The sequence below is a fragment of the Chryseobacterium sp. CBSDS_008 genome (assembly GCF_049959325.1).
GTDB lineage: Bacteria > Bacteroidota > Bacteroidia > Flavobacteriales > Weeksellaceae > Chryseobacterium.
The window spans coordinates 4,380,266-4,495,608 of the sequence record NZ_CP188202.1 but is presented as its reverse complement, the minus strand read 5'-3'; the positions used below and the strand labels follow the sequence as shown (position 1 = coordinate 4,495,608).

The window sequence follows — 115,343 nt, the reverse complement described above, 5'->3', positions numbered from 1 at the left end:
CGTCCATACTCTGAGATAATTGGTACAATTTTTTCCACGCAATATCTAATTTCTCAATTTTATTTTTTCTTAAAGTAATATTATGGCTTATTGCATTATAAAAGCGCCAATTTAGATATTTTCGTTTATCAGAGATATTTTCCGGAGATATCTCATCTAATTCACTAAAACTATTTCCAAAAAAATATGAAAAATCATTCCTTATTGCTGCCTGATCAACTGTCTCGTCTATGGTAGGTCGGCTTTCACTGACTAGCTTGAGAAGAGTATCCTTTGCCGATACAATATCTTCTAAAGTTCTATGATTAATTATATCTAAAATCTGTTCTTTAACTTTATTTTCAAACAAGTTTACAAAAGCTTCAAATTCCTCACGTTTTCCAACATAATCTAATAGTTCAGCAAAAAAACCATTATCAATAAGATTATTTACTTCCACTTCTAACGACTGAAGTTCCGTCATTAAATAAGTTGATACCTTATCTAATATGGATTCGGTAAAATCCTTTTTTGTAAGCTCAAATGCAGCATTATTTTCTAAATATCCAGCAAAAATTTTTGTTTCAGTATCTTCAATGTGTTTTATCAATTCCAAAGAGGAATGCCAATCGTATCCGCAGGTAGGACACTCGCTATCTTTAATAGGGATGACTTCGCTATACTGTGTGTTTATTTGCAGAAGCTGTGCTCTCTTTTCTTTCAGATCGGAAAGAATTCTATTGTCAGCACTAAGATTCCGCTCCATTGATAAAATTGTTCTTAGTGAGCTACGAAAACTCGGAATATATTCAACTAAACCTATCTTTTTAGAAAGAAAGTCGATTTCCGCCTCTTCACTGAGGTTTTTAAAATCTAACTTCTCTATGAATTCCAGTATTCCTGTATTTCTTTTGATTATATTTCTTATCTCCCTCTTTCTTTCATCTTCTATTTTTAATAAACCAAAATTATTCACTGACCAGAAATAGCGTAAAAGATGATCACTGGCATTCGTATTAATAAAGTAGGAAATACTATGATTTGCAAGTACTTTTTTAACTTCTTCTCGGTTGGCACTTAGATAGTCTAGTTTGTTAAGCTCCAAAAGGTACTGCTGCTGTATGTCCGGATCAGTATTTTTCACCTCTTCCCTATCCCACTCAAAATCTTTGTTTTTAACTAGCTTAATATATTTAATATCCGATAAAGTATTGGTAACTGCGGATAAGTTGTTTTTTTCCAATAAGCTGATTTCGTCGGAATAGACCTTCGTCTTCTTTTTTATTTGATCTTTTGCATCATTGACCTTTGCTAAAAGTAAACGTTCCTCTTCCCCTCCCAACAAAGACTCAAGTGTACTATATCTGTTCTTGGGATCTCTCTTCAAAAAATATGTATTCTCGTCTTGCTCCACGTAGTTTAGTAAGTTGAATAATGATTCAACATTTTCGAATTGGAGCATCGCTTCAACATCTTCTATCGCTGCAGGTTCTTGATTATCGTTAACATATAATTTTGACAGCGTAAAAATCTTACCAAAATTATTATCAGCTGAAGAACTGCTGCTTGCCGTAGGAAATACACGTTTTATTTTTATAGTGTTTCCATCATTATCTGTTAAGACAGCTGATATAATAATTTCTTGTTCATTGTATTTATGGATTGGGCTATCCCTAAATTTATACCTTTTATCTACAAACGAAGTTTTTGACTTTCTTGGGTTTCCCGCAAACAGAATTTCAATGGCTTCAAAACATGTCGTTTTTCCATAACCATTGGGACCATCATAGACTACAAGATGCTTACCATCAAAGTTAAAGTCGGCTTCCGTAATACACTTAAAATTCTTAATGTAAAGATTTGATATTTTAAATTTATTCATTATTGTCTATTTGAAATTGCGCTACAAAAGATTCTATATCCATATTTACTTCATAATTACCAGCAATGATCTCAAGTAGACTCTTCTCCTGATCCGATAATCCTCCTTCAAACAAGTTTGAAATCGTTGTCAGACCAAAACTACCGCTCTGATAGTTCAGGAAAGGGATTTTAATAAAAAGATTCATGAGGAGCTGATACCAGCTTTCCTCCTTAATATTAATAAGCGCACTATTGTGCAAGGCTGCACTGTTTAATTTCTGAGGCAAATTTTCATATGAGGTTTTGGCAATTTCAGAAGTTAGCTTTTCAAGATCAGAATTGAGATATGGTAAAATATATTTTTTTGCAATCTTGTAATTCTCCTCTATTTTATGGACATTTCTCAGTATATTTTCATCTTCTAGTGTATCCAATTCTACCACAATAATGCTTGATAAATTAAAGTCAACTATACTTCCAAATGCTTTCATTTGTTCATAACCTTTAATAGTGTCTAAATATGCATTTATCCCATAATCTAAATTGCTAATTTCCTCCTCTACATCAAGGTGATGTAATAATATGTTATATGGCGCGCAGATTAAAATATAGAAATCATCTCTGTCTTCAAAATAAAATAAAGTTGGATTTAACTTGTTGTCAGTTATTTGCATTGTTCGTAACTCACTTGCAATTGCGATTTGTTCTATAAGATCTTTCATGAATTTAGGTCATTTATCGTTTCAGACAATTTTTTGAGTCCATAATTCTTGATGGGATTTGTAATATCAATGGAGGAATCTAAAAACGTATCGGGAACATCAGTTATATTCCTTCTAAGATCTGTCACTTTACTTCTATCATATGTTATTTGTTCTGTAATAATATAATCAACATTACTGAGGTTATTTTCCTGTATGTTTTTAAAATAGCCCTGAAGTTTAATTTTATCAAAACTGGTCGGCGGATCACTAATATTAGAGCTTATTAGAGATAATTGATACTTCTTATCGCTGTGCTCAAAAGCAAGATCCTTATAGTTTGGAGGAATATCAATTCCTTCAATAGCTTTTGTAATTATACTATGAATAATACCAGCATCCATATATAATGCTAAATCTTCACGGAAATTGCGGTCGGTCGTGGCCTTATGTGCATTAATCCTCTCCCTTATCAATTTTTTTACACCGTCAAATCCTATGAGATCCAAGTTCTCACAGCATTCTTGCAACTTTGCAAGGTACCGAGCTTCATTTGGGTTGGAAAGATCATAAATTGCCATAGGTTCTGAAAGTACCTTTAAAAATGACTTTACAACCGTAAGCCAAAAAATATCGCTATTCAGTACGACATCTGGCTTTTCAATCCAATTCTTGATTTCTCGAAGCGGAACCGACTTAACTTGTTTTGTCCGGTGGCGTTCTTTGATGAGGTTGACAATATTATTGAGACAGAAATTCCTTTTTAATGCAACATCTTCCTGGTGGACAGCACTTGTTGCAAGGAGTTTGTTTATTTCTGTGTCAATCTTATCTGAGATATTCTCTAACTTGTAAACACCATGGATAACAGCAAATTTATCAAATTCAATAGCTTGATAACGTTTATTAAAAGACGAATGATCTTGCTCATAATCCACTATTTCCTTATCTGTAATTAGGGAGCAATAAATAGGTCTTTTTCTTTTGTTCAGGCTGTAGAATTCAATCCTTTTCCGTCCATCCGTAGGATCTTTTTTTACGGTTTTAGAGTAATGGTACTTGTCTATTAGCTCCGAAATAACATCTCTATATTTATTAAGTTTATCGGCATCTTTACCTAGATATGCCTTAACCTGAAAAACTTCCAATACATTGGTTTTAATAGAGAAATCTTCATCCTGTTCTAATCTTAAACAGTAGTGGGCTGGAATGTCGTCCCCACAAGAATTAATAATTTCAACTGCTCTGCATAACGCAACTTCTCCTTGAAAAATATATCCCGACCAACTTGGTGTAGCATCCGTACTCATAAAAGAATCTATTTATTTTCTAACACTTTTTATTGAGGTGCCAAGAATATTTGAAGACGTGAAGAATAGACAATACTAATAAATAATTGTTCAATTTAATAACACGATTTCTTATTCCCAAGTTCACTTTTATCTCATGGCATTTGCAATCTACGTTTTTTTAGAAAAGCCCGCAATTAATTTTTGTTATTCAAACTTAGGGCAACAGAACGACAATAAATGTCGCTTTATAAAATTTAACTTTTTGCAGATCATCACCAAAAACAAATATAAAACATCGTTCAATTTTACATAAAACGTTTGATTCTCTATTACGGGTTTCCGTATTCTACAGTCTACACTGATTCATCATCTGATCTAATTTTTCAGACATTATTCGGTGGCATACTCGATACGACCTGAACTAGGAACCCAGTACTACAGATCGGTTGTGCTTTCAGCTATATCTGTCGCCAAGACAAATGAATGCCCCTCCAATCAATCATGCAATGTAATCCCTTTTAAAAAATCCTTCTTTTAAATAGTTGTATTCCCTCTTTTCCAAAACAGGCAAAGCACATTTACCCTCTCACCGTTGCCAACAAACTAAAAGAGCTTTATGCTTCCCAGAATAGAAGATTGGAAAAATGGTAATCCATTGCTTTTGCCCTACTCCATTTGCCAATCCCCTATTGAACTTACTTCGCACATTTCTCTATGATTTTTCTAGTATCTCTGTGATTTCTCATATCTGTGTGTTTTTCTGCTTTAAAGATTGTGCATCAATTTCCCAAAAAGAAAAGGATAAAAAGGGAAGTAAAAATACTTGGGACCGCTCAACCACCAGCGCAAAAGATTACGGCATAAACACAGGCAGCCGCCCAAGTCCATCCTTTATTCCGTTTCCTTTTGCGGCCATGTCCTACGTCACTCATTACTTTCTTTTTTTCCTTTTTTTTCTTTTGAAACTGTGTTATGTGAATTGCCAGATACCTTGAACACACACAAAGCACGAGGAACGTTTGATAGTACAATTACGCTAAAAAATGGAGTCCCTATTCATATCGTTAAAGAAATGATGGGTCATTATTCCGTTAAGCAGACCGAGGAATATGCCATCACAGAGCAAGAGTCGATTAGTTTAGAAATGATTCAATTAAAAAAAAGCTTGACTAAATCAACAGCAAGGCGATGCATGAGAATCCGATCAGCGTCTCTTACAATTACAGGATGAGATCAGCGAATTAAGCCAGAAAAAAATTGTAGCTGAAAGTGCCCTGCAAAGACGAATTGAACGCAATTATATTTAGGCTGGATGCTATTAAACTATGCTGCTAGGTACATAGTTTATATTAAACATTCTGTTATTCTGGTTGTTTGTTATGTTGGGATCGTGTTAATACCTGCGGATTTTTCTAACTTTATGATCTTATTGGTTAATTAAACCATGAGTAAAATTCGCCAAAAAAGAGTTGTCTGGGATATAGAAGATCTTTTTCATTATAATAGTAAAATTCAAAATAGTGTAAAGATCAGAAGAAATGAATGACTAAACCTTAATTTGATAAATATAAAAATTTAGTAATCCTTGCTAAACAATGAAAAAGAATATTAAAGTAGGTGATGTTTTCGCGATTAAAATCGAAAACTCAACAGAATATTATTTTGGAAGACTTTTATTTGACGTAAAAGACCAATATGATGGAAGCGGACAAATATATAATTATTTAGATTGGCACCAGGAATGCGTACTGGTTGAAACTTACAAATATATTTCTAGTGAATTAGCTACAAATAATTATGAGCCGGCAATATGTTCAACTTTTATATTAAAACGCGATCTGCTAAAACAAGATATACAGATTATTGATCACTTAATGGTTGTTCCTGAAACAGTCTCTTTCCCGGAAACTTTAAAAAACGTTGAGAATACCTGCTTTTTTACGGTTGGAGAATTAGCCATAAAAACCAATCTATCTACTGAATATGCTTACGATAACATTAAAATTTTCCCAACTTTGGGTAACACATATTATTTAGAAATAGCCACCTTAGACATTTCTAATAGAAAAGACTTAATAGTAGATAAAGATGATATAATGGATAATTATTTCAGGTTCTCAGATATGAGAAGTTTACCATTAGTGCAGGAAGAAATCTATCGGGCAATTAACGAAATCCCGAACGTATCTTATTATGAATTAGCATTAAAGCATGGCTTTGATTTAAAACGTTTTTATTAGCAATGATGGAATAGCAAAATAAAGTTTTCCAATGCTTAATTGTCGTCCCACTAAATAGTTTCAAATATTCTTATTAAGCTAATACATATTTATTTTACGATATAATTTGAAATTTCATTAGACCGTTCATGATTTAAAAAAAATTGGAAGGTAGAGCCTTCACCTAGTTTGCTATGAACTTCTATTTTGGAATTGTGGCCTTTCAGAATTTCAGAAACAATAAATAGGCCGATTCCAAAGCCAGAAATATTTGCCAGCTCCGCGCTTTCAACTCTAAAAAAGCGTTTGAAAAGTTTCTGTTGGTCTTCCTCAGTAATCCCGACGCCATGATCTTGTACGTAAAACCGTAATTTTCTTGCATTCTGCGCTTCACACCCCAGAATAATAGAACTTTTAGTCGACGAATATTTTATCGCGTTACTTATCAGATTGATCAGAACCTGCCAGATTTTATCACGGTCGGCAAAAGTTTGATAGGAAGGATCGCACACTATTGTTATTTGGTGAGATTCACTAATATATTGTGCTTCGTCTTTAATTTCTTCAAAAAGCTTAGCAACTCCAAATTGTTGTTGATGCATCTCGATCTTACCTTCCTCAAGTCTGGCCAGACTTAAAAAATCCTTTATCATATTATTCATCCGGTTGGCTTGACCTTCGATTTTTGAAGCCATCGGACCGCATAAACTTCCGGTGTCATTTATATGACGCCTTTGGATTACCTGTGCCCACAAAAGAATTGAAGTAAGCGGAGTTCTGAGCTCGTGGCTCACCATAGATACAAATGCATTTTTTTTACTCTCCTCTTCTTTTTTTGCAGATATGTCCCGTGCTATTGTAGATAGTCCAATAATTTCACCATGTTGATCCTTTATCGGCGAGATTGTTAAAGAAACATCTAAATGTTTTCCATCTTTCGTTAACCGTTTGGTTTCGAAGTTCTTTAAGGCCTCTCCGGACCGAAGTTTTTCTAAAATAAGGTTTTCTTCCAAGTGATGGTCTGGTGGTATTATATCTAAAATTGGCTTGCCGACCATCTCTTCTGCCTGGAAACCAAATGTCTGTTCAGCGGCATTATTCCAGCTTGTTATTATTCCGGATATGGTCTTGCCGATAATCGGATCATTGGAAGAATTGACTATGGCCACTAATTTTGCATTTTTTTCATTGGATTCCTTAGCTTCAGTGATATCAAGGACACACCCAATAATCCGACGTAGATTTCCTTTGTCATTACAAAACGTCGATCCCTGTACATTTATCCAAGCTATCGTACCGTCCGATTTTAAGAACCGACAGGCAAATTCAAAATAATCATCCTTCTTACCATTTTTTAGCTTTTTGATGCTCTGATTGACCGACTCACGATCAGCTGGAAAGATATGACTTAAAATAACCTTGGTATGCTGCTTTTTCGTTTTTAAATCTAAAATTTTTTGGGCTTCTGTGGAGAAAACGATTTGCGCAGTCTCGAAATCCCAATCCCAGATACCTAAATCTGTCGCGCCAATCGCTAACCTTAGACGCTCTTCACTTTCTTGGTAAAGTGTAAGCAATTTATTTTTACGTTTTTCCTCCAGAACAGTAGCAGTCACATCTTTGCTAATACATCTTGTATGTATAAATTTCCCATTTTCCGATAGTACGTTTGAACTGATGTTCACATATTTGACGGAACCGTCCTTACATCTAAGTTTGGCTGGAAAGTCGCGTATTGTTTCAAAATTAGATAATCGTCGAAGTATTTCATCAATAGTATTCGCATCAGCATGAAAATCCTTGATCGGAGCTCCTAGATACTCATCTTTAGTATAACCAAGTAGATCAAGCTCCTCTTGATTAGCCCAAATAATTATACCATCGCTATCTACCCAGTGCAACGGAACAGAAGCATTCTCAATGAAATCGGAAAGTTCAGCTACTCTTTGTTTGAGTAATATGATTTCCTCTTCAGCAGTCAAATTTTCGCGCCCTTCCATACATCCATTATTAAAGTAAATAATAAAGATACCATTTATCAGTAAATTGGTAAAAAAAAGTTTATAAGGAAAATCTTATACCTAAAATTGGTTTAGTTTGTATTGAGCTGAAATATGAATTAGTTAAGTGGCTGAAGTGCTGAAAACAAAAAAGATAGCCTTTAGTAAGGCTATCTTTTTGTTCTATAGCAGGACTAGTTAAGATATTTCGATCCTTCTAGGCGGTTTTTGTTTAGCATCCTCTTTCTTCGGGATGGTAAGCATCAACAGCCCATTATCATATGTTGCATTAATGTTGTCCTGATCCACAACATCTTTTGGAAGCTCGAAGCTTCGCTGAAAAGATTGGTAGCTGAACTCTCTTCGCGTATAGTTTTCCTCATTTGTCTCATTACTGTCCTGTTTCATAGAAGAAATAGTGAGCAGATTTCCGTCCAGCTTAATCTCAAAATCATTTTTTTCCATTCCCGGTGCAGCTACCTGAACCTCATAGGCATCTCCGTTTTCTTTGATATTCACGGATGGTACAGTTGTACTGGTGGATGAGTAATTGTTATTGCCCCAGTTAAAAAGTTCACGACCGAAAAAATCATCAAAGATATTTGGAAAGCTCAGATCGCTATTTCCATTTCTTTTCATTAGACTATTCATAGTAATCTCCTTTTAAATAAGTTTAACAATCATTTAAAAACACTACAGCTGGCCAGCTGTAATTAAAAACATACAAGAAAAATACCAAACGTGATTATGTGATATTTTTTCAGAATTGCTGTCAAATTTTCAGTTTCATTGTCATAAGTTATCTAATACATAATCTGTCGTCCTTCAAGTTTAAGGAGATTATCACTCTCCATTTTTTTTACCGCACGGATTACTGTCTCGACCCGAAGACCCGTCAGGTTAGCAATCTGTTGCCTAGTTAATGGCACTTGATAAGCATACCGGTCATGTAAATGCGAGCATTTCTTATAATAGTCTATTAAAGACCTAATTTTTGTACAGGGCTCCATTGCAGAATTATTGAATAGCATGACATATTTGTAATATAGTCGATCTGAAAGGTTTTTGAAAATATCGAACATGACGCTCTGGTTTTCACTTACCAGCGCGAGAAAATCAGATTTCTTTAATTTTAGGATCTTACAGTCAGTTCTTGTAACTGCATTCATTGGGTATTTGTTGTCACTGAAAAGTAATGACTCTCCCACGCTCTGGCCCTCCCTGAGTATGTTCAATGTGAACTCCTTGCCATCCTCATGGTAATTGTTCAGTTCCACTGTTCCCCGCATGATCTGGAAATAAAAATGTGGGGCATCTCCAGCCTGAAAAATAATCTCCTTTGCAGGATAATCTTCTATCATAGCTCCTTTTTGGAGCAATAAATTCTCATCGATGATCATATTTTTGTTATTTGATATGGTTATACAATGAATAGGTCCTTAGTGAAAATATGTCATTTTAAATGCAATAGTTAGACCATCGCGGGTGATGTGACTTAAGTGTCAGAAACTCCGAATAAGTTAATTATATCAAAACTTATCTTTCTTTTTGTGCATGTTTACGCGAGTTCATAATTGCTGGTCCTAAAATAATTATTCGGTATTTTATTCTATAGTTTTTTTCGATTATGAAAGTTTTACCACTGTATAGCTATATTTTGCGTTGACAGATTGGTTCCAATTTATTCAGGCTGTATAATCACAAAATGAACAAGTTTGAATTCATTCTTTATATCTGTGCGGATCCGACGTATTGCCTCAGTGATTTCTTCGGTATCAAGATTTTCTTCAAAATCAATAATGAGCATCAATACGACTTCCTCCGGCGACTGATAAGTTGACAGGATGTTTTTTGTTTTCACAACTGCAACGTCCTTTTCTGCCAGTTGAGCAATTTTTTCTCTTGTTTCTGGCGCTATGCCCTCCCCCATCAGTAAGCTCCGGCTTTCTCTTGCCAGGATAAACGAAACAAAAACGAGCAGCAATCCAACAATTACTGACGCAAGTCCATCTAATTCTGGAATTTGCAGCGTGTGGCTCAACCACATCAATATCATTACAATGATCAACCCTGCTACGGCCGCACCGTCTTCAAAAACAACAAGGAAACTCGAGGGATCTTTGCTTTTTATAATGGCGTCCCACCAGCCAAGACCATTGCGGACTTTATCAAATTCTTTTACAGCGATAAACAAAGAAGTTCCCTCAAAAATGAGAGAAAGGAACAATACAATATAGTTCCAAAATGGATCCTTCATCAATTCTGGCTCGATAATGTGAGAAATTCCTTGATAGATGGACAAAGCGCCCCCTAACCCAAATATTAAGATAGATACTATAAAAGACCAAAAGTAGAGCTCTTTGCCATATCCGAAAGGATGGGACTGGTCAGCTACTCTTTTACTCCTTTTCAACCCATATAAAAGCAACAACTGGTTCGTGGTATCCACTGTTGAATGTATCCCCTCGGAGATCATCGAAGAACTGTTTGTAAAGCCTCCTGCGATAAATTTTGTTAATGCAATGAGCAGATTAGCTGCAAGAGCGCTGTAAATTGATTTTTTATTGTTGGCCATTTATTAATAAAAAAATTAAGAAATAAATTCTATTAGCAATTACCACACTTCCTAAACACGTGACTTGTTGATGGAGTAAAATTTTGAAAAAGGCTATCATTTTAATGTGAGCTGTTTTCAGCTAACATCGTGGTAATCTTTACAAAAATCATTATTTTATTTAACGCCGTACTTTTCAATTACCTTTTTAAGATCAATCCCTTTTCCTAAAACAGGTTTAAAAATATCGCCCTCACTGTTCATGCGTTCTATCGCATTAAAAATATGGAAATCAGTCATTTTCAATCCTTTTTTAACCTCATCCCAATGCAGTGGCATGGATACTGTAGCTCCTGGTTTTGGACGCACAGAATATACCGAAGCAATAGTCGCATGCGGTCTGTTCTGCAAAAAATCCAGATACATTTTTCCTTTTCTATCCTTAATAGCACGTTCAAGGCTCGTGTAGTCTGGAATCTCGCGATGCACCAGCGTTACAATAACCCGTGCAAATTCCTTGCACTGTTCATAGGTATATTTGTTTCCCAACGGTATGTAGATATGCAGCCCTGTTGAACCACTGGTTTTGCAATAGCTTGGTACACCCATGTCATCCAGTATCTGCTTAGTTAGCTGAGCTGCCTCAATGACCTGGTCAAAAGAATTTTTGTCAGGATCGAGATCGATGATGCAATAGGTCGGATGGTCAGGCTTTTTGACCGTGCTGTTCCAGGGATTCATCTCGATGCAGCCAAGATTTGCCATATATAATAATGTTGCTTCATCTTTTCCGACTAGATAATGTCGATCTTTTTCGTCGGACTCACTATGGTAAAGATAAGTTTCTGCCCAGTCCGGTGCTGTATCGGTGACATTTTTAAAATAAAAACCTTCATCTTCTATGCCATTCGGGAAACGGTTCATGCTCTGTGGCCGGCCTTTTAAATAAGGTAAGATAAATGGCGCTGCCTGATAGTAATAGTTGATCAAGTCCCTTTTAGTGATCTTTTCCTTGGGCCAGAAAATCTTGTCCAGGTTGGTAAACTTAAGTTCGTGCTTATTGATTTTTCTGACCTGCGTCTTGTCCTTGGGGTTCAGCAAGGTCTTACGGCCACTGTCTGCTCGCGAATGTACAAGGCTCGAATTATCCTCCTCTACAATCTCCTCGGTTGGCTCTTCATTTTCAAGGACTACTTTTTTAGCGCTTTTGTCTTCCCGCATGCCGTCAAATGAGGGATGCCGCATTACGCCATCGCTGGTCATTTCGGCAAAGCTCACTTCACAGACAAGTTCAGGTTTAAGCCATGTTACGATCGCATGTGGTGGATTGGGTCTGAAACGCGATGGTTTATTGACATCTGGTTCTTCGGCAAAGGGTACCTTTTTTGTTATCAATGGCTTAAATTGCGCCATCATTTCTTTTTGGACCTTTTCGTTGAATCCTGTGCCAACTTTACCGGTATAGACCAGTTTTTTTCCTTCATAAACGCCCACGAGGATACTACTAAAAAGCTTAGAAGAGTCATCATTAAGCGTGTAGCCTCCTATAACGACTTCCTGACGTTTATTGGCTTTTATTTTCAGCCAGTCATGTGACCGGCTATGGGTGTGGTAGATACTGTCCTTGCGTTTTGCCATAATTCCTTCCAGACCAAGCTTTTTCGCCTCTTCTAAAAAGGCAATGCCGGAAGTCTCGAAGTGTTCACTTATCAGTATACTGTTGCTTTGTGGCAGGATTTCTTTCAAGATCGCCTTACGCTCACAAAGCGGTAATTCAGTAAGATCCTTCCCTTTGTACCATAAAATGTCAAATACGTAATAAACCAGGTCGCCGTCGGCTTCGCTCCGCCAATTCTGTAGTGAACCGAAGTTCGCAGTCCCGTTTTTCCCGAGTACCACCACTTCACCATCGATGATGGCATCAACATTCATATCTTTCAAGGTATCGTAAATCGGATAAAACTTTTCATTAAAGCTCTTGTCATTGCGCGACTTGACTTCTACCTTACCACCCTTCATAAAGGCGACCGCTCGATAGCCATCCCATTTTACCTCATAAATCCATTCGTCATCATCAAATGGCTTATCAACAAGGGTAGCAAGCATTGGCTCAATACTCGTGTAAAAAGCCTGTTTTGGAGCCTTCTTTAGAAGGTCAGTAACTTTTTTTGATGCTTTGGGTCCGTCTGTTGGAACCGCCTCTAACTGATCTGATATAATTTCCGCAGCCTCTTTCGCGGTGGACTTTTTATCCTTTACTGTGGTATCTTTCTTAATGATGTTCTTGCCATACACCCTGTCCGGCGATTTTTCCATCTGGGCAATGGTCTTTTTAGAGATAACCGATTTATCTTTGGTCGTTACGTCGTCCTTAGTGGCATATTTGTCATCAAGCTTAAAAAGCAACCAACCATTCTCGCCACGACCATGTGCCTTGACGAGAACAAACTCTCCCTTAAGCTTACTGCCTTTCAGTGTAAACTTGATCTTACCAGAATATAGCTGATGGAGCAGGTTCTTTTCCATCTTGGCAATGTCTCCACCTTCAAAATCAGCGGCTTCATAGGTTCCCTCATCCCAAACGATGACGGTGCCTCCACCGTACTGTCCTTTAGGGATGATGCCTTCAAAAGTACGGTAATCATACGGATGGTCCTCGACCATCATGGCAAGACGTTTGATCTCAGGGTCCAAAGATGGCCCTTTTGGAACCGCCCAGCTTTTCAAAACGCCATCCATTTCCAATCGGAAATCATAATGTAAATGCGACGCGTCATGCTTTTGCACAACGAAACGTAACTCCTTTCCGTTCGGCTTGCCGCCGAAGGGTTCAGGGGTCTTTTCTGCTGACCGCTTTTCGCGATATTTAGATAAGCCCATAGTCTAAATTTTAAATTTAAATTGTGAGTTAGGAAAGCTTTACTTTCCGTGACGCTCTTTTAGATATTTTTCAAGCACCTTACGGTCATTGGAGCCTGTCGCACGAATCGCACCGGTAACGGCTTGTGAGGAGACTCCCATTTTCTCTTTAAAATATTGGATTTCGTAGTTCTCTGATCCGCTTACCTTGTTACGGTCGGATTTTCCTTGTTTCTTTTTGTTGTCTGCCATGATTTGATGTATTAAGGATTAATATTTTGGTGATTAAAAAAATTGCAAAAATTAAGCCGTTTGGCGAATACTATTCTATAGCTATAACACAATGGTCGATCTGAAAAGGTTTTACCACACGCGTAAATTATTAAAGATGTCATACTATTTTTTCATGCTGAGCTCCCGGCTGTTGCCATGTAATGAAAATACACTGTACAACCCCTGGAAGCAGGTCAATCTAAATAGATATGATATTGTTTGGAGGAACATAGATTAAAACTTTAGGCATAACACCGGGGGATGCCATACAATAAAAATATAACGAGATAAATATTTTATGCTGATTAAAACAATTTTCTTGTTCATTCGTATATATTGTAAGTCATTAAAAAAACCAAATGATTTTTATGAAAAGGAAATTAAAAATTTGAATTGCAGAAGCGTTCAGTATGTACTGGTACCACTGCTTTTACTCTGTATTGTGCCTGTCGGCAATACGAGAACATTCTCAACGAAAACAATGATGTCACCGAAGCTGAATCAGCTAAGATTGAGGTAATCTTAAAAATTCACTAAAGATGCGTGGTCAGAGTGCCCTTGTCAGGAAGTCCTTAAAAGGCGTCCTTTTTTAACCAAGGCGATCCTGCTTGTCAGTCACGAGGCAGCTGCAGCTGGGACCGCAGATACTCCGTCCTGACTGGGCAAGGTTAAAAGAAGTCGTTGAGGGACGGCAGCCTATGCAGATTCTCAATACCAATGTTACTAGCGTACTTTAAATCCAAGATCGAATGAAAATATATTATTATATTGTTTATGTGCTCAGTGTACTCCTCTCACTTCCATTTATATATGCGGGCGCGAATGTATTTACCAGAAGAATTTTTAAAACGGGTTTTTATGAATCCTCTTTTGACAAGAACAGCCTTGCTGTAATCTGGAATGTGCAACCAGATACTGCGCTAATAATTAGTCAGAGTATTGCCGTGATTTTTTTCTTATCACTACTGTTTATTTTGTTATCTATATTCTTTCTTAGATGGGTAAATAAAGAAAAAATTACAGTGGTGGTCTTACTTCTTTTTTTAATCTTAATTATCATTTTAAGTCAAATACCGGTCATTCTATTCAAATGAAAAGCGGAGCTGGTATGCTAACTGGCTCCCTTTACTTTCAATTCATTGGATTTAAAACTATATTTCGTCAATTCTGCTCAATACGCGGGATACCATAGCATCACAGTAGATCAGATTAAATTCAAAAATATCCTCCTTAACATAAAATTTCTCGATTTCTTTTCGCAAATATACCTTAGCCCTGTTAACACGGACTTTCACATTATTTTCACTGATTTCTAAAACCTCTGCTGTTTCCTGTACACTTAGGCCACTGACCTCGCGTAAGGTAAAAACCGTTCTATAATCTTCGGGGATATTGAGTAGGCTTTTTTCAATGACTGAATTTAATTCTCTGTTCATCACATGGTTGGATGTTTCGGTGTTATGAAGATTTTCCATAGCCGGATTATTATTTTCTATGGATTCCATATGGTTTGAATACCATTTTTGGGTTTTACGATAACATTGATGCAGCATTATTTTGGAAATCCAGGTACGGAAAGAAGATCTGCCTTCAAATTGATGGAGATGTGTAAATGCTTCAATATAAGTTTCCTGCATAAGATCCTGTGTATCTTCATGACTGAAGTTGTACATTCTTCCAATCCTGTAGAGATATGGATTATTGCGTCGGATAATCAATTCAAAAATAGCCGTTTCTTTATTTAGCACCTTTTCAATTATTTCCGCATCCGTATTTGTCTCTTTTGTTTTCATTTACTTATTGTCAACAGTTGAAGCTAATCTTGCCATGGAAAAAACCGAAATAGCCATTACTAAATCCCTTACTGCAACATCTGCAAAATTCCAGCCAGCCAATAAGGTCAATGCGATCAGCGTTAGCCATGCTGACACGATTAAACCACCAACCTTTGGTTTTACAAACACTAAAATTCCGGCAATAATTTCAATGACTCCAACAATCATCATGAATATTGTGCCGGAAAAAGGCAAAATTCCAAGGATCGAAGGATTTATATATTGCGCCCAATCACAAAGAATGTTGGCGAACTTGTCCAGTCCAGCTACCACCGGAACTATGGTAAAGGTGAATTTTAAAACATTAAAAACAGGTTGGACATTTTGTTTGAATTGTGTAGTTTCCATTGTATTCTTTTTAAAGGTTAAACTCTTGCTTGTAAAAGAATAGAGTACGGCTACAACAAAAAGGTTACAATTTAAGTTCAACCTTAGCTCATATAATGCATTGGACACTTTCCAATACTAAGTAGCTTACTTCAAAATCCTATGGCAGTTGATAAATAAAACACCCGAAGATTGGGGGTCGTCGGGTGTTCTAGCCATATTATTAACCTATTTTATGAAAAGTATGCTCGGTCGAGCAAATATTGTTTACAAATCTAATTTAAAAACATTTTTCTACAATGTCAACATAACTAAAAAAAAATACGCTGCTCCTCATTAAGGAAATACGGTAGGAAACTTTAATACTATGGTACATAATAATCAACTTCAATCTTCCCTGAGGTAGCTTTATAATGTTCGATTTTTATTGCCAACTCAGGCGTATAGTGATCCAGTTGAAGGGAATCAATTTTTCCTGCATTTACTTTCCACTTTACGTCGTTTATGATGATCGTATCGTTTGTTGAACCTTTAATATATAGCCACAATGTTGTTGGAGAGTGGCTGTTTGTTTTTGCTAGAATGGTTGTATCTCTACTAAAATCGTCTATAACAAAAGAGCCTCGGTTATTATAGCTACAGGCAAAAAATAGTATACTAAAAAATAAAATTAAAAAAGATGTTCTCATATCGCTTATTGATTACTGGGAATTAATTTTGTGACTGGAATAAGATCATTGTTAATACCCAATGGTCCCAAATATACGAGTTTGCCTGTCTTCATCATATCCAACACATATACCTCCGCAGTATTCGCAGTCATGTATACATCGTACGCTCTTCCAACTTCATTATTGTGGAGATCCATTTGTTTGTTCAATGGATGTTGCGGGGTATTTTCGTGAGCATCACCCAATAGCTTAGCTTGGTCAATTCCGAATCTCGTTCTATTCAAGGCCGAGAAGAAGGCATGCCTAAATGCATCTCCTTTTCCATTTCTTAAATCATTGGGAAAATGCTGTTCCGCCTTAACTTCAGCATCCTTAGCATTCAATAAATAAGATAATCTATCGTGCATCGGCATTTTATCATAAATAGCAATTTCCTCTGGGCTCATTCGGGTTTTGTATGCACCTTCCAATTTTGCTAGCATTTCAGCCTCTGCAGCTGTAAGTGCATTAATGTCCTTAGGAATTCCGCCACCTCCAGTTCCACCACCCGTGGGAAGAGGATCATCGGTACATACCGCAGGTGTTGTTGTTGGTCTTTGCCAGACAACATTCACCTCACCCTCAACATAACCGGTTACGGTGCCACCATCTTCCTCTGGCTGACATAAAGGATCATCTCCCGGTAGTCCGCCTGCTTTCAACTTTGCGTTAAGTTTGTGATTAAACCACGTATTACCTGAATTGAAGGTCGCAAAATACCCTTGCCCGCCGAGGTATTTGGTGACCACGTAATTATCATCAAAATAGCCTTCAGAAATTATTCGGCCTGTGAAACCAGTTGGCAAATTCTTCCCATATTCCGGAAGATACATGACTTTCACAAATATCCATTCTCCTTTAGAGTTTTTTATCGCTTTGACAATTAAATTTTCATCAAGCCGTACCGGAATTGAATCGTTCGTATAAATTTTTACGTCATCAAGTAGTTTTACTTTTACAATTGCGGTATCTGCCGTTCTGTAGGTTACATTATTCCAAAGGATCTCCGTTCTGAAGTTCTTATTGAAACTTCTTTCCTTTGATTTAAAACCACTTTTAGCATACTGCTGGTCAAATGCTGCTTTAAGGGAAAGATTTGGACTTTCTTCCTCGCCAAAAGTGTTGACATGATCTTTTTTACAGCTCTGGAACCCAAACACAAGCATAAACAAAGCTAGAAGGTAATAATTTTTTCATCGTCTTTTAAATAGTTTTTTTATATCTACATATATGACGGTTGAAAAATGAAATTGTCCCGAGCACATTGAAATATTTTCACAAGGCAAGGAATATTATGATTTGTGTATCTTTTTTAACGAATAAAAAAGAAGTTAAGGATAATCCCCTGATATGGCGTGCCCAAACGGTTCGCCAACATTGGACCCGGACTGAACGGATCGGTCGTGCTATCCACTATATCTACTGGCAAGCAAAAGGATTCCGTTTCCATCCCTCACGCAGGATAAATCTCTCGTTGGACCGAGTTTTCGGTTATATTTTCTTTCCATCCAAGGGCCAAAGCACATTTACTCCATTTCTAAGCCCGCGCGTAAAAGAGCTTTCGGCAGCCCTCATATAGCAAATTGAAAGCTGCTTACCTTGCCGTTGCACCACCAATCATCTTTCAATTCCCTATAAAATAACATTGCTTTTGAACGCACAAATCTTTAGAGAAATATAAGATTAGGAAAATCAGTTTTATCAAAAGAACAGTCGAAAAAGACATTCAAAAGTACACAGGGCATCCAGCCCGCAGTCCGCAAAAGACTACGGCATAAACACATGCCGTCGCACGCTCCCTTCCTTTATTCCGTTTCCTTTTGCCTTGCCGCAATTCCCCTATGTACGGATTGACTTTCTTTTTTTTCCTGTTTTTTCTTTTGAAAAAATGATTTGGGGCCGAGCCTCAGCAGGACTGGAAAGGGAACAAACGTAACAGGATTGTACAACAACTAAAACAGAAAGTTATGAACATCACAGGAAGGCTGACAGCAGACGCAAAAGTCAGCAAAACAACAACAGGGAAAGAGGTCGTAAACTTCTCCATTGCTGTTAATGACAGCTACAAAAAGGACGGACAGCGTGTAGAACATACCGCATATGTTGATTGTGCCTACTGGCGAACAGCAAAAGCCGTGACATGGCTCCAAAAAGGGCTACTGGTCGAACTGTCAGGACAGATCAGTGTCAGGGCGTGGAAATCACAAGACGGTACAGCAAAGGCAGGGCTAAATTTTCACACCGCCACCATTAAACCGCTCGCTAGAAGCGCAAAGAATGATGATCCCTTGCAGGACAGTACAGAATCAGAAAATGGCAGGACTGCTACAGGGGACGGCAATGACGACCTCCCTTTTTAATCAACTCACTTAACAAAATTCAATTCATTTTAACCCGCTAAAAAATAGAAATCATGGGACATAATTTAAATTTCAACAACAGGACAGGTAAATATTCATTTTTCAGTGTAAAAGAAAAAGCATGGCACGGCCTTGGGCAAATTGTTCAGGACTACCCTACCAGCGCACAAGCAATCAGACATGCAGGGTTGGACTATGAAGTCGAAAAAAGCCCCCTATTTACAAAAGGCTCCGGAATCGTACAAATCTCGGAGGGTATTGTTATACAGGACACCGAAATTGAAGTACCAAATTACTTTGCCAATGTACGCACGGATAACAATACCGTACTTGGCGTTGTGGGTAAGGATTATCATATCGTGCAGAATAAGGACGCCTTTACATTTTTCGATTCAATTGTAGGAGGTGGCAGTGGTATCCAGTACGAAACAGCTGGCGCACTCGGTCTGGGCGAACGTATTTTTATTACCGCAAAACTTCCGAACTATATCCGTATCGGTAATTCCGACGATGTAATTGAAAAGTATATCTTCCTGACAACCTCCCACGACGGAAGCGGAAGCATTACAGCAGCTTTTACCCCTATCCGCATCGTATGCCAAAATACGCTCAATGCATCACTCCGTAATATGAGCAACGTCGTACGCATCAAACATACGGCAGGCGCAAAACAACGGCTGAACGATGCCCATAAAGTGATGGGACTAGCAAACACCATGACCATGCAACTGGACGGCATTTTCAATAACTGGACTAAGGTCAAAGTGAAAGACAGCGAAATCCGCAAACTTATTCAGCTCGCCCTTTGCCCCAATAAGGAAACTTTTGACCTACTGAAAAAGGGTGCGGACGATGAACTCTCCACGATGTTCAAAAATACCGTTGAAGATGCATTCGCATACGCCATGATCAACGATACCCAACAGCTTGAAACTACAAAGGGAACATTATTCGGAGCCTATAACGCTGTTACCGGATATTTTCAGAACGTACGGAACTACAGGGATTCGGAAGCCAAATTACAAAGTATTGTGCTGGGTGGTACTGCACAGCTTAAAAGCCAAAAAGCATTTGACCTCTGTACTTCTTTTGAAAAGGTGGGAGCAGATATTTTCCAGTTCAATTAATCAAAAATCCACAAGTGGCAGTGGTTAGCACTGCCACTTTTTAAAACTTTATCCCAATGAAAGCACTAGATAAGATGTCAAACATAGATAGAGCCTACCTGCTCGCACAGTTATTTCCCGAAGATCTGAAGCAATTAACGGACTTCATCAAACAGGAAGCAGACCTATACACCGTAAAAAAAGCATATGTCTATTCACAATGGACTGACGGGCTGATAACCGCAGAATTTTGGTACAGGTTAGTGGAGAACTGTACACGTATTTGTTCAAGCAATGGTACAAGACTGTATAGAAATCCAAGGACATTCAGGGACCAGTTATTTGATGGCTACGATGCCCTGTTCAGCATAAATGCCCTGATTCATTTTACGGAACAGCCTGAATGCAGTAAAAAGCTAAAATATGCAATTTATTGCCTGTTTGGAGACAGTAAACTTGTCATGATCGATTTAAAATCTATGGTATGAAACCAACAGCAAAAATAACTGAATTTCTATTTCTTAAGGTCTATAGTGAGATAGGGCGGTACAATTTTGAAATAGCTATCGTAAACCTCACTCCTGACTGGATGACCAAGACTAAAGAAACAATGGAACTTGTAGAAATGCTCGGTATCAACCCGATTCTGGGCTATATCGCACGAAAAGACCATACAGTTCGGTTCCTGATTCATAATCCCACACACATTCCTTTTTATGAAAAGTGGTTTGGTGAAAATGAACTGACGTTTGTGGAAGCTGATGCGCAGGAAATTGAAAAGCTGTGCAATCAAAAGGGGGTTGTAAAGAGTGATGTACTGCTCGTTCATTCCAATGGAATGGCTCGTTATCAGGCATTCGAGGATGTCTATTTCAGAACATCTGAGTTCGACCTGAAATTGATACAGGAAATCTTAACCTATCAAAATTAATATTATGACACGTTCAAACCTTCATATCACACTGAGCAACGGTGAAGAAATTATATGCGTTGCCGACAGCTCAAGTGCTCCCGAGCAGGGTTATTTCGTAGAGGAAATTCTTATGCCCTTACCGGTCGGCAGTTAAATATGCCGGCGGCCAAAAGTCGGTTCCTTCTAGGGTCGGAACCGACTTTTGGCGGGAAGCGGTGCAAGCATTTCAAAAAATACGGCCACCGTACGATCGCTTCAATTTTTAGAACTGCTTGCGGCTTTCAGTATTATAAATTGTTGGCTTTAGCTAATTGTAATAGCCTTTTGATCTAGTAAATTATCCTAAATCAATAATCTTACCGACAGACTGACCAACTATTTCAATGTAGGACTTTGTGTCCACAACCTGTAGATTTTTGTTTGAAGCCTTACCACCTAACGATAATGCTGGGACATATCCATAACACTGGCCATATTCAAGTTTTGGCAACGTTTCTCTTGCCTCTAAATAATCCTTAGAATCAAAATAGTCCTTATGAGAAATAAAATATTCATCCAAAAAGGCATCAACTGTTCCTTTAAAAGAATTTAATGCACGACTCTTACATTTCCTGATGTTTATTATCTTAACCCTGTTCCCTTCATCCGCAGAAATTGTCCAACCCTTATTTCCTTCCCATAATAACAAATCGCCCATTGCAGTATAGCCAAAAATGATGGATGGTTCTAAAAGCTTATCAATATACTCAAATGCAAATTCGTACTCATCGGGATTTATTAATTGAATAAATCCATTTTCAAAAATACCAAATCCCATAGTTTTCCAAATAGCTATAAGTTCATCCGGTAGTACTCCCGTGTATTTTTCTACAATTCCAGATGGTACATTCTCTTGTTTAATATAACTGTCTCTGTTTCTTTCTTCAAAAGTTAATCTTTCCATTTTATTTATATTAGTGTTCAAATTTAAAACAAATCTACGTTCATAATCTCATCATCGGGAATATCACTGATTTTTTTGGGGGGAATCCCAAAATCTTTTTTTAATTGATCTTCAATTGACTGAGCTCGCCCCTTATCCCATTGACTACCAATCGAGGAATTTACTCTTCCATCTCCCATTCCTGTAATTTGATCAGCTTTTCCACCAGCTATCCCATCCGGATTGTGTAATGCAGCCTGCCCCTTCATTGATTTTTGTGCAGCTTCCTCAGCCACTTGGGGAGTCATACCTTTATTAATAATATTATCCTCTGTTCTCCGAGCAATTTCTTGTTGCCTATAATTATCTCTTGCCTCTTTAGTTTTCTTAGCGTAATCTGTTTTATTCCTACTTGCAAAATCCTCACGGTTTTGTAACCATTCCTTAGTTTTCATTTTATTGATGGCATCTTGCTGATCTTTTAACTGTCTTTTAAACTCAGCCTCTAAGTCCGGATTTCCTACATGTTTATTACTAATTTTAAAAGGTGGTTTTGCCTTTTTGGGCGCAGCTTTTGTGACTACGGCAGCAATATCATCACTTTCTTTTTTAGCTAACTGCTCTAAGGTCTCAGCAATTCCCCTCTTGGCGCCAGCTTCCAATCCTTCCTTCCCTAGTTTTTCTGCACCAGCCTCTGCAACTTCCTTAACAGTCTTCTCAACAACGACTTCTGCACCTTCTTTAAGTGCCGTTTTACCAGCAGTAGCAGCTAGTGAACCTCCAGCTGTGTATACAGCAGCCACGGCATCCGGAATAAATTCACCTACCGTATTTCCGATTTTTCTCGGATTTTTAGCGATCCATTCGCCAGTATCCTGAGCTCCCTTGACAATATCATTTCCGAGTTTATCCCAATTTTCTTCTTTCGAAGCCCAATCCCATGTAGAATTTGCTGCATTTTCGAGATTCCCGGGTGTCGTACTCCATTTGTATGCCTCGTTTAGTCCTTTTGTAGTTGCCTCATACCCCTCTTTTACTATTCCGCCCAAAGCTTCGGCAGTACCGACAGGATCTTGTCCCACCTGATAGATAACTTCTCCCAGTCCGACGACCCCGTTCACTGCCCCCTCCACTAAACCTGTGCCTAGATCATCAAACCAATCCTTAGCACCAGTAATAGGCTTCATCCAATCTGGAATCATTTTATCCCGTTCTGCCCTATTTTCTTTTGTTTTTTGTTCGAGCCAGTCAAATCCCTCTTTTATATATTCGCTGGGCATTTTACCCTCGCCGATCCCATAAGCAACAGCAGATGCACGATCAAAGAATATACTGATCTTACCGCCAAAAATGCAATTACAGGTCGAATCTTCAAGAAGCATCCTGTTCCCATTTATCTTTACACCGTCTTTCGGGTTATCCCATTGCAATGTTGTTGGAATGCAGGTTACACCTGTAGCCCATTTCGCTGGACAGGTACAAAGCCCCATTGGCTTGAGGTGAAAGAACGGTAGCTTATCCGCTTCGGTCGCCATTGGTACGGCGTATATCGTCGTGTTCTTATTAAAGCTAACCCGTAATGTCGATGGGCTTGTTCCCTTATCGCAGGCGAGAAAAGCTCCCTCTGGCACATACTTCTTTGCCATGATCCACTTATTTATAATTAACGTTCTTAACGCAGGTGCAGATTTCCATCAATTTAGTCTTTCTAAAAATCTGCTCCAATTCACTTAGGTTTTCTTTCGACTCCAAAACTGTAAAATCAGGAACCTTTACTATTTCCGATACCCGACAACCTGATAAACGATTAATCTTGATGTTGTCTGCATAGACGTCCAGACAGTTGAGTCCTGCTAGCTTCTCGGCATCCTTATTGGCCAGTAGTATAAAATATCGGTCATTTTGAAAGACAAGATCCTCTATCTTAAAAATCATATTGCTTTTAAAATATTTCTTTCTTCACGGTATAATGTGCCAGGAATTTCAGCAATACTCATACACATACTCTGCTCAGACCACGGCCATTCATCCAGACGGTACCTTTCGATGTAGCCTAACTGAAGTTGTGTAGGAACCCGGGGTCGATTTTTCAGAATCCTGATCATTGCTGTAACTTTCTCCTGTTCAAAGTGGTTTTCGTCAATAGTTCCTCTAACTTCAATCTGGAATTTACCGTCTTCTAGTTCGGTTAATGTCTCCACGGTATTTATTGGAACCATTTTCGTTGCTAAAAAATTGGGAAGTTCACGGTATCCAACTGTTTCTTCGTCTTTTTTTAGCTCCTTTGCGTGGATGCCAGGAAATAGAAGCAAATATGGTTGTGCAAAACGCAATGCATCCGCCAAAAGGTCACCGTTTTCCAAAAGCTCACTTATACCTGAAATAAAAATTTCTTTATGTCCATCTTTTTTATGTCCTTTTTGAAGCTCTGGTCTAATCTTTTCCCACTTCCTTCGAATGTCATCCATATTTAAGATTGTCCCTAATTGACCTTTTTCATTTAGCGTAAAAATCAGTTCATTCCTAATTTCATGAATATCACCTACCCACCCATACAAGCCTGTAGCATTACTCTGTTTATAGCGGATTACATTGATTTTGAAAGTAGGGACTCCTATGCTCACGGATAATAGTTTTACATCGAGACCTATTTCCACATAATTTTCATTGCGTAAACCCTGAAATTGATATCGCTCTTCTCTGAGGAAAGCATATTTTCTTGTTTTCCCGATGTCTTGAATATCGAACTTCATATTTAACCTTTATTAATTTCAACATCCGCCCCTGTGATATTTGTAGGGCCACTTGAATTGATCTTGGAAGTCTTGCTATCAATAGCTAGATCAGCATCGGTCTTCATATCCATATTGCCATTACTGTGGATGGTAAATGTTCCTGCAGTAGCGTCGAAACTGATGTTCCCGCTAGCCACCGTCCCCGTAATCCCTTCTTTATCTATGACAATTTTATTGCCGCCAACCTGAAAAGTAATACTTGTTTTACCGTCAAGCGTGATATTGCCCGCTGCATCCATATTTAACAGAGATTGTGGGGGCGAGTCTTTTTTACCGCCAACATTAATTGAAGAGTTGCTCCCTGCATTTACGCTATGGGCCGTTTTGACATTTGTCCTTGCATTTCCAGCACCGTCAAAATGCATGTTCGCACCGCCCTGATCCTGTAGGTTCATGGAACCCTCACCATTATGGAATTTTAATTCAGCACCGCTTCTACCACTAAAACTCATAACATGATTTCCTTCCCCACCGCCAGCACCAATTTTTCCATGAAACATACCACCCATAACAAATGGCCTGTCTGGATGGTTATGGACGAAATTTACGATGACCTGATCCCCAACTTCTGGTACAGACATAAAACCACGGTTCTTGCTAACCTTGTCGCTACTTCCTGCATCGGGCGACATGACACGGATAAATTCAGTTGAATCCTTCCCACGTTGCCAGTCAAGCTGAACCTGCACTCGCCCCTGGTTTAGAGGATCTGTATTTGAGATCACTTTACCAAATTGAGGTTCTGCCGTTGGAACGATAAATTCCGGCCTTGGGATGAAACCCGAATCAGATGCAATCGCCTGAAAAGAACCGTCATAGTAGCCTCGGGCGTCAACTTCATGGGTTACTTCAATAAGCATTAATTTCGTAAAATATGAAGTTTCACTGCTATCAGGTTTCCTCATTTCAACTTCCGCTATACAGCCCGGATGAAGGAATGGAACAGTAGTACTTCCAGAAGTAACAAATACTTCTGCAGCTTTGCTCCCAGCAGTACCTTTCTGCGAAGCGTCAATATCCATAAAGGTTGTTGCTTTTATAGGTGCAACACGCAAAGATGGTGTTTGAAAAGTTCGCTCCGAAATCTCATATGCCCTTTTGGCGATATCTGATTTATGGTCAATTTTGCTTTTTCCACCAGCGAACTTCTCATCTTTACTGCTGTTATATCCGTAGAATGTTGGATTTACATGCTGAGCTCTCATTTTGATCTTAACGTCAGTAAGATTACTGCCATAAGTAAGCACAACAGCCTTCTCTTGGGGCGGCAACTCTCCAAAATGAAGGACTTCGCCATCATAGAAGAATTGCTCACCATAAGCTTCTGCAATTCTTGCTAGATAGTTATAATGTGTTTCTTCATATTGACAGCTATAAGGGACGTTTCCGTAACGAGAATCAACTCTGAAATCAAACTTGTCGTGCCCCAAACCTTCCTTGATAACTTCGTTTGCAATGCTGTTTAAGCTGATGGGGCCTGCACCACCAAAACTTTGGATATGCGGTGCAGCATCCAATAATATTGTGGGGCTAAAGCCTGACATGACAAGATTGCCCAAACTTCCCTTTTCTTGACTAAAACCTACTTCAGTAATTACGCCAACGAAATTTCTTTCAGGGCTATTATCAACATCTTTATATTTAAAGATAACCGTAATTCTCTTTCCAAGAAAACCTTGTGCCTCTTCCAAATTGTGATTTTCTGGTGCGCCCAAGGTATCATGAGCAAGTGTAAGCTCAAATGCATGGTGTTTTACCGCACTTTGCCTAAGTTTAAAGTGCTTGAAATATTTAATTTCTTTGCCATCGACAAGTATGTCGAGTTTAACTACCCTATTGATACCTGCAATCGCATTTGCAGGAATCCCCTCAGCATTAAATATCTTAGAAGTAGGCTGCTTCGCCCATACTTTATCTTTAATAACTGTTGTATCATTTGGTAGGAATGGTTGATTCAGGAAACGCTTTCCAGTATCCGTGATATTCTTTGCTTGTGCAAGAAACTTTTGTTGTGGACCCGGAATTTTTGTAACATCATTTAATGTAGCATCCTTTAACGTATCCAAAATGTTTTTTTTTGACGAATCTATTCCTTTGCCGGAAAGACTATCTTCTTCTCGAAACATGATAACATAATTTTTTTCGGTTGTGTTATTTATATAGCATGATCACCTTTGGATGGTGAGGTTGTTTTACTCAGAAATCTGCATTTGAAAATGCGCAAAAGAGACTATTCCATCTAAGACCTGAGATTGGCACGAACAGGATTACAACGGCTTGAAATCCTTCTTTCAGCATATTTTTATGCTAATTGTACTAAGGTTGTTTTCTTTTCTTTTTCATAAGTCCTTGGTGATTTTGGTATTGCAATATAATACCTTAGAAATTCACGACAAAATGAATTAGGCATTATTTTAAAAAGTGTCGTAATTTTACTATGTACCTATAATATAAGATCTTTAAGCTTAAAAATAGAGTTATTTTCGGAATTGAATTACGGAAACTGCCAGTATGATTTGCAAGTAATAGATGTATTAAGCCGGGGCACCCTTTAGTTCCCTTTTTCTATTATTTACGAACTGGGTAAAGTTTATACCATTGATCTGAGCGAAAACCTTGGAGAAATTTGTGCGCGAAGAGATACCGCATTCCTTTGCAAGTGTAGAACTGCTATATTTCAAATATTCGTCATCTGTAAGGAGTTTTTGGGTAATATATGAAATACGAAGTTCACATAGGTACAGGTGAAAATTTGCACCTCTATGCTCCTGGATTATTTCAGAAAGATAGTTTTGATTCACTCCAAACTTTTTTGCCAGAGACTTAATCTTAACAGTCTCATCCAGAAATTCCATGTTTGCCTCAAATTCTTCCAGTTTGTGGAGAATATCTTCAACAATATCATCGCCAATGCCCGTACGCTTGTACGTACGCACCCGAAAAGCCCCTTCTTCAGACGTATTCAGAGTACCTCCCGCGAGATTAATTCCTAAAATACTATTTTGACCAATAACACTCTTTCTGGATCTGAACCGCAACAACAAATAGAAAACGCCAATGAGAATTAAAAAGAAACCAACCAAATAGACTCCTACTTTCATCCAAGACTTCCGCTGCAGTTCCTCTTGCTTCCGCAGTAAATTTTCTGCATCATACTTTTTGTGGATTTTAGATGATAGGTAAACAAAATCCTTGTCCAAAACCCGATCAACTTTTATAAGCTGGCCAGTATAGTACAGTGTTTTGGCGGGATTGTTATCTCCGTAATAATTTATGAGGTCCTCATACATATACCTGACTTCCGGCAGAACAAAATTATGCTTAGTAAAAATAGAATCTATTTTATTGAAGTATTTGATCGCTTCGCTTGTATTTCCTTCTTTCCAATTTGATCTGCCCAGGTAAAAATAAGATACCGTTAGCCAAGCGAAATCATCGATATCGATAATTCCGGGTAATGAACTTCTCAGAGCCTCGGCAGCATTGGCGTAGTCCTTCTCACGAAATTTACGGATACCTTCCTCCTTTAAGAAATAACTATATTCCTGCTTATAAACAGGATTTTTCCATGTTCTGGAAAGCCCTAAAGATATAAGTGAATCAGCTTTTTGAAACTTACGAAGCTTGCGGTAGCAGACTGCCATTTGATGAACCGTATTGAGGTACCCCCTTTGGTTGCCAAACATTACATTTGGATGCAGATTTTTCTGGATCTCACCCTCAAAAAATTCTCTGGCTTCTTCGAAATCCAGAAGAGCTTCGTCATAATAGCCGATGTAGCTTTTAAGGACACCAATATGATAATTAATCTTATTTCTATAATATGGATCTTTGTTGCTTTTGTTCTTTTCAAATGCCCTCAAATATTCATTAAGCGCGAGCTTGTACTTTTTCAGATAGAAATAATAAACAACACCCTTGCTCAAATATGCGCTGCTTAGCAGACTATCGTTCTTCTTAAGCTTTGCAATAGAAATGGCACTGTCAGCATACTTTAATTTGATTTCAGGGTCACGAGAATAATACCGTGCATCTTTATAACCAAGAAACAGTTGCATCTGATTATTTTCATGTTTTGCTTTCCTGATAAGTCTCTCAACAAGGGGAAGGGCTGCGGAATCATTTTCTGGCAGGTTCTCGTATTGCCGCTGAATGATATAAAAATCACTCAGCTTATCTTGCTGGGCAAACATCATTTCGCACAGAAAAATTAATACGATTGCTAAAAAATGAATATTTGGACGGTTCATGGTTAAGAATTACTATAAAATTAAGAAAATTTCTCATATACCACATAAAAGGAAATTCTTTTGCGTCGTAAAGCATTTTACAAAACAACGCCCTGTATTTCAATGCAATAAAAAAATTTAAGTCAAAAATTAATGTGTGAACTTGATTTCTAATACATGTGAATTATTTCTAATACACCTAAAATTAGCATCAATTTCAATATTTTTTTACGAATCTATTAGTTTACTTTTTTTCAATTATTTACGTGTTCCTTTTGGATCATAATCGGGGTGTGGACGTGATTGCTGAGACCACAAGTTGTTTCTACCTATTGAAAAGACTGATAATTTGGACCCTAGAATTCAACTAAGTCTCGGCCGAGATAATCTTAAAAAATTTTACAATGAAAAAAACAACGGTTATCTCAATATCAGTTGTCCTCATCACCCTTTGTATACTGCAATCATGCAGACAGGATGAAATGGACGTAGCCCCCGAAAGAAATAGTGTGGTGGAAAAAGAAATTCAGCAAAACCTTTATCTAAAAACAGAGAAAGACACATTACAAATATCATCTAATACCTATTTAGACGAAAACGGAAATGAAATAAAAGATCCTCCCCCAAAAGATAAGGACCAATGGAAACATTAAACTGTGAAAATTTTCTAACACACTGTGAACATGGTTACTGAGACCACAAGTTCTTGTATTTGAGGTGAAGGACATTCTAAATTTGATGGAATAGAAATTTTGAAAACAAATTTTTTGATATCGAAAAACAAGCCACCCTACACACAATTTATAACAAACCAAATAACCATATCATGAGAATTAAGAACATCATTTCAGAATTGGTCATATTTATCCTCATACTGGTATGGGCGTATACATTCGCCAGCAAAATCTTTGATTTCGATACATTTGATCGGCAAATACAAGGTGCTTACCTATTGTCTGCAGGCGGATCTGTCCTACCTTATATCTTGCAGGCTGTACACATTGGTATTGTGACGCTGTTAATAAACAAGAACTGGAGGAAATTTGGGCTGATAGCTTCTCTATTTGTTCTTACCCTGTATACTGCATATCTCATTTACATCTTAAAATTTGCACCGAGCATTCCATGCTCCTGCATTGCAGTTTTCACATCGATGAACTGGAACGATCAGTTATATTTTAATTTCATTGCACTCGCAATTAACATTATTGGTCTGATCATGTTTGCATTTAAACGGCCACCACACAGTAGTCATATTCAGACCACATACAATTAAACTAATAACCAGAACAGGGGAAGCCGAAAACCTGGAACCTAGAGTAGGCAAAAAACTAAAGTTTAGCTTTTTGATTTATAAAAGCACCAATATCATGAAAAATCTAAGATTAACCTTAGGAGTTGCAGCAATTGCAATCGGAAGTTTCGCAGCTTTCTCTTTTGCTCCGGCAAGTAGCAATGCAAAAGTAGCTTTATTAGAATTTTACACGAATCCTGACGGTTCACGAGGACAACAGGTTTCAGGAGCGAATGAATGCACGGGTCCAAATCCAAGAATTTGTTCGCAGGAATATGATACATCCACAAATATGCCGACCGGTAATAAAATACATACTGGAGTAAGACCTTAAACAAGCAAAGCAGTCATATCTTTTAATAATCGATATGACTGTTTTATTTAAACACAACATAAATTAATGAAAAATTTAAGAATAGATACAAAAAATACTTTTTTAGCCCTAGCCATTTTCGCAGTATTTTCTTTTGCTACTAATGATAGGGCAAAATTTGCAGTTATAGAATGTTACGTTAACCCTGATGGCTCAAGGGGGGCAGAAGTTGTTGGTCCAAGTTTTAGCGAGGGACTGTCACAAAGAATTTGTTCACAGGAATATGATACAATTACTAATCAACCAACAGGTAATCCCATCTAAAATACATTTAGGAACACGCCAATAGAAAGAAGTGCAGTGATATTTACAAATATCACTGTTTTTATTGTCTATAGCAAAGATCTTATTTGATTTATAAACTTGTCTCGATTGAATCTCGGATCTGGTGGAGCAGCAGTAATTTTTCCATTTTTATCAACTATAATTAGTCTAGGATATGCATCAATATTAAGATATTTCATCATGGGATGTTGGTCAGTCTGTTCATTTGTATACAATTGTAATGAATGTGAACTAGAATATTTTCCGATTCCTTTAAGCCACAAATCTTTCTTATCAATACCAATTGAAATAAATTGTACAGTTTTTCCCTCCAAATCTTTTTCAATTTCTTGAATAAGCGGGACCATCTGCTTACATCCAGCACAACCATTAAACCAAAAATCAATAACTATAACTTTTCCCCTAAAATCAGATAATTTATGAATTTTTCCCAACGTATCAGGTAATGAAAAATTATAGAAAGGCTTTCCTACCGCCAATTTTTTCTCTTGGTCCTCATAAGTTTTAACAACATTTGAATAGTTTTCATTATTAAAATCAACTTCTTCTAAATAGTACTTATAGAGGATTGTTGTTGTTGTATCAAAACGAGCAAATATATTACTTATCACAAAATTAGATAACAAGTAATCTTTTGCTTCCGGATATTTTTTTAGTCTTCGTGTAACCATTCTGACATAATCCAGCTTGTAATTATTTAGGTAATTCGCACCACCAACCGTTACAGGATTCGCAAACTCAGATAAAATTAAGAATGAAGGGACAGTTCCACCCCCAAAATAATTGATTACACCTTTCTTAAAATAAATATGCATACGGTTTTTGTCAACGATAAATTTTTGAAATAGTGAACGAAGGGAATCACTCTTATTCACCATGCAACTCCGATACAGCGGAGCCAAAAGACTTCCATATAATTGTGCTTTTATTAGGTCCTTTACATTAAGTGGCACATTCGAATTCAACCTATAAATTGAGTCAATTGCTTCTAATTTTCTATCAGTAGTTTGAAACATGTACGTCAAACTTTGCTTTTCATACGCAGGATCACTTTTATAAATTTGCAAATATTTACTTACCATTCTTTTGGTTAAATTAACCTTTTCGCTACCTCGTCCACTAATAGTTATATTGGAGAACCCAAAACCGGCGTGACCGGCCTGATGCAGTGGAGGAAGTCTAAAAAGAAGGTCATCAAAAGGCTCAATAAGAAAGTCATAATCCCCCGGAAAAGTAACAAACTTATCATTGATAATCAATGTAACAACACTTAGACTTTTAATATCAAATGAAAATTGACATTGCCCTTTCTCTATTTGAAGTGTATCTCTATAAAAACCTTTATAAATGCCCTGTGTTGGATCTTGTAATATTAGTATAGCCTTGAGATTAGTGGTGTCTACTTGTGGAATGTTAATGGTGATTTTTGTAGTTCCTTGAGCGAAAGAAAAAACTGAAAACAATAGGCCAAAGATAAGTAATATACTATTTTTCATGATTTTTTAGTTTAAGAAATTCTATTCAATTCCGGTGAAGCTTTGGATATATTGAGGGATTGGGAAAACGTATTTTGGATCATTTGGAGGCAATGTAAATATCTCATTGCCTATCTTTCTTACAAGCGTTTTTGCATATCGCACATCTATATTCATGCGTTTTAAATCCTGCCAACGAAGTCCTCTAGTAAGTAACTCTTTTCTCCTTTCCTTAATTACAATATCCAAAAGTTCCTTGGTGTCATTTGTGGAGATCGATTTAAACGTTCCACTTTTATACCTATTTTCGAGCAACAGTTTGAGTGCGTTTTTTGCGTCTGACGTTTTATTTAACCGAGCGCTACACTCTGCTTTAATCAAAAGTATCTCGTCAGTTGCGGTTGCAGTAAACAATTGACCGCCTTGATAACTACCACGAAAAGAAGGTTTACCATCAGTATTGGTTTTAAAATAAAGTGTCCTACGGAGATCATTTTCGTCATACATATTGAAAAGTTCAGTGCTGATTCTCCCAACATAAAAATTTTCAGATTCTCTCCTTATTATTCCGATTATATGCATCTCTTTTGTAGATAGATTTAAAAATGGTCTACTTGGTGAGCCATCTACATTATTATAATTTTCGATGTAACTGTGATATTTGTAACTGGAGTCCGAAGCACTGAGAGCCTCGGTATAATTATTTGTAAATAAATAAGTCCTTGCTAGTAAACCAAAAGCGCCACCCTTTGCAATAAATGTTTGACTACTCTGTGCGATAGGAAGTAACGTAGCTGCCTGTTTAAGATCTGAAATAATCACTGAATAGGTGTTTTCGAGAGATGCTCTTACGATTTTTTCGCTAATATCCGAAGTAAGCTTAAGCGGTATCCCCAAATCTTGAGATGCACTGCCCTTTTCATAATATTTACAAAAGGTCGTGGCAAGATTAAGATGTTGTTTCGCCCTGTGATAAAGGGCTGTTCCTTTAATCCTATCAAATTGCAACTTATTATTTTCATTCCGTTGGATTTTCGTAAGTCCTTCTAACACGATATTCGAAATCTGAATTGCAGAATAAGCCAAATCCCACTCGTCGTATTCTTTATTTCCATACTTAGGAATTTCCATAGATTTCCAGCTTATCATATCCCGATCAACGCCGTAGTACAGTGAATTGAATTGATCTAGTGTAAATTCGTAATCGTCACACGCTGTCTCAGAAGTTCCTCGTCCATCAAGACGCAGAAAATCAGTATTTAGCAAAAGATCCAAATCGTTCAATGTTGTAGGAACAATCAGCTTGATATTTTGCTTCTCTTCTAACCACTCCTTACTACACGCTGATATAACCATAGTAACAAGTAATATAAATGATATTTTTATTAAAAACTTCATCTTTAATATCTATAAAGTACAGTTAAGTCCCAAAGCTATTGTCCGAATAGGTCTGGAGAATGGAAAATCTGGGTCAAGATTCTCCTTGGTTGCTTTCCATAATAATGCTACATTATTGATGTAAGCAAACATGTTCAGACTTCTGATCCGCAGATTTCGAAGTATTTCCGGTTTAAATGTATATCCTAGTCGAATATCTTGCATTCTAATATGGTCGCCCTTGCTTACTAAGACTGAAGAGTTTTTAAAATAAGTATCTGCTAGGATATTAGCGGGGTATGTCATTGCAGGAATATTAGTTACATTTTCGTCACCAGGCTTCTGCCAGCGATCATAGAAATCACCATGACTATTGTAGTTATTGTATAAGCTAGAATACATTATCGAATTGCGTCTAAAGTAATAGTCAAAACGATAGGTAATGTTAAAAGTTAAATCGACACATTTATATCGTACTGTATTTCGTAATGCCCCAAAATATTTGGGTAACATTGTCCCGTGATAAACAAGATTTCTTTCAGGATCATTCGTTAAATTCTGCACCATTTCATTATAGGATGAAGAAGGTTGTCCATTCAATAAACCCTGTGGTTGACCATTTAGAGGATCTAGCCCAGCCCAAGGATAAGAATAGATACTAAAGAGCGGTTTGCCAACAACAGGCGTATAACTTGTCGACTGACGGTAAGCAGTAGTATATGCATCCTGTACAAAATTTGCTAAATTAGTTTGCTTTTGATACTTAACGATTTCATCCGTGGCATAGGAGAAAATTACAGTACTTTTCCAATTAAAATTTTCCGATCGAATGTTTTCTGAATTCAATTCAATATCAATACCCTTACCTTTCATATTTGCCACATTTCCGCGAAAACTTGTAAAGCCGGAAGTCGGATCAATTTCACCATTACCAATTAAATCAGTTCCCTTTCTATTAAAATATTCTGTGCTGCCGGTTAATCTTTGGTTTTTCAAACTAAAATCCAGCCCAATATTCACCATACGGTTCTTCTCCCATCTTAGATCTTTGTTTGGTGGATTTAATAGATAAGCATTGGGTAACCGGTTGAAACTGTTATAAGAAATTTTAGCAGTCGTAAATGCAGTAACTGACTTGTCAGTGTTTCCACTATATCCAAATGTTGATCGTAAACTTAATTCAGACAACCAATTAATGTTAAAGAATTTCTCTTTATGAATATTCCATTTTACTCCTGACGACCATAATGGAACAGATTTCTGATTTGTATTTACACCAAAAATATTTGATTGGTCTATTCGAGCACTAAGTGATAATATGTACCGAAGATCATAATTATAAGCTCCAGTAAAATAATAAGATCGCAGCCTGTCTAAAGTCTGATTGTAATCCGTCAAATTAGGAATTTTTTGGGTATAACCTTTTCCATAAATAGTAAAGTCTCCTAATAAATCAACAGCAATGCTTGATCCCACTTTGGGATCAAAGCCATAAAGTCTATTTGAAACTGCATTAGATTTTACCTCCCGAACTTCAAAACCTACAATCGCATTCACCTGATGCTTTCTCCACTTTTGATCGTAATTCACCTGAAATCTACCATTTAAGGCACTCAATTCAGAATTCGCATTGTCAAGTATCCCACCAAGTGGAATATTTCTTATCAAAGCTCTATCATTAATTGAAGTGTATTGGTTAATTTGATTACGAGTGATGTAGCTTTCTTGGTCATTATAAGATCTCTGCTTTCCTAATTGATTCTCCCATTGAAATCTTGCGTCCGCTGACAATTGGGGTAAAAAGGTATACTTAATTGCAGTATTTAGACGAAATTCACTTTGGTTAAAATGATTATCCTGATATTTGAGTTCATCTAATGGTCTAAAATTCCAATCCAGCAAGCCGTTATTTAATGCATTATATTTTAAAACGTTACTATAATCCATCGTTATTAATTCTGGATTACCATAATCATCTGCAAGTCGTGCATAGGGATACATCTTCTCCTGCCCCATGTTGGATAGCATGGAAATAACATTGGAAGTTGTTTGATTACTCTGCATGTAACTCACCCCCGCTGAAAACTCTAAGTTTTCAATGGGACGAAATACCTGATTACTATTTAGGCTTATCCGGTTAAAGCCACTTCCTTTATCTGAATTTCGATTTTTGTCAAATCCTGATGAAAAATAATAGGTGTATTTATTTGAACCTCCGTTTAGATTTAGGGCATATTGTTGTTTCACATTCTGTTGATAAAGATATTTGCTCATATCTTGTCGCAGATCTCCGCTCCGAAGAGCGTCAATTTGTGCATTTGCCTGTTGCTCTGTAAGTAGGCCGTTTTTCTGATCATTAAGAATGCTGACAACGGGAGAATATGGTCGATTGTCAGCAGTATTACTGATAATTGTATTGTAAAAGCCTTTTTCAAAAAGCATTTTTTCAATATCAATGAAATCAGTTGGTTTGATCTGTGGTATATAGTTCAGATCTGGTTTCTGCCCTATCGTAACATTAGCTGTAAAACCAATATTCATCGGTTGGTCTGCTCGTCCTTTTTTAGTCTTAATGACGATCACACCATTACCAGCACGAACTCCCCAGATCGAGGCGGCAGCAGCATCTTTCAGAATGTCGATATCCTCAATATCATTCGGATTGATGTTGTTGATGTCACCCTCATAAGGAAAGTTGTCAACGACGATCAACGGCTGGTCATTGCCGAAGATCGTAGCCTGTCCCCTGATGGTTAACTTTGGGCTGCCTGATCTTTCATCAAATAAAATAGAGGGCGCTATCCCTTTTAGTCTACTGATGACATCCGTTGAAACCTGACGGTTAAAAGTCGCATTATCTACCTTGGAAAAAGATCCCGTAGCTCTTTCCTTCGGGATAGATTGATATCCACTGGCAACAACGGATACCTCATCAATTACATTACTATTGGTTGTAAGCGTTATGCGATCTATATATTTAGCTGATACCGATATTGTTGCATACCCTAAAAAGGTGATCTGTAACTCGGATTCTGAATAATCCGAAGGCAATTCAAAATTGCCGTCACTATCGGAGTTGGTCACAAAACTGCTTCCTTTAACCTGAATAGTTGCCCCAGCTAATGGATTGCCCTTCTCATCAACGATCTTGCCTTTTATGGTTTCCTTTTTTTTTGGATTAGCGGTATTCGTGGTTTTGCGCTCCTTCAAAATGATGATGCCGTCAGCAATTTCGTATACGATTGGTTGGTTCGAAAACAAGGTTCGCAGGGTCTCTTCTATTGAGGCATTTTTCAGATTTACAGTAATGGGTCCTACTTTTTTTAGTAGTTCCTCATTATAAGCAAAATCATATTTAGTCGCTTTCCGAATTTCTGAAATTGCGGTTGACAGGGGCGCTTTTTGCAGGGAAAGGCTGATCTGTTGAGCCTTTACTGCTGTACCACTGGCGAGAAGCATAAAGAACAGCGTGCTCTTTATGCCAACGCGCAGAAGTTTTCTCCTGTGGGAAAATACATCCACCCAGGGCGGAATGTTTTCCTTGTTGGAAAAATGATGTTTTTTCATAGATTTGTGTAGGGTTTGTTTATTTTCAGTTTGTCCAAAACTTTTATAGAGACCCAATTGCCGGAGTGTTCGCGCACTCCGGCTTTAATCAGGCCAACATATGAAACTAGAAATCGTTATTTCTTAATCTGAATCCTCCTTCCTTTCGATAGATTAATTTGTAAATCCGTAATCTTCTCAAGCGCATATAGCACGCTGGATAGTTTCTTTTCTCTGGAAATGGTACCATTAACTTTTATATTCGGAATGTTGCTGTAATCAACGTCAATATCATACCACCGTTCGAGCTGGCGTAGTACCTCCCGGAGATTGGTTCCTTTGAACTGAAATTCATTGGCTGTCCATGCTATAAAAGATTCGGTATCAATAGAATTCACGACATAACCGTCACTTGCTAAACTTGCTTGCTGGCCGGGGTTAAGTGTCACCGTAGACTTATCACGGCTGCTTATTAATTCTACACGTCCAGTGACTAACGTCGTCCTGATCGTAGGTTCGTTGGAATAACTGTTAATATTGAACTTTGTCCCAAGGACTTTAACCTGCTGGCCATTGGATGCAACAATAAAAGGCTTTGTCTTATCGAGTGCAACCTCAAAATACCCTTCCCCCTGTAATTCCACGTAACGTGTCTGATCTGTGAATTTCGTGGGATATCGTAAAGAAGATTCCGCGTTTAACCAAACTGTAGTGCCGTCCGGTAAGGTTACTTTATATTGTCCCTTACGTGGTGTTGTAAGTGTTGCAAACTGTACTTTATTTGGCGATATGCTTGTACCATCCTGATAGGATGTGCCTTTCTCATCTATCTTAATTGCTTTCTTATCTCCTGAAAGGTTGACAACCTGACCATCTTCAAAGGTAAGTGTCGCTTTATCTGTGCCGGGAAGAATATCTCCTGATATCGTAGTCGTTGCTACTTCTGTTGGTAGAATCTTGTCTGACTGATAATATTTATAAAGCCAAAAGGAAATCGATATGGTAAAGAGAATTGCTGCTGCTGTTATTATTCTAAACCAGATACCCCTCGGTTCAGGCTTATCCAGCATTTTGTTGAACTTTGCGAGTTCATTTTCGGTCGTAGAACCTGATTCTTTTAGTTCAACAAGATCAGCAGCCAAAAGGTGTTGATCCAGCAGCTGTTGGAAAATAGCTCGATTGGCTTCACTTTCTTCTATCCAGTCTTCGAGGAACTCCTTGTCCCAAGGCTCAAGCTTTTGTCCGGTAATATACTTATGAAGTAATTCCGTGATCTCAAATCCATCGAACAAATTTTCCTCTTTCATGTTTCGCATTTAATATAGAAACAGGAAACTAATAGAGGTTGTCCAAAAGAAAATGAAAAAATTAGATATAAAATAATAAAAGTGCGATTCCTTTATTTGAAAGGGTCTTTTTGAGTATAGAAATAGCCCGTGCTTTCTGACTGTTCACAGTACTGACACTGATATCGAGTTCCTCGGAAATCTCTTTTGGTGTAGCTCCATCCATCAGTTTTTGCATAATGTTCCGACATTGTTCCGGTAAAAGCTCTATGGAATGGCTTAACTCCCGAAGTACTTCTGTATGGATTATCTTACTTAATATATTCTCTTCATCAAGTTCTTCGATGCCTTGGGTATACTTGTCCAATCGGTTTAACCGTACCTTCTCTTTCTCAATAACATTCAGGCATCTATTTTTTGTGGAAATGTACATAAATGCCTTTACGTTTGCATAGCTCTTAAAGGTTTCCCGTAACTCAAATGTTTTGAGCATAACATCAAGAACAACTTCCTGTGCACTGGCCTGATCAATATTGAAAAGTAGTCTGTTGGCAAAAAAGATTAATGCAGGATGATAGAGCTGGAAAATCGTATTCATTGCTCCCCTATCACCGCTTTGGAATTGTATTAGCAGTGCCTTTTCTTCGATCTCATGTCTGGATGTCATAATAAGGCTATTGATAGAAGAGTAAAGTTAAGTAATTTTAAATTTTTTAAAGAATTATTTTTTGAAAGTGAAATAAATGCATGGCCGAGCTGCACACAGGAAAGAAAATCAAATTATTAAGCTTTATCTTTTGACAAAGGGACCGGTGTTACGCTGTAGCCTTGTTTTCTTAGCTCACTTATGATCCCACAATCTCCAAAGAGATGCACCAGTCCAACTGCTATAAAAGCGTTATCACTTTCCAGAATAGTACCTAATTTTGGTAGCCAGGTTTTATTTCTGTTGATCACCATCGCATCGTTCCCGGCACACTTTATGCCAAATTGATAATCAAAGTTCATATCACCCAGATAGGTTTTAGAAATACGGCATAGCTGATTCCTGTTTTTCTTCTCCCGAAGGTTTTCGATCCGGGCACTAACTGCTTCTTTTGCATTTTTCCAATTAAGGTCTCTCTCGGAATTGATGGCGTTGAACTGGTCTGAATTTGTTTCTAGCCCTTCGGTCTTTATACCGCCAATTTTCGCCAGTGAAAGAAGGTAGTCATCTAAATGTTTCCACGTGTCAGTTTGCTTTGCAGTTTCACACACATCCAGTACGTACAGCTGCTCTAATTTTACGGCAAGCTCTGCAGGCGACAGCTTACGGACTGGTACGGTCCAATCTGAAGCGGCACTTTCTAAAAACTGGACATCTTTTTTATCCAGATTGTCCCGATATGAAAAATCGTCCGTACGCTTGTTCATGACATCTATAATCGTTGTCTTCTTATCTTCTACCGATTCAAAAACTGCAATTTTTGACTGCAATAACAGCTCTTTGATCTTTGACCTTTCATCAATAAAAGAATTTCCAACCTGATGCATAGTTCCGAGTAAATAAGAAATTTTACCTGTCCCTTCCTTTTCAACTTTCCAGAGTATTGTTTTTTGCGCATACATGTATTGGATATTAAAAAAAAGAATGACGAGCAGTACAAATCTTGAATTCATGATGAAATATTTTGATGATTAAATTTAAAGAAAAAACAATAATTAAAACGAAACTACATAGCCATAAGAAAAGCTGGAAACCACTGCCAGCTTTTTTGACACTTAAAATGTGAAACCTACAGATACGCTTGCGCCATACGTTACCGCCCCGGTTTGCGGGTTATAGTTCGTATTACCGCTTACGGAAACCGTAGTCTTCTTTCTGCTGTTACTTGCTAACGATGTTTCCGAGGGAATCGGCTCCATGGTAATCGGCTGACGGCCGATCACATTCGATGCCATCTGCCATCCCAGATAGTAGTTGAAATCTTCCGGCAACGCTTCGTAGTATGCTGCCTGTTCTTCGGTTAGCTTGAAATTCTCAAAAATCCAAGCTCTTGCATCCCTAGATAGGGAGACAGCCTGATTGATGAGTTCCCTATTGTCTAATTGATACAGTTCTTCCTGCTTAGCTTTAACGCCATCAGGAGTAAGTGGATATTGTGCCATGTCTTTAAAATTTTGAATTAGTTATTGTTTTTATAACCTCTATAGCTACAAATTACACTGTAAATTTATAGAGACCGTAAACTATAACCTATAGGTAAATTACCTATTTTTATCAAGATCTTTCAAGTCGATGATCTGATGGTGGATGCTGTATAAGATAGCGGACATCATCGTTTCAAATCCATATTTCTGCTGAATGTTCTGCTTATGCGCATTGATTGTTTTGGTACTTATAAACAACTTTTCAGCAATTTCTTTAGCTTTTAACCCCATTGCCGTCAATTCAATAATTTGAAGTTCTCTGGCAGTAAACACAATTTCTTTGTCTGCATCGAACTTAAAACTCGGATTCTTTTGGATCTCCTTTATGATCGACGTAAGATCTTTCTCAAAATAGAAACCATTGTCACGCATTTTCAAGATTGCATTTTCTAGCTCATTAGGTGGCGTGTTTTTGGTAAAGTATCCTTGTACTCCCATCTTCATTGCCTTTTTTATAGTTTCCATTTCATCCAGCTGCGTGAGAATTAAAATCTTAATTTCTGGATATTGCTCCTTTACTTTAATACCGATTTCAAATCCGTCCATCTCTGGCATCTGTAAATCAAGCAAAAGAATATCAGCCGATGTGGTTTCGAGCTTTTTTAACAGTTCAATGCCATTGCCTGCCTCGACGACAACGGTCATCTGATCAAAGGTCCCGATCAATAAACGCAGGCTCTTTCTGAATAAGGTATGGTCATCTGCTATTGCGATCCGTAACATTATAGTATATTTTAATTTTATTACCTGTAGCAGAAGGAACTTGTATCAGTTTTCCCCTGATCTGTGAAACTCGGGAAGTAATATTCTTTAATCCCATCCCCCCTGGTTCCCGTAGGCTTTTAAAAAAATCAAATGATTTTCCATTATCAACCATTTCAATAATAATCTGCCCTTGGTCATTAATGATCGAAAAATCTATATGGGTTGCGTCATTATGCTTGGTAATATTTGCCAATAACTCCTGAACAATGCGATATAGTTCATAAGAATCAGCGGCAGGGATTTCTATCGGTATGTGGTCATAACGCGCTGAAAAAGAAATGCGGTTCCATTTCCTGACCCTTTCAAAATAACTTTGCAAGGTAGGAACCAACCCCTGCGACTCCAACGTAGGAGGCATTAAGTTGTAGCTGATCCCCTGGATATTTTCGAGGGTACTGCTAAGGATAGTTTCTATTTCTTTAAACAGGGCGATTCGATCATCATTATCTTCCCTATTTTGTAAAATGGTAATGTAATTCTGCATGGCGTGCAGGTCCCCACTGATACCGTCATGTAAGTCAGAGGCTATTCTTTTCCGCTCCCTTTTCTCAGACTCCAACGAGATACGCAGTAAGTTCTCCGATTCTTTTCGCTTGATCTTAGCCACCTTATTACGGTGAAGCAGGACAAAAAGCACAACAGTCAGCACCGAAAGTAACATCACTGCCGTTCCGATCCAAAAGAAAAACTTAAATCCTATCTCATTTTCCATACCCCTAAAATTAATAGAATTCTCAAAATCAACGTAGCAACAATATTCACAAACCAATAGCCATATTTCCCAAACTCAAATAGAAATTCACTCGACAAAAACAGCAACAGCGTACTAGCAAAATAAATTGAAAAAGCAAGGACAAAATAGAATGCGGGCGTTTTCCAGAAATGCCCTTCTGGAACTTCGATCAAGCTTTTAAAGTAGCTGATGGAGAAAAGGAAAACGAAAAGCGAAGTAGAACAGCTGTTTATAGCCAGTGCAATAGCCTTGTTAGCACTATCCCAGTAAAAAAACGAAATGCAATATACAATGAGCCAAACAGCCAAAGATATCCTGAGACTTTTTCTATGTTTACCTTCGAACAATTGCAAGAAATAAAAATAAATGGCTGCAAATTCAAGCAGTGAGTACAGCTGAAACCAATAGTTCGTATTCAATCTTAAAACTATAGTCCCTATAAATTCATATAGTGTAGCAAGAGCCGTAAGCCATACAAAAGGAACAATACCGTGCCCCGTTGAAAATTGTTTTTTTTCAACAAATAAGATCAATAATGGTATCACTCCAATGAAGAGCGTTACAAAAAATAAAACCTGAGACAATATTATCGTTTTATCAAAGGTGTATCTTTAGGGCAGTCTGGTGGACATGGTGATAATCTTTCCACGATGACACCGTCTGTCATATCCTCCCCGTCCTTATCAACCCCAACCAGTACCAGGTTTGCTTGCCCTGTATCAATATCGTATCCATTGTAAATACGAACACCTACACAATTATCCTGCTGTAGAATAGCTTTGATTTTTTCTGCACCAACCGAAAAGGACTTAATTTGGAGGGGATTCTGCTCCTGAAAAGAATTTGTGAATTTGATGGCTTCATCTAATGAAATCACTTCTCCTGTATTGATATCTGGCTTCATAATTCATTATTGTTAGTAAGACACTAATTGTTTTTAGCAATTTACGTTTTTTAACTTATTCAAAAAATAAGATTTATAAAATTGTTTCTCGAAACAATAATTTACAATATTTTTTTTACAATATATATTTGTGTTTTTAATTACAGCTTTACACGTGGAAGCCCGATCTCATGCTCCTGAGGATAAGGCGCCCGAAAAGTCATACTTACGTCCTCCTTCATTCGCTCTTGTGTTTCATACCGTTTCTCTTCATCGTGCGCATAACGCGGATCAGGAATAAATGGCATTTTTGCCATTTTTGTAATGGTAATTGTAGGAACGTGAAAATCCACCTCAACTTTGCCTGCCAGCAAATAGCACCCCCCTCCTTGGAATGGGTATTTTTTAAGGCAATCCGCAAAATGTGCAGTGTCAAAATAATTACCCTCAACATCTATCCATGTACCGAAATACATATCACCCTTTTTAGTCGGGTTATGTTTTCGCGAAATCAGATACGCCAGCATCTTTACTTCTTTTTTGTGGTAATCTGCAAGATCTTTTGCCATTACACTTCCTCGATACTTTGTCTGTAACAAATCGAATGGTGTACAGGATACTGGAAAACTTAAAATCTCGATCTCGTCAAACGCATCCTCAAAAACATTGCGTTTTAGTACTGGGAATTTAAACTCCTTAATAGGTTCCTCAAATAAAGTCTCAAATCGACGTTCGGGTTTAAAGTCTCCAAGCAGAACCCTGGCTTTCAATAACAATTCATTCTTAGGTACACCGCTAAATCGGAAAGCACCAATGAAAATTAAAGTCTGCAAAGTCTCTATGCCGATTGGAATCCGTTTGATAAAGTCTTCCATAGACTTATAGTCGCCATTCTTTTTTCTTTCCTGAGGAATCAGCTGCGCGAGCTTGGATTCCACTTTTTCAAGGAGCATCAGCCCCAAATATATTTCATTACCATAGATTGTAGTCTCATATTCACTCTTGTTTACACAGGGATTTAATATCACTCCACCTGACATCCTTGCTTCGTGAATATAAACCTCCGTTCTATAAAATCCACCCATATTATTGATTGCTGACACCATAAACTCCAATGGATAATAGACTTTTAGATACAAACTCTGATAGCTTTCCACTGCATAGGATGCAGAATGTGCCTTACAGAACGAATACCCCGCAAAAGATTCAATCTGCCGATAAATTTCTTTGCTCAATTCCTCAGGATGCCCCTGGTTTCTGCAAGATGCAAAAAAATCATCTTTCACTTTTTGTAGTGCACTTAAAGACCTACCTTTTCCGCTCATTGCCCTTCGGAGAATATCACCATCTGCAGCAGATACACCTCCATAATATAGTGCAATTTTTATTACATCCTCTTGGTATACCATAATGCCGTAGGTCTCACCAAGCTGCTCTTCAAAAACTGGATGAAAATACTCAAATTTGTCAGGGTTATTATGTCGAAAAATGTACTCCTGCATCATACCAGACTGCGCAACACCAGGTCGTATAATGGATGAAGCTGCTACCAATACCTTATAATTATCACATTTTAATCTCCTAAGCAACGCCCTCATGGCGGGCGATTCAATGTAAAAGCAGCCTATTGTTCTACCTCTACTCAAAAATTCATTACATTTTTCTTCATTTTTAGAAATCGTAGTATCCTTAATATTTACCTTAATTCCTCTCTTTTCTTCTAGCAACTTAACCGTATCGTTGATTGTACCCAATCCTCTCTGTGATAGGATATCAAACTTTTCAAAACCGATCTCTTCGGCTACGTGCATGTCCCACTGTGCGATAGGAAATCCCTTTGGCGGCATTTCCAATGCCGTAAAGTTTGTCAGCGGTTCTTCGGATATAATAATCCCACAGGAATGCATACTTCGTTGGTTCGGAAATTTCTCGAGTAGCTTACCATACTTCTGCACCTGCTTTACAATATCATCACGAAATACTCGCTCGGGATATTTTGACAGTTCGTCCAGTTCCTCCTTTGGAAGCCCAAAAGCTTTACCGACCTCACGAGTAATTGATTTGTATTTAAATTCAACATTTGTTCCGCAGAATGCCACGAACTCCTTACCATAACGATTGAAAATGTAATCGAGGATAATATCACGTTCCTGCCAAGACCAATCGATATCGAAATCAGGTGGGCTCTTGCGGTTTTCATTTAAAAAACGTTCAAAATACAGATCAAGCTCTATTGGGCAGATATCAGTAATCCCAAGGGAGTAGGCCACAATACTGTTTGCTCCGCTCCCACGACCGATGTGCATAAAGCCCATACTGTTACTGTACCGGATAATATCCCAGGTAATTAGAAAGTAACCGCTAAAATTCAATTCATCAATTACTTTTAATTCTTTCTCAATCCGTGCTTTTGCTTGTGGGTGGTTTCTCCCGTATCGCCTTTCCAGTCCTGCATAGGCCAACCTTGTTAAAAGCACTAAATCATCCTTCTTTGAACCAGTATAAAATTTTCTATTACGTGGTGTCTCAAAGACAAAGTCAAAACTACACTGCGAAAGAATCGTCTTTGTATTATGGATAATTTGTGGATAATTCCTGTAAGCATCCAAGATTTCTTGGCAAGGCAGAAAATATTCGTTCTTGGAACAAACTTCATTATCCGACAATCTGGAAAGCAATTCATTATTATCAATAGCTCGTAAAATCCGATGAAGATTATACTCTTTTTTTGTGCTGAATGTCACTGGATGCAATACAACCATCCTGTGAATAAGCTTTTGATAATCTTTTTTAAACAGCATGTTTAATTCTTCGGCTCGTATTCCAATAAATTCGTTCGCTTTTAGATTTTGGGGTATATTACTGAGCGGATAGATCACAAAACAATTTTGAATATCAGGTTGTATTGGCAGATCTATACCATCGCAATTATAGGATGTCAAAATCCTATTCACAGCGCCGATTCCCGGAAATTCTTGTGCAATCACAATATAGAGCAACTTACTTTCTTTGCGGGCTTCGACCCCTACAATTGGTTTAATGCCTTTTTGTTCGCACTTTTTCTTGAATTCATAAATACCAGTAACTGTATTGATATCAGTAAGAACGAGCTCCTTAATCCCCAACGCCGAAGCCTGGGAAATAAGATCGTCTATGGAAAGTGTGCCATAGCGCAAACTGTGATATGAATGGCAATTCAAAAACATGGTTGTGTATTTTTAACGTAAGAAATTAAACCCTACGGCCCTGCCGACAGCATCTTTGCCGAAACGGTTCTTAATGTTATCCATCGCCTGATAAAGACTGATGAGTTCAGCGTTGTCTTCAAACAGATTCATCTGGTAACTTCCATGAACAAGATCGGTAAATCGTAAACCTACCAAACGGAGCCGCATACGTCTTGTATAAATCTTATCAAAAAGCTCCAGCGCAACGCGCGCCAATGTATGGTCAGAAGAGGTATAGCTCACACGACACTGTTTCGATTCTGTATCAAAGTTTGAGTATCTGATTTTGATCACTACAGTTGAAGTCAGCCATTTCTCCTGCCGAAGCTGGTGTGCCAGTTGCTCTGCCATTCCTGATATAAGACCTTTCACTTCAGCGATATCCATTGTATCGCTAGTGAACGTTCTTTCCTTGGAAATTGACTTTCTTTCAGAGTATGGGATTACAGGTGTTTCATCAATTCCATTGGCTTTCTTCCATAGATCAACTCCATTTTTGCCTATCATTTGTTGGAGCACTTCAATTGGCATTTCTGAAAGTGTGCCGATAGTCCTTATACCTACTCTTGAAAACAGTTGAAAAGTTGCGTTCCCGACCATTGGCATTTTTCTGATCGACAATGGATTTAAAAATGACTGAACACCAAATGAAGGTATCTCTCGATGTCCGTGTGGCTTTGACTCCCCAGTCCCGATCTTACTTACGGTTTTATTGGTAGATAGTGCATAACTGATAGGTAGACCCGTCTCTTTCTCAATCTTAGCTCCTAGTTCATTTGTCCACTTATATGTCCCGAAAAATTTATCCATGCCCGTAAGGTCTAAATAAAACTCATCGATAGATGCTTTCTCCATCACGGGAGCACTCTCTTCAATCACTTCAGTGACGGTATGGGACATTTTGCTGTATAATTCCATATCACCCTTGACAATCTTAGCTTGCGGACAGAGACGAAGTGCCATTTTCATCGGCATAGCTGATCTAACGCCAAAAGTTCGCGCTTCATAACTACAGGAAGAAACCACACCGCGGTCACCCCCACCAATGATCAATGGAATACCATTAAGCTGGGAATTTACAAGCCGCTCGCAGGACACAAAAAAGGTGTCCAGATCCATATGTACTATTGCACGTTTCATCTGTTTTACTAAATTATTTAGCAAAGTTGGTAAGTTTTATCACAATTTATATTACATTTGCTGTGATAAATAGTCACAAAATGTCAACACTCTCTATTCTAGCGGATAACATAAGGTATTTGCGACTTAAGCAAGTGCCTAATCTGTCACAAGAAAAAATCGCTGAGAAATTGATGATCTCCAGAGATTCATATGCGAAGTATGAAACTGCTAAATATACTCCGCCATTAGATGTATTGTTAGCAATTTCTCGCTACTACCATATCAGTACCGACTTATTATTGACGATTGATCTAAGAAAATATAAGCTTGAAGAAATGCTCAATCTCCCGGATAATAGGATCTTATTTCCTATTAAAACGGATTCATCGGGAGAAAACAAGATTGAAATAGTTCCTTACAAAGCCAAAATGGGCTACCTTAAAGGATATGCAGATCCTGAATACATAGAGGGGTTACAGACAATGTCTCTCCCGTTTCTAAGAAATGGGAAGTATAGGGCTTTTCCAGCAGAAGGTGATTCCATGCCTCCTTACCGTGATGGCACCTATGTTATCGGAGAATATGTAGAAAGTATTACTGATATAAAAGTGGGCAAAGTTTATCTCCTTATAACCCGCACCGATTTTATATTTAAGCGGATAGAAAGTGTCAACAAAAAGTCCATTACTGTGAAATCAAACGAAAGCTTCTATAAAAATTATGATATTCCGTTTACTGATTTATGGGAAATCTGGCAACACGCTGGTAGTTATTCACCGCAGGAATTAGAAATTATCGACTTTGCAAACGATGATGTAAAATCGTTATTATTGCAGTTAATGCAAGAGATAAAGGAATTAAAGGCCAGTATAAAGAACTGATGAATTAACTGTCGTAAAATATCTAACTCCTTATAAAACCAATCTGGAGACAAGCATATTTGCGAACGATTAAATTTAATTGTTATCAAGATGATCAATGATTTCGATCACTAATATATCATCGGTTTTTTTATGATACTTTGAAAGAAATAAATCTATTAACTTGCTTAGTGTCATTAACGAGCAGAGACGTTCATAAGTAATATTATCCACTGTTAGTAACTCTCCCATGCCTCTTTTGGATTTAAAAAGCTTATATTTTGTATCTGAACTAACAGAATGTTCTGCATAAATTATAATCTTATCATAATCTACGTTTGCGAGCTCCTCTCCTAATAAGAGATTCACTGAATCACGTCTGACAGCATTAATAATTTTTTCTAAACTATCTTTATTGCATTTCATAATTAATTTTATTCAATTAGGCTCAATATTTTCCAGCATCTTACCAAAAAGACCAAACACCACTTATTTACAGCAGCTTATCCAACTATTTCCTTAATTATTTGTGGATAGTTTATATTACCCATACCGAGAGTATAATAAATAAATTAAATTCGATCGTTTTTAATAGTCTTTCTAAGTTTATTTTAGCTTCGCTATAATACTCGAAACTCAACTATACTTGATTGTGCTACGACCTTGCTCTGATGTATTTTTTTGGAGAAACACAAAAGGCATGGAGCTAGGCGCACTATGTTAGAGAAAGGTACTGCGAGAACCCAAACCATATAGACAACGACCTAGCCCATGCCCATATTAGGAGGCACAGGCGTAAGTCTGTCAAATAGATGGTTTTCAAAAAAGTTCGCAGTTTTTTCTCTACCCAATGACAGCTTACGCTTTATTTCGATAAATTTTAGGGTGTAAATATATAAATATTTTTTAAACGAAATTTAATTTCACCATTAATAGATGTAATTGCTGAATCCTTACACAACTATTGCATAAATCCAATTCTACACAAAACTATGCAAACAATCTCGAGTTTAATTGCAAATGTATTACAAAAATTAATTAATTCAATAAAATATAGTTAAATTTGCAAAGCGAGACCTTCCGAAAAACCATTGAATGAACTTCTCTCCTAAACATATAACGGATGCTGAAGATATGTATAAATTGATTTATCATACATATCGCGAACGCATATTTGATTATATCAAGGGAAGAGTTAAAAATAGAAATGATATCCGTGACATCTCACAAAATGTATTTTTCCACTTATGGGAATATAAGGAAGTACTGGGAGGTCCAAATACCGAAAACATAATTTTTAAGACCTGTAAACAAGAAATTTCAAAGTTCTTCGCAGTACAACAAAAGCAAGCATTGAGAGATGATTATGGTATTCTTGATAAACCCGACGATTCCCTCGATCAGCTTGATGCTAAACTCCTTAGAGAAGAACAGCTGAAAGCAATGCAAGAAAGCATCGAGATGCTCTCTCCTTCAAGCAAGCGAATGTTTACGATGAATAAGCTCGAAGGTGTTACTCAGGGAAAAATCGCCGTCCAGCTTAATTTGCCAAAAAAAACTGTGCAAAAACAAATTTCTAAGGCCATGCTTTTTCTTAAAAACCTCCATAAAAACTCTTAAAATGAGTTAATCTTCGTTAAAAACAGTTAATTCTTGGTTCCAAAGAGGGGCTTTTTTTCATTTCCCAGCTAAATGTAATAAAGACCCTTTACTATGAACAATAAAGATCCATACATAGAACCCCTCACCTCTCAGGAGGCAGAAGAGGACTGGATAGCTATCATCTCACGCATAAGGGCTCATGAAGCCAAAAAGAGAAAAAGAAAAATTACCCGGTTCGCATCTGCAATAGCAGCCTCAATTCTACTGATAATCGGTTCTATTTTCACCTACAGAATGTATGTGTTACCCGATGTCTATTATGCTAAAGATAAAGATGTGGCAATAGACCTAAAAGATGGCTCCCATATCACGCTTTCCAAAGGTTCAAAATTGACTGTAGACAAATCCTTTCCTTCCGATACAAGGGACGTTTTTCTCGAAGGTAATGCGGTTTTTGAGGTCAGCAAATCTAAAATACATCCGTTTGTTGTACATGCCGGTTCCTATGAAGCCAAGGTTTTAGGAACTGTCTTCAAAGTTTCCCAATCAGGCAGTACTTTTAACGTCGATCTTTATGAAGGTAAAGTTCAGGTAAGCAACTCAGCAAGACCTAAAGAGGCTTATATCATACATCCAAAGGAAACATTTTCAAATATGGGTTCTAGCCAAGTTGCCACTGTAGCACCTACAACAAATAAAGAGCACAAAAATAAGAATATAGCTGCTACCTTAGCGTTTACGGACTTCTACTTATCAGATGCCATCGCAATAGTCGAAAGGACTTATGCAATAAAAATCAGATTTCCAGCAGATCGAGCATCTTCAAAAATATCTGTTTTGAGTCAAGAAGCAACTGCTGATGAACTCATCGAAAGGATTTCGATGCAATTAAACCTAAATATAAAAAAATCCAATGTTAACACTTTTGAATTGGAGGAGTAAACTCCGATCTGTGATTACTGCAGACAAAATCCCAGATATTTAACTGAAGCTAAGTTGGGCATAAAGCAGACCGACGGGTGCAACCGTCGGTCCTGTATCCAACTAATAAAACTAACGGAATTATTAATTTTTAAATACATGCAAAAATATGAAAATTTTATGCAGTGCCGCTGTATTTCTATTATTCGGCTGGCAGAAGCTACAGGCTCAACAGAATCTCTCGCAAATGAGGGTCAATTTTGAAATCGGTAAAACTCCTGCACCACAAGCAGTTGAAAAGTTTCTTACCGAGAATAATATACAGTTTAATTACTCGTCTGATGACCTGAAAAATCATACCGTTCAACCTTTAAAATGTAAGAACGAACCGGTTATTGATTGTTTGAAAAAGCTACTAAAAGATATACCGGTCGAAGCATTAATATTTAATAATAGCATCATTATTAGACCTAAAAAGAATAAGGCAATATCGTCTAGTGATGAAGAACCGCGAACTTCTATAGCAGAAACTGACACAATAAAAGAATCTTCAAACGTCCATACTATTGAGGAAGTAACACTTAACGCTGGATATTATAAAGTCGCCGACAAGGACAAGACTGGAAGTATTGCTAAAGTTTCAGCGAAGGATATTGAAAATCAGCCTGTGACAAACGTGCTATCTACTGTTCAGGGGCGAATGACCGGGGTCAATATTATTCAGAATAGCGGTGTGCCGGGAGCTGGATTTGAGATCCAGATACGAGGACAAAATAGCTTAAGAACAGGATCTTTTACGGAACAAAATGGTAATGTTCCTCTTTATGTTGTAGATGGTGTACCCTTCAGCGAAATAAGCCCTCAAAAATCTCAGATTTCCTCGACCATCATACCTGGAGGCAATATCAATCCACTCAATACAATTAATCCAAATGATATTGAAAGCATTGAAGTTCTAAAGGATGCGGATGCCACAGCGATCTATGGTTCTAGAGGAGCAAATGGTGTCGTACTGATCACCACAAAAAAAGGAAAATCCGGCAAAGTGCGCCTGAACTTCTCAACCAATTATGGAATAAGTGAGGCAATATCTAATCTTACATTGCTTAATAAAGATCAATATCTAAACATGCGCCGTACCGCTTATAGGAATGATGGTATCAACACTTACCCGTCAAATGCCTACGATGTAAATGGTGTGTGGGATCAGGGGAATGGAGTTGATTGGCAAAAAATCTTAATAGGTAAGAAAGCGACTATCAACAATACCCAACTGTCAGCAAATGGAGGGAGTAAAACAACAAGCTTTTTACTAAGTTTAGGCCATAACGAGCAGACAACCGTCTATGGGCAAGATTTTAAATATACTTCAAATAACTTTAGCTCAAATTTGTCGCATCGCTCAGAAGATAACCGATTTCAGATCAATGTTTCGAATCTGTTCACACAACAAAAAAACAACGTTATATATAGCGATTTGACAACTAGAGCATTTACACTGTCTCCTATTTCCCCTCAGCTTTACAACGCCGATGGTAGTTTGAACTGGGCAAATAATACGTTTACAAATCCACTGGCGGCTTATAATGCGTCGTATAACAATGATACAAAACTGTTCCAAACTAATTTAAACTCCGAATACAGGATTTTTAAAGATTTTAAAATCAAGGTTAACGCAGGACTTAATTATACAACGATTGATGAATTGGCGCTACAACCAAATACAATCTACAATCCAAACATTGGCAGTGGTCTTTCAAGTGCCAATTCACAGGCAAGGCAGAAAAAACAGGATATTTTCTCCTTTATCGTAGAACCACAGCTGAACTGGGCAAAAAACTGGGGCAAACATAACCTACAATTTCTTGTTGGAGGTACTTTTCAGAATATGGTAAGAGATACCGAAGAAGAACTGGGATTTGGTTTCGAAAGCAATCAGTTCATCAGCAATATTGCCGCCGCTAAAACGGTAATGATATTGGAAAATTCCAATATCGAATATAAATACGCTGCAATCTACGGTCGGCTAAATTATCAATTCAAGAATAAATATATTCTGAACTTAACAGGGAGAAGAGACGGTAGCAGCCGCTTCGGTCCCAATAACAGATTTGCTAATTTTGGGGCTGTAGGCGCAGCCTGGAATTTTTCAAAAGAAAACCTGTTTAAAAGTCTGAAATGGCTGAATACAGGTAAACTACGCGCGAGTTATGGATCAGCAGGGAGTGATAATATCGGCGATTTTCAATTCCTGAATAATTATGTCGTTTCATCATCCTTGATTTACAATAACACAACTGGTCTATCTCCCTCCCGTCTTTACAATCCAGATTATAGCTGGGAAATAACAAAAAAAATGGAAGCAGCTGTTGAATTAGGCTTTTTCAAAAATCGCTTAAATCTCAGCACTTCAGTATATCGTAACAGATCTTCCAGCCAGTTGGTGGGATATCAGCTTTCAGCAGTAACAGGTTTCTCCAGTGTTATGGCAAATCTCAATGCAACAATTGAAAACAGAGGGCTTGAAATAGAAATTACAGGTCGTCCGTTGTCTAAGGAAGACCTGCAGTGGGAATCAAATTTTAACATAAGTTTTCCCCGGAACAAGCTCTTATCATTTCCCGGTTTAGCAGGCTCATCCTATGCAAATCAATATGTAATAGGCCAACCTACGAATATTGTAAAATTATATCAGTTCGAAGGGATCGACCCCTCAACCGGCCAATATAAATTCAGGGATTTTAATGGTGACGGTAAAATATCCAGTCCTGAAGACAGGCAAGTTGTAGCTGATATTGGGGTCAAATTTTTTGGAGGATGGAGCAACAACTTCCATTATAAAAACTGGAATCTATCCGTTCTTTTCCAATTTGTTAAAAAGAAAGGGTGGAACTACAACTCCATCATGTCACTTCCGGGATCAATGAGCAATCAGCCCACACAAGTACTTGATGTTTGGTCACCAGAAAACCCCACAGGTTACTACATGCCGTACAGCACGTTGAATACGAATACACATAACCTGTTCCGTACAAGTACTGCTTCCGTTTCTGACGCTTCCTTCATTCGTTTAAAAAATATTCAACTTGCTTATACTCTGCCGTTAACCGAAGGAGTTTTTAAGGATGTGAAAATTTACTTTCAGGGACAGAACCTCTGGACATGGACAAAGTTCTTCGGTGTTGACCCTGAAGCCTTAACTTCCGGTTTTTTACCTCCACTACGAACATATTCTTTCGGAATCCAATTTAATCTTTAAATAAAACAAAATGAAAAAGATACATTTTATCATACTTATAATAATCGCAACGATAAATTCATCTTGCGATAAATTACTAGATGTAGATACTCCTGATAACCAAATCGATCAGAACAAAGTCTTTGAGGATGTGCAAACGGCTAATGCTGCCCTTGCCGCGCATTATGCTGATCTAATGAAAAGTTCCCCAATTGCGGGCGGCGATCTTGAGGCATATTTAAGTTCCTATACCGATGAACTTCGTAATTATACAACAATTAGCTCCGACAGCAGAGATATATTCCTGAATCTACATACCGATACCAACAGTATCGTGTTTAATACATGGGCAACAGCTTATAAGCACATTTATAGTGCTAATTCCATTTTGGAGGGTATCTCCGGTTCACATGGAATATCATCCAACGACAAAAATTGGTTTCGAGGTCAAGCTTTATTGACAAGAAGCATTATGTTCTATTATTTAAACCAACTTTATGGAGATATCCCATATCCTGAATCGACTGATTATAAAGCTAATAATATCATTGCAAAAACGAAATCGAATCTCGTCCTATCAAATTTAGAACGTGATCTTTTGGAAGTATCCTCTCTACTTCAAAATGAATATAAGGATTCGGAAAGAATATACCCGAACAGGTTCGTAGCAAAATTACTTCTCGCAAAAGTATATATGGCTGGCAAGAATTGGAATAAAGCAGAATTAGTTCTAAAGGAAATCGTCCAAAGCCCACTTTATCAGATAGAATCCGATATTACAAGGGTTTTCCAAAAATCAGGAAAACACGTTCTATGGCAGCTTAAACCCCACAATAATGCATCATTACAACAAGCAACAATTTACTATTTTACAAATTCATTACCCAATATATACGCAATTTCAGACTCGTTAATCAATACATTACAAGACAACGATCTTCGCAAACAAAACTGGATTGGCCGAGTAGAATTTAACGGTGTATCATACTATAGAGTCGAGAAGTACAAAAACCGAAATAATACCAATTCCAATGAATATTCAATTGTCTTTAGGCTTGAAGAAGCCATTCTTCTACTTGCTGAAGCACTTACGCAAGAAAATAAGATTAATGAAGCATTACCTTATGTGAATGTCACCAGACTGAGGGCACAACTTACTCCTCTGACGATGCCGATAACAAAAGATATACTGCTGCAAGAGATCTTACTGGAATATAAAAGAGAGTTTTTCGCGGAAATGGGACACCGATTTTTAGATTTGAAAAGGACAGGAAAACTAAACACATTACAGACGAATAAACCAAATTGGAAGGATTTCCATCTATTATGGCCTATACCTCAAAAAGAAATCCTTCTAAACGCCAACCTTAAACCTCAAAATACAGGATATTAATGTGGACAATATTAAAAATGCTGTTGCTATGTGCAGGTTGCCTTTGGGTTTCAGGGCAAAACCATACTGATACTTTAACAGCCTGGAAAGCTAAATTCACAAAATTGGGCGGTACTCCTAAACTGTCTCCCAAAGGTACATGGATAGCTATTAGCAAATTTTCCAGAAATGGTTCGGATACGACCTATATTGCTGAAGTTCGACAAGGAACAATAACACATAAATTGGCAGGATCTGCCACCTTTCTAAATGACCAGCTTATAATCGGCAAAAGCATGGGAAAAGTTGAAGTTCTAAATCTTGATAACGGAAATAAAATTGTACACGATAATATCAGCAATTTCTACGCATTAACAGCAATAAACCGGTATGCTCTTTTAACAGATGCCAAAACGATCGCTATTTATAACCCAAAAGGAAAAATAGACCAATTAGATAATGTGCAAGGATTTGGCATCAGTAAACAAAATAAATTATATGTGGTTCGGAAAAATGTTGACAACTATGAATTATGGGATCTCGCTGCGGAAAATATTCGTTGCATATATCGTACAGTCAATCGAATACGGAAAGCCGAACTTAGTATATCTGCTGACAAGCTTTTTATTACAGAAGAGATGAAAGACATAAAAAATGATTTACTTACAATCATTGATTGTACCGGAAATAACTTGAAGATCGAAATACCTAAACTATCAGAAATAACATTTACGGAAATTCAGAAAGGAAAATCATTTTTACTAAACGCCAGGGTAAAAAATACCGAAACTCCCTCGAAGGAGGTCGAAATATGGTATGGGAATGACGCATTTTTAGGGCAGGATAAACTGTACTTTAAAGCTTCATTCCAAAAGTTCTGGCTTTATGATCCACTGAAAAATTCTGTCAAGGAATTTAAGCTACCGAAGGGGCATGAAGTTAAGGTTCTCAACAGCAAAAGATATTTCCTATCCTATATACCCCGGAAAGACTTCAATTACCTAACTTCGAATCTCAGCCCTGAGGATCTTAATGATGTACATATCTATGATATAGTAACAGATTCATTACTCCCTATTGGCAATTTTAAGGCAGTAAGAAGGCTAAACCGTAGAAAGGTCTATAAAACAATTTTTGAGCAAGTTATTTCGTCGCCCGATGGAACTAAATTTCTTGCTAGCACAGATGGTCTTAAGTGGACTCTGTTTACAATTTCGGGGAAAGCAAAAAGTGTGATAGACAAAAATGGGTTGGAGCTACCCGTCTTCACGGAAAACGGCGGTGAAATCTTTTTCGAAAGTTCGGATGATCTATGGATTTATAACGTCAAAACGGGAAAACTTAGACCAATGAATATTGCAAGAGGGCAAATTACAAGGATAAAAAACCATATATATAAGAATGACAACCGTATTTTGAGCGCATCAATGCAAGAACCATTTTTGATCGAAGGTTATGATTTGTATAATAATACGACCTCCTACTACCGGATTGAAAAAGGAAAAGCTAAAACAGTTATTTCTTCGACAGATAATCGAATTAACCAAATTGTATTCGATCAAAAGCTTAAAAACTTCTACACCATAGAGGAGAACTTCAATACGCCGCCTTACTTGCATCACTACAATTCAGATACCACTGCAGAAAAGATATTGGACAATAACGCAGTCGATAAAAATGCCAAAAAGATCAAACAGGAAATTATCACTTTTGAGGCCGTTGGACAAAAACTAAATGGCATATTATATTATCCGACCGATTTTGATCCAAAACGAAAATATCCAATGATCGTTCACATCTACCAGAGACAACGGCAAGAGTCGAATGAATATCTTTCTCCCAACAATGACTTTCCAGTTGGATTCCAAATCCGGACATTGATCGAAAAGGGGTACTTTGTATTCCTACCAGATATTTTATACAATGAATCAGGGACAGGAATTTCAGCTTTAGAGTGCGTAAACCGCGGATTGGATCGCGTGCTACAAAACCCTAATATCAACTCATCAAAACTTGGGCTTGGCGGCCATTCACATGGCGGCTATGAAACCAATTTTATTGCCACTCATTCAAACCGTTTCGCCACATATGTTTCAGGTGCGGGAAACAGTGATATTATTCGATCATATTATTCCTATAATTATAACTTTATCAGCCCGTTTTATTGGCAGTTTGAAAGTGAACAGTATGAAATGGGAAAATCCGTTGCGGAAGACCAATCCTTATATCTCAAAAACAGCCCTATATTACATGTAGAGAAGGTTAATGCCCCGATACTCTTATGGGCTGGCAAAAAAGATGAAAACATTCAGTGGGATCAGGTAATGGAATTTTTTATCGGTTTAAAACGTTACAAAAAAAATGTGATCGCTTTGTTTTATCCAAATCAAAGCCATGCCTTTTTCAATGGAACACCTGCGGAAAAAGACCTTAGTTTAAGGATAATCCAATGGTGGGATTACCATTTAAAAGATGAGCGGAATATAGAATGGATCAATAAAATGGAAAAGGATGCCGACTAGGCATCCTTCCCTTTTTTTTACGGCTGACTTCTGTGCATTTCAGTTGAACATGTAGTTTCGTTCAACTTGAATTGATACAGTTGCACAGCACTGGAACCATCCAATGTACAGAGAAAAGAACCTGCATTATCGCAGTCTTGTTGTACTTGAACACATTGAGTTCCCTCAATACGGTAAGTAGGAATGACCTTGGATGCTTTACTTACCTGATTGCCAGCAAAAGCAGCTCCTATACCTACTACTACAGTAAGAACAGGAATAAGTAACTTTTTCATGCTATCATAATTTATTGGTTACTGCCTAATCTATTACAGGGTTTTCGGCTAATTCCCTTTAAATCTCTATCCACCGACAGCTCCCAGAACTATCGATTACGCAAATTTCTCTACTTAAAAGCCTCTCTCCTAATTTTATAGCGGTGCAACTCGTTGCCGACTATCGCATACAGATAATCACCACTTACTAGTAATGACGACAATGCTTGGCCTTTTTTATGGTTAATATAAAAGCTGCCCATATATTGCTGTCTCTCCAAATGATAAACATCTATAATAGAAGACGTTTTCCAGGCTCCCGATGGCTCATATTTACCTTTCAAGTTAGATTCGTTAAACAATAAATTGCCAGCGATAACAGATCTTTTATTCACAGTAAATGGTGGTGCACCCATTTTCTTGCTACCATCCGATAGTTTGGTGATAGTTATTTTCGCACGGGTGGTGGTATCTATTGTCCGTAAACGCTTATCGATCTTCATCGTACTATCCATTACAATAAACTGATTTCGATAAAAATAGGTATACACAAGTTTAGCAGCAGTATTGTTTGCTATCAATGAGCCATCAACATCAAATACACCATCAAGCTGTCCTTGAAGTACATCTGATTTCAACTTTACCTCCGGAGTATTATTCAGATCTAGTAAACCTAAGCTATATCGCCGGTCCGATCCCCGTTGCGTTCTGATAGCAAATCTTGTGGAATCCAGTACAACCAATTGATTAAAATAGGCATCCTGATAACTTAGACTCCTTGCTATTGAATCGCCAATGTATCCCCTATAAATGATAGGAACTGAACCATCATATAAATAAAAATATGGTTTCTGAGTTTGAAGTTTGATATTCCTAAAATTGTAATCCTTTTTATCAATGGTTACATGCATTTGAGAAATTGCCTTTAATGAGGTATCAACGGTGGTAACAATCAATGGGGCGCTGATATTTCCAAGATATAAATTCTCATCTTCCATACCTGCAAAATAGTAGGAATTCACTTTTAAATCTATCTTCTTTTCAATCAATAAGGGGTGCTGTAAGAATCGTCGTATAAAACTATTTTCTTTCTTCATAATATGTTCGGAGGTTCCAAACAGCGCAACGACAAGGACTATGTTACCTAACATTACCCAACTTACATATTTGAACTCCTTTTTAGTATCACCCAGATGCTGTTTGGCACTAACATACAGCGCTATAATCGCTAGCGATAAAAAAACGATATTGAAAATTAAATGCTCTCCCCATCCCATTTTCTCTAAAATACCGCCACAGGAACATGGTATGAAATCACTGAAAAGCAATATGAGATAAATATAAAAGGTGAAGGCTGTCATCAGACCGACAGATCCATATAAACCATGCCTGTTTGTTTTTGGAATAAGGAGCAGTATAGCTACCAGAACTTCGACGATAAGTACACCATATGAAATGAAGCCAGCGAAGGCGCTTAAAAGTGGCGACTGCGCAAGCTGTATTTGAAATGCTTCAAAATCGATGGCCTTACTGAAAGCTGCATAGATGAAAAGAAATGCTAGCAAACAACTAACAATTTGAACGAAGTATTTTCTTATAAATATTACAACTATCATAATCAGCAGCATTGATTATGACAAATTTCGCTAACATAGGAAAATAAAATATAGACAATATCAACAACTATATCCCAATTTCAAACAAGTTTATACCAATATATTTAATAAGTATACCAAATATTTAAAAATCATCCTACAAATTAGCTAATCGCGGTATATTAGTAAGACTAAGTTTATGCCGATCAAATGCTTTGTACATATTCGCATAATCAAGAAAATTATTTTTAAATGCAACTTCTTTAAGGCTCAAATCAGTGAAAACTATGTCCCCCACCGCATCCACCATGTTCTTTTTTAATCTAAAACTGTAAAAGGCATCACCAAAGCATATTTTACAATGTCGCTGGAAATGACTGTAATTATAACCTTGACTTTCGACAAAATCCTTGACCGTTTGTTTTTGCACGGAATAAGAGTCCAATATATCCTTAACATACAACACATTTGCAGGAACGTTCTTTATTAAGTCCTTTGGCAAACATAGATCAATTGCATGTAAATATCCATTTCTTCTATCTTCCGCGCGAGCTATTCCCACGACCAAATGCATATTTACGAGATCTGTATAGCGCAAGTGAATTGGGAGTATATCGTTAGTGAATGGTTTTTCTTGATTTATTTTTTGCATAATTTGCGTAACAGTTGGCTCATGCCCCTTGATATATAAATTATCGTAATGACCTATATACTCTTCTTTTAACACTTCATCAGGGAGAATTTCAAGCTTTTTCAAAAAATTAAAATAGTAATCTGCCACGGTTTTTAACCTTATAGATAGCGCTTGTAAATCAGAAAAGAATACTGCTGACTTCACAAAATTCAAATTGCAAAAAGTAGAAATATTTTGCTCGGCCATAGCGTCCAATAGCGAGACGATGTAAAAGTTCATTTCAAACCTAAATTAATTATCAAAATAAGACCGATACGAATGGTGGCAAAAATAAACAGCTTCTGGATAGTGAAAAATCCCGGTCTACAGTTGTATAAATCTAAGATTTTTAATCTAATAAAGAAATAATAATCAATAAATTATATGTAAAACCTAACTATTTAGCCTTTGTTAATAGTTGTAACAGAAAAGGACAGCCACAGGGCTGTCCTTCATATATACTTCTGCAGGTAGTGTAGGGATTTCAACTCCAAAGCTAATAAAACATTTACAATTATCTGACCGGTCCAATAATAATGGGCCCTAGCTTCTTATTGTTAAACTGAAAAGAAATTTGCTTTTCATTACCAAAGCTATCACCGATCCAGACATCAAAGTTTTGCGCCACAAAAGATTCAGAAGTATAATATAGTCGGAATTCCTTTTGCGCTAATGGGTAAAGATCATTTGGAAGATAGGGTTTATGGTCAAAATACCGCAATGTTCCTTGTCCGTCATTCTGAAAATAACGTAGGTAATACTTGTTTTCAGCATACTCCCCATTGGTGAGAATAGATATTCTAATCTCTGCCGTTTCACCCATTGCGATATCTTTTGGTACTGGCATCACCTTTACCTCAAAAGGAAAATTCTCCTGAATATCTAAACTTTCTTTTTCGCATCCTGATAAGAACAAGATTCCCAGAATCGCGATCAAACCGACTACAATCGCACCAAATGACATTTGGTTTATGTACATCATATTTTTCATAACATTATATTTTCAAAAGTTAATGCGTAATCCAATTCCTGAAGATGGTCGGAACTGCTCCAAATCTGTTCCCCAAAGTACTCTGATACGCCCCTGCAAAAGCAAAACCACAGTATCCGACAAATAAGCTTCCAGAGATAATCTACCTCCAGTTCCGAAGATGAAGCCCCCCTCATTTAATAAAAGCGCACCATCTGACAAAAGGCTGTCTCCCCTATTCACGACTTCATATCCTACAACACCTGTCAAACCCGCATTAAGTGTAATAAACTTTTTTGGATCTGAAAGCAACTGGACACTATACCCAACCTCACCCAGGTAATTTTCCAGAGGAAGTTTCCACCGTTTGTAATCTGTACTTCGTCGCTGAAATTCCGCGCTCCAAATCCAGTAATTTCCATGTTTGGCGTAGCTATTTAACGTTAAGTTTACGTAGTAATTAGATTTTACCTCTTTGGTTGACAACAGTCCGGCACTTACTTCCAACGCTTTTTGCTTATAGACCATGCGTTGCGAAAATCCATGTATACTTATCAGTATAAGTATCAAAACAATGCTGTATTTTTTCATTAGATATTTGTTTTACTGACTAATTTTGATTTTCATATCCGATACAGGCTTCGCATTGACCAGGTCCGAATTTTCTATTTCCAAGACTTGATTTCTACCTCCGTTCTTCTCATACAATGCGATCCTTAAAATCTGGTCATCAGTTATGGTAAATTGATCGACAAGAACAACATTAGACGCGGACGATTCATTCGAAACCATCTCCATCATGGGATACTCACGTAATGGCGTCAGTTGCTTTTCCTGGGAAACTGTTCTCTTTCCAACCTGCTTATCAACAATCTTGAAAGTGCAATAATCAATGAGGTAGGGAACGTTCGATTTATTCTTAACTTCAGTATGAAAGTAAAATTTACCATTGTGAACATAAATTCCTTTCAGCATAAATCGAATGCCGTAAGATTTAGATCCAATATGCCTGACGTACCTCTTGTCTTGCTGATAAATGGCCTTCAATACCTCTTCTGTTAATGATGGTGGATTGAAACCTAGCTCCTCAAACTGGGCATTTTTTTCATTATTCCGGTCACCATCCTGCTGCATTTTTTTGAGATCATAATTCAATGTCATCGGATCTGCATTGTAAATCACATTGAAGTTATAAAACTTGCCATCCTGTGTAATGACACTAAAATTCGTTTCTTCACTAAAATCCTTTACCGCAGCTTTAACACGAAGAACATTCTGCGCATCTTCTGCTATTCCCGCACTTAGCAACTCCGAACCTAGGTCTGCATATCTTATCGAAACAGGAAAAATTAAATGAGTTGTCTTGTTGTATGTTACCTCAAGCCTATACGGTTCGACCCTCCCCTTTTCAAGATCGGGCTGCTGTCCAAAACTTTTTATAACTAGTCCCATCAAAAGGACTATTACGACTGTATTCCTTATTATGTTCATCTTTCTGATTTTTATTAGTTATTTTTTTTCGTAACCAGCAAGACTTGCTGCCCAGCTTTGAGTGTAACTTTAACTACCCTTATTTTTTTTGAAAAATAGCCCGATACACCCTGAACAAGACCGCGTGTCAAGTCGCCTACAACTTGCTGCCCCGCGGAGCGCGACATCGAAATATTCATCCCTGAGCTTTGGCTCATGTTCGCGGCAATTTCTCCTGCGGCATTTATTTCATCCGATCCCGGTACCGCTAATCCAGGTTGTCCATTCAGATCATAAGCAACTATATCGACAGGCATGATATTCCCCTGGACCTCAACTGATGTAATTTTCAGATGCAACCTATTTCCTTGAAATTTTGTACCAGCCTCCATTTCTGTTCCTTTTGGAATGTTGTGTCCAGCAATCGTTGCATCTTCCAACAACCGAAGCTTAACAGAACCCTCCGCCGTAACAGTCTTTGTTTCCATAATGATAGCACGGATGCTATTCCTTACAACACCCATCTGTTCCCTATTTCCTACAGTTAGGAAGGCACGATTTCTACCGCCTTGCAGACTTGCTAAAAAACTGCTATCATCCGCTTCACGATATAATGCTGTCACTATGCTTTTACTCACCCGTTTTAAACTTTCAGTCTTCTCGAATTTGCTTTGGCTCGTCTGATTTACATAATTCGCTGAATCATTAGGAGTTGTAGATACAGCCGTATTCGGTGCCTGTGTCCCACTTGGAAGATATTTGGAAGCCATTTGATATGACTTTTCCATCAGCGTTAGCTGATCATTCAACGTAGGAGTAGCCGTAACATTCTTTTCAGAAAGCTTGCTTTCCAACTGATCAACTTTTCTGCGTAGCTCTAATTTTTCCCTGTCATCATCTTGATAAAAGGAGCTCAGGGTACTTTGCGCATTCCTATAGCTCGTCAACGAATTATTTTGGTATCCTGGATTTCCAATATTCGCTGGTGTACTTCCAGAACTTGGAATTGAACCTGAACTTTCTGGTGCTACAGTACTGTCACCGCTATTGTTCCAATAATCAGCCAATGATTGCATTGAATTTCTTTGTTGAGCCTCCTTTTCATCTAACATTTCTTTCTCATATGCTTTTTGTTTATCTGCCTGCAAACCTTTGTCCGTAGCTTCAGGTACAACATTTTTTAATCCCTCATCATTTTTTCCATCAGCGGATTTTTTCGGCTTGAAAATCAGAATAAGACAAGCAATAAAAACAATTCCCATAAGTCCAAAAATGAGTGGCTTTTTAAGCTTATCAGCTTTTGTTTTATTATCGACTAAACTAGAATTATCAGCTCCAGCTTCATCATCGACGATGATACTTATCCGTTTATTCTCTTTCTCTTCCATTTCTATTTTTTTTATTGTTATTTAAAGTAGAATCCCCTCTTAATGACGTAACATCACCGATGGATGGAGATTCAATATGGCCAATATCAATATGTCGATCTTCTTTGCCCAGATCATAACACACCTTCACAAGTACACCTATCCCCATCGTTAAGTAAAAAGCAAAAAGAATAATGACATACTTGCATTGCGTCTTCAGCGGTAGTGCCTGCCATCTGTTGTCGAGTCTTTCCAGCTCGCTTTCTATTGTATTTCTAAAATTTTTCATAGTATTTTCCTCAGTTAGAACAGAGCCCTTGCATTCAGACATTTCAGTATCTTTTCCAAAATCAGGGTTCTATTTCATTTTCAAAAACTAACGTTCTATAACTTCTTCGTCTTTATTGGATATTACCCCAAATTTTAAAATCTGAAATCCCTGTGGATTATTATCTGATTTTACACTGTTCAACAGGGTACAGGAAGTCACTAAGCTTCGTCTGGTCAGATTACTGGACCTAATTATAAACTGTTTTGCATAGGTTGTAACTGCATAAGGGTAACTATCAAAATTGCAAATGACACTATCTACTTCGATTCGCTGCTGAACATTCCCCGAGATAATCCGATTATAGTAGCCCTTCTCAGCAAGATCATAATAGTAATCGTATGCACTTTTATCGGCCAGATCAAATGCGCGCTTCATATTGCTTTCGATAGCAGCTTTGTCTGGTGCAAGCGTAAAAAACAATTCATGAAATCGGCGAACATGCTCCCTAGCCTGCACTGGCCTATTAATGGCTGCATCCTGTGATAGTGCCAGCATTAAAGATTTACCTTGATCCAGAACGTAGATCTTTTCCCTTTGCTCATTTGCAAACGCGTACGACTTCCAGATCGAAAACCCAGTTACACCAATGCAAAGAAGTGCAAAAACAATAGCGTAGAGTCTGATCTGTCTAAAGCTATTTTCAATATTTCTTAAAGTTTTAAACTCCATTACTATTTCGATTTTTGTCCACTTTGATTATTATTCATGAGCTGACCACCCACTTCGCCAATGGCAGCTCCAGCACCTGCTGCCGCGACATTTCCGCTACGCATAGCCATCTGACTTACATTTCTGGTGAAGTTTCCGGCACCACCAGCCTGAATAATCCAGCCCGTCACCGTAGGTATAGTGAAGTAACCCACAATTCCAATAATCATAAATATCACATAGACAGTGTTGCTGGTGTCGGGAATAAATGTTGGATCATTGAGCATTTCAATATCCCGCTCTAAAATCAAAGACTGGATTTTTGCCAGCATAGCGCTGAACAGATCTGCAACGGGAAGCCACAGGTAAACACTTATATATCGTGTCAGCCATTGGCTTAATGTGCTTTGAAAACCATCCCAAACACTTATTGCGAAAGCGATTGGCCCTAATATCGACAGCACGATTAAAAAGAATGTACGGATTGTATCAACGACCAGCGCAGCCGCTTGGAAGAGAATTTCCAGAAGTTCCCGCAACCATTTTTTCGTTGCTTGCTCCATATTGTACGCTGTTCGATCCATATACATCCCGGCCATCGTAACCAGGTCATTTGGCGCCCAACCCAGATCTTCCAGCTTTTTGTCGAATTCTTCATTATTAACCAAGTATGCAGTTTCGGGATTTCTAAGCGTTGCTTCCTTTTCCAGTAAGTCCTTTTGTTGTTGTAATTTATTAAGGTCTAAAACCTGGTTATCCAGCATACTGTGTGTGCCCTGTACAATAGGACTTAAAACAGCGTTTATCGTTCCCAAAACAATGGTAGGAAAAAACATAATGCACAAACCAATTGCAAATGGTCTCAATAGTGGAAAAACATCTATTGGTTCCGCCCTGCTCAATGCCTGCCAAACTTTCAGGGCGACATAAAATAACGCTCCCAATCCTGCTACACCTTTTGCTACGGTGGCCATTGTAGCCGACATCGGTAGCATCTCATCATAGAGCCCCCTAAGGAGCTCGTGTAGGTTATTAAATTCCATGATTTTTCTTTTTAATTACCAATACTTTTGTCCCGCAGTACCATAGAGTTCCATTACCCTTTTCGTATTATTTTGCTTTTTTGCCCGAAGAATACTAACCGAAATGTTTTTACTCGTATAGTAGCGAACAAGGTTATGGTACTCCTTAACCTCCTTGTATACACGGTCGATAATTTCCATTCGTTCTTTATCATTCAAAGAAAGGCTGCTTGAAGTCACGATCTGCTTTAGATCTTTAAGTAGTTCTGTACTCTCATTTAATAGCGCAGCATAACCATTACCGATAGCCATAAGTTCATCTGCTGAAAAGTTTTTGTCATTCAGCATTTTTCCGAAATTGTTGACATAGATTGAACTGACATCGCCTACCAACAATACTGTTTGTTGGACTTTCCGGGCATCTTTCACAAGGTTGTTGACGGCTTTGAGCTTATCGTAGTATTCTTTCCCCTGTTCATACACTTTTTTGACTTCATTGAAGTTTTTAACCACATTTGATACTGTACTGGAGGTCTGTACAATTTCATTGGCAGAATTTAAAATTCCAGAAGCCAGGTTTGTAGGATCGGTTACGACCCACTGCGCTTTTGCATTTTGTGAAATGGCAAGTGTTAGCACCATTACCACAGTAATAATGAAATTTCTCATTTTCTAATTTTTAGATTGTTATTAATGGATTAATTGTCTTCTTGTGATAAGCCTTTGATCTTTCTAAGGGATATTTTCTTAATAGCCCCTTCAACATCTCCACCCATCTCCTGCGCAAGATTCATCACTTCTAGCTTTTCGGTTTCTTCAGTTGTATAAGCCAAATATTCCTGTTGGCTTACTTCTGTAGCATACACTGCGGAATGAGTGCCGCCCAATCCAATCCAAACTTCTTTGTAAAGTCGCTTCGGGTCATTATCCTGATTGATAGAAAGAATCTGGGACTTTTCGCGTTCAGTTAGACCCAACATTTTTTGAATGTCCTCGAATTTGTTAGCGAATTTCCGCTGGTCCAAAAGGATCTTACAGTCTGAATTATTGATAATACTTTCACGGACAATTGGGGAATGAATGATGTCGTCAACCTCCTGCGTTACCACCACCGCCTCTCCAAAGAATTTTCTAACGGTCTTAAACAAATATTTCAAATATTCCGCCATACCTTCTTTGGCTATGGCTTTCCAAGCTTCCTCGATGAGGATCATCTTTCGGATACCTTTAAGCCTTCTCATCTTGTTAATAAAAACTTCCATGATAATGATCGTGACCACAGGAAAAAGAATCTTATGATCTTTTATTGCATCAATTTCGAACACGATAAAGCGTTTGTTGAGTAGATCAAGCTCTTTATCCGAATTCAGTAAATAGTCGTACTCTCCACCTCGGTAATAGGGTTCAAGGACATTCAGAAAGTTGGCAAGGTCGAAGTCTTTTTCCCTGACTTCTTTTACTTGAAGAATTTGTTTATATTCATGTTTGACATATTCATAAAACCCGTTAAAAGAAGGCTTAATGTCAGAGGTTTTGATATGATCAATAAAGCCGCTAACAGCATTGGAAAGTGCTACTTCTTCGGAACGTTTTGGCGGTTCGTCATCTCGCTTCCAAAGCGCCAGAATCAGCGTCTTAATACTTTCACGTTTCTCAATATCAAAAACATTGTCATCCGTGTAAAAGGGATTGAAGGAGATCGGGTTATCTTCTGTATAGGTGAAATAAACACCGTCAGTCCCCTTTGATTTTCCTTTAATAAGTTCACAAAGACCCTGGTAGGAATTACCAGTGTCTACCAATAGTACATGAGTTCCCTGCTCATAATACTGACGAACCATGTGGTTCGTAAAGAATGATTTTCCACTTCCTTTTTTTGGAGGGTTGGCGGGCTATTTAATTAAAAATAGCCCGCCAACCCCCGCTAGCACCTAGAATGAATTTATTGCGATTTGTGATAATTCCTCGCTTCATAGGCAAGTCCGATATATCCAAATGAACTGGCTTCCCAGTTAGTCTATCCGCCAACTTGATCCCAAAAGGTGAAAGTGAATTATGATAATTAGTTTCTTCGGTAAAAAAACAAAGAGCAGGTTCTGTAAAGGTGTAAAAGGATTCTTCCGCAGGAAAATCACCAGCGTTACCGGGAATCCCAGCCCAAAATAATGTCGCAGCATCAACCGTATTATGGCGTGGTTTACATTCCATCAAGGCTAAAGCACTTCCGACATCATTCTTTACTTGCCTGAGCTCTTCCCGGTCTTCCGACCAGGCAAAAACATTAAAATGTGCCCGAATAGATGGAGATCCATATGAGTGCGCTTCATTTAAATATTTTTCAATCCATTCCCGATTAATCTGATTCGCACGGCTATATCTTGCAAGGGAATGCATATTACGCGCAGACTTTTCAAACTTCCGTAAGTTATCCGCACTATTGTCAATGAACAGATACTGATTATAAATGTGATTACAGCTCAACAGCAATCCAACAGGACTTGCGAAAGAAAGCATACAGTCACTTTTATCGGTTGATAGTCTGTCGTAGCGTTGCGATTCAGAAACAGCGCCAGGAAGATCGTCGGTATCGGAAAGCGTATGCAACACCATTCGTTTACTTCCGATTCGAATTTCTTCGGCTCCTAGTGCAAGATCTTGCAGGGGCACATCTTTTTCGCGGGACAGTGTGAAATACTGATCCAGTAATCCACTTTCATCTTTATTTCCAATAATAGCTGATTCTTCGATCTGATCCATTTTAATATATCCGCTGTCGTTGATAATGCGCTGGAATTGCGCAACGCTTTCTACAAATCGGCGCATAACTTCTTTGTCCCTCACCTCCTTTGGGATTAAGTTTCCCTTACAGAGGCTACTAAAGTTACTTTGCATCCGCATTTTGTCCTTTGTAGTTTTTGTTAAAAACAGATAGCAATAATGGTTTAAAAAGGGCCTTTCATTAAAATGCATGTGAAAGGAACGTGACAAAAAACTGTGTTCCGAATTCTCAAAATCAGGTCTATATTGTTCTTTTAAGTACCAATCCTGCTTGTGCACGATACTATAATCAGGCAGTGTTTTTATAGCCTTGGTCCAGGTAGAGTGAATGGACTCATAGACATCAGCACCTACCGTAAAGAGCTCAGGAAGAAAAATTTGGAAACATAACGTAATATCTCCTTCCTTTGATATGATGCAGTTATTTTCAACGGCCATGAGCGGAAACCTACTTTCCAATGTGGTCGTTTTGGATATATTTCTCATAATGTTTGTTTTGGATGGTTTTAACTAGGTTTTAAATGCGCTTTCCTTTTGGCATTCCGTTGGCCTCATTTTTAGCGGTGAACTTTCCTTTAAAAAGCTGGTATACAGCTTTACGACATACAATGTATTTTGGATGTGTTCTTTTTGCCGCAAGTTTCATGAGCCCATGCTCGCCATATTTTTTATTCAATGCGAAGGTTTTCCAGATAATAATTGACGCAGCGCCGATACCGAAACTAAGGCAGAAGTACATATGGATTCCAACCATATACATAATCATCACAAGGATTAGAACTGCGAGCAGACCGCCGGCAAAAACAAATAGGTATTGAGCTTTCAATCCTTTGAACTCGACTGTCCGTCCTATTCCTTTATTTAAATTCCATTTATTCATGAGTATAGATTTAAAGGTTAAGAAGACCTTGAATTCTGTCCAATCTTAATTCTCGTCATAACTAGAACTCTTCTTGGTTAATCCAGGAAAAACGACCTTAAGATTGTCGCAGCTACGATCAGAAAAATACATGCGCCAAACCACGAAGCAGCAGTTTTTGAAGTATCGGGATCACCACTGCTAAATTTGTTATACACTTTCACCCCTCCGATCAGCCCCACAACAGCCCCAATAGCGTAGATTAGCTTTGTCGCCGGATCAAAGTAGGAGGTCACCATTTGACTGGCTTTTGCGATACCGGCGATACCATCTCCCTCTGCAAAAACTTCATTGCTTAGGAACAACAATAGCCCAATTCCCAGCAAAAATTTAAATTTTCGATTTTTCATGTTTCATTACATTTTTTAGTTCGTAATACCCGCACCTACGGGCTTGGAAACAAAGGTGTAGCAGGAATGAAGGGCTATTAGGGAGAGTGGTATATAGAGGACTAAATTGGCTTAAGGTTTCCTAATCGGACTTTGCTCACACATAAAAAAAGCCGCCAGACTATTGAAGTCTGGCGGCTTTTTTCTCCGATTTACATCTTTGGCCCTCTTTTGTTTTTGGGCAGATTTTTCTGTGCTATAGTAGCATCCTTAACTGGTCTTATTAATCTATTTTCAGCAATTAATTCATCTATTCCTGTTGCTTTCCAGGGGATAACCTTTGCTTCAAATTCCAGCTTCAATCCAACCCATTTCAGATCATCTGTTTCCGGCCACCCATGTCGACGGTTCCACCCAACAGGATCTAATACCTTCACATCTGGAATTTCAACAAATAAGAGGTCTTTAGGATATTCTGTGATATTGTCGTAGTCAAGCTTACCTATTTCATGTGTTTTCGGATTGTAGGGAAAAGCATACGAGTTTGTTTCTACGACATAGTAATCATCGAGGTCATCAAAACGGATGCCCATTGTTGAGAAATCATCTTTTGGTCGTAAAAGATCTATTCGGGCATCGGCATAGAAAATGTGGCCAGCAATTGTGATAGTTGGAAGCTGACCCGACGAAATTCGCTTTGTAAGCAAATTCTGATCCACCATAACTTCAAAATCACTGGATGTCTTGATCTCCTGCAGGGGTTTATTGAATTTATTGGCCATACCAACGGGATCTAAGACCACTAAAGGCGGTAGATCGACCATTACTATCCTACCGCTAGATTTATCGTAGTGCTCAAATGCATATCCCTCTTTTCCTAGATCGCTCATCTGCCACAACAAATAGGTATTTGTCGGATCTGATTTTTCCCAAACATTATTGTTCTGAACATCAATGATAAATTCAAAATTTTCCAATTTAAATACTGGCAAGTTTGTTTCCATAGCTCTTTCATTTCGTTTTAATCTTAAATTTTTGTAGCCTAAAACTCATGGAAATAATAGGGGAATGAAACAAAAGTGCGCATTGGAACCTTATTTTTCCTATTAAGTCCTACCTAGCTATTACTAATACTCACTTCATAAGACCAGCATTTTTGCTAAATGAAATCATTAATATTAAATTTATCAAAGCTATCCCCCGGATCAAAACCACCAGATTCATCGCCTTTGAGGTTTTGATCGAGTAGCGCTGCTACCCTTTTGGAAGCATCCCCAATTGAATGCTCCAAATGATCATATAATTCGGTACCCTGAATTTTTTGCATTATGTCAAGGACTACATTTTCCTGTTCAGACGCAAGATCGCTTTGTTGAAGAAGTTTACCTACGTTCATCAATTCTTCAAGTGAAACACCCTGACTAAATCTATTATCATAAGGTGGAAAATCATCGTCAGACAAATCTTCATCTTCTAACGGATCGGCTGGCACCTCGGTGACAGCAACTTGACTTAAACCAGTTTCTATATTCTTTTTATCTTGATCGATTTCCGTACTCATCACTATGTTGCTATCGATTTCATCCACAAGTATCCTACGATTTTCCCTATCCTGATGGGTTTTGCCCATAATATCCGGCAGTTGAGCAGAAGTCTGCTTTGGTTCCTGAGCTTTCTCGGACTTAATTATTTTCACCTTATCAATAGCCAGCAAAATGATAATAATAAAAAGGCAGGCCAAGATCACAATTTGTATTAAAGTATCCATATACTTGTCAAAAAAGCGGTTTACAGTTAGCTTCAAATTCTTCGATTATTATTGCCTCAAACAGATCAAAATGATGGGAAAGTATATTATCGAGGTAAGCATAAAGAGGGATCTTATCCCCGCCAATGATTTGGGCTATCCGGGATAACCGTTCATGGTACTCTTCACGCAAATAGATACTTTTTTCACCCCTTCTGTCCATATTTTTTCGTTGCAAAAATAGCTTTCCGTACGTTCCCTTTGCAATTCTTGTTTCTTGGCTAACCTTTACAGTAACCTCAAGTTTGTTATTTGTCTTTTTCATGATCTGTTATAATATCGGTTTAAATCGGTCATTGAAGTAATCCGTAATGTCACCTCCAAATTCCCTGAAATGATATTCCAAAATATTATCTATATAGGAATAAAGTGTTACTTTATCTTCCCTTGTCAATTGCACAATTCGAAGCAGACGTTCATGGAATTCAGATCGAATGTATACAACCTTACCACTTCTGCCCGAGGGAAAACGGTTTACTAGAAACGTTTCGTCATAAGCCACTTTTTTGGGTAAAGTCGTTTTTGCCCGTTCTCGCGGTTTGTTCTCTTTTTGTTCATCCTGTTTCTCCACAATCTTTTCTGGAGCTAGTTCGTCTCCACTCATAATCTGCATTAGATAATCTTCGTCGACCACAGGTTTTTCAAAATCCTTTCTTCCCTTTCCTCTTGTCATTTTTACAATATATTTATAGGTGAACGATCCTCAAAAATTCTGCTATAAAAAGGTCAAAACGTGTAACCTTCAAAAGCTGTAATTCAGCTGGTAATAGACTGGATCTAAAAACGTAATTGATCGTGTCATCCGTTTCTTTTCGAAAGCGTTTACTATCCCTGATGCCCGTTTTCATGATAAGAAGATCAAGCTCTTCAATTACCTCTTGGTAAGCTTTGTAAAGGCCCGTCTTCTCGCGGCCATCAACCTGATTCCAAAAAAGCCAAAGGGCAAGCGCTTTATTCTCATCATCTGAGGGTGGAAGTTGAAGAAAAGCCTTACTGAACGCAAGTGTACTCTCAACAACAAGCCTGTCAGCCGTAATCGGCGAAAAGATAAAATCCATAGCTTGAAGTGCTGTTAATACGCCTTTAGTATTGGCAGTGCCGGGTAGATCAAAAAATATAATATCAGGTTCAACTGAAAGCTGACTTACGTTTTCAAATGCTATTTTCAGCGCATTGTCTGCCTTACTCTTAATGATCGGGTAAGCTTTCTTATTGATGGCCTGAAACTGCTTCATTGCAGCTTTTTTATGATACTCACTATTCATAATGCTACTTTTATCCCGTTCCCGCATATTACTCAGGCTATATTGGGGAAAATCGCAATCCATTACCAAAACATTAAAACCTAACCGATAATGCAGGACGCTTGCTAATAAAGTCGTGATTGTGGACTTTCCTACTCCCCCTTTTTGGGTGTAAATGCTGACCTTTAAAGTTTTCTTCATTTTTTCCATTGCTTATATTTTATTAATTGTTTTACCATTTAAGCCCGCACACAGAAACACAGAAACTTATTTTGCCTCTTGACTTCTGAAATTGTCGTGCATAAAACCTTTTCTATGCTTGACTGACGCACCTGTTATATATTTACAAAAGCGGTAAAATGCCTACCAAAAAATCTGTATAACAATACAGGCATAGATGCAAAAGACATTTTACCAGTTTTACCGCTTTTACATTTTTATACTTTTATATTTTTAAAACCTAATACTTTTATTACCTGAAAACTTCGCTTATTCCATACCAACCAAAATGCAGTTTTACCAATCTTCCTAGTGTGTTGTAAAGGAAACCAGTTTTAATAGGGATAAAGGTTAACATGAACATGCTAGCCTAGATTTTCCAGCATTGACTTAATACTTTTTAGATTGGCATCTATTCTAATACTTCTTACTATTTCCGTTCCCGTGAACGGAGCAAGTTGTGTTTTGAGTGCCTCAAAACTCGTTTTGTGCCCCAAAACTACTTGCTCTGCCGAGGGGTGGGTAATCCTCCGAAGTCGGATTTACCTTTTATGATTCTTTAGTGATTTTATATGAAACGTTAGGACAAATAAGGCTTTTAGTGGCTCATAAGCGTCAAGCATCATGGCTTTCATTTAGGTTTTGAAAAAAAAGATATGACAGCTAATCGTAAAGGAGGTCGAAAACCTAAAATCGACAGGGCAACTCATCGATACGTTTTCCGTCTTACCGACGCAGAAAATGCAAAGTTTCTTTCCTTATTGGAGCAATCAGGGCTTGCTAATAGAGCCAGATTTATTGTATCGCTATTGTTTGAACGAAGGATAAATTCAGTAATTGTAGACAAAGGAGCTATAGATTACTGCACAAAATTATCACAGTTTTTTAATCAGTTCAGGGCGATTGGCGTCAATTACAATCAGATCGTAAAGATCCTGCACACGAATTTTGGTGATAAGAAAACTGTTTATTACATTGGAAAGCTTGAAGGAAAGACCATAGAACTGGCTAATATCTGCCGCGAAATATTAATTTTAAGCAAGAAATTTGAAGCCGAACATCTCATTAAAAAACAACGTTTATGATCGCCAAGATAGGACGTGGTTCAAAAATTTATGGGGTTTTAATATATAATCATAGCAAAGTACTTCAGGATAACGGCCAGATTTTGCACATGAACAACATGCTGGAGACAGCAGACGGAAATTATACCACCAGGCAGCTACTGGCTTCATTCTTGCCCAATCTTGCCGCTAATAAGAAAACAGAAAAAACAGCAATACACATTTCGCTCAATCCTGATCCGGTTGATCTTGTTTCTGACGAGGACTTCATCAATATCGCTAATGAGTATATGACTAAAATGGGTTATGGCAATCAACCATATGTAGTTTTTAAGCACAATGATATCGATAGAACACACATACATATTGTCTCAACAACAGTAGATGAAAATGGAATAAAAATATCTGATGTTTTTGAAAAAAAAAGATCAATGGAAATCTGTCGCCAAATTGAAAAAATATTTAATTTAACGCCGGCCGATCAAAAGATAAGTTCTGATGAGCGTTTTACTTTCACACCTGTCGATTACAACAAAGGAAATATCAAAAATCAAATTGCAACGGTTGTACGCTACTTACCTGATTATTACAATTTTCAGAACCTCGGCAGCTACAATGCACTTTTATCCCTGTTCAACATTACTGCTGAACACATTAAAAAAGATTATAATGGGGAGATCAAAGAAGGATTAGTTTATTTTGCTCTGGATGATAGAGGTCGTAAAGTGGCCAATCCATTTAAAGCATCTCTATTTGGTAAAAAGGCCGGACTAGCAGCCCTTCGATCCCGTTTTGAAAAGAGCAGAGAAGTATCTCCTGAAATTAAAGCAAAGACAAGTCAGATTATTTCTAGGGCCTTAACCTTAACTACCAATGAAAAGGACTTTAAAGATTATCTAATAGATCACGGCATAAATACTGTAATCAGAAGAAACGAAGACGACCGATTGTATGGAATCACTTTTATAGATCACAATACTGGATATGTATTCAACGGCTCTCATTTAGGGAAACAATTCTCGGCGAATATATTTCAAGAGCTATTTTCCAATAGCGCGTTAAAAATTGAAAATAAAATAATACAGCCGAGCCCAAGTACTCGGCACGGCGCAAGTAATAAGGCGGCCACAATTGACCCCTTACATCCTTTTTTTGATTTTATGATGAATATTTCTAGTCTTGATGGTTTTGGTGTGCTTGATGCACTTCTGTTAGGTACTAGTGCTGAAGACCCCGAAGAAGCAGCATTTGAATTTAATATGAAGAAAAAGAGAAAAAAAAGCCACGATTAAAACGTGCATGGCAGAAAAGGACCATTCCCCGAAAAGAGCAAAATTTACTTTTTAATTATAATCAAGAAGGAGGGATAAATATGTTTAACAAAGAATCCCGTGATTCAGTACCTCACACCGAATTGTCAAAAGCAAATTGTATTTGTGAATTAAATAAGAACGTATAGTAAATTTAAATTTTGATTACAGAAATTTAATCAACTTTTAGTGATTAAAAATATTTTCAATCAATATTTTTATTATTTTTATAATAATATAAACTAAAACATGAAAAAATATAAAATTTATTCACTACAGAGTCCAACCTGATAGGACCTTCAACATTCTTTCTAAATTAAATTACAAAAAAGCCTCATCTGATGGAAGGCTTGTGTTTGTATGTACATATTAAACTAACATAAATTCTTAAATCCAATTATCCTTATGGAAACATCGCCCAATCACACACATGGCTGCGCTCACTGCTCTTGCCACAATCCTGTTTTGGATGTTCTTAAAGAAGAACTTTTCAGTGCAGAAAATATGACGAAAATAAATCCGGGTTCCGGAAAAGCAATTCACGAAAAACCACACACTCTAATGATAAGGGGAGGGATCATCCGTCCCATGATTGCAGGTTCAACAGAAACCATCGAATCTATTGGGATAGCTGATGGAAAAGTTGTGGTAACCGGTACAGAAGATCAGGTGGAAGAATATATGAACGAGAACTATCAAGGATTTCACCGAAAAGAACTAACCGGTACCCAAACTTTACTTCCTGGTCTAATCGAGCCCCATGTTCATATGGTTCCAACAGCAATGATGCAGGGCTGGCTGGATCTGAGCCCTTTTGAAGGACAAAATTTAAAGGCTAAATATGACTTGAATTCTGTGGGAGCAATCATCAACGATCATATTCCCAAAATTCCAGGAGTTGTTATCTTAGGTAAAGGATTAGACCCATCACTAATGCCTTTTCAAGAAGTAGGGGGTAAAAAAGAGTTAATTACAATTACGAATACAGTTCTCGACGGTATTAATGCTGATGTACCAATGATGGTGTTAAGTGCTTCCATGCACACGCTATATCTGAATACCAAGGCAATGCAATATGTGTTTGATCACAATACTGCAATACAGGCTGAATATAAAACTGCTGACAAATATATTAGTGAAACTAATGGACAGTTGCAGGAAGGCTTACAAATGACCCCAGCTTTGAAGACAGTAAAGCTGCAGATCATAGCAATGAGTATAGAGATCAACAGGTACCTTACCGATCTTTTCAATACAGCGAATTCAAGAGGAGTTACTTTTATGTATGATGCCGGCCTGAATAAAGGATCAGTAAACCTTTTGACCAAATATTTTGAGACTCATCCTGAATTGGTAAGGACAGGTGGTGCACATCTTTGTTCCAGTCAGGAAGATGTCAGTAATCTGGAGCATTATACAGAACCACATCACTATAAACCTGTATATTATGGACATGTTAAAGTGGTTTCAGATGGCTCCAACCAGGGCTTGACAGGGTATCAAAGTGCCCCTTATCTGTGTGATCCTGCTAACAATACAGGGGTATTTAATTTTCCTCAGACAGGTATTCCTGCTCATACGATTCCTCCGAGCTATAATACATTAATTAATACTGTGGTAGCTGTAAAAGGATGGCCCCTAATGATTCATGCAAATGGAGATCAAGCGGTAACATTTGCAATTAATGCTTATCAGCGTACTTTGGCTCAATATAAAGGTCGGGAGCTTCGTAACCGTATAGAGCACTGTTCTCTTCTAACGGCAGATCAAATTACAAATATGCTACAAATGGGCGTTTCCGCTAGCTTCCTTATTGGTCACGTAGGGTATTGGGGATATGCTTTTAAGGAAGTAATTTTCGGCGAAAAGGCGCAAATGCTTGATCTTTGTGGGTCAACGCTCGCCGCTGGAATGAGAATTACCCTTCATAGCGACAATGAGGTAAGTCCACTGGGGCCTCTAAGAATGATGGAACAGTCGATTACCAGAATCATGGAAAAAAACCCAAATGATATTGAAGTTTTAAACGGTACCGAGCGTCTTACCCCAGAACAGGCATTGATTGCTGTTACTTATGACGCGGCTTGGCAATGTTATGCTGATAAATGGGTAGGATCGCTAAATGAAGGGTACTTTGCTGATTTTGTTATTTTGGAACAAGATCCGCTTTCATTAAATACACCTTCGTTACAATATATGAAAATGAGAGACATTCCAGTGTTGGAAACATGGGTGGGTGGAATACCTGTATACGTGAATGCAAAAACCACAAAAGCGGTAACAGAAAAAGATATGGTTTTTCCAAAAAACTCATAGCGGTTCTGAAAAGTTTTACAATAATTGCTAATTGAATTTCAATCAGAGTAAATGATGTTTACTCTGATTTTTTTGTTTTAATTAAGGCTTTTCTACCCAGGAAAGACATTGAGCAGAATGACTGTGGCGACAACCATGTGTATGGATTAAATGCCTGTATCGATAACACGACTAAAATTTCCTTCTATTGTCCTCTCTATAACATACAAAGACATGTACTTCCGGAATTCTTTCTAATAAAAAATTTTGTGTTAAAAATTTAGTTTCAAAGTGAGTTGCTGAAACAAAACCTGCGATTCTTATCCTTCAAAAGGACATTACAAGAAAACCTATTCCGCTAGATACAACATCTCGAATTTTCATGCATACAGATGATATCTATGGTGAAAATTTTCACTTATGCAAGAAGACGATTTAAGGGGACTCGCGAAAATAATGGCATTTATGCGCGCAGTCAGCATCCTGTTGGTTCTAATGAATTTCTACTGGTTTTGCTATTCATTTTTTTATGGGCAAGGTTGGACGCTCGAGGTCATAGAAAAAATACTTCTGAATTTTCAAAAAACCTCCGGTTTATTTAGTAATTCCTTTAATAGTAAGCTGTTTGCACTGATTTTATTAGCCCTGAGCTGTCTAGGTACCAAAGGGGTGAAAAACGAAAAAATTAAATGGAAAAATATAAATACGTATCTTATTATAGGTACTCTCCTTTACTTATTAAATTTTCCACTTCTTCACTTCTCTACTTCTCTATACATGCTGACAACCTCAGCTGGATTCATATTGCTGATGGTTGCCGGACTCTGGATGAGTAGACTCCTAAGGAATCGGTTGATGGACGACCCATTCAATACGGAGAACGAAAGTTTTATGCAGGAGACACGGTTAATTCAGAATGAATACTCTGTTAACCTACCTACGAGGTTTTACTACAAAGGAAAGTGGAATGACGGCTGGATCTCTGTTGTCAACGTTTTTAGAGCCTCAATCGTGCTTGGTACCCCTGGAAGTGGAAAAAGTTATGCAATTGTAAATAATTACATCAAACAGCATATCGAAAAAGGGTTTGCGATGTATATCTACGACTTTAAATTTGACGATCTTTCCGTCATTGCTTATAATCACCTTTTAAAACATAACCGCCAATACAAAGTAAAACCTCAGTTTTATGTGATCAATTTTGATGATCCACGCAGAAGCCATCGCTGCAACCCGCTCAGTCCAAAATTCATGACGGATATATCAGATGCTTACGAATCTGCTTATACTATTATGTTGAACCTCAATAAGACGTGGATCCAGAAAAGTGGGGAATTCTTTGTCGAATCCCCAATTATATTGCTTGCAGCAATTATTTGGTTTCTAAAAATTTATAAAGATGGACAGTTTTGTACCTTCCCCCATGCCATTGAACTCCTCAATAAAAAATATTCAGACCTATTTACCATTCTGACAAGTTATCCGGAGCTCGAAAACTATTTGAGCCCTTTCCTTGATGCCTGGGAAGGCGGCGCTCAAGATCAGCTGCAAGGCCAAATAGCATCCGCTAAGATTCCTCTTTCACGAATGATTTCCCCGCAGCTCTATTACGTCATGACCGGAGACGATTTCTCCCTTGACATAAATAATCCGCTAGAACCTAAGATTTTGTGTGTGGGTAATAATCCTGACCGTCAAAATATTTACTCGGCTGCTCTCGGGCTTTATAATTCACGCATTGTGAAAATGATAAACAAAAAAGGAAAATTGAAGAGTTCAGTAATTATTGACGAGCTACCAACCATATACTTTCGAGGACTAGACAATCTTATTGCGACAGCGCGTAGTAACAAAGTGGCAGTCTGCCTGGGTTTTCAAGATTTCTCGCAACTCATTAGAGATTATGGCGACAAAGAAGCTAAAGTAATCCAAAACACTGTAGGGAACATTTTCTCAGGACAGGTTGTTGGGGAAACCGCCAAAAGCCTTTCCGAACGTTTTGGCAAAATTGTACAGAAAAGACAATCTCTCAGTATTAATAGAAATGATACCAGCGCTTCTATTTCCACTCAACTGGACAGCCTGATTCCCGCATCCAAGATCTCTACGTTATCACAGGGAATGTTCGTTGGAGCCGTTGCTGACAATTTTGGCGAGAAAATAGAACAAAAGATATTCCATGCGCAGATCGTTGTTGATACGGAAAAGGTTGCCAACGAAACCAAGAATTATAAACCGATTCCCCAGATCCGATCTTTTCTATCCGATTGCGGAGAAGATATAATGGATCAGGAAATAAACGCAAATTATAAGAAGATTAAACAGGAGGTTGCCACCATTATTGAGAAAGAAATGTCACGTATACAGAATGATCCAGATCTTGCGCATTTGATCCGAAAGGATTGATTCTGAGTTAGAATAGCTGACAAAAGAGATTTTTGTTCCAATCCAATAAAAGCTTATTTTTGTCCTGAAAATTATTCTACACAACATGAAGGAACTGATCGAAAAAATTAATGCTGGAATAGATGCATTCAAAACAGATGCAGAGTTACAAGCTGAAAAAGGAAACAAGGCCGCGGGAATAAGGGCACGTAAAGCTTCTCTTGAGCTAGAAAAGCTTTTTAAGGAGTTTAGAAAAACCTCATTGGAAGCTTCTAAAGGCTAAAAACAAGCCCCTTCACAGAAACTGCGAAGGGGTTTCATTTAATATAAAGCCAGTTTTACACAATTTATTAGCATCTAATTTTACAATCCTACGGTTTCAGCTGGGATATTGTTTTTGTAGGTTCAGTTTTTTTAACCTTCTCCTCCACTTGCAGTACGTTTTCTCTTCCATCATCCAAGGATAAAAGGATCTTTCTTTCCAATGCCGCTAATTGGTTCCTCAGCCCCTCTAAACTTCCATCCTTCTTCCAGTCTCCGGAAACTATCTCACGTAGTATAAGCTCATCTTTTTTCAATGCAGAAACTTTATTTTCCTCTGTCTCAATTAAACCGGGAATCTTCTGCAGAGCATTTAAAAAATTCAAAGATGCGCGCTCAGGATCGCCTGCCATAATACCATTATTATGTGTATACTTTAAATTACCTTCTCCTGTGATGAAAAAACGATTGTCTCTTTCTATGGAATCCTTCTTTTCGGAAAATTCTGTTTTAACCAAGAGCCTAAAACCATACAATGAGCCAATTTCCTCATAATCGCCGCCCGTCCGCGCAGTAGCTGATATTTTATTCAGACGATCTCCTATTTCTTTTACAGTGGCCTTGTCATTTAAACCAGCAAGACTAATAGCGTTTAGTAGACCTCCATCATCCGTTTTTCTAACCCGATTATTAAAAATTGCCCAATCGGTTTTCAATCGTTCCAGGAGTGACTGTCCAGTCTTCAAATCTTCTGCTGTAGTTTCCAGTTTATATAATGAACTTCTTTTAGATCGCATGAAAGACAATTTTTCCCCCTCAAGCGCTGCAATCTGCTTCTGCAGCTTAGCTTTCTCCAACAAGTCTGTGTTACCCGACAAAATGGCCTGATACTCAGAATAGCTCATTCCGGTTTTTTCATCAATAGCACCTTCATCAATAGTCCGCACACCTAAATTATTACTTTTCAACTGGTCAATAAAAATTTGTTTATTATACAGGGTATTAAATTTATAACTGTCTAAAGATTTCTCAACAGCATAAATAAAAACATCTACCTTATTATTACCAAAGTGTTTCGCAATCTCGTTGCCCTTCCTTATGGCACGCCCATCACGCTGCGCCAGATCCGAGGGTCGCCAGGGAATATCCAGATGATGAACGGTGACTGCCCGCTTTTGAGCATTAACTCCTGTACCCAGCATTTCAGTCGAGCCAAACAGTATTCGAATTTTGCCTTCATTAGCAGCTTTGATAAGTTCTTTCCTTTGGTCTCCGGATTTTGCCTCCTGGATAAAGCGTATTTCATGATCAGGAATATCATACTCATGCATCAGCTTTCGCTTGATTTCCGAGTATATATTCCACTGATCTGGTTTGTAGGTTCCCAAGTCTGAAAAAACAAATTGCGTCCCTTTTTGAGCATTAAATCTTCGATAATATGTAACTAGGTTAGCCGCACAAACAGACGCTTTATTCCCGGGATGATCGCCATATTCGGGGGAGATCATGCGCATATCCAGCGACATTTTCCTTGCATAATCAGTTGCAATCAGCATTTTAGCCTTTTCTTCCGTAGGAGAAAGCGGTTCCCTTCCCAATAACTCGGCCTTTCCGGTTTCTGCAAATTCCATTAATTTCTTTATGAATCTTTCCTGATCCGGTGTAGGTGGAATATGAACTAAACTTTCGTTTTTTTCAGGACGGTCAATTCCGATGTCCTTAGCTGTTCTATAATCTGTGATTTCTGAATAGAATTGAGCCAGCTCAGGAACCTTTATAAAATGTCTAAACCTTTCTTTTTGAACAATATTGTTGGCTACCGAAAATTCATAATCAACAGATTTTCGAGCATAAATAGCTGCCCATGCGTCAAAACAGTTTATCCCTTGTCTTTCCAGCGCTTTTGGCCGTAGATATTTGAACAACAGGTAGAGTTCAGTTAAGGAATTACTTATTGTGGTACCGGACAAAAATGTAGCTCCCAAATCTTTTCCTGTTCTTTCTTGAATTGTTCGTAGCGCAAACAGTAGATTGAGGGCTCGTTGGCTTCCCTGCGCATTTCCCAGTCCCGCAACACGTTCATGTCGCGTATTGAACATCAGATTTTTGAACCGATGACTTTCGTCAACAAACAAATGGTCAATACCCATCATTTTAAAATCAACAACATCGTCCTTTCGATTTTCAATGTCACTTTGAAGACTTTTAAGCTTGACATTCAGGTTCTTTTTCCTGATTTCAACTCCTTTTAGCATCGCACCGGAAACATCTTTTCCCTGGGTTCTCAGAACTTCTAGATTACGTTCTACGCCTTCCAGTTCAATGTTCAAAATTTCTCTTTGCAGTTCTGACGATTGGGGGATCATACTGAACTGCTCATGGGTAAGAATAACACAATCCCAATCGTTATTTTTTATTTCTCCGAAGATTTTTAATCGTTTCTGCGGCGTGAAATCCTTTTTCCCTGGATATAATAACTTTGCATAAGGATAGGCTTTACGATAAGTCTCAGCGATTTCATGGACATTAGCTTTTAGAGCTATAATCATTGGTTTATGAACTAAGCCCAACCGCTTCATTTCCTGAGCAGCAGTACACATTATAAGCGTCTTGCCAGCACCAACCTCATGGTCACAGATCCCTCCGCCATTGCACTTGATCATCCATACCGCATCTTTCTGACTATCATACAAATCTTCAATACCCACAGCCTCACGTTTAAGTCCCGGAAACTCCTGATGACTGCCGTCGTATTGTGGCCGCACATGACAATTAAATAGCTCATTGTACTTTTCGGTAAGCTCATCCTTAAAAACATCACTTTGCTCGAAAAGCCAATCAGTAAATGCCCTTCGGATATCATCAATTTTACAATTTGCCGCTTGGATCGCTTCCATATCCCGCACCTTTACCTCAGTGCCGTCCGCTAAATAGGCTTTCTTTGTAATATCGGGTGTGGTATTAACCAATGCATGTCGTAAAAGGTTAAGCCCGTCAAAATTTCTGCTGTCCGACTTAACTGCATACTTTTCTGTAATGATTATATTGGTGCCATTGCATTGCACAGCAAAATCATCCGAACTTTCGGTATACTGAATAGTAACCTTAGTCTCAAAAAGATGGCTTGCGAATCTGCTATACGTGTCCGTATCAATCCATCGTTCACCCAGGTTAAAATCCAGTTCTTCAAACGATATTAAAGCCGGTCTGATATCTTGCAGGGCTTTCAAACTCGCCTCACATTGCAGATCAGAGATATGCTCCGTCAAATAGTTGCTAAGCAGTTTTGCCTTTTCAACCACATTTCCAGATAGAAATGTTTGCGAAGTTTCATATTCTCTCAACAAGGGGTTGTAATATATCCTTCCTTGTAACTGTTCTCTCAACTCTTCAACTGAGATCCCAGAAATTTGGGACATGAAATCAAGATCAACCTTGGCAGAAAGGTTGAGTGAAGCTGACAACGCTTCACTTGCACTATTGACTGTTAAATCATCGGTAGAGAAGCTTACAGGATGATCAAAAATATCCGCTTTGTGTACTATCCCGCCAATCACTCGTTCCAGATAAGGCACCTCATTTCCAGAAGCATCAGTTTTAATAACTTTGATATTGTCCGCAGCATTTAAATTGCCGTATTTCTTTACAAAGGCGTCATACAAGTTATTGAGTGATCTTCGACCTAAACTATCTTCTTCTTTCTGAGTTATCTCATACAGGTACAAATCATTATAACAGTCCCGGAACTTTATATAATCTTCAATCCTATTTTTTTGCTTTTCAGCTAGTAAAAGCGGGTGAAAAATGTACTGTCCCTCCCGAAGATTCCATTTGATGTGGCCAACATGACCATTAAAGGACACTAAGGTATTATCCCTATAATATTCTTTTTTCTTTCCTTCAAACACAATAGGCTCCATCCCTATGGCCTGACCAGTAAGGTCTGAGAAAAGAGAAGGAGTATGTGTTTCCGTAGATTGACTATTTTGTAGCTCGGTAGTTTTCGCGCTTTTTATTATAGCACTTTCTGCACTGCCATCCTCTGAACCTTTGGTCTGGGCAACACCACTTGATGATATGGCGTCAAATAACGAGAGTTGCTGTATTATACTTTGCTGATTTGATTTACGAGCTGTTTTTTTTGAAGCTGACCGCTGCGTGAGACGGTCAATCTGTTGTTCGGAAAATAAGCTAAGTTGAAACGATTGGTCCTGGTCATTTTGTGGATTTTTTCTTTTTATAGAATAATTTTTCGCCACTGGTCTCTGCAATAATTCGTTCGCACTTAAATCCTTTTGAATAAAATTTTTGTATAAATTGAAATTAAAAAAAGCACTGAAATCAGTTGCAAGTTTTTCCTTAAGGTCACTTGCAATTCCTTCTATTCCCCCTTCATGCAGGTAGATCGTCTTCTTTTTTCCATATTGATCTGTATCCTCAGTAGATCGGGTCGACACAATATGGTTGGGATTAAAAAATAAAAGATTGCAATGTGAACCTTCGCCTTTGGAGACCGTATGCATAAAATCCTTGGCCCGATCGGACAATGACCCTCTACTGCCGCACTTCTGTAAAACGATCAGGTCACTCCCTACAGCTGTACCTGCTTCCTCAAATAGATTATTGGGAAGTCTTACCGCTGAGACTAACAGATGCTCACGCATCAGTGCCTCTCGGATTGGCTGATTGGACGGACTGTCCATAATACCCTGTGACGTAATAAAGGCAAGGATACCGCCTTCCCGAAGCTTATCTGTAGCCTTTAAAAAGAAATAGTTATGAATGCTTTTCGCAGCAATTTTGCGTGCTTCATCCTTACCTCTTGAAAAGGAAAGGTCAAAAACGGAACTGGTTCCAAATGGGATGTTACTTACAGTCAGATCATAAAATCCTTCTTCCTGGCCAGCAATGCTTTCAAAACCCGCAATGCGGATATCAGCTTCCGGATGCAGCAATTGCAAAACTTTTCCTGTCAAAGGATCATGCTCATAGGCCGTAACACGAACGTTCGGCCTATTTTTAAAAGGATCAATAAATGCACCCACACCTGCCGAAGGCTCCAGCACATTCTTTATGTCTAAACCATTACTTCCTATTACTGATGCAATAACCGAAGTTATTTCCTTTGGTGTATAGAACGCATCCAGAACTGAACTTTTAACGCCACTAACCCACTGTTTATATTCCTGGTCATCTTTTGCATGAGCAGATAATAAAACATAGAGTTCTTTTGTCAATGCAAACAGGGGCTTTTCACTGTTATTCCATTTCTCAATATCTTCAGCTACTTCTGTTGGATTAAGCACACATTTCAACCCTCCAAATCCTGCATATAGGGATAATAGCTGCTGTTCATGCCCTGTTGGCTCACGATGCTCATTTTCGACCTTGAAAGCAATTTTTAGGGCATCAATATTCTGTTGCAGACACTGCCTTTTATTGAATGCCATTTTTCTCGATCCATATTGAAATGAAACCTGTGAGCTCCGTGTATAACACGTCATAATCATTTGTATATGCAAAATCATCCGTCAGATCATACTGTTCAAAAACCTCATCGCAGTTCGGAAGTATTTTTAAAGCAAAATCCCTAAATTCAAAATCGAACAGCAGATCGTTGAACTCATAGGTCAGCACTTCAAATAGCGTAGTAAATTTTGAGAAATGAAGCCCCTCATAAAGAATAAAATCGGCTATTTCATCGCATTTTGCAACATCGTTGCCAGACCTGAAAGCTCCTTCATAGGCATTTACCGCCCAACGTGCCCGTTGGCTTATAAATTTGGAATCATGTAATTTCTCAGGGAAACTTGCTTCTATATGCTCCTGTAATTTTAATTGATAGTAGGAAAAATCCTTTTGCTCTTTTTTCATGGTGTCTATTATTTACTTGTCAGGTAAACCTAGCCAGACAAGCACTGGGGAAGCCCATCAGAAGGTATTCTAGCCTTAAATTTCTACAGTTGTCCTAATTGAAAAATGAGGCAAAAAAAGAAGCCTGAAATCCGATCGATCTCAGGCTTCACACCAAATCACATCATGAAAATTATTTGAACTTTCGCTTCTTTTTCTTCTCAAATTCAAAAGAAGTAGCACCGTCCTCGGATAATAAAATATAGGCATCAAATAGTTTACCGCTATGCCCGACCATTCCCCGGATAAGTGGAGTTCTTTTCTTGGTAAGCAAAGCTTCTATATTTTTATATGTTAACTGTATTCCACATACTTTCCGAAAAAGTATCCATCCGCATTTTTCACTGCTGCATTTAATCACCTTTTCGCGCAAAAATGCCCTACTGCTGCATTTTGGACAGCTTAGATCTTGTTGTCCGTCCTCTACAATTTTTTCTATCAGCAGTTCCCTTGTAACTTCTTCTGTTAGCTTTTCAAGTTCTGCATGGAATTCCGCGGCCTCCATTTCGCTATTTTGAATCTTTTCAAATGCAAGCTCCCACTGTGCTGTCATTGCTACATCAGCTATTTTCTTGTCTGCCACGATTTTATAAACAAGAAGCCCCTTTTCTGTTGGAATGATCGATTTCTTTTCTCGACAGATATAACTTCTATCGAACAGTGTTTCAATAACCGATGCACGGGTAGCAGGGGTCCCTATGCCAATGCCTTTAAGTGCCTTTCTCTCTTCAATATCTTCGATACTATTTCCCGCATTTTCCATTGCAGATAAAAGCTCTGCCTCAGTGAATAACGCTGGCGGTTTTGTCTGTTTGGCAACAAGTTTCACATCGGTTATCTTCAGATTGCCACCTTTTTCGAGCTGAGGAAGATCATAAATAACATCGTCTTCTTCTTCATTAAAATTTCCATTTATTAACTTCCAGCCCGGTGAGGTAATCTTTATTGCTTTAATGGTAAAATTGTAGTGAAGGATTTCTAATGTGACAGATGTAATCTCCCGATGACAAGTGGGTGATATAGCTTCAAGAAGTCGGCACGCAATCAAATCATATAAGGTATTTTCGTGCGCGTTCAGCATTGTGGGTATATGCTCCGTGATCAAAATTCCGTGATGGTCAGTCACTTTCACATCATTGACGATATGCTTGTTATACCTTTCCCATTTAATTTTGGAAACCTTTTCCTTAAAAGCGGGGGCAGCTCCTAAAGCGACAATAAGATTGGGAATTTCGCTCCATACATCTTCGGGAATATACTTCGCCCCGGTACGGGGATAGCTTATAAATTTCTTTTCATATAAGCTTTGGGCGATTTCCAGAGTCTTTTCTGCAGAAAATCCGAGCTTTTTATTAGCTTCTTTTTGTAAACCTGTCAAATCAAAAAGTAACGGTGCTTGCAAGGCACTCGGTTTCTTTTCAACTTCTACAACATTGACAGTTCCAACGCGTTCAATAGATCTTACTGCCGACTCTGCTTTCGCTCGATCTTCCCATTTATCTACCGATAAACTCTTGAAAATAATGCCCTCTTTTTGATGCCCGAGTTCGATCTGGAAATAATTTTTTATTTCGAATGATTTATGATCAATAAATCTTTTGCAGATCAGGGATAAAGTAGGCGTCTGCACACGTCCCAAAGAATATAAACCATCTCCTAAACTGATGGTCAACGCTTGGGTTGCATTGATCCCGATCAGCCAGTCAGATTGGGACCTCTCCCGTCCTGCATAGTAAATGCCATCAAAATCAGTCCCCTTCTTTAAATTATTCAATCCATTTATAATTGCTTTCTCCGTCAAACTGCTGATCCAAAGCCGCTCAAATGGTTTTTGACAGTCCAAATATTCGTAGATGTATCTGAAAATAACTTCTCCCTCCCTCCCTGCGTCGGTAGCAACAATAATACTGTCACACTTTTCAAAAACATCGCCAATAATTTCCAATTGCCGCTTTGAACCTTCATCGTACACATATCCTTTACCTGATTTCACTTTTCTGCTAGTAAGCAAAAAATCAGCTGGAATTATGGGAAGGGATTCCCTATTGAATCCCTTAATTCCATAATCTTCTGGCATTGCCAGTCCCACAAGATGGCCAAAAGCCCAAGTGACAATAAAATCATCCCCAATAAAATAACCATCCTTTCTTTCTGTAGCACCAACAATTCTGGCAAGTTCATGAGCCACTGAGGGCTTTTCTGCTAAGATTGCTTTCATGACGATCTACTTTAATGAAGTTTAGGACGTCTGGATGGGGTCTTTTTTTCCTGGACATTTGTCGTTGCAGAATTGCGTGCCGCCTGCTTTGACCCATCATTTTGCGCAGGAGCTTGGCGCTGTTTCTTGTCTTCGTTCATATTACCTAATACCTGCTCCAGCTGGTTTTCCAAATGTGGTTTCTGGAAGGAAAAGTCAACCTTTCCTTTTTGTTCATTATAGAAAGCGTAACCTGAATATAACCTGTTTTGATCCTTATTGACAAGATCCTCCAGATGAATAGCCTTACCCTCTTTTAGCAATTCCTGCTCTTTTTCGCTTAACTGACGGTCTCTGAATACAGAAGGAATTACCCTTGTTAACTGTTGATCATTGCTCAAGGTTTCCTTATTACCGGCGAATACTATTTTTCGATCATCAGCACTAAACTGTAAGGTTTGACTGAAGAGTTCGCCCGTCTTCGTATTCACCATCCCTTCAACAAGCACAGGCTTTCCTTCGATGAGTTCCTGCTTTTGATCCTTACTTAATTTCACACCGCCGAATTTATCATTAATTTTGATCCATTCGAGCGGATATGATACAGGCTCTTTTGTGTATTTGTCCAAACTAATCAAAGACTTTACTGTAACACCTTGTGTATTGGTCAATTCAGCGACACGGCCCATATTTCCTGTTTTTATCAGGTTCTCCTTATCTTCTCGTGTAAATTTGTGACCGTAAAAAGGGGATTCCAATGGAGCTTTATGTCGTATTCCATGTGTCAGAATAACAATTTTATTATCGACTTGTCGTAAGGAAAGTCGCGCATCACCTTTTAAAGCCAGCCCTTCAAAATTTCCTTCAATCTTAAATATTGTGTCGGATTTGTAACCTTTCAATAATTTGTCCAATTGTCCATTTTTCTCTAACAGGTCCCTATTTAAACCAAATTTATGCGCTGTGTTCCAATCAATGTCATCAACATTATAGCGATACGTTGGCTTGGTATCTTCGTTCGCTTTTCCTTGTTTTACTTCTAGTTTTGTTTCCATATCTTGCTTTTTTTGCATATTATCATGTTTAACTTCCAAAGCGTCCAGAAGTTTATTACCTTCCGGTGTGGGATTATCGAGTGCAGACTGGAGTTTCTTGGCCACTGCTTCCATATCGATATCTGAAATTTTAAAAAACTTGTATCCTGTAGGATCATTTAGTTTTCGCCAGAAATTAGAGAAGAAATTGCTGAATATATCGCTTTTGTCTACGCGAATAAAATCCAACAAATTCTTCTGCTTAGGCTCTCCCGTTTGCAGTTTCCCATCCTTATCTACTCCCTTTACTGCCTCGATCCTGTTCTTAACTTTATCAAGAACCAATAGGATGTCAGATAACGGCTCCAGCGCTTTGGCGATCTTTTCGTCAATTATTGTTTGTTCATTCATAATAAAAAATTTTAAGATTGTCCGAATGTAGATTGGGGAAAGAAGAAATATTAAATTGCTTCCTTTAAGAGCCTATTTTTGCCGATATTTTCCCCCATGATAACTGTCCCTAATAAACTGCTGCACATCGGAGCTCTTATAGTAAATCTTACCACTGATAGTGAAAAATTTTATTCTGCCGATTGTACGGTAGCGCTGGAGGCAACGGTACGTGATCTTTAGCATTTGAAGAACATCTTGGTTATCGAGCAGCTCTTCACCGTCAATGCTCAACCTTTTTTTTTCCCGGATTTCAAGATCCCCCGCGAGGATGTCAAACCGCTTCATGATACGATCCATCCATGCAAGGAACTCAACTCGATCTATATTCATAACCTTTTACATTTGATTTACGTACCAAAATTGGCCTAGATTTTCCACCACATCGTACAAGGTTCCAGCAAGGTTATATCAAGAGAAATGATTTTTTTTTAGTTTTTTTTATTATTATTTAGAGTAATTCACATTGGTATTGCATGACTAGTAAATTGGTACATCCTAAAGTAAAGGTCACAATGAATGCAAGAATATAATATTGAGAATAGCTTAGTGTGTGTCTGAATTTTCGATCAGCAATATGAGTTAGCATAGATTTTTGGCAAAAAAAAACAGGTCACCGATTTGATTACCTGTCTACAATAGTGAAGCGCTGTGAATACTACAGCTCTCGATCCATATATTGTTCCAAAGAGTTTTTTAAAAAAAGTAGATAACTCGTTTTCTCTCCTGCCCTGAACTTCATCTGATGAAACGCGTGATGGATATCTCCAAGATTGACTTCAAAAAGTTCCTCAAATAGTTTGCTCAATTTTCGTAGGCCCGCTCTTCCATTTGACACACTACCTGCCGCATGAAGTGCATAAATAAGTTCAATCAATGCATTCTTTGAATCTGTCCACGAAAAACTGCCACTTTCACCTGTAGAAGAAACAGGAGTATCAGTGCTTTCTTTCTGACTAATTATCGACAAGAAATGGGAACAAAGTAGATCCATTGATATGATTTGAGCAACTTTGTAGTCATAATAAGTGGAAAATTCTAAGTCAACTTCAAAGAAAAAGCTGTCAACTCCATCGAAGAAATTGATATTACCCAATCTAAAATATGAATTGTCCTTATCGCTCCGGCCAGAACGATAATACCAATAAAAATCCGAACCCTCCAGATGCTTTTTATACTCTTTATTTAAAAGCTTAATTTGATCGTTGTAATAACCTTGTATTAATTCATACCGATCTGGGTTAATAACTTCCAGACGGATAAGCTTATTATAATACATAATTTTTCCCAAAATCTCTGGTTTTACAGCCTTAAAAAAGGTTATCTCGTCATCAACAGTGGCAAAACCGTTCTTGGTAATTTGTGTCTTAAGATCGCTCAAAAATTTGCGAAGAAAAGAAACCATATAATATGCCCCTTCAATGGTGCTTTTCGCGCTTCGTCCAACCTTCTTCTCCTCTTGTTCAACTGATAATAGAAAATTTTTATATAAGTGCTTCATGGTGATTTTTTTAAAGTGAATAACCCCCACACAGTCGTTTTCCCTTTAAATTACATCTCTCCACGTTGAGATATAAAATTAAATATACAATATATTTTTTTTCTAAAAATCAAGAGATTAGGCTGTTTATTATTCGCTGATACTAAATCGGGATTCGTACGAATAAACTTAACATTTGCATTTATTTGAAATATGTTTGCTCTTTACCAAATTATTATTTCTCAACAAAACAAAGATTATCCAAAATATTTCAAAAAAATAAAATAATAACATAATAATCTTTAACAATGCAAGATTCAAGTTATTTGCCTGAGTTTAACTGCGGGTACTGGTTAATATGATTTCATAGAATATCGAGCAAGCTTAAAATTTCCAAATGAATACGTGTTAGGATCAAAGCCAAAGTACCTAATTGATTGAGTTCATCACTTGATAGTATTTTTCTAATTTTACTATAGGACTTGAAATTGTCTGTCCGTATTTCTGGCCAGCGTAAATTTCATACTCAATATCCGTGTTTTTACGGATATAAAATACAAGGAAATCCCGATTAATCCATTAATAAAATATAAAATTGCTTGGTTCCAATTAAAAACTAATAAAACCTCGACCACTTATGGGTTATGCCAGCAATTTAAATATAGACCTTGTTCACTATTTCAGTATGTATAAAATGGATGGAAATTTAATGAGAGTTAGCTTTGTGACAACAACAATTATTAATCTGTTTAATACTGCCATAAGATTGGGCGGAACAAGTGTGCCAGCTTATAAAGCTCCAAATTAAAAGTCATGAACATAAAAAAAATTATATTAATTTTATTTCCGATAATCCATATGAATTTAATGGCACAACAGAATTTTGAAATCGTCGAAACAAAATATGATCTGAATGATTTTGAAGCAATCAGGAAAGATTTACAGAATTTTGAATTTTTTCGGCAAAATCCAAATACGCATAAGACCTGTACGAAGCACAAGGAGAAGAATGAATTTAGAGTTATGGCGAATGATAATAAGAGATTCTTTTTGATGTTTGACAAGGAGGACAATGCGCTAGAATTCTTGAATTCTATGGAACCCTACGATTATGGAATGTTGGAAACAGACTTTCAGGAGGAGATAGAAAAAATCACTGCTGAAAACATCGCTGAAAAATCTACCGAAATTTTAGCTCGTTTTAACGATAAATTTAAATTAAAAGTGGATTATGATCCTACTGAAGTTGATATTGCTACTATAAATGAAAGGGTTAGAAAAACAGTTTGGGACAAAGAAAATCGTTTTCTGCTCAACTTTTATATGATGGAGGTGTCGAAAAGGAAATTTAACTTTCCTAATTGGAGTTTTGAGGTTATAAATACTTTCAACCCTTTTTCTATTCCTCAATATGTTGGAAGAAATGAAAAAAGCCAAAGTTATTACAGCTTGTTAAATCCAAAATCTAGGAAGCATTTTGATTTTAAAATGTATTTAGATCTCTAATAAAATGATTTAATCCAAATTTAGCAAAAGCAGGGCAATCTGCTTTTGCTTTTTTATGGTCATTATAACAGTTTTTATATATATTCTCTGGCCTACCATGCTAGATGAAAAACATTGGCGATATTTCCATTAATGATTTATTGAATTTAACCTTGTATTTATAAATAAGCCAATTGGTTGAAGGCAGCCCGCTTTAGCGTCCTTGATGGCATGATCATATCGCTGCATGGTAGTGTTATTTTAATCATAATTCTAGTGCACTCGCTTTCATTTGCTGACAAAAGACAGCAAAATAAAAAGGATCTCAATAGTATGTTATAAGTCGATATAGGTTAGCGGTCACTGATGATGAGTATGATTTGGCACACCAACAAGTACAGAAATAAGGTTGGGCCAAATCGTACACGATGGATTATAGAGTATACTTTTACAGATAAAGTAATATTCCAAATTCACTTATTCATTAATTCATATAATTGACATTATATATATAAGTTAAGACTTAATCTGACAGCTGGGCAATTCTGCTAATAGATTTAAAGCGTTTTACTGCCTCAGTTTTTTTCTGAATAAAAAAGTTGTTGGAGGGGGATTGACGTTCCCCTTCATCATTCTTGCGGTCTTTTATTTTAGTATACTATGTAATTCAACCACTTCAAAGTCGTCATTATTTTGTAGTAGGTGCTTTAATATAGGAATATGTCCTTGCCCAAAAATTAAAACAACATATTTGTCCGAAAGTTCAACCTGATTTATAATATTGGAATAAATAGCAAGATTTCTTAAATACCAATCTGATACAGATTCAGCTCCTGCAAAATTTTTACCTGCTCCAATCTTTGCAATAAATTTTAGATAAATAGATAAATTTTTTTTTAGTTCTTCAGGTGTATTTATGTATTTTAAAACCTCCGTTATGGTACCTTTTTTTAATTGATCATCATAATCATTTATCATTGCCTTTGCCTGCGTCCCTAAATCTTCTAATAAATACAGTTGATTATTTTCTTTTGCAGACGCAACCATCAAGCTATCGTGTGTCATCCCGTAGAATTTATCTACACATTTTACTTGATCTAATTTTAATTTTTTAGCTAACCTGAAACCAATTTGTTCTCTTTCTGAAACGGGAAGTTTATAATGATCTGTTACATATAAATGATACAGACTGTCGCTGGAACGTTGATTTCCAATTGGTCTTTCAATCATCACTTTAGTCGCTTTTGTTTGCGACAGCACATTCGTCAAGTCTTCTAATTCACTTTGACGCTTAGCACTCAAAAAATCGCCCACTATTAGTTCAAAACTATCTGTATGTGGGTTTTCAAAATGAATAGTTCCAATTAACAAAATTTTTGTTTTTTGTTTAGATTCTTGTCCAAAAGTTGTAGTGGTGAATAAAAGCGCAATTAAGAAGGAAGCAATTGTTTTAATATAAGCCATTTTTTTTAGTCTATTTTTGTCATGACTATATTCCAAATAGCCGCTAAATGTAGGTTAGTTTTATTTTTTTAAAGGTAAGATAATTAGTTCGAATCGCTAACAATTTTAATATTATTTTTTAGAAGATATCCCGGCGCTAATTGGTTATTTAGATAGTAGGTGAGCCGGTTTGAATCCTGTGACTATATGCATTAGCTTCTTAATCACTTCATAAAAGCTACTAATTTTGACTAAAATAGAGTTGGCAATTAACCAACTCTAATTTGTTTTATTGAATTTGTTTGAAATATTTGTGACGGAAATTTCTAAATATTAATAGATTTCAAATTTCACTAAAGGCTATCATCTAAAGCAGATTACCTAATCACTTCAAGACCATCTTCAAGCTTCTTACCTTCGGGTAGATATAAATAATAATTTCTAAAGTTGGCTACTGTACTTCCATTTTCATTCTTATATTTTCCCCATAATGCAGAATTGGATCTTAATCTTGGGTCTGAACTTTTTTGTTGTAAAGAAATTAATTTCCCATCTCCAAAAATTTTGAAATCATAATCTTGAATTGGCTCTAAAACGAAAGATCCAATGGTAAACGGTTTCATGTAAGCATCTTTTATTTTAAGCAGTTCTTTTTCATTATTATAAGATGCTTGCGTTGTTTCTTTTTCTTTTTGGAATAAAAATGAAAATACTGTGTCAGCATTTTTATCGTTATATAAACTCCATTGATTCTGATAAAATTTCAAAGTGACTTCTTCTAATTTTTTGCGGTCTAATTTATTTAAATCCTGCCCCTTACTCCAGCCTTCATTTTTATACGGAACCTCAGCTTCAAATTCATAAGTTATCTCATAGTATTTCTTGGCTTCCCCTTCAAATTCTGGAATTCCCACATCCTTATTCTGTCCTGCCATTCTAATTTTAGTTGGAAGTTTAAATTCCGCAACGGGAGTGGCTGGATAATTGGGATCTTTATTGTCCACACTTTCTACTTCCAGTTTACAAGAAGTATTGGGAGACAGTACATCACCGGATCTGCTGTATTCTTCAGGTGTAGGATAGATGCGTAGAGTTATTTTTTGTTTTCCACTGTGGAGTATTGCACTATTAATAGAATAGGGAGTCATTTCCTGAGAATAATTAAATGATTTTGCTACAGGATAATCATTAACCAGGACTTCATACAGGCATAAAGAATTTTTAACATACACCTGATAAACAGGTTCTTTCGGAAAGTGCTTAATTTCAGTAAGCATTGTTGGAATATAGTTACCGGCTGTCAATATCGGCCCGTTATTTTTTGTTTCGGTTTGTTTTGTTTTATCAGTTTGTGAGCATGAGATGATACTCATTATCATAACATAAAGAACTAACGAAATATTTTTCATATTTTAAATTTTCATATTTTAAACAAATATACCTGATCGAAAGTATAATTTTTTACAAAATGTTCTCCCAAAATTAAACTCAACCGGCCAACGCTTCCCTCGAATCTGGATACCAGTAAACACAAATAGCCAATCTTGCGATTAACTATTCAACTGTTATGTTGACAGGAATTGAACTCTTTTTCAAATTTTGTAAAACTTATCTATTAGTAGATATACGCAAAATCATTTTAAATTAACTATCAGCTGCTTCAATGATAATCCTGCTGAGTTCACTAAGCGGAACTATTGGAAAAAGCAGGCAACCAAGAGCAAATGTATCAGGAGAATTTTAAATCTATTTTGAAATCGCCACATTTTATAATATCATAGCATATTATCTGATTTTCTTTAAAGGCATCAATAATAAACTAGCTAAAGAAGGTCAGCTGCTACTACTTAAATTATATCTTGGTTTTCAAGATCCTTCGTAACCTTGCTAAGTAATATCATAATTTCGGAAATCGTTATTCATTTTGATTTTTTAAACTAACATAAAAAACAGGACCACATAAAAGTGGTCCCGCAAACATTCATATCATACATACTGCCACTTCTTTAAAGAAGTGCTCTTTAATATTTCGTCGGTGCGACCTAATTAGGGGCACATATTAATAATTTTCTAGTTCCATGTCTAAATCGCGTTTAAACTCAGCTGAATCCACTACGAATCCAGTCTTATCGCCTACGGGAAAAATATTCAGTAAGTCCCCAGATTTTGCGATTACATTTAGGATATTGCTTTCGAGATCTTCTAAGCTCAATTCGAAGACCTTGTAGTCTTCCCATCCCGCGACCTTACAAAGTTCTGCATATTCTTTATCGCTCCATAAAGGAAATAATGTTTTTCCATCAAGGTTTGAATTTGCAACCTCGCCTTTTGGCGTTGTTAAAGTATAAACTGCCTCGCGATCAGCAATTTTTTTTATTAAATAGTCGTATCTCTTTTTTGGTTCTAAGGAAACAACTTTCTCAATTTCTTTTGGATGCATATTTTTATGTTTATTAATTTATTTTACAGGTCTTTCCTTATTCTTTCTTCCACCATTATCATACTTGTGTTGATTTCTGTGGTCTTTTCTGTTTTGAAGGTGAGAATATTTATACGAATATCCTTTTGCTGCTTCTCTACCCCTTTCGTGGGCAAGATCTTTTCCAGGAGGATTTCTAATGTTTGTTCTCTTTCCTCTGTTAATCTGATTAATTTCTTGTTTTAACCATCCTTTATCAGCTCTACCTAATTTAGGGTCAGTTGAAAGTTCTCTCAGGCGAGCTTGCTTTCCGCTTCTACCCATTCCGCCACCGCCTTTTCCAGGAGTTGACAGAACAATCGTTACTGCATCAATTGTAGTGGTTCTGTTTTCAACAGCGGTAGCATCCCTAACGGTGGTTTCCACGAATCTCGACAGCATTGTTCCGCTCTCACCATTCGACCAATAATTCATATCATCGGCCTGTTTTCCTGGCATCAAATCATGTGAATAATCATAATTTGAATCTGGGAGCATCTGTTTCCCGTCGTAACCAGGGGTACCGCCTGTATTGATGGTATTTACGGAGTCATATTGATTACCAACAAAAAAACCAACAAAAGCACCGTTATCCTTTTTCCAGCCACCATGCTGATAAACAAAGTCTCCATCTCCATCTTGCCATTTTTGACCTTCAACACCTTTTTCCGGCGGCCACGCTAAGCGTCCATCAGGATCGATATACTTAATTGGGTTCTGAAGCGTGTATACATATGGCGACCAAGATGGATATTCCGCATACAACGGATCAACACCGTACCATATACTAAACCTAGGATTGTAGTAACGTTTACCATAATAATACAATCCAGTTTCAAAATCTAATTCCTTAGCATTGAACTTGTATGGATTTTCATATTTCCCAACAACCTGCTGTTCAACGAACGTTTCTCCGAATGGTAAATTTAAGAAAAATTGCGTTGCTACAGCATTATCATCAGTAACAAAAGTTGCTGTTCCCAGCTGATCACCATGGAGGTAATATAGTCCAGATTGAGCAGCATTTTTACCAAATTCTGTTTCAACAGATTCGCCTTTGATTCCGGCCTTCGTTAAATAGCTCTTAAAATCGTTCTCTGCATCAATAGATGTAGTATCAGTTGATTCCTTTATGGTTCGGCTCGTTACTGATTTATTAAAAATGCCCGGATTATCAGCTAACCTGCTGGCAATTCTTTGAGCGCCGGCGAAATAATGCTTTGTAAAAGTATTATCAGAGCTGACAACAACATAAGAATTTGGGTAAACCTTATAATTGTTCAGTACCATGGTACCATTTACCAGCGCGCCGTTTTGGTATAAAGCTGTACCATCTGTTAGGTTATATTTTATTGTTCGCTCTCCCTTATTGTCATAAGTATAATATTGGTAAACGCCAGCGTCGCGACTGAAATAGGCTTTCATGTTGTCTTCTTCATCCCAGAACATTTCAGTACTTTCAGTAGGAGAAGTGACTACAACTGGATTACCGTTTGAATCATATTTAAAACCTTCATTTGTCGTAGTTGCCTGATCGGAAACCAGCGATACTTGATGAGTGCCCTTTATGTATTTATAAATATGATTGTAGGAATTTGCCGTATTGACTACACCACTGACAGATTGTGATTGCACTTTTGAATTAAGGCCACCACTTTTTGTGTATGTCAATGTAGTTTCATAACTGGCGTTCATATTATTGGGATCGACCGGATCACCTTTGATATCTTTTAACATGGCACCTACAGCACGTGTAAGTCTATTTAAACTATCATAGCCATAAATTAATTGATAACTACCACCTAATTGGTTTGGAGTTATATCTCCGCTATTGGTGTTTGAAATTATATTACCAACATAATCATATCTATAGTCATTGCTTAAAAACGTAGTATAATTATCCTTTTTTAAGAGATGCGTATTTAAATTTCTCGTTTTTGGAGCATAGGTATAAACTGAATAAGTATCATTTCCATTTATAATTTTAGTTCGCTGCTCATACTCATCATACTGGATATCCTTTACATAATCGCCATTTTGGGTACTCTTAATTGATTTTAGATTTCCTCCAAGGTCATATTTATACCTGATAAACTCTCCGTCAGGATAGGTAATGGATTTTATTCTATTCCAACTATCATAGTCAAATGCTGTTGTGAAAGTCATTGTTGGGATATTGTACCCGATAACTTTTCGATATTCCGAAGTTACCTCTCCCAAACTTCCATAGGTATACGATGTTTCTCCTGTTCCATCTGTCTTTAGAGTAACTCGACCAGTCTGATTACCAGCCGTACCGTACGTATAATTGACATTGCTAGGATTGGTATTTCCATTTGGCAAGTTCGGATAAGTAACTTGCATTAACCTATTAAAGGTATATTTATAATTAATACCTGTACCAGCTCCAGCACTGACTAAATTCGCTGTAAAACGACTTAATAGCTGTCCAGCTACACTATAACTGAATCTTGTGACTCCTCGGTCAGTGTGAGTCTCCAAGGTTTTACGCCCTCCCAAATCATATTCATACTTGACTATAATGTTTTCAGGATCTGTTACAGACAAGAGCTGTCCAACAGCATCATAACTTCTTTGGGTTTTTAATGCTGTTGTTCCCAAAAAATTCCTCGTCTGAACAATTTTTCCTTCAGCATTGTTAAGTGTTTCAGATTTAAGCTCTACATTACTGATATTTTGCAATTTCGTAACTGTAACCTTAGTGGATGTTCCTTCGATTTCATACTTGGTATCTGTTACATTTCCATCTTCATCTATTTCTACAATAGGACGGTCAAGCTGATCAAATTGGGTAGCGCTAAAATATGGGGACATTGTAAGCTTCAGCTTTTTATTCAATACCGGATCTTTAGCCTCGAAGGTTGGATGATATTGTTTGACGGGTCTACCATAAATATCATTTATTGTTAATCCGGCTACAGACATTTTTTCTGCTCCCGCAATAAAAATGTCTTTCTTTACCTGAATGGTTTTTCCTGAAAAATCTGCTAAGGCTATGGTCTCTATTGGATTGCTTGGATTATCTGGATCATAATTTTGGGTCGTAACCCCAAATAAGTTGATCAGGTTACTGCTACTTGAATATGGTGTCGTAAAATAGGTGTATTTTACGGTGTAAGGAGAAATTCCCACTTCTTTTGGGGCAAGGATAGATGTTAGTCTTCCAAGAGCATCATATGTATACTTAATCTTATTGCCTGTCGCATCAGTTGATTCTAAAATAGCATCCCATACTGGGTCATAAATAGCAGAAGAGCTAACACCAAAATTATCCGTAATTTTAGTCACATATTTACCCATTGGGTCATATTCATATGTCACTTTATAACCTACCGGATTGGTGGTGGTTTTGATATTGCCAAAAGTATCATAAGTTAAAATGGTGTTACCGGTTTGGCTTCCATTCAATTTTACGATGACCTTAGTTAAATCCCCTGTGTTCTGGTCAACCTCTGAATTTCGTTGACGCATAAGATTGTTTGCGTTATCAAAAACTTTAATTTCAGACGGGATATCAAGAATATTCTTCGCATTTAGTGCTGCAATATTATGATATAAAATCGCAGAATAATAAGTACCGGCAGCAACATTACTGTTGTATTTATAAGCGGTTAGTTGGGCTTTGTTATTATATGTAAGCACTGAGCTGGTCGTAATAGCACCTCCATTTTCGTAAGTAGTATTTGTACTACCGGTGGATAAAATAAGTGCACTTTTATTTCCTTGCGTTCCTCCCGTGTCATAGCTTTCAAACTGAGTTAAGGGAATTTCCTCAACCTGAGTATAATTATTAATGTATTTATATAATTTAAAAGAATTTACAGTACTGTTTTTTAGGATCGTCCCACCGTAAATTTCAGTTTTTAGCAATGTACCGTTATTGTAATAATTGCTATTGTAATAAGTCTGTACAGTTTTTCGATATACATTAGTACCATTCATGTCTTCGGTCGTAACCTTTTCAAACCCATAGCCAGCTCTTTCCCTTCTATCATATTTGGCGTTTTCGTATTTAAAGCGCGAAACTATATTTTTGTCGTCTGTTGCTAAGGTGTAGGTGTCGGAATCTACGTTTGGATTTAGAATTTTAACCTCCTTCATAACCAGCATCGAATGTGGTTCGTTGTAGGTTGGTTTAGTAAATTCATAATCTATTGTAAAAGTTCCGTTGGTAGTTTTTTCAGTTACCTTAGAAAGCTTATTGGTACGACCAATTTTAGAGTAATTGACTTGGAGACCATTTCCATTATTGATTACTAAATCAGGGAAACCATCGCCATTGACATCACGCAGACCTTTATTGATTTCAGCCATTGAGACACCAATATTTCCGCTCATATCTGCACCAGCTCTAAAATAAAGGATGGTAACACCAAATAACCAAACCAGAGGGACGTTAATATAGAAACCACCATTTAAGGTTAATGCGCCATTATAGGTTTTACTGTCATCGGCAAAGTTTATAACCCCACCAACTTTTGATAATCCCTGCGCAGGTGCAAATTTATTTCCTGTATTATAGTTTACAGAGGTATTTCCATATTCATCGATGGAGATCAGATCAACCATTCCATCACCATTTACATCCAGAAATGTTTTTTTTGAAGTTCCTGTGGATGACGATCCTGTCAAATTGCCCGAAATACCCCAACCAGAACTAAATGTAGAAGTTTGTGAAATCATTCCGGATAATCCTCCACCAATGCTCACGGACGTTGACCCAACTGGTTTGGATACAGGCAATTCAAGGTTAGCAAACGATTCAAAAGCATTGCTCACTAGTCCCGTTCCATAGTTCAATTTATACCTAACCTGTCCGTCCTGATATACAACTCTGTCAACAAGCCCATCGCCGTTAACGTCAAGCCAATATTTTTGGGTTTTATCATATGAATCAGGATAGCTGGAAAAACTGGTTCCTCCCGACCATGCAGGAGACGAATCCGGTTTTGAAGTGGAATTTGAATTACTTGTATTTCTGCCCACAGTTTTTACTGCGGATATGTTGAAAGCAATTGTATTTGTTTTTTGGAAACTATCAGCAGTTGAGATGACAGAATCAGGGTTGTTTTCCAAATTCCTTCCCTGACCACCTCTTAATCCACCTAAAGAATTTGTCAGCTGTGACTCAGTTCTATAAAGCATGTCAGGATAACCATCTCCATTGACGTCGAAAAAATCCTGAGTGTTAATATTTCCGTAGCCACGTAATTCAGAAGTAGATGTAGACACCACTGGAATGCCAATTCCCCAATTTGTTGTCTTGGCTTTGCTCTTTTGCTTTTTCTCTATTGCATACATTGCTGTGTTAACATTTCCCTGTACTTCGACGTCCTGTTCGTCAGGGTCATCATCGACAAAGAAAGGCGTCATTGACTCTTCATCGCGGAATGAGGATGCCTTTGAAAATTGCTCTGTAAAACCATTATTGATCCACTTTTCATCTATACCTTGATTGCCTTTTGCATAATACGTGCTCATTGGTATAATTGGATTAAACGCGGCCAGAACATTTGTGTTTGCCATATTCAGATAGTCTGCCTGAACGATATTTCCCACACATTCAGCGTAGTCATTCTGATTTGTGATACCGGAACATGCGGAGAAATTATAGTTAAATTGTCCAAATGGAGAATCCAGAAAATCATTATTGATCAGAGCACCATAACTATCTTTTGGCGTATCGGGATTAATTGTATAATCTGGAGTAGTATTACCAGACGGACCATTAGGAATATCACGGGGCCCTCCCGGTGGAGTCAAAGAATTAGCTGTTTTTTTGACATCTTTGCTTTCATTATAGATAAACTGGCCCCAGTTACGGTATACAGCACTGATTGAATTAAACTCAGCTGTAAATAGTGCAGTTTCTACCGTTGATGACCAAAGTGTCGTAGCTGTTCCTGCATAGATGTTAAAAATTTGATTTTGCAACTGTGCTTTTAAAGATTCATAGGCTGCACGATCATTCTGCGAGTTGCAGTAAACTACAATATTTATTCTATCATCTAGTTGAGGGGATTGATATGGATCTCCCGTATAGAATTTGATCGGGTTTGTATAACCATTTACAGACGTTTCAGTAATTCCTGAATTAGAAACTTTCACCCATCTTTTTTCTACTACAAGACCTCCTTTTTTTATCACGTACATAAAAGCACCTTCCAGTGAAGGCGAAAAACCAAAATTCTTGTTAATAGCAATATAATAGTCGTTTGTACCATGTGGAGCATTATTCCCTAAATCCGCAACATGGAACTTCTTTTTAAAATCGCGGACATAATAAGATGGATAATCTGCGACATCAAGAACATTTAAATATCCATCAGTATTTACATTAATATTCTTCCATTCAATCTCTTTATTCATGTATGAATCAGATATGACGGAGAATTTCAAATGATATCCGCCAGGAATTGGAGGAGGGACAGTAAAATTCATATCTACAGGAGCAATGTTTACCGTACCTAACGACTGTGGATAAGTCTTTTCATAAATGACAGTAACATCCCAAGGGTTTACAACCTCTGGCTTTGACAATGTAATTTTGAATGTAACGTTATCATTTAGTTTTGGGACTGAGAAGCCGGGTACACTGAGATGTTTTGTTCCAAAGAAATCATACTTTAGTGTCTTTGACAGATTATTAAGTATATAGCTTTTTTCATACTGTAAGTTGTTGGGCATGAAGTCATCAATTTCTTCTTCGGGTGAATCTGCTATTTCTGATCCATTGCCATTGACATACTGCACTGAAGGTCTGGTATTCACTTCATAGTTTAGACCGGTTTTTTTATGGAGTCGGAAATAAATTTTATCACCTGATTCGACATGAATCCGTGAGGAATTGTTGATACCAAGTGGCGTTCCGGGGTATTCATCATATTTTGTAATCTTAAGATCAATATTCGGATTACCACCAACAAGTGTAGTAAGAAAGACTCTACCATTCTTAGGCAAATTATTAGGATTTCTAACCTCGATAGAATAGACTGCACGCGCTTTTGTCTCTTGAATATCGGTTATGGATATATGGTCATAAATTGTGACAAATCCAGCTTTAGGAGCGATCCATACTTTTACTACATCATTTTTAGCTTTGACAGGTTCTTCACCTTCATCATTATCAAGGTTTTCCGGCTCAGTATAAGGAACCGGCACGCTCCCTTTCATTACCATATTTTCAGTCATATCACTGGTCGTCACCATTTCTGGCTGTCCATTTGGGTTTATCTTGTTAAACCAGACTTTATCGTCCTTGACAACATCCGGCAACCCATCTGAGTTCGCGTCAATAACATATACGGGGGTTTTTGACTCACTTTCACTCCAGCTTTTTGTAAAGTCAAATCCCATTTTCCACCAGTTTATGAGTACCGTTGCACCGGCATTAAATGTGCTACCAGTTGTTTTAGTGAAATTTGATTTCAAGTTCAGGACATCGAGCTGAGGTGCACTGAATTCGAGGTTGCCATTTCCATCCAAACTGCCGGGAATCAATTTGATTCCATTATCGCCATTTCTTTTACGGTATAAAATATCCGCAATCCCATCGCCATTAAAATCAATAAGCTCTTGGCCTCTTTTTATATCAGGGTATGATTCACCGAGAAAACCGCTGACCATAAAATTTTTATCTCCCGTTCGATGTGGTATAAAAAGCCCCAAGCCGGCCCCGGTACGAAGAGCCCATCCCCATTCAAAATTATTATCGGCACTAATTCTAGAAGGAGTCAGTGCGGAATTTACAGCACCGGAAAAAGCTTCTGGTGCCGGTGCATTCACAAATTTATCAGCAGCAAAAACAGCATTTCCTGTGTCATTATAATAATCTAGCTGGTAATTTACTCCTGGGCCTGAAATTGTTTTAAGAAGACTTTTGTAGAAAGATCCGGTCGTATAGGTAAAGGTGTAGTTTCTGACCGGATTTTGCCCATGTCTGATATCTATTAAATCTAACCTTTCTATTTCGACACGCTTTAGCCCCTCCTTTGTACTTATGGAATAATCAGGTCTTGAAGGATCCTTGCAAGAAAAAAGAATTGTATAAGGTCCATCATCATCATTTATTCCCCCATACTTTATAGTTTCAATATGAAACTGTCTACCATTTTCAAGATTGATATTATCACCTGATATTGGGATCATTCCTTGTACAAACTGCTTATTGAGGTACTTGTATTTTATATTGTTATTATGAATATCAATTTCCTTTGTAATTCCCCATTGCACGATGCCACCGCTATTTGCTTTTACAACGGCATTTGTATTGACTCCATTTTCAGTACCGCCATAGTATTTTTTTGTACCGTCAGTTGTAGTTACTACCCATGTGTAGCTGGACGGTGATGACCCGTATCTTTCAATTTTTGTGAAACCATTATTCTTTCGGAGGTAAAAATTCTTTTTACCAGAGCTATTACGAGGCTGACGGGTAACATCCATTGAGCCCTGTAGGTTTACATGTCTATGAGGAAGATAATCACCCTCATAAATCAACATTTCACCATCGAGTAGATAGATCTCGGACTCGTAACCTGATTCGAAAGTCGGTGTTCCCCACCGCGTATCTAAAGTAATACCGGATATACCTGAAATATCCCAACCTTCGCCCATCCAGCCGTTTCCTTTACTACTGCTATAAGTAATAGCAAGCTGAGGTTGCATTCCGTTGACTCCTGTTGGTATCAAAACAGGGTATGTCATGGAAGCATCGCCACGCTGATTCGCACTTGGTGCTGCTAGCAGTTGTACCCCTGATGCTGGATCGCCTGATTTTAAGCCACTGATAGTAGTCGGTGCAAACGAATTCAGAACCGGTGATTCAGGTGCTGCAATAATTCCATTGATGTAATCATGGTTTTTGTCAGTTTCGAAAGTAACAGACTTGGACTTTTCGTCAACAACCGTCGTAGGTTCTATTTTCCATTCTTTTTTAGCATAGTCAAAATAGAAGACCTTTACCTCGTTCGGTGAGATTAAGCCAAGACGCTTTTCATCATACGGAATGGAAATCTTCACCTTCTTAACAAGTTTCCCGCTCGTTACCGAAAGTCTATAAGCAGCATTATTGAGGGTAACGTTTTTTAGACCCTGAGAGGTCGCCGGAAAATCCTTTTCACGAAGTTTGAGGATTTCAATAGAAGCCGCGTCGCTAGATTCTTTAGCAATATTGACTGACAGATCTTCATAGTTCAGATTTACCTCTGTATTAGTTGAGATTTCTATTTTTTTAGGCGCAACATTGGATTTTTCAATGACTTTAAATGATCCAATAGAAGTGGGAGTTTTAAAACGACTTACAATACCTCCTGATGAAATAGTAAACTGCCCTGATTCCTGTTCTTCTTTGGTGATTGAGATTACTTTTTCAAATTCTCCATTTTGTACTACTGCGCTGTCATTGTTGATATAAACAACATCAGAATGTAGCTCGTTCCCTTTGACATACAATTTATCTCCCGATAAAACACTACTGACCAATATTTTGCTATCCTTCGATTTATTTTTTTCAAATGCAATCTTTAGGTTTTTCACTTTATACTTTACGCCGTCAAGAGGCCTACTGAACAATATCGTATTAGTTCCAACCTTCAGCAATTCCATATTGATTTCCTCACGCTGGTGAAGCCAGTTTGCATTCGGAACAACAACATCTCCACCAAATGCTATATTGCGATTTATCGATCTTGGAACAGATTCATAGGATGCCAGCCCATATAGGTCATACTCTAAGTATGCTTTCCCATTTGTACTGTAATTTGCTGGCAATTGGACAGTAAAAAAATTGTCAGAAATCTTATCATCTTCCTTTTCAGAAAATGTACCAATTGTACCTTGTTTTTCTTTGGCTTCAAAAATATTTTGAAGACCTGAAAAATCGTCCTCTGATTTTAAGACATGATTATCGACAAAGGCATTTCGTTCTTCACTTAAATCCTTTTGCGCGGTTTGTATACTTTTATTTTCTGGTGATGTCAATTGTTTATTTCTGACTTCATCAGGCGGATCTTTTGCATCAGTGATGATAATATCTTTGTCAAGATTTAATTTTTGCATTAAATCCTTTTTAAACATCCGCACCCTTTGTCTGTCTTCTCTAGTGAAACTTGCAAACACAAGCATACATGAAAAGAAGAGAACAAAAAGACACGACTTCTTACTGGGAAGCTTGTGTAAATTGATTTTCATGGTTATTATTCTACGATTAATTTGAAAGTTTTTATGATTTTTCCATTTTGTGTAAGATTAATGAGGTACCCACTTTGCGTTGGTAGCTGATTAAAATAATGGTTTGAGTTTTTGTCAACTTTATCTAAAGCGACCAATCTACCGGCTCCATCATAAATTGATACTACTAGGTTTTCCATTGGTGGGAAACGCAAAGTAAAATTCTGTCCCTTTTTAACAGGATTAGGAAATAGGACAATTTTGTCAAGATCAATGGAAAGGCTGTTAGGATCTACCGGCTTGTTGGAGTTTGCACCTATTTCTTCTTTGGGATCTTTTTTAGGACTTACTGCAAATGTAAAAAATGTAGTATCTCCAATTTCCCCATCGTTTATAAAGGCAACTTTATTGAACAAAACATATTGATCAATTTCCACTCCCTGTACCTTTCTTAGATCACCCGCAGAATTTGTGATAAATAGCCAATAGATGTTTTGCAAAGATTTGGGATTTAATAAAGATTTTTCGATTCTGACAGAATAATTGGATTTTTCGACTTTAGAGCCCAAGAAGTTTATTTGCCAGTTACGGTTCAGCTTCGAAAAATTTCCGTCCTGAGATAAGTTGAGGTCTTTATTATCATCAGACCAAAGGATAAATTCATTGTTATTTAAGTGAGACGGATTTTCGGCATTGGTTCTTTTTATCTCGTTTAACCCTATTGTTAGGTTTCCATCTTCAGTATTTTTTGACTGCTTTTGATACAGTTCATTTCCATCATCCCTGCCCATGCCCGTTAACCTGGCCTTAAAGTCTCTGTGCTTGTCGGGGTCCCAAATAACAGTCCCTTCACTATTATAGTATTTTGAATTGTCTAATGAGATCCCATATTTTATCGAAAGATAAGAGTGGATATTATTCAATTCTTTTACTGTAGCTCGTCTTGGGTAAAAGATCATCTCATGGAGATTTTGATCGGATAACTTGATATTAAGACTATCTGTTTTACCTTTTTTAGGATCTGGGCTGCTGGTGAACGTAAAGATACTCGGGCGTTTCTTTAATTCAATTTCATTTTTTTCACCTTTTTTATAGCGGTTGTTGGAAAGTGCCACATTTTTTTCTGAATTATCCCAAATCAATTCATTAGTCTTCGCTGTATGGACTAGACTTAGGGTGTGACTTTTATTCTTACTGTAGCGGATGAATTTTTTGACGACCTTATCTTTTATTCCGCAATGGAAATTCAAGAGATTATCGTCTTTACATTTGAGTGCGTCCCGCGGTCCGTGATCAATCTTTTCCCAAATTTGTGGTTCCCCCGAAATTAATTGGGAAAAGGCTAAATGGGAACCTAAAAGAAACGCACAGAGCATGATTCTTGAAAAATGAATTCTTTTCATAGGCTATTATAGTTTTTTGGTTAAATGCAATGAAACCTATGAAAATAAGGAGCTGTGTATCTTATATTTAAAGATACACCTTGAAATTATTGACAATTGGTTTTTCTCACAGTACTAACGTCAATATTATAAAAAAAATTGAAGCACGACATGGGGGAAAACCCCATATTTTTATCCAGTATTTTCACGATAGTGAGATTAATTAGCTTTTATCAAACTGCACGCTAATGCTCAAAACTAAAAAACCCGACTAATCGGGGTTTGGCGCATTTAATAATGGTCTCATAAAAAATATTTATAATCCCTAGCATGCCAAGCTAAATGAAAAATATCTGATGGATCATATTCAAATCCTTCATTAGGTTCTATTTCCATTGATAATTTCTTGAAGCTAACATTGTATTTTATAAAAAATGGGTTGAAGGCAGTCCTCTTTAGCGTCATTGATAGCCCTGATCATTTCGCTACTTGGTAATGTTATTTTAATCATATTACTAAGTACTTATGATAGTATTTTTGTTTTTACGGTTAACCGTAAGGATTTAAAGTTTAGATGTTTTGAATTTATTATAATGCAGAATGTTTTTAAGTCACTTTAAAACAGGTGCTAATTCTCCCAAGTTCACAATGGAAATCATACGACAAAATAGGCTACAATCAGAAAAGTCTTTTCCCAAAACTTTTTATTCATAGAATTTTGAGACTTCATAAAAATAAAATGTGGAATTAAAACCAAGATCTTAAAACATTTGATGTCCAATCACCCACAATATGAACATGAATTTGTCAAAGTACAACGGATATGAAGCAAACAATTACGAATGTTAATAAGATAAAAAATAGCCGATACTTTTGTAGATTATTGTTGTATAAATAACCATCAGTAAGTAGTAATGAAATAATCAACTTATCAAATCGATAAGGATAATAATGATTTGCCTTATTGAAAATTGAACATACTGATATAATTATGCAAACATTTGAAGTACTTACAAAAGAAGACCTTGCGCTGTTTAAAACGCAGTTATTGATAGAAATAGAAAAACTGTTGAACGCAAAACTCAATGCTATTTCCAACGCGAATGGTTCCGGTGTTGAATGGGTACGTAGTAAAGTGGCTCGCCAGTTTATGAACATATCTCCGGCAACTTTACAGAATCTCCGTATCACTGGAAAAATACGCTTTAAAAAAATTTTAGGATCATATTATTATAGCCTTCCAGATCTAAAAAACTTATTTGAAAATGGAAAAGCCTAAAAGAGATACAATGTTGGAATATTTGACTGTACTTAGTCAAGACCCCCGTCTTAATGTTTATCATGTTACTTTATTGTTAGCCATTTTTAAGCTAGCGTACCTACAAGACCAAAATGAAACCGATTCTATAAATGTAAGCAGAAGTAAGCTCATGTATCACTCTCACATTTTAACAATACCCACCTATCACAAATATTTCAAACAACTTCAAACCTTTGGTTATATAAAATATACCCCCTCTTATAATCCAGCATATAAAAGTACGATTGATATTCTAAATTTTATTCAGCCTTTGCTGCCTCATCAATAAAATCATGTTCCTCACCATAAAAAAAATAGAGTTGGTTAATTGCCAACTCTATAATTCAAATTGTAACTTATATTCAATATTTAAGCAGCTAATCCGATATGATCACCGCATCCGCATTACCTAAAAAACTAATTAACAAAGATACCTTCAAACAAAAGATTATTAAAATGAAAATGTTCAAAACAAATACCATCAAGATAACTTAACAGGAATCAAACAAAAAGAACAAAATCATAAGTACCTTATTTTCAACTACATAAAAGTAAAATATTTTCGATATCATTATAAAAATAGTTTGGGTAGCCTACCAGCGAGTTCACTTAAAGACTTACTGGAAACAGTGAGTCTTTTTTGTTTATTATTCAATAGCAAAATCTCTAATTGCAGACAATAATGGGATCAAATATAAAAGTTGTGGGCTAAGCAAAAATTGATATCAAGCTGTTTTTAAATAGCCGCGCTGCATTTAGCTGCAAATTGCTCAAACTTCCGATCTGTATTCCGCATGATTGGTCCGTGGCCGAAGCAGATAATGGCCGGGTTCAGTTTTGCTAACTTCTGGAGCGATTTGATATTGCACTGCTGATCCGAGGTGAATATGTTTGGTGGAAGCCGCAGACCGACCGCTGTTGTGAGCAGGTTCATATTTGTTGCCGCATCTCCTATTATCAGTATACCATCCCGCTCCCGGAATAAAGAAATATGTCCTGCTGAATGTCCGGGGGTTTCTATTACCCGAAAGTTTCCGATCATATCGTTTTCAACAATCGTCCGTTCAACTTTATGCCCCTGGCCTGCCCAGTACTTCTGCTGAAGCTTTGCTACCCAATGCTGAGGTGTTGGATAATCGTTGGTTACCAGACCTGTTTCGGTCCTAAAAACTTCGTCGGGATGACAGAGCAGGGGAATCGCGAACTCAGCGCATACCTGATCACTACAGCCCTGGTGGTCTGCATGTGCATGCGTTAATATATGCTGATAAACGGGTATTTTCTCGAGAGCTTTCTTTACAGTGGTATAAGAACTCCGTATTCCCGAGTCTACCAATACACCTTCGATAATATAGCAATTGATGCTGTTCCGTGGCATCAATGGAATTTGGAACACTTCGGGAGCAATTTGATGCAACATAGATTTTTTTGTGCAAATTTACTCCGCTGATCAGCGACTGCTTAAGGACATTTGTCCTATAATGCGTTGGATCTATGTATTTGTCCCTTCGCCCGCGTAAGCGATCGCTGTGTGATGCCCAGGTATGATGCCAGATCCTGCGTTGATATGCGCTGTACGAGCATGGGTTCGTTAGAAAGAACATGACGGTATTTATCTACAGCCGGCCTATTATTGTAATTAAGCATATAATGTTCCTTTTGGATGTACTCCTGCTCTATCACCGACTTTATAACACCGTTCCAGGAAGTTACCTTATCAAGCAAATGCTGATAATCCGGGTAGCTTATTCCATACAGCACACTATCTTCAATAGCCCTGATACTCCTCCTGGATTTTTCCTGTGTTACAAATTCCTGAAATGAGGTGACAAATTCATTTTCAAACTTGAAACAGGTTATATTTTCCTTACCATTCCTGTCAACAGCGTATGCTTTTACAGCACCGCTGGCGATAAATCCAATATGACGGCAGAATTCGTTCTCACGAATAAAAAAATCACCTTTTTTTAAGCTGACTGGTTTAAAAAATTGCGCAGAAAAGTTGATTTCCTCAGCTGATAGCCCTCCTGTGGAGGATAGGTAATTTTCAAATACATTCGTCATTTCACAGTTTTTGTCCTTCAATTTCTTCTTAACGATCTATGGATTACATGTCAATCCGGCTTCCAAATCTAAGCATTATTGCACAAATTATTGCAGGTTCAAAAAGGTTATCCAAGCCTTTTTTAGTTTATTTTATTTGGTTCATTCCCATAAACTTTCTGATTGCTGCTTTGACAGATTCAAAGAATGTAATGACCGGATAAAATAAATAAGGGAAAGTACGATCGTTTTATCGCTTATTATGATTATCTTTAGGTAAAGAATAACCGGGGAATAACTAAAAAATGAAGCTGGCTTACAATAATACGGATCAATAATTTTTAAAACTTAAAAATATGTGGTGGGTATATGCTCTTCTTTCAGCTTTTTTTGCTTCATTGACTGCCATTTTTGCTAAAATCGGAATTACCGGAGTGAATTCAAACCTGGCGACAGCTATAAGAAGTTTTATTATTTTACTGGTTGCCTGGGGAATAGTATTCGCACGAAGTGAGTACAAAGGAATTCCGGCACTTTCCCGCCATAATCTTATCTACATTGCCGTCTCTGGTATTGCGACAGGGCTTTCATGGATATTTTATTTTAAAGCCTTACAGCTTGGTAAAGTAACGCAGGTAGCTCCTGTGGATAAATTAAGTGTGGCATTGACTATTATCCTGTCTGTTTTGTTTCTTGGGGAATCTCTCACATTGAAAACAGCGATCGGAGCTCTATTGATCATCGCAGGCACTGTACTCTTAATTTTTGAATCATAAAACTACAATCCGTTTCATTGGTCTAAAATACTGTTTCAACTGCCTATTTTGCCGCATCAGCATAATTTTTGCCCATCAAGAAAGCAGGGCGTTCTATTTTTACATGGTAACGCCGAAAGGTCATTTAGTTCGTTTTTAATTAGTAGTAAAAGAAACATAGATTAAGGATCGATAAAAATCTTTTTGTGCTTTAATTCCTTGTAGCCATTAATGGCTAAACTATACACTTAATCATGTTTAGGTAGGATTGGTTTGTTCCAGTCCTATTTTTATGTTATACCCTTCTTAAAAAAGAAAACCGCTGCAGATACAACGGTTTAAGGTATTAAAAATAAAGTATTATTTCAGTTTATAAGAACTTCCGTTCCAGAGATAAGTTTTGGAAGCGCTTTTCTTTTTCTCTCTGTCTTTTTCATCTACTTCCATGTCTTCTACTTTTAAGATAAAAGTATTGGGAATTCCACCTTTGTCATTCGGAAAAACATATTCTTCACTGTGATAATAAGCTCCGGCATCCCCTACGTTCATTAATTGCGGAAGGGTAATCAGTTTTCTATCTTTAAAAAGAACATACTGATCATAGCTTGCTATTCCACAGGCTTCACCGGAAACCATTGCTTTGAGGGTAAATTCAACATTCTGCAATTTATGACTGCTTTCTATATTGAATGCTGCGGAACTCAGTTCTTCTCCTTTTCCTGTATCAAAATATACCTCATCAATGAGTGTATTTCCTTCCATCATTTTTATTCCGGCAATGTTCTGCTTTTCGGTCTCATTGTATTCTTTATTTTTCCTGTCAATTATTTTGGAAAGTCCGAAAAGAAAATCATACCCGTTTTTGTTACGGTATCCTACACAAAGATTGCCACCCCAGAGATATCCTTCCAATGTATTTTCTCCTTTCTGATAAGAGATTTTATACCAGTTAGCACTTCTTTCTCCCAGTTTCAGGACTCCATTTTCTTTTTTAAGAATCATTACCTGTTGGTTCACCTGCAATGAATCTACAATCTGAGCATTCACTCCGGGATCTGACCTCACGCGGGTCCAGTCTGTAAAAATTTTCTGGGTTTTATTTTCTTCAAAGCTAAAGATACCATCTGCATATGCTTCATTTTCCTGAGCGGCAAAAAACTGCAGCATCAGTAAAAATAAAGCTGTCCATAAAGTTTTCATATTCGTATTTTGTTTTTGGTCTGTTATTTTTCAAGCAGAAGGCTTACCCATTCTTCACGCTGTAACTGTTTTTTCAGCTCAAGTCCGCTTTCTTTGCATACTTCCAGAATATCATCCACATCAAAGAAACAAAGCCCTGAAAGCAATAGTTGTCCTCCGTCATTCAATACTGAAACATACGTTGGGATATCGGAAATCAGAATATTTCTGTTGATATTGGCTAAAATAATATCGAAATTTTCTTTTCCTAAATTTTCGGCAGTTCCCTGTTCAATATCTAATTCTACACTGTTTCTTACAGCATTTTCTTTTGAATTTTCTACTGACCATTCATCAATATCGATGGCTTTTGTATCTCCTGCTCCCTGCTGTTTTGCATAAATTGCCAATACAGAGGTTCCGCATCCCATATCCAGTACCGTCTTCCCATTAAAGTCAATATCCATCATTTGCTGGATCATCAGGTGGGTGGTTGGGTGATGCCCGGTTCCGAAAGACATTTTAGGCTGAATAATAATTTCATGCATTCCCGGTACAGATTCATGGAACTCAGCTCTGATCAATACTTTATCATCAATATTAATTGGAGAAAAGTTCTTTTCCCATTCTTCGTTCCAGTTGATATTCGGCATTTCTTCGAAAGAATATTCAATTTTTACATTTTCGTTTTCAAAGATCGGAAGCGCCTTCAACTGATCTTCCTGAAACAATTCTGTCTGGATATATCCTAAAATTCCGTCAATTTCTTCTGTAAAGCTGTCAAAACCTATTTCTATAAGCTCTGCCATTAATATCTCATTCCAAGGTTGCAATGGAGAAATCTTGAAATTGAATTCTAAATAATTTTGCATGTGACTAATTTGCTGCAAAAATACTAATGTTATTACGGTTAAAAAAATGATGGAGAGATTTTTGGCTGAAACCGGGGATCTTTTTTATTTTTTTTGAATGGTACTATGGGAAAGTTTATTTATGTTTTTTTCCACAGATTGCACGGATATCACGGATGATTGCGTATACTATATTCAATAGGGATGGGCTTTAGCCCATCTTCAAAATTAAG

89 protein-coding genes and 2 pseudogenes (1 of these 91 cut by a window edge) are annotated in these 115,343 nt (G+C 37.5%); 26 read left to right on the top strand and 65 right to left on the bottom strand.

Translation table 11 applies throughout. The features are described from left to right. The 3 genes in view from ACP3T3_RS20330 to ACP3T3_RS20320 are tightly spaced (each overlapping or abutting the next) and all read right to left on the bottom strand, a layout consistent with a single transcriptional unit that may run on beyond the window. Positions 1-1,861, bottom strand: the 5' portion of a protein-coding gene (locus ACP3T3_RS20330) for an AAA family ATPase (protein ID WP_426477542.1). Its footprint begins 464 nt before the window's first position; only the first 1,861 of its 2,325 coding nucleotides appear in the window; it begins with the start codon at positions 1,859-1,861; the stop codon falls past the left edge of the window. After that, positions 1,854-2,564, bottom strand: a complete 711-nt coding sequence (locus ACP3T3_RS20325; RefSeq protein WP_426477541.1) for an ABC-three component system middle component 1 — start codon at positions 2,562-2,564, stop codon at positions 1,854-1,856. Before ACP3T3_RS20325 ends, ACP3T3_RS20330 begins: the two co-directional genes overlap by 8 nt. Further along, on the bottom strand, positions 2,561-3,853 hold the full coding sequence (locus ACP3T3_RS20320) for a hypothetical protein (protein WP_426477540.1): 1,293 nt from the start codon (positions 3,851-3,853) through the stop codon (positions 2,561-2,563). The genes ACP3T3_RS20325 and ACP3T3_RS20320 overlap by 4 nt, the downstream gene beginning before the upstream one ends. A 952-nt stretch (positions 3,854-4,805) precedes the next feature. Between ACP3T3_RS20320 and ACP3T3_RS20315 the strand changes: the two are divergent. Both ACP3T3_RS20315 and ACP3T3_RS20310 read left to right on the top strand, forming a co-directional pair. Next, positions 4,806-5,066, top strand: a pseudogene (locus tag ACP3T3_RS20315) (site-specific integrase); the annotation flags it as partial. 364 nt (positions 5,067-5,430) lie between these two features. Further along, on the top strand, positions 5,431-6,075 hold the full coding sequence (locus ACP3T3_RS20310) for an Imm26 family immunity protein (RefSeq protein WP_426477539.1): 645 nt from the start codon (positions 5,431-5,433) through the stop codon (positions 6,073-6,075). Between the two features lie 89 nt (positions 6,076-6,164). On the opposite strand, the gene ACP3T3_RS20305 is transcribed toward ACP3T3_RS20310, so the two are convergent. The 10 genes from ACP3T3_RS20305 to ACP3T3_RS20260 form a co-directional block, all read right to left on the bottom strand. Further along, positions 6,165-8,054, bottom strand: a complete 1,890-nt coding sequence (locus ACP3T3_RS20305) for a PAS domain S-box protein (RefSeq protein WP_426477538.1) — start codon at positions 8,052-8,054, stop codon at positions 6,165-6,167. Between the two features lie 198 nt (positions 8,055-8,252). After that, positions 8,253-8,705, bottom strand: coding sequence for an Hsp20/alpha crystallin family protein (locus ACP3T3_RS20300; RefSeq protein ID WP_426477537.1), 453 nt, complete (start codon positions 8,703-8,705; stop codon positions 8,253-8,255). 152 nt (positions 8,706-8,857) lie between these two features. Then, the gene (locus tag ACP3T3_RS20295; RefSeq protein WP_426477536.1) at positions 8,858-9,454 is read right to left on the bottom strand and encodes a Crp/Fnr family transcriptional regulator; all 597 of its coding nucleotides are present in this window, start codon (positions 9,452-9,454) and stop codon (positions 8,858-8,860) included. Between the two features lie 281 nt (positions 9,455-9,735). Further along, the gene (locus ACP3T3_RS20290; RefSeq protein WP_426477535.1) at positions 9,736-10,629 is read right to left on the bottom strand and encodes a cation diffusion facilitator family transporter; all 894 of its coding nucleotides are present in this window, start codon (positions 10,627-10,629) and stop codon (positions 9,736-9,738) included. Positions 10,630-10,785: 156 nt separating this feature from the next. Then, the gene (gene ligD, locus ACP3T3_RS20285) at positions 10,786-13,488 is read right to left on the bottom strand and encodes a DNA ligase D (RefSeq protein WP_426477534.1); all 2,703 of its coding nucleotides are present in this window, start codon (positions 13,486-13,488) and stop codon (positions 10,786-10,788) included. Positions 13,489-13,527: 39 nt separating this feature from the next. Then, positions 13,528-13,719, bottom strand: a complete 192-nt coding sequence (locus ACP3T3_RS20280; protein ID WP_426477533.1) for a DUF3606 domain-containing protein — start codon at positions 13,717-13,719, stop codon at positions 13,528-13,530. Between the two features lie 1,172 nt (positions 13,720-14,891). Then, positions 14,892-15,533 (bottom strand): sigma-70 family RNA polymerase sigma factor, encoded by a 642-nt coding sequence (locus tag ACP3T3_RS20275; RefSeq protein WP_426477532.1) that lies wholly within the window; start codon positions 15,531-15,533, stop codon positions 14,892-14,894. Beyond that, positions 15,534-15,923: a hypothetical protein gene (locus tag ACP3T3_RS20270; protein WP_426477531.1), complete on the bottom strand. Its 390-nt coding sequence runs from the start codon at positions 15,921-15,923 to the stop codon at positions 15,534-15,536. A 344-nt stretch (positions 15,924-16,267) separates the two neighbouring features. Further along, entirely contained in the window at positions 16,268-16,591 is a 324-nt protein-coding gene (locus ACP3T3_RS20265) for a hypothetical protein (RefSeq protein WP_426477530.1), read from the bottom strand. A gap of 5 nt (positions 16,592-16,596) precedes the next feature. Then, positions 16,597-17,778, bottom strand: coding sequence for a DUF6973 domain-containing protein (locus ACP3T3_RS20260; RefSeq protein WP_426477529.1), 1,182 nt, complete (start codon positions 17,776-17,778; stop codon positions 16,597-16,599). Between the two features lie 801 nt (positions 17,779-18,579). Between ACP3T3_RS20260 and ACP3T3_RS20255 the strand changes: the two genes are divergently transcribed. Genes ACP3T3_RS20255 through ACP3T3_RS20235 form a run of 5 tightly spaced genes read left to right on the top strand, consistent with a single transcriptional unit; the run spans position 18,580 to position 21,145 of the window. Then, positions 18,580-18,972: a single-stranded DNA-binding protein gene (locus tag ACP3T3_RS20255; RefSeq protein ID WP_426477528.1), complete on the top strand. Its 393-nt coding sequence runs from the start codon at positions 18,580-18,582 to the stop codon at positions 18,970-18,972. Positions 18,973-19,025: 53 nt separating this feature from the next. Beyond that, the gene (locus ACP3T3_RS20250) at positions 19,026-20,099 is read left to right on the top strand and encodes a DUF932 domain-containing protein (RefSeq protein WP_426477527.1); all 1,074 of its coding nucleotides are present in this window, start codon (positions 19,026-19,028) and stop codon (positions 20,097-20,099) included. A gap of 56 nt (positions 20,100-20,155) precedes the next feature. Continuing rightward, positions 20,156-20,566 (top strand): hypothetical protein, encoded by a 411-nt coding sequence (locus tag ACP3T3_RS20245; RefSeq protein ID WP_426477526.1) that lies wholly within the window; start codon positions 20,156-20,158, stop codon positions 20,564-20,566. After that, positions 20,563-21,009, top strand: a complete 447-nt coding sequence (locus ACP3T3_RS20240; RefSeq protein WP_426477525.1) for a hypothetical protein — start codon at positions 20,563-20,565, stop codon at positions 21,007-21,009. Before ACP3T3_RS20245 ends, ACP3T3_RS20240 begins: the two co-directional genes overlap by 4 nt. A 4-nt stretch (positions 21,010-21,013) precedes the next feature. Continuing rightward, entirely contained in the window at positions 21,014-21,145 is a 132-nt protein-coding gene (locus ACP3T3_RS20235; protein ID WP_426477524.1) for a hypothetical protein, read from the top strand. Between the two features lie 183 nt (positions 21,146-21,328). On the opposite strand, the gene ACP3T3_RS20230 is transcribed toward ACP3T3_RS20235, so the two are convergent. The 5 genes from ACP3T3_RS20230 to ACP3T3_RS20210 form a co-directional block, all read right to left on the bottom strand. Continuing rightward, on the bottom strand, positions 21,329-21,934 hold the full coding sequence (locus ACP3T3_RS20230; RefSeq protein ID WP_426477523.1) for a GAD-like domain-containing protein: 606 nt from the start codon (positions 21,932-21,934) through the stop codon (positions 21,329-21,331). A 23-nt stretch (positions 21,935-21,957) separates the two neighbouring features. Continuing rightward, positions 21,958-23,559, bottom strand: a complete 1,602-nt coding sequence (locus ACP3T3_RS20225; RefSeq protein ID WP_426477522.1) for a polymorphic toxin type 15 domain-containing protein — start codon at positions 23,557-23,559, stop codon at positions 21,958-21,960. A 285-nt stretch (positions 23,560-23,844) separates the two neighbouring features. Beyond that, positions 23,845-24,666 (bottom strand): hypothetical protein, encoded by an 822-nt coding sequence (locus ACP3T3_RS20220; protein ID WP_426477521.1) that lies wholly within the window; start codon positions 24,664-24,666, stop codon positions 23,845-23,847. Between the two features lie 2 nt (positions 24,667-24,668). After that, positions 24,669-26,834: a type VI secretion system Vgr family protein gene (locus tag ACP3T3_RS20215; protein ID WP_426477520.1), complete on the bottom strand. Its 2,166-nt coding sequence runs from the start codon at positions 26,832-26,834 to the stop codon at positions 24,669-24,671. 408 nt (positions 26,835-27,242) lie between these two features. Then, positions 27,243-28,958, bottom strand: a complete 1,716-nt coding sequence (locus ACP3T3_RS20210; RefSeq protein ID WP_426477519.1) for a helix-turn-helix domain-containing protein — start codon at positions 28,956-28,958, stop codon at positions 27,243-27,245. 383 nt (positions 28,959-29,341) lie between these two features. Here ACP3T3_RS20210 and ACP3T3_RS20205 point away from each other — a divergent pair, with 383 nt between their 5' ends. From ACP3T3_RS20205 to ACP3T3_RS20190, 4 genes are all read left to right on the top strand, one after another. Next, the gene (locus tag ACP3T3_RS20205) at positions 29,342-29,590 is read left to right on the top strand and encodes a hypothetical protein (protein WP_426477518.1); all 249 of its coding nucleotides are present in this window, start codon (positions 29,342-29,344) and stop codon (positions 29,588-29,590) included. Positions 29,591-29,763: 173 nt separating this feature from the next. Continuing rightward, the gene (locus ACP3T3_RS20200) at positions 29,764-30,213 is read left to right on the top strand and encodes a MauE/DoxX family redox-associated membrane protein (protein ID WP_426477517.1); all 450 of its coding nucleotides are present in this window, start codon (positions 29,764-29,766) and stop codon (positions 30,211-30,213) included. A gap of 94 nt (positions 30,214-30,307) precedes the next feature. Next, a complete protein-coding gene (locus tag ACP3T3_RS20195) occupies positions 30,308-30,565 on the top strand; it encodes a hypothetical protein (protein WP_426477516.1) in 258 nt (85 codons plus the stop codon). Positions 30,566-30,631: 66 nt separating this feature from the next. Then, the gene (locus tag ACP3T3_RS20190) at positions 30,632-30,868 is read left to right on the top strand and encodes a hypothetical protein (RefSeq protein WP_426477515.1); all 237 of its coding nucleotides are present in this window, start codon (positions 30,632-30,634) and stop codon (positions 30,866-30,868) included. A 68-nt stretch (positions 30,869-30,936) separates the two neighbouring features. Here the strand turns inward: ACP3T3_RS20190 and ACP3T3_RS20185 are convergent, their stop codons facing one another. The 12 genes from ACP3T3_RS20185 to dinB all read right to left on the bottom strand — a co-directional run bounded on the left by ACP3T3_RS20185 (position 30,937) and on the right by dinB (position 47,511). Further along, positions 30,937-32,385, bottom strand: a complete 1,449-nt coding sequence (locus tag ACP3T3_RS20185; RefSeq protein ID WP_426477514.1) for a TlpA family protein disulfide reductase — start codon at positions 32,383-32,385, stop codon at positions 30,937-30,939. 21 nt (positions 32,386-32,406) lie between these two features. Continuing rightward, positions 32,407-33,762, bottom strand: a complete 1,356-nt coding sequence (locus tag ACP3T3_RS20180; RefSeq protein ID WP_426477513.1) for a RagB/SusD family nutrient uptake outer membrane protein — start codon at positions 33,760-33,762, stop codon at positions 32,407-32,409. A 9-nt stretch (positions 33,763-33,771) separates the two neighbouring features. Further along, a complete protein-coding gene (locus ACP3T3_RS20175) occupies positions 33,772-37,308 on the bottom strand; it encodes a SusC/RagA family TonB-linked outer membrane protein (RefSeq protein WP_426477512.1) in 3,537 nt (1,178 codons plus the stop codon). Positions 37,309-37,424: 116 nt separating this feature from the next. Beyond that, positions 37,425-38,603 carry a FecR family protein gene (locus ACP3T3_RS20170; RefSeq protein WP_426477511.1) on the bottom strand — a complete coding sequence of 393 codons (1,179 nt, stop codon included), beginning with the start codon at positions 38,601-38,603 and terminating at the stop codon, positions 37,425-37,427. A gap of 52 nt (positions 38,604-38,655) precedes the next feature. Beyond that, the gene (locus tag ACP3T3_RS20165; protein ID WP_426477510.1) at positions 38,656-39,240 is read right to left on the bottom strand and encodes a sigma-70 family RNA polymerase sigma factor; all 585 of its coding nucleotides are present in this window, start codon (positions 39,238-39,240) and stop codon (positions 38,656-38,658) included. Positions 39,241-39,356: 116 nt separating this feature from the next. Further along, entirely contained in the window at positions 39,357-40,232 is an 876-nt protein-coding gene (locus ACP3T3_RS20160; RefSeq protein WP_426477509.1) for a TraB/GumN family protein, read from the bottom strand. Between the two features lie 102 nt (positions 40,233-40,334). Beyond that, positions 40,335-40,721, bottom strand: coding sequence for a hypothetical protein (locus tag ACP3T3_RS20155; protein WP_426477508.1), 387 nt, complete (start codon positions 40,719-40,721; stop codon positions 40,335-40,337). Positions 40,722-40,820: 99 nt separating this feature from the next. Continuing rightward, on the bottom strand, positions 40,821-41,486 hold the full coding sequence (locus ACP3T3_RS20150) for a response regulator (RefSeq protein WP_426477507.1): 666 nt from the start codon (positions 41,484-41,486) through the stop codon (positions 40,821-40,823). Beyond that, a complete protein-coding gene (locus tag ACP3T3_RS20145) occupies positions 41,461-42,240 on the bottom strand; it encodes a sensor histidine kinase (RefSeq protein ID WP_426477506.1) in 780 nt (259 codons plus the stop codon). The genes ACP3T3_RS20150 and ACP3T3_RS20145 overlap by 26 nt, the downstream gene beginning before the upstream one ends. 607 nt (positions 42,241-42,847) lie before the next feature. Beyond that, positions 42,848-43,165 carry a hypothetical protein gene (locus ACP3T3_RS20140; protein WP_426477505.1) on the bottom strand — a complete coding sequence of 106 codons (318 nt, stop codon included), beginning with the start codon at positions 43,163-43,165 and terminating at the stop codon, positions 42,848-42,850. Positions 43,166-43,305: 140 nt separating this feature from the next. Continuing rightward, on the bottom strand, positions 43,306-46,350 hold the full coding sequence (locus ACP3T3_RS20135; protein ID WP_426477504.1) for a DNA polymerase III subunit alpha: 3,045 nt from the start codon (positions 46,348-46,350) through the stop codon (positions 43,306-43,308). 12 nt (positions 46,351-46,362) lie between these two features. Continuing rightward, a complete protein-coding gene (gene dinB / locus ACP3T3_RS20130; protein ID WP_426477503.1) occupies positions 46,363-47,511 on the bottom strand; it encodes a DNA polymerase IV in 1,149 nt (382 codons plus the stop codon). 80 nt (positions 47,512-47,591) lie between these two features. Here dinB and ACP3T3_RS20125 point away from each other — a divergent pair, with 80 nt between their 5' ends. Further along, positions 47,592-48,374 carry an XRE family transcriptional regulator gene (locus ACP3T3_RS20125; RefSeq protein ID WP_426477502.1) on the top strand — a complete coding sequence of 261 codons (783 nt, stop codon included), beginning with the start codon at positions 47,592-47,594 and terminating at the stop codon, positions 48,372-48,374. 75 nt (positions 48,375-48,449) lie between these two features. Here the strand turns inward: ACP3T3_RS20125 and ACP3T3_RS20120 are convergent, their stop codons facing one another. Beyond that, on the bottom strand, positions 48,450-48,779 hold the full coding sequence (locus ACP3T3_RS20120) for a hypothetical protein (protein WP_426477501.1): 330 nt from the start codon (positions 48,777-48,779) through the stop codon (positions 48,450-48,452). Positions 48,780-49,448: 669 nt separating this feature from the next. Between ACP3T3_RS20120 and ACP3T3_RS20115 the strand changes: the two genes are divergently transcribed. From ACP3T3_RS20115 to ACP3T3_RS20095, 5 genes are all read left to right on the top strand, one after another. After that, positions 49,449-49,973, top strand: a complete 525-nt coding sequence (locus ACP3T3_RS20115) for an RNA polymerase sigma factor (RefSeq protein WP_426477500.1) — start codon at positions 49,449-49,451, stop codon at positions 49,971-49,973. Between the two features lie 93 nt (positions 49,974-50,066). Continuing rightward, positions 50,067-50,897, top strand: coding sequence for a FecR family protein (locus ACP3T3_RS20110; protein ID WP_426477499.1), 831 nt, complete (start codon positions 50,067-50,069; stop codon positions 50,895-50,897). Between the two features lie 148 nt (positions 50,898-51,045). Beyond that, positions 51,046-54,135 carry a SusC/RagA family TonB-linked outer membrane protein gene (locus ACP3T3_RS20105; protein ID WP_426477498.1) on the top strand — a complete coding sequence of 1,030 codons (3,090 nt, stop codon included), beginning with the start codon at positions 51,046-51,048 and terminating at the stop codon, positions 54,133-54,135. Between the two features lie 10 nt (positions 54,136-54,145). Beyond that, positions 54,146-55,507, top strand: a complete 1,362-nt coding sequence (locus ACP3T3_RS20100; RefSeq protein ID WP_426477497.1) for a RagB/SusD family nutrient uptake outer membrane protein — start codon at positions 54,146-54,148, stop codon at positions 55,505-55,507. Then, positions 55,507-58,008 (top strand): alpha/beta hydrolase family protein, encoded by a 2,502-nt coding sequence (locus ACP3T3_RS20095; RefSeq protein ID WP_426477496.1) that lies wholly within the window; start codon positions 55,507-55,509, stop codon positions 58,006-58,008. The genes ACP3T3_RS20100 and ACP3T3_RS20095 overlap by 1 nt, the downstream gene beginning before the upstream one ends. Before the next feature lie 17 nt (positions 58,009-58,025). Here ACP3T3_RS20095 and ACP3T3_RS20090 read toward each other — a convergent pair whose 3' ends face one another. The 19 genes and pseudogenes from ACP3T3_RS20090 to ACP3T3_RS20000 all read right to left on the bottom strand — a co-directional run bounded on the left by ACP3T3_RS20090 (position 58,026) and on the right by ACP3T3_RS20000 (position 73,625). Beyond that, positions 58,026-58,283, bottom strand: a complete 258-nt coding sequence (locus ACP3T3_RS20090) for a DUF6520 family protein (protein ID WP_426477495.1) — start codon at positions 58,281-58,283, stop codon at positions 58,026-58,028. A 110-nt stretch (positions 58,284-58,393) separates the two neighbouring features. Beyond that, the gene (locus tag ACP3T3_RS20085; RefSeq protein ID WP_426477494.1) at positions 58,394-59,878 is read right to left on the bottom strand and encodes a DoxX family protein; all 1,485 of its coding nucleotides are present in this window, start codon (positions 59,876-59,878) and stop codon (positions 58,394-58,396) included. Positions 59,879-60,014: 136 nt separating this feature from the next. Next, complete coding sequence (locus ACP3T3_RS20080) at positions 60,015-60,770, bottom strand: helix-turn-helix domain-containing protein (RefSeq protein WP_426477493.1); 756 nt, start codon at positions 60,768-60,770, stop codon at positions 60,015-60,017. 274 nt (positions 60,771-61,044) lie between these two features. Then, the gene (locus tag ACP3T3_RS20075) at positions 61,045-61,521 is read right to left on the bottom strand and encodes a DUF3872 domain-containing protein (RefSeq protein ID WP_426477492.1); all 477 of its coding nucleotides are present in this window, start codon (positions 61,519-61,521) and stop codon (positions 61,045-61,047) included. A 12-nt stretch (positions 61,522-61,533) separates the two neighbouring features. Beyond that, positions 61,534-62,091 carry a conjugal transfer protein TraO gene (locus tag ACP3T3_RS20070; RefSeq protein WP_426477491.1) on the bottom strand — a complete coding sequence of 186 codons (558 nt, stop codon included), beginning with the start codon at positions 62,089-62,091 and terminating at the stop codon, positions 61,534-61,536. A 12-nt stretch (positions 62,092-62,103) separates the two neighbouring features. After that, positions 62,104-62,991: a conjugative transposon protein TraN gene (gene traN, locus ACP3T3_RS20065; protein ID WP_426477490.1), complete on the bottom strand. Its 888-nt coding sequence runs from the start codon at positions 62,989-62,991 to the stop codon at positions 62,104-62,106. A gap of 14 nt (positions 62,992-63,005) precedes the next feature. Beyond that, entirely contained in the window at positions 63,006-64,358 is a 1,353-nt protein-coding gene (gene traM, locus ACP3T3_RS20060; protein ID WP_426477489.1) for a conjugative transposon protein TraM, read from the bottom strand. Then, entirely contained in the window at positions 64,339-64,626 is a 288-nt protein-coding gene (locus ACP3T3_RS20055; protein WP_426477488.1) for a nitrogen regulatory IIA protein, read from the bottom strand. The genes traM and ACP3T3_RS20055 overlap by 20 nt, the downstream gene beginning before the upstream one ends. A gap of 87 nt (positions 64,627-64,713) precedes the next feature. Continuing rightward, a complete protein-coding gene (gene traK / locus ACP3T3_RS20050) occupies positions 64,714-65,337 on the bottom strand; it encodes a conjugative transposon protein TraK (RefSeq protein ID WP_426477487.1) in 624 nt (207 codons plus the stop codon). A gap of 2 nt (positions 65,338-65,339) precedes the next feature. After that, positions 65,340-66,359: a conjugative transposon protein TraJ gene (gene traJ / locus ACP3T3_RS20045; RefSeq protein ID WP_426477486.1), complete on the bottom strand. Its 1,020-nt coding sequence runs from the start codon at positions 66,357-66,359 to the stop codon at positions 65,340-65,342. Positions 66,360-66,374: 15 nt separating this feature from the next. Then, on the bottom strand, positions 66,375-66,980 hold the full coding sequence (locus ACP3T3_RS20040) for a DUF4141 domain-containing protein (RefSeq protein ID WP_426479995.1): 606 nt from the start codon (positions 66,978-66,980) through the stop codon (positions 66,375-66,377). 56 nt (positions 66,981-67,036) lie between these two features. Then, a pseudogene (locus ACP3T3_RS20035) lies at positions 67,037-69,602 on the bottom strand (TraG family conjugative transposon ATPase). 31 nt (positions 69,603-69,633) lie between these two features. After that, positions 69,634-69,996, bottom strand: a complete 363-nt coding sequence (locus ACP3T3_RS20030) for a DUF4133 domain-containing protein (protein WP_426477485.1) — start codon at positions 69,994-69,996, stop codon at positions 69,634-69,636. Between the two features lie 77 nt (positions 69,997-70,073). Then, on the bottom strand, positions 70,074-70,385 hold the full coding sequence (locus tag ACP3T3_RS20025; RefSeq protein WP_115970893.1) for a DUF4134 domain-containing protein: 312 nt from the start codon (positions 70,383-70,385) through the stop codon (positions 70,074-70,076). 191 nt (positions 70,386-70,576) lie between these two features. After that, entirely contained in the window at positions 70,577-71,368 is a 792-nt protein-coding gene (locus ACP3T3_RS20020) for a hypothetical protein (protein ID WP_426477484.1), read from the bottom strand. A gap of 155 nt (positions 71,369-71,523) precedes the next feature. Then, positions 71,524-72,168 carry a hypothetical protein gene (locus ACP3T3_RS20015; protein WP_426477483.1) on the bottom strand — a complete coding sequence of 215 codons (645 nt, stop codon included), beginning with the start codon at positions 72,166-72,168 and terminating at the stop codon, positions 71,524-71,526. Next, positions 72,140-72,436, bottom strand: a complete 297-nt coding sequence (locus tag ACP3T3_RS20010) for a DUF3408 domain-containing protein (protein ID WP_426477482.1) — start codon at positions 72,434-72,436, stop codon at positions 72,140-72,142. The genes ACP3T3_RS20015 and ACP3T3_RS20010 overlap by 29 nt, the downstream gene beginning before the upstream one ends. Positions 72,437-72,442: 6 nt before the next feature. Next, entirely contained in the window at positions 72,443-72,844 is a 402-nt protein-coding gene (locus tag ACP3T3_RS20005; RefSeq protein WP_426477481.1) for a DUF3408 domain-containing protein, read from the bottom strand. A gap of 13 nt (positions 72,845-72,857) precedes the next feature. Continuing rightward, complete coding sequence (locus tag ACP3T3_RS20000) at positions 72,858-73,625, bottom strand: ParA family protein (protein ID WP_426477480.1); 768 nt, start codon at positions 73,623-73,625, stop codon at positions 72,858-72,860. A gap of 665 nt (positions 73,626-74,290) precedes the next feature. Here ACP3T3_RS20000 and mobA point away from each other — a divergent pair. From mobA to ACP3T3_RS19975, 5 genes are all read left to right on the top strand, one after another. After that, positions 74,291-74,719, top strand: coding sequence for a conjugal transfer protein MobA (gene mobA / locus ACP3T3_RS19995; protein ID WP_426477479.1), 429 nt, complete (start codon positions 74,291-74,293; stop codon positions 74,717-74,719). Beyond that, positions 74,716-75,990 (top strand): conjugal transfer protein MobB, encoded by a 1,275-nt coding sequence (mobB, locus tag ACP3T3_RS19990; protein ID WP_426477478.1) that lies wholly within the window; start codon positions 74,716-74,718, stop codon positions 75,988-75,990. Before mobA ends, mobB begins: the two co-directional genes overlap by 4 nt. A gap of 423 nt (positions 75,991-76,413) precedes the next feature. Then, positions 76,414-78,324 carry an amidohydrolase gene (locus ACP3T3_RS19985; protein WP_426477477.1) on the top strand — a complete coding sequence of 637 codons (1,911 nt, stop codon included), beginning with the start codon at positions 76,414-76,416 and terminating at the stop codon, positions 78,322-78,324. A gap of 399 nt (positions 78,325-78,723) precedes the next feature. Continuing rightward, complete coding sequence (mobC, locus tag ACP3T3_RS19980; RefSeq protein ID WP_426477476.1) at positions 78,724-80,709, top strand: conjugal transfer protein MobC; 1,986 nt, start codon at positions 78,724-78,726, stop codon at positions 80,707-80,709. A gap of 85 nt (positions 80,710-80,794) precedes the next feature. After that, on the top strand, positions 80,795-80,971 hold the full coding sequence (locus ACP3T3_RS19975; protein ID WP_426477475.1) for a histone H1: 177 nt from the start codon (positions 80,795-80,797) through the stop codon (positions 80,969-80,971). 88 nt (positions 80,972-81,059) lie between these two features. Here the strand turns inward: ACP3T3_RS19975 and ACP3T3_RS19970 are convergent, their stop codons facing one another. The 6 genes from ACP3T3_RS19970 to ACP3T3_RS19945 all read right to left on the bottom strand — a co-directional run bounded on the left by ACP3T3_RS19970 (position 81,060) and on the right by ACP3T3_RS19945 (position 92,044). After that, a complete protein-coding gene (locus tag ACP3T3_RS19970) occupies positions 81,060-86,399 on the bottom strand; it encodes a helicase-related protein (RefSeq protein ID WP_426477474.1) in 5,340 nt (1,779 codons plus the stop codon). Beyond that, positions 86,386-86,823 (bottom strand): DUF1896 domain-containing protein, encoded by a 438-nt coding sequence (locus ACP3T3_RS19965; RefSeq protein WP_426477473.1) that lies wholly within the window; start codon positions 86,821-86,823, stop codon positions 86,386-86,388. The genes ACP3T3_RS19970 and ACP3T3_RS19965 overlap by 14 nt, the downstream gene beginning before the upstream one ends. 172 nt (positions 86,824-86,995) lie before the next feature. Beyond that, positions 86,996-89,080, bottom strand: coding sequence for a DNA topoisomerase (locus tag ACP3T3_RS19960; protein ID WP_426477472.1), 2,085 nt, complete (start codon positions 89,078-89,080; stop codon positions 86,996-86,998). An 11-nt stretch (positions 89,081-89,091) separates the two neighbouring features. Beyond that, positions 89,092-90,504 (bottom strand): DUF3945 domain-containing protein, encoded by a 1,413-nt coding sequence (locus tag ACP3T3_RS19955; RefSeq protein ID WP_426477471.1) that lies wholly within the window; start codon positions 90,502-90,504, stop codon positions 89,092-89,094. A gap of 72 nt (positions 90,505-90,576) precedes the next feature. Beyond that, positions 90,577-90,729 (bottom strand): hypothetical protein, encoded by a 153-nt coding sequence (locus tag ACP3T3_RS19950; protein ID WP_426479994.1) that lies wholly within the window; start codon positions 90,727-90,729, stop codon positions 90,577-90,579. Positions 90,730-91,201: 472 nt separating this feature from the next. Further along, positions 91,202-92,044 carry an RteC domain-containing protein gene (locus ACP3T3_RS19945; RefSeq protein ID WP_426477470.1) on the bottom strand — a complete coding sequence of 281 codons (843 nt, stop codon included), beginning with the start codon at positions 92,042-92,044 and terminating at the stop codon, positions 91,202-91,204. A gap of 846 nt (positions 92,045-92,890) precedes the next feature. Here ACP3T3_RS19945 and ACP3T3_RS19940 point away from each other — a divergent pair. Further along, on the top strand, positions 92,891-93,529 hold the full coding sequence (locus tag ACP3T3_RS19940) for a hypothetical protein (RefSeq protein WP_426477469.1): 639 nt from the start codon (positions 92,891-92,893) through the stop codon (positions 93,527-93,529). Between the two features lie 624 nt (positions 93,530-94,153). On the opposite strand, the gene ACP3T3_RS19935 is transcribed toward ACP3T3_RS19940, so the two are convergent. The 5 genes from ACP3T3_RS19935 to ACP3T3_RS19915 all read right to left on the bottom strand — a co-directional run bounded on the left by ACP3T3_RS19935 (position 94,154) and on the right by ACP3T3_RS19915 (position 109,003). Further along, on the bottom strand, positions 94,154-94,972 hold the full coding sequence (locus ACP3T3_RS19935) for a DUF5694 domain-containing protein (RefSeq protein ID WP_426477468.1): 819 nt from the start codon (positions 94,970-94,972) through the stop codon (positions 94,154-94,156). Between the two features lie 356 nt (positions 94,973-95,328). Continuing rightward, positions 95,329-96,360, bottom strand: coding sequence for a hypothetical protein (locus ACP3T3_RS19930; RefSeq protein WP_426477467.1), 1,032 nt, complete (start codon positions 96,358-96,360; stop codon positions 95,329-95,331). 650 nt (positions 96,361-97,010) lie between these two features. Next, positions 97,011-97,391: a DUF2750 domain-containing protein gene (locus ACP3T3_RS19925; RefSeq protein WP_426477466.1), complete on the bottom strand. Its 381-nt coding sequence runs from the start codon at positions 97,389-97,391 to the stop codon at positions 97,011-97,013. Positions 97,392-97,409: 18 nt separating this feature from the next. Continuing rightward, a complete protein-coding gene (locus tag ACP3T3_RS19920) occupies positions 97,410-107,489 on the bottom strand; it encodes a polymorphic toxin type 8 domain-containing protein (RefSeq protein ID WP_426477465.1) in 10,080 nt (3,359 codons plus the stop codon). 137 nt (positions 107,490-107,626) lie between these two features. Then, positions 107,627-109,003, bottom strand: a complete 1,377-nt coding sequence (locus ACP3T3_RS19915; protein ID WP_426477464.1) for a T9SS type A sorting domain-containing protein — start codon at positions 109,001-109,003, stop codon at positions 107,627-107,629. 970 nt (positions 109,004-109,973) lie between these two features. On the opposite strand from ACP3T3_RS19915, the gene ACP3T3_RS19910 reads away from it, so the two are divergent. Further along, positions 109,974-110,261, top strand: coding sequence for a DNA-binding protein (locus ACP3T3_RS19910; protein ID WP_426477463.1), 288 nt, complete (start codon positions 109,974-109,976; stop codon positions 110,259-110,261). After that, on the top strand, positions 110,248-110,571 hold the full coding sequence (locus ACP3T3_RS19905) for a hypothetical protein (protein ID WP_426477462.1): 324 nt from the start codon (positions 110,248-110,250) through the stop codon (positions 110,569-110,571). The genes ACP3T3_RS19910 and ACP3T3_RS19905 overlap by 14 nt, the downstream gene beginning before the upstream one ends. A gap of 447 nt (positions 110,572-111,018) precedes the next feature. On the opposite strand, the gene ACP3T3_RS19900 is transcribed toward ACP3T3_RS19905, so the two are convergent. Then, positions 111,019-111,702 carry an MBL fold metallo-hydrolase gene (locus tag ACP3T3_RS19900; RefSeq protein ID WP_426477461.1) on the bottom strand — a complete coding sequence of 228 codons (684 nt, stop codon included), beginning with the start codon at positions 111,700-111,702 and terminating at the stop codon, positions 111,019-111,021. Positions 111,703-111,758: 56 nt separating this feature from the next. Further along, the gene (locus tag ACP3T3_RS19895) at positions 111,759-112,346 is read right to left on the bottom strand and encodes a Crp/Fnr family transcriptional regulator (RefSeq protein WP_426477460.1); all 588 of its coding nucleotides are present in this window, start codon (positions 112,344-112,346) and stop codon (positions 111,759-111,761) included. Between the two features lie 335 nt (positions 112,347-112,681). On the opposite strand from ACP3T3_RS19895, the gene ACP3T3_RS19890 reads away from it, so the two are divergent. Continuing rightward, a complete protein-coding gene (locus ACP3T3_RS19890) occupies positions 112,682-113,101 on the top strand; it encodes an EamA family transporter (RefSeq protein ID WP_426477459.1) in 420 nt (139 codons plus the stop codon). 339 nt (positions 113,102-113,440) lie between these two features. Here ACP3T3_RS19890 and ACP3T3_RS19885 read toward each other — a convergent pair whose 3' ends face one another. Further along, positions 113,441-114,280, bottom strand: coding sequence for an SH3 domain-containing protein (locus tag ACP3T3_RS19885; protein WP_426477458.1), 840 nt, complete (start codon positions 114,278-114,280; stop codon positions 113,441-113,443). 23 nt (positions 114,281-114,303) lie between these two features. Further along, positions 114,304-115,131 (bottom strand): 50S ribosomal protein L11 methyltransferase, encoded by an 828-nt coding sequence (gene prmA, locus ACP3T3_RS19880; protein ID WP_426477457.1) that lies wholly within the window; start codon positions 115,129-115,131, stop codon positions 114,304-114,306. Positions 115,132-115,343 lie beyond the last annotated feature (212 nt).

Excerpts from the sequence above, each read along its gene's own strand:
- ACP3T3_RS20325 (WP_426477541.1), bottom strand. The coding sequence starts at position 2,564 with ATGAAAGATCTTATAGAACAAATCGCAATTGCAAGTGAGTTACGAACA.
- ACP3T3_RS20320 (WP_426477540.1), bottom strand. The coding sequence starts at position 3,853 with ATGAGTACGGATGCTACACCAAGTTGGTCGGGATATATTTTTCAAGGA.
- ACP3T3_RS20310 (WP_426477539.1), top strand. The coding sequence starts at position 5,431 with ATGAAAAAGAATATTAAAGTAGGTGATGTTTTCGCGATTAAAATCGAA.
- ACP3T3_RS20305 (WP_426477538.1), bottom strand. The coding sequence starts at position 8,054 with ATGGAAGGGCGCGAAAATTTGACTGCTGAAGAGGAAATCATATTACTC.
- ACP3T3_RS20300 (WP_426477537.1), bottom strand. The coding sequence starts at position 8,705 with ATGAATAGTCTAATGAAAAGAAATGGAAATAGCGATCTGAGCTTTCCA.
- ACP3T3_RS20295 (WP_426477536.1), bottom strand. The coding sequence starts at position 9,454 with ATGATCATCGATGAGAATTTATTGCTCCAAAAAGGAGCTATGATAGAA.
- ACP3T3_RS20290 (WP_426477535.1), bottom strand. The coding sequence starts at position 10,629 with ATGGCCAACAATAAAAAATCAATTTACAGCGCTCTTGCAGCTAATCTG.
- ligD (WP_426477534.1), bottom strand. The coding sequence starts at position 13,488 with ATGGGCTTATCTAAATATCGCGAAAAGCGGTCAGCAGAAAAGACCCCT.
- ACP3T3_RS20280 (WP_426477533.1), bottom strand. The coding sequence starts at position 13,719 with ATGGCAGACAACAAAAAGAAACAAGGAAAATCCGACCGTAACAAGGTA.
- ACP3T3_RS20275 (WP_426477532.1), bottom strand. The coding sequence starts at position 15,533 with ATGAAAACAAAAGAGACAAATACGGATGCGGAAATAATTGAAAAGGTG.
- ACP3T3_RS20270 (WP_426477531.1), bottom strand. The coding sequence starts at position 15,923 with ATGGAAACTACACAATTCAAACAAAATGTCCAACCTGTTTTTAATGTT.
- ACP3T3_RS20265 (WP_426477530.1), bottom strand. The coding sequence starts at position 16,591 with ATGAGAACATCTTTTTTAATTTTATTTTTTAGTATACTATTTTTTGCC.
- ACP3T3_RS20260 (WP_426477529.1), bottom strand. The coding sequence starts at position 17,778 with ATGCTTGTGTTTGGGTTCCAGAGCTGTAAAAAAGATCATGTCAACACT.
- ACP3T3_RS20255 (WP_426477528.1), top strand. The coding sequence starts at position 18,580 with ATGAACATCACAGGAAGGCTGACAGCAGACGCAAAAGTCAGCAAAACA.
- ACP3T3_RS20250 (WP_426477527.1), top strand. The coding sequence starts at position 19,026 with ATGGGACATAATTTAAATTTCAACAACAGGACAGGTAAATATTCATTT.
- ACP3T3_RS20245 (WP_426477526.1), top strand. The coding sequence starts at position 20,156 with ATGAAAGCACTAGATAAGATGTCAAACATAGATAGAGCCTACCTGCTC.
- ACP3T3_RS20240 (WP_426477525.1), top strand. The coding sequence starts at position 20,563 with ATGAAACCAACAGCAAAAATAACTGAATTTCTATTTCTTAAGGTCTAT.
- ACP3T3_RS20235 (WP_426477524.1), top strand. The coding sequence starts at position 21,014 with ATGACACGTTCAAACCTTCATATCACACTGAGCAACGGTGAAGAAATT.
- ACP3T3_RS20230 (WP_426477523.1), bottom strand. The coding sequence starts at position 21,934 with ATGGAAAGATTAACTTTTGAAGAAAGAAACAGAGACAGTTATATTAAA.
- ACP3T3_RS20225 (WP_426477522.1), bottom strand. The coding sequence starts at position 23,559 with ATGGCAAAGAAGTATGTGCCAGAGGGAGCTTTTCTCGCCTGCGATAAG.
- ACP3T3_RS20220 (WP_426477521.1), bottom strand. The coding sequence starts at position 24,666 with ATGAAGTTCGATATTCAAGACATCGGGAAAACAAGAAAATATGCTTTC.
- ACP3T3_RS20215 (WP_426477520.1), bottom strand. The coding sequence starts at position 26,834 with ATGTTTCGAGAAGAAGATAGTCTTTCCGGCAAAGGAATAGATTCGTCA.
- ACP3T3_RS20210 (WP_426477519.1), bottom strand. The coding sequence starts at position 28,958 with ATGAACCGTCCAAATATTCATTTTTTAGCAATCGTATTAATTTTTCTG.
- ACP3T3_RS20205 (WP_426477518.1), top strand. The coding sequence starts at position 29,342 with ATGAAAAAAACAACGGTTATCTCAATATCAGTTGTCCTCATCACCCTT.
- ACP3T3_RS20200 (WP_426477517.1), top strand. The coding sequence starts at position 29,764 with ATGAGAATTAAGAACATCATTTCAGAATTGGTCATATTTATCCTCATA.
- ACP3T3_RS20195 (WP_426477516.1), top strand. The coding sequence starts at position 30,308 with ATGAAAAATCTAAGATTAACCTTAGGAGTTGCAGCAATTGCAATCGGA.
- ACP3T3_RS20190 (WP_426477515.1), top strand. The coding sequence starts at position 30,632 with ATGAAAAATTTAAGAATAGATACAAAAAATACTTTTTTAGCCCTAGCC.
- ACP3T3_RS20185 (WP_426477514.1), bottom strand. The coding sequence starts at position 32,385 with ATGAAAAATAGTATATTACTTATCTTTGGCCTATTGTTTTCAGTTTTT.
- ACP3T3_RS20180 (WP_426477513.1), bottom strand. The coding sequence starts at position 33,762 with ATGAAGTTTTTAATAAAAATATCATTTATATTACTTGTTACTATGGTT.
- ACP3T3_RS20175 (WP_426477512.1), bottom strand. The coding sequence starts at position 37,308 with ATGAAAAAACATCATTTTTCCAACAAGGAAAACATTCCGCCCTGGGTG.
- ACP3T3_RS20170 (WP_426477511.1), bottom strand. The coding sequence starts at position 38,603 with ATGCGAAACATGAAAGAGGAAAATTTGTTCGATGGATTTGAGATCACG.
- ACP3T3_RS20165 (WP_426477510.1), bottom strand. The coding sequence starts at position 39,240 with ATGACATCCAGACATGAGATCGAAGAAAAGGCACTGCTAATACAATTC.
- ACP3T3_RS20160 (WP_426477509.1), bottom strand. The coding sequence starts at position 40,232 with ATGAATTCAAGATTTGTACTGCTCGTCATTCTTTTTTTTAATATCCAA.
- ACP3T3_RS20155 (WP_426477508.1), bottom strand. The coding sequence starts at position 40,721 with ATGGCACAATATCCACTTACTCCTGATGGCGTTAAAGCTAAGCAGGAA.
- ACP3T3_RS20150 (WP_426477507.1), bottom strand. The coding sequence starts at position 41,486 with ATGTTACGGATCGCAATAGCAGATGACCATACCTTATTCAGAAAGAGC.
- ACP3T3_RS20145 (WP_426477506.1), bottom strand. The coding sequence starts at position 42,240 with ATGGAAAATGAGATAGGATTTAAGTTTTTCTTTTGGATCGGAACGGCA.
- ACP3T3_RS20140 (WP_426477505.1), bottom strand. The coding sequence starts at position 43,165 with ATGAAGCCAGATATCAATACAGGAGAAGTGATTTCATTAGATGAAGCC.
- ACP3T3_RS20135 (WP_426477504.1), bottom strand. The coding sequence starts at position 46,350 with ATGTTTTTGAATTGCCATTCATATCACAGTTTGCGCTATGGCACACTT.
- dinB (WP_426477503.1), bottom strand. The coding sequence starts at position 47,511 with ATGAAACGTGCAATAGTACATATGGATCTGGACACCTTTTTTGTGTCC.
- ACP3T3_RS20125 (WP_426477502.1), top strand. The coding sequence starts at position 47,592 with ATGTCAACACTCTCTATTCTAGCGGATAACATAAGGTATTTGCGACTT.
- ACP3T3_RS20120 (WP_426477501.1), bottom strand. The coding sequence starts at position 48,779 with ATGAAATGCAATAAAGATAGTTTAGAAAAAATTATTAATGCTGTCAGA.
- ACP3T3_RS20115 (WP_426477500.1), top strand. The coding sequence starts at position 49,449 with ATGAACTTCTCTCCTAAACATATAACGGATGCTGAAGATATGTATAAA.
- ACP3T3_RS20110 (WP_426477499.1), top strand. The coding sequence starts at position 50,067 with ATGAACAATAAAGATCCATACATAGAACCCCTCACCTCTCAGGAGGCA.
- ACP3T3_RS20105 (WP_426477498.1), top strand. The coding sequence starts at position 51,046 with ATGAAAATTTTATGCAGTGCCGCTGTATTTCTATTATTCGGCTGGCAG.
- ACP3T3_RS20100 (WP_426477497.1), top strand. The coding sequence starts at position 54,146 with ATGAAAAAGATACATTTTATCATACTTATAATAATCGCAACGATAAAT.
- ACP3T3_RS20095 (WP_426477496.1), top strand. The coding sequence starts at position 55,507 with ATGTGGACAATATTAAAAATGCTGTTGCTATGTGCAGGTTGCCTTTGG.
- ACP3T3_RS20090 (WP_426477495.1), bottom strand. The coding sequence starts at position 58,283 with ATGAAAAAGTTACTTATTCCTGTTCTTACTGTAGTAGTAGGTATAGGA.
- ACP3T3_RS20085 (WP_426477494.1), bottom strand. The coding sequence starts at position 59,878 with ATGATAGTTGTAATATTTATAAGAAAATACTTCGTTCAAATTGTTAGT.
- ACP3T3_RS20080 (WP_426477493.1), bottom strand. The coding sequence starts at position 60,770 with ATGAACTTTTACATCGTCTCGCTATTGGACGCTATGGCCGAGCAAAAT.
- ACP3T3_RS20075 (WP_426477492.1), bottom strand. The coding sequence starts at position 61,521 with ATGAAAAATATGATGTACATAAACCAAATGTCATTTGGTGCGATTGTA.
- ACP3T3_RS20070 (WP_426477491.1), bottom strand. The coding sequence starts at position 62,091 with ATGAAAAAATACAGCATTGTTTTGATACTTATACTGATAAGTATACAT.
- traN (WP_426477490.1), bottom strand. The coding sequence starts at position 62,991 with ATGAACATAATAAGGAATACAGTCGTAATAGTCCTTTTGATGGGACTA.
- traM (WP_426477489.1), bottom strand. The coding sequence starts at position 64,358 with ATGGAAGAGAAAGAGAATAAACGGATAAGTATCATCGTCGATGATGAA.
- ACP3T3_RS20055 (WP_426477488.1), bottom strand. The coding sequence starts at position 64,626 with ATGAAAAATTTTAGAAATACAATAGAAAGCGAGCTGGAAAGACTCGAC.
- traK (WP_426477487.1), bottom strand. The coding sequence starts at position 65,337 with ATGGAGTTTAAAACTTTAAGAAATATTGAAAATAGCTTTAGACAGATC.
- traJ (WP_426477486.1), bottom strand. The coding sequence starts at position 66,359 with ATGGAATTTAATAACCTACACGAGCTCCTTAGGGGGCTCTATGATGAG.
- ACP3T3_RS20040 (WP_426479995.1), bottom strand. The coding sequence starts at position 66,980 with ATGGTGCTAACACTTGCCATTTCACAAAATGCAAAAGCGCAGTGGGTC.
- ACP3T3_RS20030 (WP_426477485.1), bottom strand. The coding sequence starts at position 69,996 with ATGAATAAATGGAATTTAAATAAAGGAATAGGACGGACAGTCGAGTTC.
- ACP3T3_RS20025 (WP_115970893.1), bottom strand. The coding sequence starts at position 70,385 with ATGAAAAATCGAAAATTTAAATTTTTGCTGGGAATTGGGCTATTGTTG.
- ACP3T3_RS20020 (WP_426477484.1), bottom strand. The coding sequence starts at position 71,368 with ATGGAAACAAACTTGCCAGTATTTAAATTGGAAAATTTTGAATTTATC.
- ACP3T3_RS20010 (WP_426477482.1), bottom strand. The coding sequence starts at position 72,436 with ATGAAAAAGACAAATAACAAACTTGAGGTTACTGTAAAGGTTAGCCAA.
- ACP3T3_RS20005 (WP_426477481.1), bottom strand. The coding sequence starts at position 72,844 with ATGACAAGAGGAAAGGGAAGAAAGGATTTTGAAAAACCTGTGGTCGAC.
- ACP3T3_RS20000 (WP_426477480.1), bottom strand. The coding sequence starts at position 73,625 with ATGGAAAAAATGAAGAAAACTTTAAAGGTCAGCATTTACACCCAAAAA.
- mobA (WP_426477479.1), top strand. The coding sequence starts at position 74,291 with ATGACAGCTAATCGTAAAGGAGGTCGAAAACCTAAAATCGACAGGGCA.
- mobB (WP_426477478.1), top strand. The coding sequence starts at position 74,716 with ATGATCGCCAAGATAGGACGTGGTTCAAAAATTTATGGGGTTTTAATA.
- ACP3T3_RS19985 (WP_426477477.1), top strand. The coding sequence starts at position 76,414 with ATGGAAACATCGCCCAATCACACACATGGCTGCGCTCACTGCTCTTGC.
- mobC (WP_426477476.1), top strand. The coding sequence starts at position 78,724 with ATGCAAGAAGACGATTTAAGGGGACTCGCGAAAATAATGGCATTTATG.
- ACP3T3_RS19975 (WP_426477475.1), top strand. The coding sequence starts at position 80,795 with ATGAAGGAACTGATCGAAAAAATTAATGCTGGAATAGATGCATTCAAA.
- ACP3T3_RS19970 (WP_426477474.1), bottom strand. The coding sequence starts at position 86,399 with ATGGCATTCAATAAAAGGCAGTGTCTGCAACAGAATATTGATGCCCTA.
- ACP3T3_RS19965 (WP_426477473.1), bottom strand. The coding sequence starts at position 86,823 with ATGAAAAAAGAGCAAAAGGATTTTTCCTACTATCAATTAAAATTACAG.
- ACP3T3_RS19960 (WP_426477472.1), bottom strand. The coding sequence starts at position 89,080 with ATGAAAGCAATCTTAGCAGAAAAGCCCTCAGTGGCTCATGAACTTGCC.
- ACP3T3_RS19955 (WP_426477471.1), bottom strand. The coding sequence starts at position 90,504 with ATGAATGAACAAACAATAATTGACGAAAAGATCGCCAAAGCGCTGGAG.
- ACP3T3_RS19950 (WP_426479994.1), bottom strand. The coding sequence starts at position 90,729 with ATGCTAAAGATCACGTACCGTTGCCTCCAGCGCTACCGTACAATCGGC.
- ACP3T3_RS19945 (WP_426477470.1), bottom strand. The coding sequence starts at position 92,044 with ATGAAGCACTTATATAAAAATTTTCTATTATCAGTTGAACAAGAGGAG.
- ACP3T3_RS19940 (WP_426477469.1), top strand. The coding sequence starts at position 92,891 with ATGGCACAACAGAATTTTGAAATCGTCGAAACAAAATATGATCTGAAT.
- ACP3T3_RS19935 (WP_426477468.1), bottom strand. The coding sequence starts at position 94,972 with ATGGCTTATATTAAAACAATTGCTTCCTTCTTAATTGCGCTTTTATTC.
- ACP3T3_RS19930 (WP_426477467.1), bottom strand. The coding sequence starts at position 96,360 with ATGAAAAATATTTCGTTAGTTCTTTATGTTATGATAATGAGTATCATC.
- ACP3T3_RS19925 (WP_426477466.1), bottom strand. The coding sequence starts at position 97,391 with ATGCATCCAAAAGAAATTGAGAAAGTTGTTTCCTTAGAACCAAAAAAG.
- ACP3T3_RS19920 (WP_426477465.1), bottom strand. The coding sequence starts at position 107,489 with ATGCAAAAATTAAATCTTGACAAAGATATTATCATCACTGATGCAAAA.
- ACP3T3_RS19915 (WP_426477464.1), bottom strand. The coding sequence starts at position 109,003 with ATGAAAAGAATTCATTTTTCAAGAATCATGCTCTGTGCGTTTCTTTTA.
- ACP3T3_RS19910 (WP_426477463.1), top strand. The coding sequence starts at position 109,974 with ATGCAAACATTTGAAGTACTTACAAAAGAAGACCTTGCGCTGTTTAAA.
- ACP3T3_RS19905 (WP_426477462.1), top strand. The coding sequence starts at position 110,248 with ATGGAAAAGCCTAAAAGAGATACAATGTTGGAATATTTGACTGTACTT.
- ACP3T3_RS19900 (WP_426477461.1), bottom strand. The coding sequence starts at position 111,702 with ATGTTGCATCAAATTGCTCCCGAAGTGTTCCAAATTCCATTGATGCCA.
- ACP3T3_RS19895 (WP_426477460.1), bottom strand. The coding sequence starts at position 112,346 with ATGACGAATGTATTTGAAAATTACCTATCCTCCACAGGAGGGCTATCA.
- ACP3T3_RS19890 (WP_426477459.1), top strand. The coding sequence starts at position 112,682 with ATGTGGTGGGTATATGCTCTTCTTTCAGCTTTTTTTGCTTCATTGACT.
- ACP3T3_RS19885 (WP_426477458.1), bottom strand. The coding sequence starts at position 114,280 with ATGAAAACTTTATGGACAGCTTTATTTTTACTGATGCTGCAGTTTTTT.
- prmA (WP_426477457.1), bottom strand. The coding sequence starts at position 115,131 with ATGCAAAATTATTTAGAATTCAATTTCAAGATTTCTCCATTGCAACCT.